The sequence below is a fragment of the Anabaena sp. FACHB-595 genome (genome assembly GCF_048568275.1).
In the GTDB taxonomy this organism is placed as follows: domain Bacteria; phylum Cyanobacteriota; class Cyanobacteriia; order Cyanobacteriales; family Nostocaceae; genus Trichormus.
This window is the reverse complement of record NZ_CP183473.1, coordinates 4915001-5030343: the sequence shown is the minus strand read 5'-3', so window position 1 is coordinate 5030343 and position 115343 is coordinate 4915001. Positions and strand designations below refer to the sequence as shown.

General features: G+C 41.3%; 98 protein-coding genes, 3 tRNA genes, 2 rRNA genes, 1 other RNA gene and 2 pseudogenes (2 of these 106 running past the window's edge). 57 read left to right on the top strand and 49 right to left on the bottom strand.

Going from position 1 to position 115343, the window contains the following annotated elements; genetic code table 11:
* The 5 genes from ACN222_RS20935 to ACN222_RS20915 all read left to right on the top strand — a co-directional run.
* A protein-coding gene (locus ACN222_RS20935; protein WP_010998322.1) for an ABC-F family ATP-binding cassette domain-containing protein crosses the window boundary here: on the top strand, nucleotides 1–887 show its 3' portion. The gene continues 808 nt to the left of window position 1, outside the view; 887 of the gene's 1695 nt are visible here — the last part of the coding sequence; the start codon falls outside the window, past its left edge; its stop codon occupies nucleotides 885–887.
* A gap of 238 nt (nucleotides 888–1125) precedes the next feature.
* Nucleotides 1126–2727 carry a 2,3-bisphosphoglycerate-independent phosphoglycerate mutase gene (gene gpmI / locus ACN222_RS20930; RefSeq protein WP_010998321.1) on the top strand — a complete coding sequence of 534 codons (1602 nt, stop codon included), beginning with the start codon at nucleotides 1126–1128 and terminating at the stop codon, nucleotides 2725–2727.
* Between the two features lie 99 nt (nucleotides 2728–2826).
* Nucleotides 2827–3060, top strand: a complete 234-nt coding sequence (secG, locus tag ACN222_RS20925) for a preprotein translocase subunit SecG (RefSeq protein ID WP_010998320.1) — start codon at nucleotides 2827–2829, stop codon at nucleotides 3058–3060.
* Nucleotides 3061–3080: 20 nt separating this feature from the next.
* Nucleotides 3081–3830 carry a peptidase gene (locus tag ACN222_RS20920; RefSeq protein WP_010998319.1) on the top strand — a complete coding sequence of 250 codons (750 nt, stop codon included), beginning with the start codon at nucleotides 3081–3083 and terminating at the stop codon, nucleotides 3828–3830.
* Nucleotides 3831–3981: 151 nt separating this feature from the next.
* Nucleotides 3982–5763, top strand: coding sequence for a DUF262 domain-containing protein (locus ACN222_RS20915; protein WP_010998318.1), 1782 nt, complete (start codon nucleotides 3982–3984; stop codon nucleotides 5761–5763).
* Nucleotides 5764–5888: 125 nt separating this feature from the next.
* Here ACN222_RS20915 and ACN222_RS20910 read toward each other — a convergent pair whose 3' ends face one another.
* The 15 genes from ACN222_RS20910 to ACN222_RS20840 form a co-directional block, all read right to left on the bottom strand.
* The gene (locus tag ACN222_RS20910; RefSeq protein WP_010998317.1) at nucleotides 5889–7037 is read right to left on the bottom strand and encodes a glycosyltransferase family 4 protein; all 1149 of its coding nucleotides are present in this window, start codon (nucleotides 7035–7037) and stop codon (nucleotides 5889–5891) included.
* Nucleotides 7038–7468: 431 nt separating this feature from the next.
* Complete coding sequence (locus tag ACN222_RS20905; RefSeq protein ID WP_044522116.1) at nucleotides 7469–9103, bottom strand: MFS transporter; 1635 nt, start codon at nucleotides 9101–9103, stop codon at nucleotides 7469–7471.
* The gene (recO, locus tag ACN222_RS20900; protein WP_010998314.1) at nucleotides 9090–9980 is read right to left on the bottom strand and encodes a DNA repair protein RecO; all 891 of its coding nucleotides are present in this window, start codon (nucleotides 9978–9980) and stop codon (nucleotides 9090–9092) included. The genes ACN222_RS20905 and recO overlap by 14 nt, the downstream gene beginning before the upstream one ends.
* Before the next feature lie 99 nt (nucleotides 9981–10079).
* Nucleotides 10080–10760, bottom strand: a complete 681-nt coding sequence (gene deoC, locus ACN222_RS20895) for a deoxyribose-phosphate aldolase (protein WP_010998313.1) — start codon at nucleotides 10758–10760, stop codon at nucleotides 10080–10082.
* 190 nt (nucleotides 10761–10950) lie between these two features.
* Entirely contained in the window at nucleotides 10951–12108 is a 1158-nt protein-coding gene (locus ACN222_RS20890) for a DNA cytosine methyltransferase (protein ID WP_010998312.1), read from the bottom strand.
* Between the two features lie 155 nt (nucleotides 12109–12263).
* Complete coding sequence (locus tag ACN222_RS20885) at nucleotides 12264–13709, bottom strand: DUF697 domain-containing protein (protein ID WP_010998311.1); 1446 nt, start codon at nucleotides 13707–13709, stop codon at nucleotides 12264–12266.
* A 100-nt stretch (nucleotides 13710–13809) separates the two neighbouring features.
* Nucleotides 13810–13886, bottom strand: a tRNA-Met gene (locus ACN222_RS20880).
* A gap of 49 nt (nucleotides 13887–13935) precedes the next feature.
* The gene (locus ACN222_RS20875) at nucleotides 13936–14889 is read right to left on the bottom strand and encodes an asparaginase (RefSeq protein ID WP_010998310.1); all 954 of its coding nucleotides are present in this window, start codon (nucleotides 14887–14889) and stop codon (nucleotides 13936–13938) included.
* Nucleotides 14890–14969: 80 nt separating this feature from the next.
* On the bottom strand, nucleotides 14970–15470 hold the full coding sequence (locus tag ACN222_RS20870; protein WP_010998309.1) for a CGLD27 family protein: 501 nt from the start codon (nucleotides 15468–15470) through the stop codon (nucleotides 14970–14972).
* Nucleotides 15467–15925 (bottom strand): ribosome silencing factor, encoded by a 459-nt coding sequence (gene rsfS, locus ACN222_RS20865; RefSeq protein ID WP_010998308.1) that lies wholly within the window; start codon nucleotides 15923–15925, stop codon nucleotides 15467–15469. Before rsfS ends, ACN222_RS20870 begins: the two co-directional genes overlap by 4 nt.
* Before the next feature lie 557 nt (nucleotides 15926–16482).
* Nucleotides 16483–17754, bottom strand: coding sequence for a glycosyltransferase family 4 protein (locus ACN222_RS20860; protein ID WP_010998307.1), 1272 nt, complete (start codon nucleotides 17752–17754; stop codon nucleotides 16483–16485).
* A 691-nt stretch (nucleotides 17755–18445) separates the two neighbouring features.
* On the bottom strand, nucleotides 18446–19186 hold the full coding sequence (locus ACN222_RS20855) for an amino acid ABC transporter ATP-binding protein (RefSeq protein ID WP_044523240.1): 741 nt from the start codon (nucleotides 19184–19186) through the stop codon (nucleotides 18446–18448).
* Between the two features lie 21 nt (nucleotides 19187–19207).
* On the bottom strand, nucleotides 19208–20353 hold the full coding sequence (locus ACN222_RS20850) for an amino acid ABC transporter permease (RefSeq protein WP_096637187.1): 1146 nt from the start codon (nucleotides 20351–20353) through the stop codon (nucleotides 19208–19210).
* A 37-nt stretch (nucleotides 20354–20390) separates the two neighbouring features.
* Nucleotides 20391–21317 (bottom strand): amino acid ABC transporter permease, encoded by a 927-nt coding sequence (locus tag ACN222_RS20845; protein ID WP_010998304.1) that lies wholly within the window; start codon nucleotides 21315–21317, stop codon nucleotides 20391–20393.
* Nucleotides 21318–21384: 67 nt separating this feature from the next.
* Nucleotides 21385–22449, bottom strand: a complete 1065-nt coding sequence (locus ACN222_RS20840; protein ID WP_044522113.1) for an amino acid ABC transporter substrate-binding protein — start codon at nucleotides 22447–22449, stop codon at nucleotides 21385–21387.
* Between the two features lie 496 nt (nucleotides 22450–22945).
* Between ACN222_RS20840 and ACN222_RS20835 the strand changes: the two genes are divergently transcribed.
* Nucleotides 22946–23503: a hypothetical protein gene (locus tag ACN222_RS20835; RefSeq protein WP_044522112.1), complete on the top strand. Its 558-nt coding sequence runs from the start codon at nucleotides 22946–22948 to the stop codon at nucleotides 23501–23503.
* Nucleotides 23504–23689: 186 nt separating this feature from the next.
* A complete protein-coding gene (locus ACN222_RS20830) occupies nucleotides 23690–24328 on the top strand; it encodes a DUF3318 domain-containing protein (protein ID WP_010998301.1) in 639 nt (212 codons plus the stop codon).
* Between the two features lie 235 nt (nucleotides 24329–24563).
* Here the strand turns inward: ACN222_RS20830 and ACN222_RS20825 are convergent, their stop codons facing one another.
* Nucleotides 24564–25358: a 7-carboxy-7-deazaguanine synthase QueE gene (locus ACN222_RS20825; RefSeq protein WP_010998300.1), complete on the bottom strand. Its 795-nt coding sequence runs from the start codon at nucleotides 25356–25358 to the stop codon at nucleotides 24564–24566.
* A gap of 193 nt (nucleotides 25359–25551) precedes the next feature.
* Here ACN222_RS20825 and ACN222_RS20820 point away from each other — a divergent pair, with 193 nt between their 5' ends.
* Nucleotides 25552–26601 carry an anti-sigma factor antagonist gene (locus ACN222_RS20820; RefSeq protein ID WP_044522107.1) on the top strand — a complete coding sequence of 350 codons (1050 nt, stop codon included), beginning with the start codon at nucleotides 25552–25554 and terminating at the stop codon, nucleotides 26599–26601.
* Between the two features lie 673 nt (nucleotides 26602–27274).
* On the top strand, nucleotides 27275–28168 hold the full coding sequence (locus ACN222_RS20815; RefSeq protein WP_010998298.1) for a hypothetical protein: 894 nt from the start codon (nucleotides 27275–27277) through the stop codon (nucleotides 28166–28168).
* A gap of 196 nt (nucleotides 28169–28364) precedes the next feature.
* Here the strand turns inward: ACN222_RS20815 and ACN222_RS20810 are convergent, their stop codons facing one another.
* The 3 genes from ACN222_RS20810 to ACN222_RS20800 form a co-directional block, all read right to left on the bottom strand.
* Nucleotides 28365–29687, bottom strand: coding sequence for a CO2 hydration protein (locus ACN222_RS20810; protein ID WP_044522105.1), 1323 nt, complete (start codon nucleotides 29685–29687; stop codon nucleotides 28365–28367).
* Between the two features lie 225 nt (nucleotides 29688–29912).
* The gene (locus ACN222_RS20805; RefSeq protein ID WP_010998296.1) at nucleotides 29913–31415 is read right to left on the bottom strand and encodes an NADH-quinone oxidoreductase subunit M; all 1503 of its coding nucleotides are present in this window, start codon (nucleotides 31413–31415) and stop codon (nucleotides 29913–29915) included.
* 91 nt (nucleotides 31416–31506) lie between these two features.
* On the bottom strand, nucleotides 31507–33369 hold the full coding sequence (locus tag ACN222_RS20800) for an NAD(P)H-quinone oxidoreductase subunit F (protein ID WP_010998295.1): 1863 nt from the start codon (nucleotides 33367–33369) through the stop codon (nucleotides 31507–31509).
* Nucleotides 33370–33792: 423 nt separating this feature from the next.
* Here ACN222_RS20800 and ACN222_RS20795 point away from each other — a divergent pair, with 423 nt between their 5' ends.
* On the top strand, nucleotides 33793–34626 hold the full coding sequence (locus ACN222_RS20795) for an SWIM zinc finger family protein (protein ID WP_044522102.1): 834 nt from the start codon (nucleotides 33793–33795) through the stop codon (nucleotides 34624–34626).
* 203 nt (nucleotides 34627–34829) lie between these two features.
* Here ACN222_RS20795 and ACN222_RS20790 read toward each other — a convergent pair whose 3' ends face one another.
* Both ACN222_RS20790 and ACN222_RS20785 read right to left on the bottom strand, forming a co-directional pair.
* Complete coding sequence (locus tag ACN222_RS20790) at nucleotides 34830–35015, bottom strand: PCP reductase family protein (RefSeq protein ID WP_010998293.1); 186 nt, start codon at nucleotides 35013–35015, stop codon at nucleotides 34830–34832.
* A 67-nt stretch (nucleotides 35016–35082) separates the two neighbouring features.
* Nucleotides 35083–35847 carry a sporulation protein gene (locus ACN222_RS20785; protein WP_044522100.1) on the bottom strand — a complete coding sequence of 255 codons (765 nt, stop codon included), beginning with the start codon at nucleotides 35845–35847 and terminating at the stop codon, nucleotides 35083–35085.
* A gap of 147 nt (nucleotides 35848–35994) precedes the next feature.
* On the opposite strand from ACN222_RS20785, the gene ACN222_RS20780 reads away from it, so the two are divergent.
* Nucleotides 35995–37347, top strand: coding sequence for a pentapeptide repeat-containing protein (locus ACN222_RS20780; RefSeq protein ID WP_010998291.1), 1353 nt, complete (start codon nucleotides 35995–35997; stop codon nucleotides 37345–37347).
* On the opposite strand, the gene ACN222_RS20775 is transcribed toward ACN222_RS20780, so the two are convergent.
* Genes ACN222_RS20775 through ACN222_RS20765 form a run of 3 tightly spaced genes read right to left on the bottom strand, consistent with a single transcriptional unit; the run spans nucleotide 37344 to nucleotide 39788 of the window.
* Nucleotides 37344–38006: a Coq4 family protein gene (locus ACN222_RS20775; RefSeq protein ID WP_010998290.1), complete on the bottom strand. Its 663-nt coding sequence runs from the start codon at nucleotides 38004–38006 to the stop codon at nucleotides 37344–37346. The two genes, ACN222_RS20780 and ACN222_RS20775, sit on opposite strands and share 4 nt — an antisense overlap.
* 16 nt (nucleotides 38007–38022) lie before the next feature.
* Nucleotides 38023–38793 (bottom strand): type I methionyl aminopeptidase, encoded by a 771-nt coding sequence (map, locus tag ACN222_RS20770; protein ID WP_010998289.1) that lies wholly within the window; start codon nucleotides 38791–38793, stop codon nucleotides 38023–38025.
* 5 nt (nucleotides 38794–38798) lie between these two features.
* A complete protein-coding gene (locus ACN222_RS20765) occupies nucleotides 38799–39788 on the bottom strand; it encodes a Gfo/Idh/MocA family protein (protein WP_044522099.1) in 990 nt (329 codons plus the stop codon).
* A 392-nt stretch (nucleotides 39789–40180) separates the two neighbouring features.
* On the opposite strand from ACN222_RS20765, the gene petF1 reads away from it, so the two are divergent.
* On the top strand, nucleotides 40181–40480 hold the full coding sequence (gene petF1, locus ACN222_RS20760; RefSeq protein WP_010998287.1) for a ferredoxin PetF1: 300 nt from the start codon (nucleotides 40181–40183) through the stop codon (nucleotides 40478–40480).
* Nucleotides 40481–40573: 93 nt separating this feature from the next.
* Here the strand turns inward: petF1 and ACN222_RS20755 are convergent, their stop codons facing one another.
* Nucleotides 40574–42241, bottom strand: coding sequence for a SpoIID/LytB domain-containing protein (locus tag ACN222_RS20755; protein WP_010998286.1), 1668 nt, complete (start codon nucleotides 42239–42241; stop codon nucleotides 40574–40576).
* A 115-nt stretch (nucleotides 42242–42356) separates the two neighbouring features.
* On the opposite strand from ACN222_RS20755, the gene ACN222_RS20750 reads away from it, so the two are divergent.
* From ACN222_RS20750 to ACN222_RS20730, 5 genes are all read left to right on the top strand, one after another.
* Nucleotides 42357–42620, top strand: coding sequence for a ParB N-terminal domain-containing protein (locus ACN222_RS20750; RefSeq protein ID WP_010998285.1), 264 nt, complete (start codon nucleotides 42357–42359; stop codon nucleotides 42618–42620).
* 113 nt (nucleotides 42621–42733) lie between these two features.
* Nucleotides 42734–43225, top strand: a complete 492-nt coding sequence (locus ACN222_RS20745) for a Dps family protein (protein WP_010998284.1) — start codon at nucleotides 42734–42736, stop codon at nucleotides 43223–43225.
* 91 nt (nucleotides 43226–43316) lie between these two features.
* On the top strand, nucleotides 43317–43961 hold the full coding sequence (grpE, locus tag ACN222_RS20740) for a nucleotide exchange factor GrpE (protein ID WP_010998283.1): 645 nt from the start codon (nucleotides 43317–43319) through the stop codon (nucleotides 43959–43961).
* A 51-nt stretch (nucleotides 43962–44012) separates the two neighbouring features.
* Nucleotides 44013–44588, top strand: coding sequence for a Uma2 family endonuclease (locus ACN222_RS20735; protein ID WP_010998282.1), 576 nt, complete (start codon nucleotides 44013–44015; stop codon nucleotides 44586–44588).
* A 14-nt stretch (nucleotides 44589–44602) separates the two neighbouring features.
* On the top strand, nucleotides 44603–45172 hold the full coding sequence (locus tag ACN222_RS20730; RefSeq protein ID WP_010998281.1) for a Uma2 family endonuclease: 570 nt from the start codon (nucleotides 44603–44605) through the stop codon (nucleotides 45170–45172).
* A 148-nt stretch (nucleotides 45173–45320) separates the two neighbouring features.
* Here ACN222_RS20730 and ACN222_RS20725 read toward each other — a convergent pair whose 3' ends face one another.
* The gene (locus ACN222_RS20725) at nucleotides 45321–46433 is read right to left on the bottom strand and encodes a serine/threonine-protein kinase (RefSeq protein ID WP_010998280.1); all 1113 of its coding nucleotides are present in this window, start codon (nucleotides 46431–46433) and stop codon (nucleotides 45321–45323) included.
* A 280-nt stretch (nucleotides 46434–46713) separates the two neighbouring features.
* Between ACN222_RS20725 and typA the strand changes: the two genes are divergently transcribed.
* From typA to ACN222_RS20695, 6 genes are all read left to right on the top strand, one after another.
* Nucleotides 46714–48504, top strand: coding sequence for a translational GTPase TypA (gene typA, locus ACN222_RS20720; protein ID WP_010998279.1), 1791 nt, complete (start codon nucleotides 46714–46716; stop codon nucleotides 48502–48504).
* 211 nt (nucleotides 48505–48715) lie between these two features.
* Nucleotides 48716–49432 carry a DUF4145 domain-containing protein gene (locus ACN222_RS20715; protein ID WP_010998278.1) on the top strand — a complete coding sequence of 239 codons (717 nt, stop codon included), beginning with the start codon at nucleotides 48716–48718 and terminating at the stop codon, nucleotides 49430–49432.
* 151 nt (nucleotides 49433–49583) lie between these two features.
* Nucleotides 49584–49880: a BrnT family toxin gene (locus ACN222_RS20710; protein ID WP_010998277.1), complete on the top strand. Its 297-nt coding sequence runs from the start codon at nucleotides 49584–49586 to the stop codon at nucleotides 49878–49880.
* Nucleotides 49870–50154, top strand: coding sequence for a hypothetical protein (locus ACN222_RS20705; protein ID WP_044522098.1), 285 nt, complete (start codon nucleotides 49870–49872; stop codon nucleotides 50152–50154). Before ACN222_RS20710 ends, ACN222_RS20705 begins: the two co-directional genes overlap by 11 nt.
* A 331-nt stretch (nucleotides 50155–50485) precedes the next feature.
* A complete protein-coding gene (locus ACN222_RS20700) occupies nucleotides 50486–50713 on the top strand; it encodes a type II toxin-antitoxin system Phd/YefM family antitoxin (RefSeq protein WP_010998275.1) in 228 nt (75 codons plus the stop codon).
* Between the two features lie 5 nt (nucleotides 50714–50718).
* Entirely contained in the window at nucleotides 50719–51096 is a 378-nt protein-coding gene (locus ACN222_RS20695) for a type II toxin-antitoxin system VapC family toxin (protein WP_231865482.1), read from the top strand.
* A 21-nt stretch (nucleotides 51097–51117) separates the two neighbouring features.
* Here ACN222_RS20695 and ACN222_RS20690 read toward each other — a convergent pair whose 3' ends face one another.
* The 4 genes from ACN222_RS20690 to ACN222_RS20675 all read right to left on the bottom strand — a co-directional run bounded on the left by ACN222_RS20690 (nucleotide 51118) and on the right by ACN222_RS20675 (nucleotide 52438).
* Entirely contained in the window at nucleotides 51118–51279 is a 162-nt protein-coding gene (locus ACN222_RS20690) for a hypothetical protein (RefSeq protein WP_158303722.1), read from the bottom strand.
* Nucleotides 51266–51637 carry a DUF5615 family PIN-like protein gene (locus ACN222_RS20685; protein ID WP_010998273.1) on the bottom strand — a complete coding sequence of 124 codons (372 nt, stop codon included), beginning with the start codon at nucleotides 51635–51637 and terminating at the stop codon, nucleotides 51266–51268. Before ACN222_RS20685 ends, ACN222_RS20690 begins: the two co-directional genes overlap by 14 nt.
* Nucleotides 51634–51927: a DUF433 domain-containing protein gene (locus ACN222_RS20680; RefSeq protein WP_010998272.1), complete on the bottom strand. Its 294-nt coding sequence runs from the start codon at nucleotides 51925–51927 to the stop codon at nucleotides 51634–51636. Before ACN222_RS20680 ends, ACN222_RS20685 begins: the two co-directional genes overlap by 4 nt.
* 103 nt (nucleotides 51928–52030) lie before the next feature.
* Nucleotides 52031–52438 (bottom strand): universal stress protein, encoded by a 408-nt coding sequence (locus ACN222_RS20675; protein WP_010998271.1) that lies wholly within the window; start codon nucleotides 52436–52438, stop codon nucleotides 52031–52033.
* Nucleotides 52439–52527: 89 nt separating this feature from the next.
* Here ACN222_RS20675 and ACN222_RS20670 point away from each other — a divergent pair, with 89 nt between their 5' ends.
* Together ACN222_RS20670 and ACN222_RS20665 are read left to right on the top strand one after the other, a co-directional pair.
* On the top strand, nucleotides 52528–53730 hold the full coding sequence (locus ACN222_RS20670) for a phosphoglycerate kinase (RefSeq protein ID WP_010998270.1): 1203 nt from the start codon (nucleotides 52528–52530) through the stop codon (nucleotides 53728–53730).
* Nucleotides 53731–53918: 188 nt separating this feature from the next.
* Nucleotides 53919–54824, top strand: coding sequence for an amino acid ABC transporter substrate-binding protein (locus ACN222_RS20665; RefSeq protein ID WP_010998269.1), 906 nt, complete (start codon nucleotides 53919–53921; stop codon nucleotides 54822–54824).
* Nucleotides 54825–54880: 56 nt separating this feature from the next.
* Here ACN222_RS20665 and cofH read toward each other — a convergent pair whose 3' ends face one another.
* Nucleotides 54881–56056: a 7,8-didemethyl-8-hydroxy-5-deazariboflavin synthase subunit CofH gene (gene cofH / locus ACN222_RS20660; protein ID WP_010998268.1), complete on the bottom strand. Its 1176-nt coding sequence runs from the start codon at nucleotides 56054–56056 to the stop codon at nucleotides 54881–54883.
* 255 nt (nucleotides 56057–56311) lie between these two features.
* On the opposite strand from cofH, the gene ACN222_RS20655 reads away from it, so the two are divergent.
* From ACN222_RS20655 to ACN222_RS20640, 4 genes are all read left to right on the top strand, one after another.
* The gene (locus ACN222_RS20655; protein ID WP_010998267.1) at nucleotides 56312–57898 is read left to right on the top strand and encodes an LA_3751/LA_3752 family putative glycosyltransferase; all 1587 of its coding nucleotides are present in this window, start codon (nucleotides 56312–56314) and stop codon (nucleotides 57896–57898) included.
* 525 nt (nucleotides 57899–58423) lie between these two features.
* The gene (locus ACN222_RS20650) at nucleotides 58424–60118 is read left to right on the top strand and encodes a glycosyltransferase family 39 protein (protein ID WP_010998266.1); all 1695 of its coding nucleotides are present in this window, start codon (nucleotides 58424–58426) and stop codon (nucleotides 60116–60118) included.
* 548 nt (nucleotides 60119–60666) lie between these two features.
* Entirely contained in the window at nucleotides 60667–61911 is a 1245-nt protein-coding gene (locus tag ACN222_RS20645; RefSeq protein ID WP_010998265.1) for a glycosyltransferase, read from the top strand.
* Nucleotides 61912–61997: 86 nt separating this feature from the next.
* Nucleotides 61998–63683 (top strand): glycosyltransferase family 39 protein, encoded by a 1686-nt coding sequence (locus ACN222_RS20640; protein WP_044522097.1) that lies wholly within the window; start codon nucleotides 61998–62000, stop codon nucleotides 63681–63683.
* Between the two features lie 51 nt (nucleotides 63684–63734).
* Here ACN222_RS20640 and metK read toward each other — a convergent pair whose 3' ends face one another.
* Together metK and ACN222_RS20630 are read right to left on the bottom strand one after the other, a co-directional pair.
* Complete coding sequence (gene metK, locus ACN222_RS20635; protein ID WP_010998263.1) at nucleotides 63735–64997, bottom strand: methionine adenosyltransferase; 1263 nt, start codon at nucleotides 64995–64997, stop codon at nucleotides 63735–63737.
* Nucleotides 64998–65261: 264 nt separating this feature from the next.
* Complete coding sequence (locus tag ACN222_RS20630; protein WP_010998262.1) at nucleotides 65262–66266, bottom strand: phosphoribulokinase; 1005 nt, start codon at nucleotides 66264–66266, stop codon at nucleotides 65262–65264.
* A gap of 1167 nt (nucleotides 66267–67433) precedes the next feature.
* On the opposite strand from ACN222_RS20630, the gene petH reads away from it, so the two are divergent.
* Nucleotides 67434–68756 (top strand): ferredoxin--NADP reductase, encoded by a 1323-nt coding sequence (petH, locus tag ACN222_RS20625; protein WP_010998260.1) that lies wholly within the window; start codon nucleotides 67434–67436, stop codon nucleotides 68754–68756.
* A gap of 223 nt (nucleotides 68757–68979) precedes the next feature.
* Nucleotides 68980–70269 carry a homoserine dehydrogenase gene (locus ACN222_RS20620; RefSeq protein WP_010998259.1) on the top strand — a complete coding sequence of 430 codons (1290 nt, stop codon included), beginning with the start codon at nucleotides 68980–68982 and terminating at the stop codon, nucleotides 70267–70269.
* Between the two features lie 132 nt (nucleotides 70270–70401).
* Here the strand turns inward: ACN222_RS20620 and ACN222_RS20615 are convergent, their stop codons facing one another.
* A complete protein-coding gene (locus ACN222_RS20615; protein WP_011317642.1) occupies nucleotides 70402–70833 on the bottom strand; it encodes a CAAD domain-containing protein in 432 nt (143 codons plus the stop codon).
* A gap of 713 nt (nucleotides 70834–71546) precedes the next feature.
* On the opposite strand from ACN222_RS20615, the gene ACN222_RS20610 reads away from it, so the two are divergent.
* The 3 genes from ACN222_RS20610 to ACN222_RS20600 all read left to right on the top strand — a co-directional run bounded on the left by ACN222_RS20610 (nucleotide 71547) and on the right by ACN222_RS20600 (nucleotide 74415).
* A complete protein-coding gene (locus ACN222_RS20610; protein WP_010998257.1) occupies nucleotides 71547–72086 on the top strand; it encodes a DUF3172 domain-containing protein in 540 nt (179 codons plus the stop codon).
* A 215-nt stretch (nucleotides 72087–72301) separates the two neighbouring features.
* Entirely contained in the window at nucleotides 72302–73537 is a 1236-nt protein-coding gene (locus ACN222_RS20605; RefSeq protein WP_010998256.1) for a hypothetical protein, read from the top strand.
* A 188-nt stretch (nucleotides 73538–73725) separates the two neighbouring features.
* Nucleotides 73726–74415, top strand: a complete 690-nt coding sequence (locus ACN222_RS20600; protein WP_044523236.1) for a M15 family metallopeptidase — start codon at nucleotides 73726–73728, stop codon at nucleotides 74413–74415.
* An 8-nt stretch (nucleotides 74416–74423) separates the two neighbouring features.
* Here ACN222_RS20600 and ACN222_RS20595 read toward each other — a convergent pair whose 3' ends face one another.
* A complete protein-coding gene (locus ACN222_RS20595; RefSeq protein ID WP_010998254.1) occupies nucleotides 74424–74897 on the bottom strand; it encodes a TspO/MBR family protein in 474 nt (157 codons plus the stop codon).
* Nucleotides 74898–75112: 215 nt separating this feature from the next.
* The gene (locus ACN222_RS20590) at nucleotides 75113–75586 is read right to left on the bottom strand and encodes a TspO/MBR family protein (RefSeq protein ID WP_010998253.1); all 474 of its coding nucleotides are present in this window, start codon (nucleotides 75584–75586) and stop codon (nucleotides 75113–75115) included.
* A gap of 213 nt (nucleotides 75587–75799) precedes the next feature.
* On the opposite strand from ACN222_RS20590, the gene ACN222_RS20585 reads away from it, so the two are divergent.
* A complete protein-coding gene (locus ACN222_RS20585) occupies nucleotides 75800–76384 on the top strand; it encodes a DUF3611 family protein (protein WP_010998252.1) in 585 nt (194 codons plus the stop codon).
* Here ACN222_RS20585 and murD read toward each other — a convergent pair.
* Together murD and glyS are read right to left on the bottom strand one after the other, a co-directional pair.
* Entirely contained in the window at nucleotides 76381–77769 is a 1389-nt protein-coding gene (gene murD / locus ACN222_RS20580) for a UDP-N-acetylmuramoyl-L-alanine--D-glutamate ligase (protein WP_010998251.1), read from the bottom strand. The two genes, ACN222_RS20585 and murD, sit on opposite strands and share 4 nt — an antisense overlap.
* Nucleotides 77770–77853: 84 nt before the next feature.
* The gene (gene glyS / locus ACN222_RS20575; protein WP_010998250.1) at nucleotides 77854–80004 is read right to left on the bottom strand and encodes a glycine--tRNA ligase subunit beta; all 2151 of its coding nucleotides are present in this window, start codon (nucleotides 80002–80004) and stop codon (nucleotides 77854–77856) included.
* A gap of 211 nt (nucleotides 80005–80215) precedes the next feature.
* Here glyS and corA point away from each other — a divergent pair, with 211 nt between their 5' ends.
* The 5 genes from corA (at nucleotide 80216) to ACN222_RS20550 (ending at nucleotide 85008) form a co-directional block, all read left to right on the top strand.
* Nucleotides 80216–81358, top strand: coding sequence for a magnesium/cobalt transporter CorA (corA, locus tag ACN222_RS20570; RefSeq protein WP_010998249.1), 1143 nt, complete (start codon nucleotides 80216–80218; stop codon nucleotides 81356–81358).
* Nucleotides 81359–81420: 62 nt separating this feature from the next.
* Nucleotides 81421–82128 (top strand): hypothetical protein, encoded by a 708-nt coding sequence (locus tag ACN222_RS20565; RefSeq protein WP_010998248.1) that lies wholly within the window; start codon nucleotides 81421–81423, stop codon nucleotides 82126–82128.
* Between the two features lie 47 nt (nucleotides 82129–82175).
* Nucleotides 82176–82624: RNase P RNA component class A (gene rnpB, locus ACN222_RS20560), an RNA gene on the top strand.
* Between the two features lie 163 nt (nucleotides 82625–82787).
* Nucleotides 82788–83516 carry a ribonuclease III gene (gene rnc, locus ACN222_RS20555; protein ID WP_044522089.1) on the top strand — a complete coding sequence of 243 codons (729 nt, stop codon included), beginning with the start codon at nucleotides 82788–82790 and terminating at the stop codon, nucleotides 83514–83516.
* Between the two features lie 421 nt (nucleotides 83517–83937).
* On the top strand, nucleotides 83938–85008 hold the full coding sequence (locus tag ACN222_RS20550) for a Gfo/Idh/MocA family protein (protein WP_010998245.1): 1071 nt from the start codon (nucleotides 83938–83940) through the stop codon (nucleotides 85006–85008).
* A 59-nt stretch (nucleotides 85009–85067) separates the two neighbouring features.
* Here ACN222_RS20550 and ACN222_RS20545 read toward each other — a convergent pair.
* Together ACN222_RS20545 and ACN222_RS20540 are read right to left on the bottom strand one after the other, a co-directional pair.
* A pseudogene (locus tag ACN222_RS20545) lies at nucleotides 85068–86993 on the bottom strand (ATP-binding protein); the annotation flags it as partial.
* A 30-nt stretch (nucleotides 86994–87023) separates the two neighbouring features.
* On the bottom strand, nucleotides 87024–88232 hold the full coding sequence (locus ACN222_RS20540; protein ID WP_010994068.1) for an RNA-guided endonuclease InsQ/TnpB family protein: 1209 nt from the start codon (nucleotides 88230–88232) through the stop codon (nucleotides 87024–87026).
* A gap of 728 nt (nucleotides 88233–88960) precedes the next feature.
* On the opposite strand from ACN222_RS20540, the gene ACN222_RS20535 reads away from it, so the two are divergent.
* The 3 genes from ACN222_RS20535 to ACN222_RS20525 all read left to right on the top strand — a co-directional run bounded on the left by ACN222_RS20535 (nucleotide 88961) and on the right by ACN222_RS20525 (nucleotide 91513).
* Nucleotides 88961–89644 (top strand): RibD family protein, encoded by a 684-nt coding sequence (locus ACN222_RS20535; RefSeq protein ID WP_010998243.1) that lies wholly within the window; start codon nucleotides 88961–88963, stop codon nucleotides 89642–89644.
* 129 nt (nucleotides 89645–89773) lie between these two features.
* Nucleotides 89774–90949 (top strand): GNAT family N-acetyltransferase, encoded by a 1176-nt coding sequence (locus ACN222_RS20530; RefSeq protein WP_010998242.1) that lies wholly within the window; start codon nucleotides 89774–89776, stop codon nucleotides 90947–90949.
* A gap of 180 nt (nucleotides 90950–91129) precedes the next feature.
* The gene (locus ACN222_RS20525; RefSeq protein ID WP_010998241.1) at nucleotides 91130–91513 is read left to right on the top strand and encodes a DUF4346 domain-containing protein; all 384 of its coding nucleotides are present in this window, start codon (nucleotides 91130–91132) and stop codon (nucleotides 91511–91513) included.
* A 101-nt stretch (nucleotides 91514–91614) separates the two neighbouring features.
* On the opposite strand, the gene psb32 is transcribed toward ACN222_RS20525, so the two are convergent.
* Together psb32 and ACN222_RS20515 are read right to left on the bottom strand one after the other, a co-directional pair.
* On the bottom strand, nucleotides 91615–92352 hold the full coding sequence (psb32, locus tag ACN222_RS20520; protein WP_010998240.1) for a photosystem II repair protein Psb32: 738 nt from the start codon (nucleotides 92350–92352) through the stop codon (nucleotides 91615–91617).
* Between the two features lie 161 nt (nucleotides 92353–92513).
* A complete protein-coding gene (locus tag ACN222_RS20515; protein WP_010998239.1) occupies nucleotides 92514–93407 on the bottom strand; it encodes a LysR family transcriptional regulator in 894 nt (297 codons plus the stop codon).
* A gap of 467 nt (nucleotides 93408–93874) precedes the next feature.
* Between ACN222_RS20515 and ACN222_RS20510 the strand changes: the two genes are divergently transcribed.
* From ACN222_RS20510 to ACN222_RS20500, 3 genes are all read left to right on the top strand, one after another.
* The gene (locus ACN222_RS20510; protein WP_010998238.1) at nucleotides 93875–94069 is read left to right on the top strand and encodes a hypothetical protein; all 195 of its coding nucleotides are present in this window, start codon (nucleotides 93875–93877) and stop codon (nucleotides 94067–94069) included.
* A gap of 471 nt (nucleotides 94070–94540) precedes the next feature.
* The gene (locus ACN222_RS20505) at nucleotides 94541–97438 is read left to right on the top strand and encodes a response regulator (RefSeq protein WP_010998237.1); all 2898 of its coding nucleotides are present in this window, start codon (nucleotides 94541–94543) and stop codon (nucleotides 97436–97438) included.
* 53 nt (nucleotides 97439–97491) lie between these two features.
* The gene (locus tag ACN222_RS20500; RefSeq protein ID WP_010998236.1) at nucleotides 97492–98562 is read left to right on the top strand and encodes a hybrid sensor histidine kinase/response regulator; all 1071 of its coding nucleotides are present in this window, start codon (nucleotides 97492–97494) and stop codon (nucleotides 98560–98562) included.
* Between the two features lie 12 nt (nucleotides 98563–98574).
* Here the strand turns inward: ACN222_RS20500 and ACN222_RS20495 are convergent, their stop codons facing one another.
* From ACN222_RS20495 to ACN222_RS20485, 3 genes are all read right to left on the bottom strand, one after another.
* On the bottom strand, nucleotides 98575–99225 hold the full coding sequence (locus ACN222_RS20495) for an HAD-IA family hydrolase (protein WP_010998235.1): 651 nt from the start codon (nucleotides 99223–99225) through the stop codon (nucleotides 98575–98577).
* An 82-nt stretch (nucleotides 99226–99307) separates the two neighbouring features.
* Nucleotides 99308–100537 (bottom strand): NAD(P)/FAD-dependent oxidoreductase, encoded by a 1230-nt coding sequence (locus tag ACN222_RS20490; protein WP_010998234.1) that lies wholly within the window; start codon nucleotides 100535–100537, stop codon nucleotides 99308–99310.
* A gap of 724 nt (nucleotides 100538–101261) precedes the next feature.
* The gene (locus ACN222_RS20485) at nucleotides 101262–101507 is read right to left on the bottom strand and encodes a ChaB family protein (RefSeq protein ID WP_010998233.1); all 246 of its coding nucleotides are present in this window, start codon (nucleotides 101505–101507) and stop codon (nucleotides 101262–101264) included.
* A 494-nt stretch (nucleotides 101508–102001) separates the two neighbouring features.
* Here ACN222_RS20485 and ACN222_RS20480 point away from each other — a divergent pair, with 494 nt between their 5' ends.
* The 3 genes from ACN222_RS20480 to ACN222_RS20470 all read left to right on the top strand — a co-directional run bounded on the left by ACN222_RS20480 (nucleotide 102002) and on the right by ACN222_RS20470 (nucleotide 105540).
* Nucleotides 102002–103045 carry a J domain-containing protein gene (locus ACN222_RS20480; RefSeq protein WP_010998232.1) on the top strand — a complete coding sequence of 348 codons (1044 nt, stop codon included), beginning with the start codon at nucleotides 102002–102004 and terminating at the stop codon, nucleotides 103043–103045.
* Nucleotides 103046–103320: 275 nt separating this feature from the next.
* Complete coding sequence (locus ACN222_RS20475) at nucleotides 103321–104622, top strand: S41 family peptidase (protein ID WP_044522084.1); 1302 nt, start codon at nucleotides 103321–103323, stop codon at nucleotides 104620–104622.
* A 141-nt stretch (nucleotides 104623–104763) separates the two neighbouring features.
* Nucleotides 104764–105540 carry a hypothetical protein gene (locus ACN222_RS20470; RefSeq protein WP_010998229.1) on the top strand — a complete coding sequence of 259 codons (777 nt, stop codon included), beginning with the start codon at nucleotides 104764–104766 and terminating at the stop codon, nucleotides 105538–105540.
* A 31-nt stretch (nucleotides 105541–105571) separates the two neighbouring features.
* Here the strand turns inward: ACN222_RS20470 and ACN222_RS20465 are convergent, their stop codons facing one another.
* Nucleotides 105572–107101 (bottom strand): YifB family Mg chelatase-like AAA ATPase, encoded by a 1530-nt coding sequence (locus ACN222_RS20465; RefSeq protein ID WP_010998228.1) that lies wholly within the window; start codon nucleotides 107099–107101, stop codon nucleotides 105572–105574.
* Between the two features lie 67 nt (nucleotides 107102–107168).
* On the opposite strand from ACN222_RS20465, the gene ACN222_RS20460 reads away from it, so the two are divergent.
* Nucleotides 107169–107519: a histidine triad nucleotide-binding protein gene (locus ACN222_RS20460; protein WP_044522083.1), complete on the top strand. Its 351-nt coding sequence runs from the start codon at nucleotides 107169–107171 to the stop codon at nucleotides 107517–107519.
* Nucleotides 107520–107633: 114 nt separating this feature from the next.
* Here ACN222_RS20460 and ACN222_RS20455 read toward each other — a convergent pair whose 3' ends face one another.
* Complete coding sequence (locus ACN222_RS20455; RefSeq protein WP_010998226.1) at nucleotides 107634–108125, bottom strand: hypothetical protein; 492 nt, start codon at nucleotides 108123–108125, stop codon at nucleotides 107634–107636.
* A 159-nt stretch (nucleotides 108126–108284) separates the two neighbouring features.
* Between ACN222_RS20455 and nfi the strand changes: the two genes are divergently transcribed.
* From nfi to ACN222_RS20440, 3 genes are all read left to right on the top strand, one after another.
* The gene (gene nfi / locus ACN222_RS20450; RefSeq protein ID WP_010998225.1) at nucleotides 108285–108950 is read left to right on the top strand and encodes a deoxyribonuclease V; all 666 of its coding nucleotides are present in this window, start codon (nucleotides 108285–108287) and stop codon (nucleotides 108948–108950) included.
* A gap of 128 nt (nucleotides 108951–109078) precedes the next feature.
* A complete protein-coding gene (locus ACN222_RS20445) occupies nucleotides 109079–109660 on the top strand; it encodes an FHA domain-containing protein (RefSeq protein WP_010998224.1) in 582 nt (193 codons plus the stop codon).
* A 52-nt stretch (nucleotides 109661–109712) separates the two neighbouring features.
* Entirely contained in the window at nucleotides 109713–111671 is a 1959-nt protein-coding gene (locus ACN222_RS20440; protein WP_010998223.1) for an FHA domain-containing protein, read from the top strand.
* Nucleotides 111672–111752: 81 nt separating this feature from the next.
* Here the strand turns inward: ACN222_RS20440 and ACN222_RS20435 are convergent.
* Nucleotides 111753–112668: pseudogene (locus tag ACN222_RS20435) on the bottom strand (IS982 family transposase).
* Nucleotides 112607–112750 (bottom strand): hypothetical protein, encoded by a 144-nt coding sequence (locus tag ACN222_RS20430; RefSeq protein WP_158303721.1) that lies wholly within the window; start codon nucleotides 112748–112750, stop codon nucleotides 112607–112609. The pseudogene ACN222_RS20435 and the gene ACN222_RS20430 overlap by 62 nt, the downstream one beginning before the upstream one ends.
* A 462-nt stretch (nucleotides 112751–113212) precedes the next feature.
* On the opposite strand from ACN222_RS20430, the gene ACN222_RS20425 reads away from it, so the two are divergent.
* The 4 genes from ACN222_RS20425 to ACN222_RS20410 form a co-directional block, all read left to right on the top strand.
* A 16S ribosomal RNA gene (locus ACN222_RS20425) occupies nucleotides 113213–114701 on the top strand.
* Nucleotides 114702–114819: 118 nt separating this feature from the next.
* Nucleotides 114820–114893, top strand: a tRNA-Ile gene (locus ACN222_RS20420).
* A gap of 86 nt (nucleotides 114894–114979) precedes the next feature.
* Nucleotides 114980–115052: transfer RNA gene (locus ACN222_RS20415), tRNA-Ala, on the top strand.
* A gap of 162 nt (nucleotides 115053–115214) precedes the next feature.
* Nucleotides 115215–115343 (top strand): 23S ribosomal RNA (locus ACN222_RS20410); it runs 2699 nt beyond the window's last position.
* Together the 16S and 23S rRNA genes with 2 tRNA genes alongside form the textbook arrangement of a ribosomal RNA operon.

The following is a 115343-nucleotide window of genomic DNA, read 5'->3' as shown; positions in this document are numbered from 1 at the left end:
AGCAAGCTTTTGTTGATAGATTCCGCGCCAGTGCTACCCGCAGTACTCAAGCTAAAAGCCGAGAAAAGCAACTAGATAAGATCGAACGCATCGAAGCGCCTGTGGCTGGTGTCAGAACCTTGCATTTCCGTTTTCCACCCGCACCCCGCAGTGGACGAGAGGTAGTGAAAATCAAGGATTTAACCCATACCTACGATGATAAAATTTTGTTCTTGGGTGCGAACCTTTTAATTGAAAGGGGCGATCGCATTGCTTTCTTAGGCCCCAACGGTGCAGGTAAATCTACGCTGTTGCGGATAATTATGGGTTTAGAACCACCCACAGAAGGTAGCGTGGGCATAGGAGAACACGGTGTTATTCCTGGTTACTTTGAGCAAAATCAAGCCGAAGCTTTAGACTTGAAAAAAACGGTTATGGAAACTATCCACGATGAAGTTCCTGACTGGAAAAACGAAGAAGTCCGCACGCTTTTGGGTAAGTTTCTGTTTACAGGGGACACCGTATTTAAGCAAGTAGAAGCATTAAGTGGAGGAGAAAAAGCACGTTTAGCATTGGCGAAAATGCTCTTACGTCCTGCTAACTTAATTATTCTCGATGAGCCTACTAACCACCTAGATATTCCCGCAAAAGAAATGCTGGAAGAAGCACTACAAAATTATGATGGCACGGCGATTGTTGTCTCTCACGACCGTTATTTTATTTCTCAGGTAGCCAACAAAATCGTCGAAATTCGGGATGGTGAATTTCGTGTGTATCTAGGTGATTACCACTATTATCTAGACAAAATCGCCGAGGAAAAAGAAACGGCGAAATTAGAGGCGATCGCTGCTGAAAAAGCTGCGAAAAAAGCCGCTAAATCAGCTAAATCTTCTGCCAAAAAGAAGTGAAGCATCTAAACTACTGGTAATAGGTAATGGGTAATAGGTAAGCTTTCTTCTCAATTACCAATTACCTATTACCCATCCCCTTTTATCACAAAATATATTCAACAGTTACTAAGGTTAAAGAAAATCTAAAAAAAATAGATTTTTGTCATCAGAAAAGTTAATAAGCAGAAATTCACTTGCAGTGACGGGTAGCAGTGGTATCATTCGGGTATTACAAAAAGTAAAGGGCAATTTTATTATGACCAAAGCACCTGTTGCTCCTGTGGTGCTAGTCATTTTAGACGGATGGGGCTACTGCGAGGAGACGCGAGGAAATGCTATTGCTGCCGCCAAAACTCCAGTAATGGAAAGCTTATGGACGGCTTACCCGCATACCCTCATCCACACATCAGGGAAAGCCGTAGGATTGCCAGAAGGTCAAATGGGTAACTCGGAAGTTGGTCATTTGAACATTGGTGCTGGGCGAGTCGTGCCACAGGAATTGGTACGAATCTCCGATGCGGTGGAGGATGGTTCTATCCTCAGCAACTCAGCTCTTGTCAAAATTTGCCAGGAAGTTCGCAATCGGAATGGCAAGCTACATTTAGTAGGGCTTTGTTCTGAGGGGGGTGTACACTCGCATATCACCCATCTATTCGGACTACTTGACTTAGCCAAAGAACAGCGAATTTCTGAAGTTTGTATTCATGCCATTACTGATGGTCGTGACACCGCGCCAACCGATGGTATAAACGCAATCTCAGCCTTAGAAGACTACATCAATCATGTAGGAATCGGGCGCATTGTCACTGTTAGCGGTCGTTACTATGCGATGGATCGCGATCGCCGTTGGGATCGGGTACAACGCGCTTATGATGTAATGACTCAAGACGGTGTAGGTGATGGACGCAAGGCTGTTGATGTCTTGCAAGCATCCTATGCCGAAGGAGTGAATGATGAGTTTATTGTTCCCGTGCGAATTGCTCCTGGTACTGTCGAGCCAGGAGATGGGGTGATATTCTTTAATTTCCGTCCAGACCGTTCTAGACAACTGACTCAAGCTTTTGTCAGCCCTGAATTTACAGGCTTTGCCAGACAGCAAATCAAACCACTGTCTTTTGTCACATTTACCCAATACGATTCTGATTTATCAGTATCTGTAGCCTTTGAGCCACAGAACTTAACCAATATTCTGGGTGAAGTCATCGCCAATCAGGGTTTAAATCAGTTTCGTACCGCCGAAACCGAAAAGTATGCCCATGTCACCTATTTCTTCAACGGTGGCTTAGAAGAACCCTTTGCTGGGGAAGACAGGGAACTTGTCAGCAGTCCAATGGTAGCGACTTACGACAAAGCCCCAGCCATGTCAGCAACCGCAGTTACCGATACAGCGATCGCCGCAATTCAAAAAGGTATCTACTCTTTAATTGTCATTAACTATGCCAACCCAGATATGGTAGGGCATACTGGTCAAATAGAACCCACAATAAAGGCCATCGAAACAGTTGATCGCTGTTTAGGTCGTTTGTTAGAAGGTGTAAGCAAAGCCGGGGGAACAACAATTATTACCGCCGATCACGGCAACGCCGAGTATATGCTAGATGAAGCAGGTAATTCTTGGACAGCTCACACAACTAACCCAGTCCCCTTAATTTTAGTGGAAGGCGAAAAAGTTAAAATCCCTGGATATGGTACCAACGTCGAACTACGTAGCGACGGCAAACTAGCCGACATTGCACCCACAATCCTCGACATTTTACAGCTACCCCAACCACCAGAAATGACAGGGCGATCGCTCCTGCAACCAGCAGAATATGAGGTGGAACTCAGTCGCACCCCTATTCCTGTAGGGCTTAATTAAGCTATGAGAGAACAGTTAACTGTTAACAGTTAACCGTCAACTGTTCTCTCATTAGCAAACCCTTCTTTTTTGAAACTTGTTATAAAAGAGATTGCTACCATGACAGTTACTAGTATTGTGCAAGCTATTTGGGCGCTTTCCGCCGTTGGTCTAATAGTATTAGTTTTGCTCCATAGCCCCAAAGGTGACGGAATTGGAGCGATCGGCGGACAAGCACAGCTATTTAGCAGCACCAAAAGCGCCGAAAATACCTTAAACCGTGTTACCTGGGCATTGACAGTCATTTTCCTCGGTTTAACAGTAGTTTTAAGCGCAGGTTGGCTACCTAAATAACATTAAAGGGAGATAGGTATATGGGGAATAAAATTCAACACCCAAAACCTAACACCCTCAAGAATTTTCGATCAAAGCACTTACTAGCAGCCCTCGCCTTATTTATAGGTGCAGGGCTGCTAATCATTTTCACTAATCTCCAGTTAAGTAATGCTTTAACAACAAAGCCCTCTTTCTCCCCACCAAAAGCCCATCCTCTACCTTCCACACTTGCACAATGGCAAGACAGCACCAATAGCGGTGATTACTTTTCTCAAGTTGCAACAACTGATGTCGGTTATTTAGTGTGGTCACAATTTCCCGTGCGAGTTCATATCAAACAACCACAACTAATTAACGCACAACAGGCGCAAATATGGGTTGATAGTGTTTTCACAACTGTGCAGGAATGGGCTAATTATTTGCCTTTGGTAATTGTAGAACAAGCTGAAGTTGCCGATATTACGATTGAGCGCAAAACCCCACCTTTACAAATAGGTAAAGATAAAATCCCCCGTGCGCGTTCTGCTCTCACCCGCTACGAATTATACACAAAGAATAATGTCTTATCACACCGCTTTACTATCCTATTAAATCCTACCCAAACAGGTGAGTATCTTCTGGCAGCCGCCCGCCACGAAATCGGTCACGCCCTGGGAATTTGGGGGCATAGTTCCCTACCAAGCGATGCTTTATATTTTTCCCAAGTCCGCAACCCACCGCCAATTTCTGCCAGAGATGTCAATACTTTAAAGCGGGTTTATGAACAGCCAACTAGTTTGGGTTGGTAGTTATTTCAGATTGAGTAATTAAGATTGGGAATCTAATAATTATTCTTTCACTAAATCAGAATCAAACATTGTATATTTTATATAAATGCTTCGCATAAAACAGCAATTATTACAGATTATTTTAAATATAAATACAGGAGGATAAAGTGTAATGGCAGCAATTGAATCGCGTGATTATACTTTAGAAGAATTATTTCAAGACTTCTATGTAGTTAAAGAATACCAGCGTGAATACGTTTGGGAGGAAAAGCAGGTTAGAGAACTTCTTGAAGATGTTTATGAACCATTTCTAGATAATAAATCCGGCTCTGATTGGGAGTGTTTTATAGGGAGTATTATTGTTTGCAAATCTCAAGAATTATATGAACTAATTGACGGACAGCAAAGAATGACGACTGCTTATTTAATTGTGTGTGCCGTGAGAGATTATTTACTAGAACTAAATCCAGATGAACATAATATTGGTCAACTTAAAGGATTTATTACTTCATATGTTTTGGAGGAAAATGGTAGCGAAAAATTTAAGGAAAGAATAGAACTTCAATATGATGAAGAAAGCCGTTACATTTTAGAAAGAATTGCTAGACAACAAAATTTTTTAGATATTCCTGAAAATAGTTCTGTGCGACGTATTAAAAATGCTTATCAAATTGCATTAAGATTTCTAAAAGATGAATTTGGTGGTAATGAAACTACTATTCAGCAGGTTAAGCTATTTTATGCACGCTTTATTAAAAATGTAAGAGTAGTTCGTGTAGAAACCAAGAGTATGTCACACGCACTCAAAGTTTTTGCAACGATTAATAATCGTGGAGTTGGTCTGGATTCTATGGATCTACTCAAAAATCTCATGTTTATCCAAATTGCTAAAAATAAAATTATAAAGGACAAAGATTTTGAAAGACTGAAAAATAAGTGGAAGGAGATGCTAAAAATATTATATGAATCTAATGAAAATCCTATAAGATTTCTTCGTTATTTTATTGTTTCTAAATATGATTCAGAACGCATAAGAGAAGATAAAATTTATGAATGGTTTGAAGAAAACCGGGATAAATGTGAATATCAAGATAAGCCATTTGATTTTGTCGATTCTTTAGTTAAAACGGCAAAAGCATTTGCAAATTTTAAAGAAGGAAAAGATATTTTTGGTAAGCCAAACCGTTATTTACTAAATATATCTTATCTTTCAACTAGCCAGCATTTTGTATTACTTCTAGCTACTCAGCACTTTTCTAAAGAAATGTTTACCAGCCTCAGTAAACATCTAGAAAACTTTTTATTTATATGTATCATTACGCAAGCTAGATCCAGTAAACTTGAAATTTTATTTGTAAAATGGGCATCTAAGCTAAGGCAAATAAATAACCAACAGTTACTTGATCAGTTTATATTTGAGGAAATTGGAGTAGAAAAACAAAAACTAGCGGAAAAGTTTTTACTCGCTTTTCGCCGGCTTGATGAGGATTCTGTACGTAAAAAAGTTTTGCAATATATCTTAGCTAAACTTACGCAGTATATTGATGAATTAGCCTATGGAGAAATAGAAGCTCATACTAATTTAAAAAACTATATAAATAAAACTGTTGAAATCGAACATATACTACCTCAAAATTATGAGTTAGTTAAATCTTCATTTGATAAACAAGAGCAAATATACAAGTATGTTAAATATTTAGGAAATCTTACATTAATTGAGAAGCCTATCAATACTTCAATAAAAAATAAAATATTTGAAGTTAAGAAAAATGCTTATCAAAAGTCAAAATTTTTAATTACTAAATCAATAGTAGAACCAGTTAATGTTGGATTAAATACAGCGATTGACCGTGCAGTAAAAGATTTAGGCACATTTAATGAATGGAACTCAACAGCAATAGAGCGTCGGCAGGAAATGTTAGCTCAATTAGCAAAGAAGGTCTGGGATGTATAAGTAATGAGGCAGAATGTCTATTTTGTAGATTTAAAGAGGTAGCAAATTATAGCTTGCTAACCTCTAACTTTTAAATAATTGAAGTTGTTAAAAACTAAGAATCTAAAAATTAGTCTATTTTACCTCTAAGCTCCCCAAATGAGTTTTACAGGCTGCTGTGCTAAAACTTCACGATAAAGTTCTTCTAAATGAGTAATATTCTTCTCTAGTGTGTAGCGTTCTTCAACGCGCTTTCTAGCTTTTTGTCCCAGCACTGTTGTTAACTCTGGATGGTCTTGGAATAGTGGTAAAAGGGTGCGTAATTGCGATCGCACAGTTTTGGTATTCATGACTACACCAGCACCTTTTTCCAACACTTCGCCGTCTGCGCCCACATCGGTTGCTAAACAAGCGAGTCCGCAAGCCATACCCTCTAACAGCGATAAGGATAAACCCTCGACTAGAGAAGGTAAAATAAATACATCTGCACCCTGGAGAATCTGTATGCGTCGGTCTTCGTCAGCGACAAATCCCAACCAGATAATGCCATACTCAGAACCATAAAAGGGTTCTAAAGTAGCTCTCAAAGGCCCATCTCCAACCATTAATAACTTACTATCAGCACCCATGTTGGCTTGCTTCCAAGCTCTTAACAGGGATTCTACATTTTTCTCTGGGGCGATTCTTCCTTGGTAGACAAACAATCGTTCCGCTTGAAATTCTTTTTTCACAAGAGAAGACCCAGGCGAGTATTTGCTGGTATCCACACCATTGGGGATGACTGCGATATTTTTCTCCCGCACCCCCATACTCGCCAATAGTTCTCGCTGAATTTGGGAAAAGACAATGACGCGATCGTAGTTGCCCAAAAAAGGCGCGTATAGTTGATAAGCTAAAAGTTGTGTTCCTGATATCAGTTTTGCGCCTTTGCCTGCAAATGGAGTGTGAAATGTGGCAATTAGGGGCAAGTTCAGTTGGTCACAAATTTCTGGTAGAAAAAAGTCCAGGGGAGATAAAGTCAGAGACGCATGGACAATATCTGGCTTGATTTCTCGCAGTGAATCAGTTAAAAGCTTTGTCGCTTTGAACGTTGGAATAGTGTAAACCTGAGACTTATAAATGAAGGGTAGAGGCACTTCTTGGAATTTCGGCCAGTTGTCAGGTTCAGTTTCTTCTTGAGCAAAGTGGAGAAAACTGACTTCATGTCCCCTATCTAGCAAGGCGTTTGTAACTTCTCTACTGTAAGTGACATTGCCACAAAAGGGTGATTTTTTTCCAATCCAAGCTATACGCATTCTTTACCGGCTATCAGAAGAGCGTGATTGATTATTTCTTGTGGTTTTTTGTTGTTTATCTTTTTGTACTTGCTGGCTATCTTGAAAAAGTGCGGTTAGTGGTAGCGGTTTTTGAGCCGCGTACTGAGTAAAAAGATTAAACTCTCAACTCTAGTTTCTAAGTGCCTTTTCCATATATTTATCGGTTTAAGCAGTTGATGATGACTACTAAGTATATATCTTCACTTTTAACCAGTTCAAAAGCTAAGTTCTAGGTTGGCTAAACCAGATAATCTATAAGCTTAATTTGTCTTTTGGTTGTAGATGTACATTACATTTACAACCACTTATCTTGGCTCATCTCCAATTGATTCCCAGCAAGGTTTTAATAAATTTTCTGCACTCAGTTTAGCATGAAAGCAAAATCTATAATTAACCCCAGAATTAGCGGATTAATCACGAGAGTTATACCAAGTTAAGATACCTCCGGAAAAGACGATCGCCGCTAATGCCAAAAAGACAGCTTGTAATCCCACAAAGGTTTCTGCTAGACCTGCTAACGCCAAAGGTAGGGACAGAGCAATATTAATTACGTTATTTTGCAGACCGAATACTTTACCACGCATTTCGGGCAAAGTTTCTGTTTGGATAGCTGTCTGCATGGGTATACCGATTAAAGAGCCAAAAACACCCATCAATGTTACTAAAATTAACACCAGTCCTAGTTGTGTTGTGAAGATAGAAAGACCAACTAAAGATGCTGCCATACCCAAGCAACCACACAGGCTCAGTTGAGTGTAGGAGAAGCGTTGACCAAACTGACCCAAAATGGTCGCGCCGGCTGCAATACCAACGCCACCAGCCGCTAGTAAAAAACCAAATTGAGAAGCTTTTATATGAGGAATGATTTCTGCCATCCGCACTGCTAAAACAGTCAAGGCGGCAAAGACAGAAAATAAAATCATCAATTGCAATAGAGCGTTACGGACGCGGTAATTTTCTTTGAGGTAACGTAAACCATCGCGTAAGTCTGAAAATACGTGGGGAAATTCTGTTTCTGGTGCGTGGGTTTTTTCGTGAGTTACCAACAGTAGCAAAATTATACTGGCGATCGCATAACTACCACCAACCAAAAGTTCTTTGCCAAACCCATTATTACCCCCTAGTTGCGACCAAATACCATCGGCAAAGGCGAGTAGTGGTTCTCCTACCGCAAAACCCACTATCACTGAAGCCATCATTGTGGTTGTGTATAGTGAATTAGCCGAAAGTAAGTCCTGTTCTTTCACCACCAAGGGAATTGCGGCTTGTTCTGCTGGAGCAAAAAACTGTGTCAATGTGGACACCAAAAACGTCACACCCAAAATGATGAGAAAACCTACAGGTAAAACTCCTATGGGTTGCCAATCATGAGTTAACCACAACAACAAAGGAATAGCTAAAACCAAAATACCGCGCCAAGCATTTGTCGCTACTAATACAGCCTTTTTCGACCACCTATCTACAAATACGCCAGCCACAGAACCAAACAACACTGCTGGTATGGTAAAAGCCATCATCAATGCTGATACCCAACCACTAATACTTTGATTACTTGCCTGGAACTGAGTATTAATTAAGGCAATCATCAAGACCAAATACACCTTATCTGCCAGTTGACAGAAGACTTGTCCACCCCACAGCGCTAAGAAATTGGGGTTTTTGAATACAGCTAAAAACCCTTTATGTTCATTATCTCCAGAGTCGGCTTCCCCACCAGAACCAGAGTCATCTGTTGGTGTTGCTGCTGGAGTAGTAACTAATGGTACACTCTGCCCGTTACCATTAAACTCCAAAATATTTAATGGCTCTGAGGATTGTTTATCTGTTTCATTGGGTAAATCGGCTTGGGGATTTTGCGAAATACCACTTTTCTCATTGGTAGGAACATCTTGGTCAGATGATTCCTGGCTATCTTTGTGATTGGTTACAGGATAGGGAACAGCACTTAAGTGAGCCTGTGCTGTAGGATCTGATGCCCTATTCTGTCTTTTGGCGTGGCTTGGCGACAATGGCAGAATTTTTCTATCCAAATCAGACGGTTGCATCATGGTTGGCAGCAAAATAAGAGTCAATCAAAGTGGCGGAGCGAATAGGGCGACCTAAATGATACTGAGCATACTGACGCAAAATCTGCTCCACAGATAACCAGCTGGCATCACTGGTAGTGTTAATTTGCATTATCTCTGGTTGTGAGAGCTGTTGGAGCATCCCAAGTTCTACAGAATTTAACCGAGCAGAAATTACTGGTATTTCTTGCCGATGTACAACTGTTTGGTAAGCAGGAGTTACCGGATGAGGAAGTGACTTTTCTTTTGATTCTTTTCTCGCTTCTTTTCGCAAGCCTTCCCAAGCTTCTAAGCAAACTATCCCCCCAGACGCAATGCTAAAACCTACCCGCCAGTTGGGATCTGCAAAATCAGGTGTTAACGAGCGTTGAGTTAGACAACAAATTTGTACTTGTGGGGTAAGTCCAGCCAACGCTAAAAGGTGAAAAACTGCATGAGCTAAGTAAGCGAGAACACCAAACGACTCTCCTTTGGGTAATTCTTCCAAGCGATGGAGATGTTCATTTAGTAATTCGTATAGTTCCTCTTGTGGTTGTTCACTTAAGGCTTGACAAAGAACTATTTCTGCTAGATATTGACTAGCAGCTAATTTACCCAAATCTTTTGCCAGACCTGGATAAGTTTTGATGGTTTGAGCTTGAGTAATTTTATCTAGCGATCGCCCTTTGGCAATCAGTAGTTCATTGACTACAAACATCGCACTCCTACCACCAAGGCTGGAGTTATGTTTTCTTGACCCTGGAGCGATCGCGCGAATCAAACCGAATTCCTGTGTCAAAATTGTCACTATTCTGTCTGATTCTCCCATTGCTTGGGCTTTCAGATTAATGCCAGTTGCTTTATAAGTTTTATTCATTAGTCATTGGTCATTAGTCATTAGTCATTAGTCATTGGTCATTAGTCATTGGTCGTTAGTGAAGACAAAGGACAAATGACTTAGGACAAAAACGAATGACTATTCAACTTTTTCCGGGTTATCTCGCTGGTGGATTAAATCTATACCACGAGACGTACCTAGTCTAGTCGCACCCGCTAATATTAAGTCTAAGGCTTGATTGAGGGTGCGAATTCCACCAGATGCTTTTATACCCACTCTTTCTCGTGTGATGTCTTTTAAAAGCTTCACGTCTGCCACTGTAGCACCGCCATTCCAACCTGTGTTGGTTTTTAAGAATGTGGCTCCTGCATCCATTGCTATATCGGCTGCGATTTTTTTTTCCGCATCCGTTAGTAAGTTTGTTTCCAAAATTACTTTAACTACTTGCCCAGTCTCTTCGCAAATTTCGGCAATTTCCCGGTGTACTGCTTCCGTATTACCAGATTTCAAGCAGCCCAAATTGATTACTACATCTAGCTCTGTGGCTCCATTTTCCACTGCTTCCAGTGCCTCATACAATTTGACTGAGCGAGTCGTAGCCCCAGTAGGAAAACCAATTACCGTACAAACCTTAGGTTTTTTGCCGTGGAGAAATTCTGCTGCTTGCTTTACGTAAGTAGGATACAAACAAACCGACGCAAAATTATATCTGTCTGCTTGTTCACACCATTGGTCAACCTGCTCTGGAGTAGCCGTTGGCGTTAACAGGGCGTGATCGATAAATGGCGCAATATCAATGTTCGGATAGCCTGCTGCCATTGTTGCCTTTTGTTAGTGATTGATGATAAAGCTTTATAAAAAATTAATACCCTTTACATAAATTAAAGCACATCTATTACGAGTCTAGCTGGAAAAGCAGGTGTTTTTGAGTTTTGTTTACCAAATCATTGTGTGTTTATAAAGCCACATAAGTATTTTATTTAACTTGGCAATAATTGGAGTTTCAGCATTATTGTAGTTGCTTTTTGATACCAGTATTTAGGAAATCAAGAATAGACTCAGCCAACGCTTTGGATGCTAAATATGGCACACCATTACCAATAGTTTTAAACATATTAGTTAGTGACATATTTTCTGGTAAAGCAAACTTGGCAGGTAAAGACTGTATAGCCAAAGCTTCTGCTACAGAAATTCGCCGTATTTTGTAAGGGTGTAAATGCACTTCATTATTGCCATAACAAGCTGTAGGAGAGTAACGCCATCTATGTAGACGTTTAAAAGATTTCTTAGAATCATCTCCTTCTGCAACACTGGCAAATTTGAGAATACCTGCCCTTGGTTGAAAATAATGTTGAGAATTAGGATGGTTTATTACATTATTTTTTCTAAACCAATATTCAACCGTTAATTCTTGAGGAATCCCATTAGGGCAAGGAATTAGAGAATTTTCTCTAAATGGTTCAACCTGAATCCACGGATAAGCAAACACTTTTTCTTTAGGATATAAAACTTTATTTTCCCAAGGGAAAACAAAGTCAAGCAGTTTTTCATTAGCACTATTTATGTTCCAAAAATCATGAATAAAACTTTTACTAAAACCCAATAAAATTATTCTTTCTCTATCTTGTGGTACACCATATTCAATAGCATTGATTACCCTTTCGGTTAATAGATAACCTGAATCCACTAATTTTCTTTTTAAGGCTTCAAAAAACTGACGATGTTTTTTAGTCCGCCATAAACCTTTGACATTTTCAAATAAAAAGAAATCTGGTAAATTTTGACAAATTAATTCTATATAAGCTGAAGAAAGCTTACCATTTTCACCTAAACAACCCCTATTTTTGCCCCCAATAGAAAAATCAGGACAGGGAGGCCCGCCAATAAAGCCAACAATATTATTAGATTTACGACATTCTTGAACCCAATCTAACAGATATTTTCCGGGGAAACCTTCTACCAACTTAGAAACATCTGCCGTGTCCCCTTGATAATATCCATATTCTGATAAGGGTAAATTTAATATCTCCCTCAAATAGCGATATGCTGCCATAAAGGGGGAGAAAATTTCATTCACGTAGACAATATTAAATCCACTTGTTTCAAACCCTAAATCCAGAAATCCTGAACCAGCAAAAAATGAGAATACTTGCGGTTTAACACTCATTTATGAATTGAATAATTTAATAACATTAGGCGATTGAGTATCTTCTTATAAGCAATTATCAGAACTTGATATTACTTAACAGCACAAAGACGCAAGATTCCTCTTAGCGTCCTTGTGTCTACTCTGAGAGAACCCCTAGCGGAGAATGAGCGAAATTAACCTGCAACTTCAATCTGCTGTACTTCTGGTAACAAACACTTCACACCTTGCTTGACAAAACCTTGCAGAAAAGCCACCTGCTGATTTTGTTGGAAGACATTTTGTAAGGTTTGGCGTAACTTGTCTACGTTCAAATTACTTCCAGAATCTAAAGCGATTTCTTGTTGTTCAAAATACGTTACTAGACTTAAAGCCGCTACTCTGGTGAGATAAGCTGCACTGACACCTTGAACTAAACCACCAGCCACAAAGGTAACAGCGTTACTTTTGAGAACAGTACCAATGGCTTTAGTAGAAAGTTCCACCAAACCCAATTTCAGCATCAAACTTCCCATTGTTCCCGCTACGGTTTGGGCCTGTTCCAGGGAAAACTTCTGCTGATAGATATTACCCAAATCCATGACCATTTGAGCATTAATTGCCGCAGTTGCCAAAATATCTAATGCTGGGACTGGGTTAGCAAAGGCAGCAGCCGCAGCTATCCACTGATATTGTTCAATAATTGGGTTAGCGCGATCGCATCTTACCCCATTCAGGTAGTTTTTCGCCTCAGATTTCAGTAAGAACGCCTGTCTTGCCGTGGTTGTCCACACCCATTGTTGACTTTGTTGTGCCAAAAGTTCGCTTAATTCCAGGGTTAACTGTTGAATATCAGGCGCTGGTTGTTCCATCCACTCTTGCACAACACCATCAGCTTCATGTTTCCGCACTTTGATAGGTAGAGGAGAAGCGGAAACAGCAACTACATGATCTTGGACTCGCTGTTGTAATGACAGCAAAACACTAGTACGTTCATCTGGTAAGTACTGGTCTTGTTTGTTGAAAACCAGGATTTTTGGTTGATTCAGCGCCTTTATCTGCTGTAATGCTTGGAATTCTGAATCTGTTAAATCACCGTTAGTCAAGAATAGGACAGCATCCGATTTTGCCGCTTCTGCCAGAATATTAGTATCTGCAAGAGTACTCAATTCCTTAAGCAGTGGCGCTGTTTCTTGGAAACGGATTGTTTGCTGCTTTTCTGGTGTGTAATGAGACTCCAGCACTTGAATTAACGTGCTTTTACCAACCCCTTGTCCACCAGTTACAGCTAGCCGAATTTCCTGTCTGTCTAACTCTACCGACAATTGGGCGAGTTGATTCCGTAATGTGCCTAAAGCTTGATGGTTTTCGGCTTCTTGGGCTAATTGATGGATTACGGCTTCAGTTTTAGCGATCGCACTTTCTGCCGTAGCTCTGTCAAAGAGCATACCATTTAGCTGTTCTGAACTATCTTTTGGTAGTTTGTGCTTGAACAACCACAAGCCACCACCAACCGCTAAGACACTCAATAAACTCAGTTCACCCAACTGCATTATTGAATGATGCCAACTTTGTAGCATCCACAAGGAAAAGGATAATCCTAATCCTCCTACTAAAATTGGTCGTTGCAACTTCACAACCATGATTCTCCGCGCTTTTTGGAAGATCCCAACTCAAGAATAGATCAAAATAAAACAAAACCCCACAATCTTCAAAGAATGTGAGGTTTTGTTGTTTATGAGTTGGTGGCGGGAAGTGGATTTGAACCACTGACCTTCGGGTTATGAGCCCGACGAGCTACCAGGCTGCTCTATCCCGCGTCGTTTTTCTTGACTTTTCAAGTATAACCCAAACTCAAAAGTTTGGCAACTATAAAAGCGATAATTCTCCAACAACCTCTAAACGCGTGTATTTGCCTGGGTTCATAAATTTTTCTGCCAAGCTTTCAGCAACGCTAGGAGTAATCCAACCCATCTGCTGGAGGAGGTGAATAGCAACTGCATATTTTGCCCGTTTAGCGCCGTCCATGACCTTAATCGTCAATCCCATCCCTTCACCAAGTCTGCCAATGCACTGTACGCCTTCTGCACCAGACTTACTTACTAATTCCCCAGGAGTTAAGCGCATTAGTTCCGTATCAAATTCCCTCTCTCCTGCTACCATTGACGGGTGATGAGTCATGGCTCGGACAATGCGTTCCATATCTAGGTTGTTACTAGCAGCTAGAAGCGCATATAAAGAAGAAATTTGACCTAATTGCAGTAGATAAGTAGGTACACCACAATCATCGTGGGCGCTAATAAATTCTGCGGCTGGCATTCGCAATAACTCTGCAACCTTAGCCAGAACTAACTGCTGTACTGGGTGTTTGCGATCCATGTAGTTATTTAAAGGCCAATGGCGTTGTTGACAAATAGCCAACATTCCTGCGTGCTTACCAGAGCAATTATATTCAAGAGGGCTACGTTTGCCTTGAGGAATTGGACACTGGAGTACGGAAGGGTCAAGATCAGCACGCCACAGGATATTAAATGCCTGCCTTACTTGCTCGATTGTACCCTTGTGGGAACTGGTAATAATTGCTAAGTCGCGATCGCTCAAATCGTAGCGTTCCAGTGTCCCTGTAGTAGTGACTGCAAGTGCCTGAAATGGTTTGAGTGCTGAACGGACAAATGTAGCTGTTTCCGAGTTACCGGCAACACTAAGCACTCGTCCTCGTTCATCGCAAACAACAGCTTGGACTATATGCTTCGATTCGATAATACCTTCACGCAGCAACCGGACTTCCAGTGCTGGGGCTTGAGTGCGCTTTCCCATTGTCATGGGTTAATATTTATCTCTTTTTTTTGTAAGTTGCCAGTTGTAAGTCGTCAGTTGCTTACTGACTACTGACTCATGACGATTTAAAACAAATGCCAAACTATAGTACCAATAAGAAAGAGTCCCGCCAAGCCAGTGAAAGTAAATTGTAACCGTTGGAGAATGGGTTTGATTTCGTAGGTGACAATCAAGCGATCGCGGGTGAGAACTTCTTGGGGCTTGATCCAAGTTTGGCCATCGTACCAGCCTGATTCTTCGTAGAAGACAGTCATACTATAGAGGCGATCGCGCACATACAGCCAGCCCAGGTATAGCCTTACCAAACTTAGGACTACTCCGACGCTGGCTCCAGCTGCCCCACATAACAGAAAATGGGTCAGTTGTTTATTTGGGGGAAAGCTAGCTGCGGCTACTGGCCCAGCCACCAGCCAAGATAAACTCCAAATCCAAATTAATTTTGTGGCATACTCCCGCCAATTTAAGGCGCAATCACGAAACAGCCAGGAAGTTTTTAACTCTTCGTACTCATTCAGTGGTTGTTGGTCTACGGGAACCGGACAATTTGCCAGCGACGACTTCATCATGTTGGGTTACCTTCATCCTCATCAGATTTTGGTAGGGGGATGCGTTCTGCATGAACCCAGAATGCTTCTAAATTATAAAACTCCCGTTCCTTTGGCATCATGATATGCACGATGATGTCGCCATAGTCTTGCAGTACCCAACTGCCTTCCACTTTGCCTTCTGTCCGCAGTGGCCGTCGTTGCCACTTGGTTTCTACTTCATGTTGAATTGCATCGGCGATCGCTCTCACTTGCACCTTAGAATAGCCAGTCAACATCACAAAGTAATCTGCTAAGTAAGAGACATCTGCTACTCTCAGCACTAGAATATCGCCAGCTTTGCGGTCTGATGCTGCTTCGGCAATGGTTAGAGCTAATTCTCCACTAGACTCAGTTTCAGCCTGTGGACTCCTAATAGCGCTCTTGGCTACCGAGACGGATTGTAATGGTAAATTTCCTTGGAAATAATCAGACATTAAACCTCAGGTGCTTTATCCCTTTTGTTACGGTTTTTGAGAATTACTTACAAACAACAATTGAGCAGTAAATCTATCTATTGGTTTTTTTGAATACTAACAAAAAAACAGGTATCTATGAGAAAGGTTGAGAAATTAGCTGACGTATTATCATGTCACTAAAATACTGTTGCAGGTTATTTTTCTGTAGCGATAACTCCGACAGTTGCTGCATTTGATACAAACTTGCTGATTTTCTACGTACTAGTCATGTAACTTTTTTCTTGTATCTTGACTTATGTACATTATCCACAAGAAGGTTTAGAGATATCATTGTCTCTTGGTTTAAGCTGTTTGCCTAATATTGAGTATAGAGCATAAGCAATTTAAGCTCTTCTTCCTAAAGCTTTATTTGTCTGATATGTTGAATATCTTTCTCACTAAAGACGGCAAAATTTAAGTTCGATAGTAGGAGGGCAAAAAATTAAGACAACAAAATAGGGCTAAGGAGATAAAAATATCCTCAACCCCAAAAATTACGACTAATTTTTATGACTAGAGTGTCTGACGCTTGAGATTCATACTTCCTGCTTGGAAACTACTTTGGATGGGATTGTTTGGCCTTCTGTTGTCACTGAGTAAAATAAATTTTCATATTGATTTAATGCTTGCTCAAAAGCATATTGTTCCACAGCATACTTCCGACTGTTATAGCCCAAAGTTTTAGCCTTTTCGGGATGTTTGTATAAGTCTAAAATTGCCGTTGCTAAAGCTTGAGGGTCTTCTGGGGGAACCACAATACCGCCACCACTCTGTTTAATTGCCTTGGCTGCGGTGCCTTTATCAGGTACAGACGCTATCAATGCCCTGCCACTAGCCAATAAGACTTGAATCTTTGATGGCATATTAAAAGAAATCACATTTTTTTTCTGCACCACTAACCCAACATCCGCCGCCGCCAACATTTCTGGTAAATGTTCTCGTGGTTGAAAAGGTAGTAACAAGACGTTATCAGCACCGCAGTTTGTACAATACTTTTGCAGTCTTTCTAAACCCTTAGCCTCACCTGCAATTACAAAGGAAATTTCGGCGAAATCGCGCAACTTCGCGGCAGCTTGAATGACCGTTTCTAAACCTTGGGTGAGAGCAATATTGCCAGAGTAGAGGACAACAAATTTGTTGTGCAGATTATGACTATTCCGAAAATTATTACTGTCTTTTGGTAAGGGACGAATAAAATTCACATCAACCCAGTTGGGTATTTGCTCTATTTTGTCAGGCGATATACCTTTGGAGAGGAGATTTTCTACAAAGCCATCAGCAATAACGCTAATTTTAGTAGCATGACGATAGGCAAATTTTTCTAATAGGGAGAATACCTTAATTAGCCATTTGTTTTTCAGTAAACCAACATGAATGGCTGCTTCTGGTAATATATCTTGTAAATTCAAGACCACAGGACAAGCACGCAACCATCCTAGTAAAGATGCTGGTATGCACACGGGTAGTGATGGTGAAGTTGACAAAATCACATCAGGCCGCCACCCGAACAGAGCAGGGAAAAAACTCGTGACTACGAAACTAGCATCTAGCAATACTCGGTCTAATAATTTCGGTTGGGGACGAATCCACACGTAACTACGTTGGATTTTGACACCATTCTTATATTCTGTCAGATACCATTTACCCCGGTAAGCCTCGTAAATTCTGCGTTCAGGGTAGTTAGGCATAGCAGTGACCACACGCACTTCATGTCCTCTCTTGGCCAGTCCCTCTGCTAATTCTGTCATTAGGGGAGCTATACCAATTGGTTCTGGATAGTAGTTATATGAGTAAATTAAAATCCGCATAACAAATTAGTCAGAAGTCCCCTGGCTGGTTTGGATAACTAAAGCAAGGTCTAGATTGCTTATGTTTGAAAGCATCTAATACTTAATTTTCCCTTTTATAGTATTTCTATGTCACTGGTTTTTCTTTGAAGATTCGGTAAAAATTGTTATTGCTTTCGTCAGTAAGATGTGATTGATTTTGTGCTTTTTCTTAAATAAGCACTATGTATAATTTATTTACTATATACATAAACCTTATTGTTATCAATGTAAATATTACTGTATCAACTACAACTTATATGCAAATAATACCCGAAATTATGGTAAATTGCTGAGGGCATTCCGTTTTGTGGATGTAATTGAACAGTACTTACACCCGAAAAAACCAGATAGCGATTTTCGCTTAGTCTCCCTGTCGGCTGAGGGTTAAAAATTTTTCCTTATTTAAACTGGTTGTGCATCGTTGAAACTAAGCAACTAATTTTAAAGATTTAGTAAATTTGCCGTTCCTGAGATACTATTTTAAATACTGACATAACATTTTTAAAATGTGGCATCTCCCACTGGAAAGAGTTTATATTTAACCCTTTTGGGCAATTAGGAAGAGTAGATATCATACTCTGTTATCTCCAAGTTACGGCAGTTTATCACGCACATACACCAGAGTAAGATTTCCAGATATGCAATTTTTGCATCGAGGTAATTGTTTGCACTAGAGAATCTGTGATAAAAATTTGCGGGTGCGCTCTTCTTGGGGTTTGGTGAAGAAATTGTCAGGGCTAGCTGATTCGACTAGGTGACCGCCATCCATTAACACTACTCGGTCGGCGACTTCACGGGCAAACCCGACTTCATGGGTAACCACTACCATTGTCATACCATCGCGGGCTAGAGAGCGCATCACGTCTAGCACTTCCCTGACCATTTCTGGATCTAAGGCAGAAGTGGGTTCATCGAATAGCATAATTTTTGGTTGCATAGCTAATGCGCGGGCGATCGCTACTCGTTGTTGTTGACCTCCAGATAGTTGTCCTGGATATTTATTTGCTTGTTCTAGAATGCCTACTCTCTCTAAGAGTTGCATGGCTGATTCTTCGGCTTGGGCTTTTTTTGATCGCCGTACCCAAATGGGTGCCAAGGTGATGTTTTGCAAAACTGTTAAATGGGGAAATAAATTAAATTGCTGAAATACCATCCCTACTTCTCGTCGGATTGCGTCAATATTTCGCAAGTCGTGGCTGAGAGTGATGCCATCAATGGTAATTCTGCCTTGCTGGTATGCTTCTAAAGCATTAAATGTCCGGATAAATGTGGATTTTCCTGAGCCAGAAGGCCCCATTAAAACCACAACTTCTCCACGATTCACTGTTAAACTAACACCTTGGAGGACATGGAATTTGCCATACCATTTGTGAACATCTTCAGCAATAATTATTGATGTTGGTTCTGCCATATACATTAACCTTAAGTTCACTTAATTATTTAGTTGTCTCTCTAACCGCCGGGAAGCAAGGGACATTGAGTAACAAAATAGCCAATAAATCAAGCCAATAAATAAATATACTTCTGCATAACGACCAATAAACTGAGGTTGTGCCAAAATCGAACGGGCTATACCTGTAAGTTCTACTAAGCCTACAAGCGATAGTAGAGAAGTGTCTTTAAATAAACCAATAAATTGTCCGACAAGAGCGGGAATAACTGCGCGTAAGGCTTGGGGCAAGACAATTAACAATACTACGAAAAATGTATTTAACCCTAGTGCTTTTGCGGCTTCAACTTGTCCACGGGAGACGGCTTGAAGACCACCGCGCACATTCTCAGCCATGTAAGCTGCACTAAATAGTACCAAGCCAGCGATCGCTCTCAACACTCGATCTAAACGGACATCGGCTGCGAAAAACAAAGGCAACATAACTTGCGCGAGAAATAAAATTCCAATTAATGGAACTCCCCGAACAATCTCAATGTAAAGAATAGAAAACCAACGTACTACCGGCAAATTGCTAGTACGTCCCAAGGCGAGTAGAACGCCAATAGGAAAAGAAAGAACTATACTAATTGCTGCCATCAATAAGGTGAGTAGCAAACCGTTCCATAAATTGCTGGATACGGGACGCAAACCGAAGCCGCCACCAATCAACCACAGAATGATGGGGAAGGACAATAACCAGATCAAGGAAAGCCACGGGGCGACTAAATTTGTCAACCTTGATCCAAGTAAAAAACCAGGTATCAATAAAACCGCAGTTAACAGCAACCACAGGCGCGATGACAAATCTAAGGTGAAAAGAATTAGTAGCAAGCCGACAATAAAAGCAAATAAGCCTACTTTACGCCATGTCAATTTTTGCTGATTAAAGAAAATACCCGCAGTAACAGCACCTAAAGTAGAAGCGATCGCTAAAACAATCCAAACTCGCCAGTATTCAGTTTGGGGAAATCTGCCCACTAAAAATAAGCGTAAATTTACTTGAATAACTGCCCATTGTGCTTTGGTAGTTGCCCAAACAATAATCCCTTGTACTAGCCACAACAATAACGCCGAGCAGATAACAGTTAATAGGCTGTTATACCAAGTACTAAATAGATTTTTGCGTAACCAAGTTAGTTTAGTCATTGGTAATTAGTCAAAGGTAATTTTCTCCCGGTCTCCATTACCTTTCTTTAATCTGTACGGTGCGATTAAAGGCATTCATGATGAGGGAGATAGTCAAACTGAGAGAGAGATAGGTAAGCATTAGGAGTAACATGACTTCTACTGCTTTTCCCGTTTGATTAAAGGTGGTGGAGGCGACAAAATAAATATCGGGGTAGCCGATGGCGATCGCTAAACTGGAATTTTTGGTGAGATTGAGATACTGGCTTGTGAGTGGCGGAATGATGACTCGCAAGGCTTGAGGGAAAATAACTAGGCGCATGATTAAGCTTGGGTTTAATCCTAGCGATCGCCCTGCTTCCCATTGTCCTTTGGATACTGACTGAATCCCGCCCCGAACAATTTCCGCAATAAAAGCTCCAGTATAAAAAATTAGCCCCAGCAGTAATGCAGAAAACTCTGGTGAAAAGGTGAACCAAGGTAGTTCTAATCCGTTTTGGCTCAGACCAATAAATCCCCCAAGAGAAATTTTGTTATCTGCTCTGGGAAGCCCTAAAAAAACTGCAAAGTACCAAAACAACAATTGTAAAAGTAATGGTGTATTACGAAATATCTCTACATAAACTAGTGAAATATTCCGCACTAGCCAGTTATCAGATAATCTAGCTATCCCCGCAAGTATACCAACGATTGTTGTCAGAATGATGCCGACAAATGCTATTCGTAATGAATTAATTAGTCCTACCCATAAAGCCAAACTATAAGTATCAGTTGGTTTATAAGCAATCAGGGTTTCACCGATATCAAAAGATGCTTGCTGCTTGAGGAAATCAAAGCCAAATTGAATGCCCAATCGTTGCAAATTGCGGTTAAGATTACCTAAAAGGATAGCTACTACAAATGCAGCTAAAAATAAAGCAATCAATTGCCCAGCAATATACCAGAAGCGATTATCACGCCAAAAAGGAGGTTTTTCGTTGGTCATTGGTCATTGAGACGTTGCGGTGCAATTTCTGTATATAGATAGTCAATAGTCATTTTTCCTTACTCTTTTACCGGAATGGTGGAGAGTATAATAACCCGCCTTTTGACCACAGTTGGTTTTGACCGCGTGCTAAATTAAGCTTTGTCTTGGGGCCGAGGTTGCGATCGTAAACTTCGGCATAGTTCCCGACGTGTTTGATGATTCTGGCGGCGAAGTCGTTAGTTAAACCAAGTCCTTGACCTAAATCACCTTCGGTGCCTAAAAAGCGTTTCACATCTGGGTCGTTACTAGTTGTAAATTGACCTAAATTTTGAGCATTAATTCCTAATTCTTCACCTTTAATTAAGGCATAAACTACCCAATTTACAGTGTTACTCCATTTAGCATCTCCTCTAGCAACGGCTGGTGCAAGTGGTTCTGAAGAAATAACTTCATCCAAAACCACATTATCCTCAGGTGTGGGTAGGGTTGTGCGTCTGGATACCAAGGCTGAACGGTCGGCGGTAATTGCATCGCAACGTCCTTCAGCGTAGGTAGCAAAGGTAACGTTAACGTCTTCAAACACAACTGGCTTATAGGTGATGTTGCGCTTCCGCATTTGGTCTGCTAAGTTCTGCTCAGTTGTAGTACCTGTTTGCACACATATGGCTTTGTCTTTCAGGTCTGCTAGAGACTTGATGGCGCTATTTTTGCGAACCATGATTGCTTGACCGTCGTAAAAGACTACAGGTGCAAATTCTAGACCCACTGAGGTAGCGCGGCTGAGTGTCCAAGTAGTGTTACGGCTGAGAATATCTACTTCCCCAGTTTGTAGCGCCGTAAATCGTTCTTTCGCGCTGAGGTTACGAAATTCTACTGCATCTGGGTTGTCAAACAAAGCTGCGGCGATCGCCCGACAAACATCTACATCAATACCGCTATACTCGCCGTCAGTTCCCACAAAACTGAATCCTGGAACTTCGCCACTGACACCGCAAATTAACTGACCACGGTTTTTGATCGTATTCCAGCGATTTGCTACTAATGTACTTCCTGAATTAGTAGATGTATCGGTTGTTGGCGCTGAATCTCCTCCACAAGCAGTAGTAGTAAAAATTAATGATGCGCCCAGGATAACAGCTAATTTATTCATAAACATCTCAGTTAATGACCCTCGAAAAGTGTTGCTGAATACCATAAAGTCGTGGCAACAAATTGATGTTTGTAATATAGAACCTTTTGGGTACTTCTCACCATCCTATTTAATTTATGAAACTGCTCATAGAAACTAGTAATGGGTAATAAGACAAAAATAATATGCGGGCTTGTCATTTCTTGGACATATATTAAATTTTATTTTTAGATATTTGTATTCAATACCTGATGAATATCAAACAAAAAATAGTATTTTAAATTAATCGAGAAACAAGATAAACTACTCATTTTACAAGTTGAGTACCTGAAGTCTCGCCAAATTTCTGCAATATGAGAAATCTGGATATATCCACCAACAGACTTATTTAGTTTACTAAGGCTTTCTGTACCCTTACGAAAACTAGAGAAGCAATTATGTCAATTAATCCAGATGCCCCTAAAAGGTTACACTAGTGCTGGTGACAAATGCTCCACCATTTTTTCGAGAGGGTTTTATGGGAGCTAACCTCAAACAAATTGCTAATTACTTAGACAAACTAGGTTGGGACTACCGTCTTGAGGAAGAAGAAGACCGCATTATCACAGGTGTGGACGCTGACAACCTAGAAGATTTTTTAATAGTTGTCCAACTAGACGAAGAAGGAAAATTTTTTCGAGTATTTGCGCCCCAAGTTCTGGCTGGAGTACAAGACCACCCTTATAAGGGAGCTATCTTACAGACGATGCTAGCAATTTCTTGGGAAACGAAAATGCTGCAATGGGAATATGACCCATCAGACGGTGAAATTAGAGCAATTATTGAGTTTCCCTTGGAAGACTCGATTCTGACCGAAAGGCAATTTCATCGGTGTCTGAGCGGATTAATTCAGATTGTGGACAATATAGCTATACCCCGATTGATAGAAGTGATGAAAACAGGTCATGATCCTGGGAATATAGAACTTGGTGAAAGATTATTATTGAGTATTCAGGAAGAAGCTCCTGGATTATTAGAAATACTAGAAAAAGCAATGGAAGCCCGAAAGAAGCGGGGTAGTTTTCCTACAGAGTGAGACGCATCATCACTTAAATAGTTATCATTAACTGCATACACCACGATGAATGGAAAGTAGCACTGAGGATAGAAGCCAGATGTTCAAATTTTTTACCCAGAACTCAGCACTCAATACTCTTCCAAGTCAGCTATACTCCAAAGTGATACCCTCACAATATACTGAAATTTTCTAGGGCTGGATTTTATGACATCCTATGCAACCTCCTCTGCTAAAGCGGAAATGAGTGAACTACGGCGGTTGAAAGGCCTACTACCGCCAGAATTGCAGAGCTGGGTCACGGTTGAAGGTACAACTGAGGTCAATCCACCCCTGATCCGTAGCGAAGAAATTGGTAAAGACCAGGTAGAAATTCAAATTGACTTGGTTAAATGGGATGCTCTGGCAATGGATCAGCGTAATCTGCTATTTTGGCATGAAGTCGCCCGTATTCAAAATGACACAATTCCCAAAGATGGTTGGGAAATGGCAGCATTAGCTATTGGTTTGGGCGGTGCTGTAGGTGAGTTATGGGTACAGGATGGATTATTGTTAGTGTTGGCTTTGGCGCTGTGCGGTGTTTCTGGCTGGCGACTGTACCAAAAGAATAACGGGGAAAAACAAATTAGAGAAGTGCTGGATGCGGATGAAAAAGCGATCGCCCTGGCAACTCGCTTCGGTTATAGTCTCCCTAATGCCTACAAAAGTCTTGGTAGCGCTTTAAAAACTCTCATTGACACTACTCCCAGTAAACGCCAACGTTCTCGCTATGAAGCCAGACTATCGGCACTCAAACGCAGTGCTAACAAGGCAAAAGCTAAATCTAAAACCACTGATGAAGACTAAGAAAAAATACATGAAGTGGATAATAACCGCCTAAATATTTCGATTTGTGTGCCTCTGTGGTTGGAAATTTATTTAACCGCAGAGGCACAAAGGTAAAAGGCTACAAGATAAGCTAATCTAGCTGCTCACCCCTTGCAGAGTGTATTGTAGACAACGAAAAAACACTATATGGCCTTGCCCTTACAAAGTTTTTAATTTCATCAGAGAAATTTACAGAAATTTGTTGGTTTACTGCTCATAACTGATTTAACATTTTATGAGTCTGCGGCACGACGCGAACGTATTTTAAAAACCGTTTCATCGAAGCTTGCCACGTCAAAACATCTGCTGGAGCAGGAGCAAGTGCGGGTGTTGGGCTGAATTGCTCAGATTCGGCCAAAGGCGTGACAGGCTGCAAAAATACAGGGATTTCAGGACTGACATCTGCCACAAGTAAAGCCGCGCGTTCCAATTCAGCTAAGTTTGTGCGATGAGAGATAATTATCTTGACAAAAGTCTCTGATTGTGTAAGGCAAAGTTGAAGGAATTGGGAATGCGCTTGCCAATGAGATTCACCACTGACACTAGGGAGCTTCAAATCCATACCCACAGAGTCTAGATAGGGTAAAATCGTAGCCAATTGTTCTGGGCGATGTCCGCCTGTCTCTAGGTATATAGGTAAACCAGTGAGCGATCGCACTTTGGGCAAAAATTCCTGTAAAAAAGGAGCATGAAGAAGTGGCTCTCCACCGGTTAAGCTAATGCTATCGTGTAGACAAGGTAAGTTTTGCCTTTCAACCCATTCGATGAGAGTGGTTAGAGGGACAGGATTTGGGTGACTTTCAAAATCTCGCAGTCCTGGCGATCGTTCTATCCTACAACTAGCAGGTGCATTCCATGTGTGGGCGCTATCGCAAAAGTGACAGCGCAAGTCACAAAAAGCAAAGCGAATAAAAATTTGACGTGTCCCGACATTCAGTCCTTCCCCTTGAATAGCAGAAAAGACCTCAACCAGGCGAGCAGTAGGTTCGGCTGTAGTTTTAGCAGTCATGGGTGTAATATGCGATCGCGCTACGTCGATGCAACAACAAGTATGTTTTTTAGCTTCTTGTTCTATTGTGAATCTTTGTAGTCAATCTCTAATCTGATCCTGAGTAACTAACTATGAGTCATTATTCCTACTGATTAACATAAGGTTAGGTAATTTTCTAGAACAAAATAAATGTGTGGCAGATTAAATGTACATGGCAACCAAAGTGCAGAGCTTCATGACTAGCCAACCCACAGAGGTAAATTTTCTAGTTACCACCCTAAATGAAACCCTAATAGTGCAGGTTCCTGCCCGCTTAAGCGTGCTGGAAGCAGTAGGCTTTAAGCAAACCTGCCAAGAATTAACCAAAGGAAACTCTCATCCCAAGGAAATCATTATAGATTTTCAACAAACTACCTTTATGGATAGCAGTGGCTTGGGAGCATTAGTTAGTAACTTTAAGACTACTAAAGAAAAAGGAATTGTCATGATCCTGCGGAATGTCACTCCCCAGGTCATGGCAGTATTAAACCTCACCGGACTAGATAAAGTTTTTTCTATTGAACCCAGTAGCAATATATCCCCAACAGAAGCTGAGAATGCTTTAGATAACCAGAAAGTTTCTACTCGTAAAATAGAGCAACTACCTACCACTCATCCCTCTGTTGCATCATGGACTAAACGATTTCTGGATATTTTTGGTGCTTTAGTGGGTTTGGTAATTACGGGGATTTTGTGTATTCCCATTGTGATTGCAATTCAAATCGATGATCCAGGCCCCATTTTCTTTGGACAAATCCGTTGTGGTTGGATGGGTAAACGCTTCAAAATTTGGAAATTTCGCTCCATGTGTGTGGATGCGGAAGCAAAAAAATCTCAAGTCGAAAACCAGGTACAGGGTGCTTTTTTCAAGAACGAAAATGATCCTAGAATTACAAAGGTTGGCAGATTTTTACGTCGTACTAGTCTGGATGAATTCCCCCAATTTTGGAATGTCTTGAAAGGAGATATGAGTTTAGTAGGGACTAGACCGCCTACACCTGATGAAGTAGAACGCTATGAAGTTCCAGAATGGCAACGTTTGGATGTTAAACCCGGTATGACTGGGGAATGGCAAGTGAATGGCAGGTCTAAAGTTCGTAGTTTTGAAGATGTAATCCGCCTAGATTTGCTATATCAGAAAAACTGGAGCTTGATGTATGATTTGAAACTAATTTTCAAAACTGTTACCATTCTGTTTAATAGAAATAGTGGTGCTTACTAGAAAATTAATATGATTGTGTAACATACAAAACCAGTTGCCAGCATTAACTAAATACAATCATTTTGTAAAATTACTAAGAATCCCTGAGATTTTCATCAGGGATTTTTATTTTTTACTAAAAATAGTTTTGTAGTATTTAAGTCAATCCGGTTTAGTTAAGTCTAAAATCTGGTTTTTTTGAAGCAAGGAAGAGTTTGTAGTGAGGACTTCAGTCCTTACTACAAACTATTTTCTTAACGTGAGTTCGATAAATTCGGAAGAACCCCTCTCCATAGCTTGCTTCCCGCAGGGTACCTCTCCCCGACGCGGGGAGAGGCTTAAAACCCTGATTATTTGGTACTCACTTATAGATTTTCAGCCCCTTCCCTTGTAGGGAAGGGGTTGGGGTTAGGTTCCGTCGAATTCACGTTTTCTTAAGTAAACTGTATTGGTATTTAAGTAAGTTTTATTTTATGGAAATTAATGCCAATATGGCTCATAGGAAGGCATGAAAGACGATATTATTAGTCAGTATTAGCAATAATATTACAAGTAGAAAATCATTCATAAACTTTACATAAATGCTGAATTATAAATTTATCTGCTTCCAACTTTAGTTAGTTTTTTATATCTTTAAATTCCTGACATGGGAACCAATATAGATTTTATTTGAAATAATGGTATCAGAGCAATTATGATAAAAATTGTCAAAAAAGTTCGCAACGAAATAATTAGAAAAATATATCAAATACCATTACTCAGTAATACGGCTGATATTGCTTATCAAACAGCGATCGCTAAACATATTGATCATCTACCATATCTTTCGGAAAATGATTTATCGTTGGTTGAAAATCTTCAAGAAAAAGGGATTGCGATAACTTCATTAACAGAATTATCAATTCCCTCTACGATGGAAATGCTCCAAGCTGCAAAACTTTTGGGGGCAAAAATACCGAAAAATATTGCTGGAAGTCAAAATGAATTTACTGTTCATGCTACCTCTGAGCAAATTAGGGAACATTCTAGTATTTTCCTCTGGGGAATCCAGGAGAGATTACTTAATATTGTAGAAAACTATCTTGGTTTATCAGTAGCTTATCATGGTGCTTATTTTCGCCGAGATATTAATAATCAAGTACAAAAAAAATCTAGATTATGGCATCTGGATAAAGAAGATAGGAAGATGCTCAAAATTATTATTTATCTTAACGATGTAAAGGAAGATGGTGGGACTTTTGAATATATCCCCAAGTTTTTGACTTCACATATTTCTAAGTCTTTGAAATATGATGATACTTATATAAAGGATGAGATTATGGAGCAGGTTGTATCTTCATCTTATTGGCAACCCTGCACAGGAAAGTCTGGGACAGTGATTTTTGCTGATACTGCTAATATTTTTCATAGAGGAAAGTTACCGTTAGCCTCTGATAGATTGTCAATATTTTTTGACTACACCACTAGACAACCAAAGCACCCGTTTTATTGCAAGTCTTCTCTTAATAACGATGATTTACTTACCATAAGTTTAAGGCTGTGTGAACATCAAAAACAATATATATTTTGGCAGCATAATTATAATTAAATCTACTATTTATTTTTTTCTGAACTTAGCATTCAAATAGACAAAATATTATCTAAGCGAAATTGCAGATATAGCGTTATGATCTGCACTCCATAAATACAGTAGAGACGTTTTATACAACGTCTCTACAACAATTAATGCTAAATAGAAAAGCCAGGGATTTGGATGATGAAATTGCAGTTGCTGGGTTAATATTCTATCGATAATCTTGATCTTGAATACTCCGCAGACGAGCAGCGTCACGCATACCATATTCTGAGCGAGTAAAACGATTTAGCTGTGCTTCAAAAAAATCACGGTTGGCTTGCAAGTGTTTGGGATTAGGATCGTCTAAAGGATATAAAAGTGCAGTTCTTAATGCTTGAATTACGGCAGAGGTAACGTTGTACATTGAACGTTGGAAAGTAATTCCTAACTGAATCAACATATCTTCTTCCCCACGACAATATTTTTTGTAGTAATCAACAAGATATTGTGGTAGGAAGTGCAACATATCTTGCATGAGTAATGTGGGAGGAATACCCGCAGTTCCTACAGGAAATACGTCAGCGTAGAGAATACCGTAGTGGAAGTCTTTTTGGTCAGCAGGTACTTGACCAGCTTGGGCGTTGTAAGATTTAGTCCCACGGAATGGGGCTGTGCGATAGAAAACGGCTTCTACATAGGGTAATGCAGCTTCGTATAGCCAGGTGAAACCTTTGGATTTAGGAATGATTTCGTAGCATTCACCACGGATATATACATGATGGTAAATCGGCCGGCCTGCGATCGCAAATATGCCATTCACCAAAAAGTTCATCGCATCTGGGACACCCTTGAAGCCACCTTCATCGTAGATATCCGACATTTCAAAGAACACCGGGGCCATGACTTCCCAGAATAAACCCAGGTTAGAGTAGTAGGACATCTGGCGGCACTGTTCCAAGAACATATCAGGGAACAGCTTATAAAGCCCCAACATGACTGGGTTGCCTTGAAAATAAGCTTTAATTGCTCTATCAGCGTTAGCTTTATATTCTTCTGAGTCTAAATAAGCATCAAATTGATTAACTGGCGCATACATCTTACGGTGCCAAAGCATAGCCTGCATACAAGCTTCAGCAAATTCCATGTTAATGCGATCGTGCAACAAATGATGCAATAGTTTTGGCATTTTGAAGGTTTCACCCTTCTCCATAAATGCCAAAAGTTCTGGATGGGCTGTAGCGACACCACGCCAAATTCTTAAATCAGCATCATCACCAGCATAATGATTATGTAAATCTAAATATTCTTGGGAAATGAAGTATTTAAAAAAGGGAAATGGATTTAAAAATACCTGTTCAGCAATATAAAGTAGGTCACGCCAGTAAAAATCCATCGGTACAGCATAAGCCTTATATATGCCGATGATTTGCATTAGGTTTTCGGGCGTATCTGGCAACATCGAACCGCCTGCTTCTAGGCGATAAATTATATCAGCAAATTCATGCTGAGATGGAGGGATTTTGGTAGTAGGTTTTTCTGGAGTTTGTACCATTTTCATTTCCTCATCTTCAAGAAGGTTGCTTAGTCAGATTTGGGTTTTAAGTAATTCTCTGGTTGACCTTTTTTGAACTCAAAATGCAAAATTCTGTTAGGAAGAATGGAAATAATCTCGAATTTTGAATTTTGAATTGGAGTGTAAAGCCTGCGGCATAGCTTCTCCTGTCGGAGAGGCTGCGCCAACGCTTAACGCGTAGCGTCTCGTAGAGAAGCGACTTGACTACTTCAAAACAACTTGAGAAATTACGGTTTTTTCCACAGGAGGAATCGCTGCGACCATTGCTGTAGTTGTGGGTTCACTCCAACGCACTAACCAAGTTGGTTGTACCCCTAAAAAGATGATGAGGGCTGCCAGAATTAAGGCTGGTGTTTTCTCTGACCAGAGGACTTTGGCGTAATAGGCTTGGTTATTATCGAGTCTGCCAAAACAGGTGCGATTGAGGAGAATAACGAAATAAACTGCCGTTAAACCGCTAGATGCCACACACAACAAAGTAGATAAAGGGAAGGCGGTAAAACTGCCTTGAAAGACAATAAATTCCGCAATAAATCCTGTTAAACCGGGAATACCGGCGCTAGCCATGCCACTGAGAACTAGTAAGGCACTAATGAGGGGTAAACCGCGAATTGGACTCATTAAACCATTGAGTTTATCTAACTCCCTGGTGCCAACTTTTTCTTCTATTATTCCCACCAAATGGAAGAGTATCGCCAAAATCAAACCGTGGCTGAACATTTGGGATACAGCACCAACAAGGGCTAGAGATGTGCTGGCAGCACTAGCTAATAGAACATAACCCATGTGACCGATGGAACTGTATGCTACCATGCGCTTGATGTCTTTTTGAGCGATCGCAATCACCGCCCCATAAATAGCACTAACTGCCCCCCAAATTGCCAAGGTTGGTGCAACAGTACTCCAAGTTTGGGGAAACATCCCCAATCCAAATCGCAGGAGTCCGTAAGTTCCCAACTTAGCCAACACACCACCCAAAAGAATCGCAATTGGTGCCGAAGCTTCTACATAAGCATCAGGTAACCAAGTGTGGAAGGGAACCAAGGGAATCTTAATTCCAAAGCCTAAGATGATGCCCACCAGGAGAATAAACTGCATTCCGGCGGATAAGCCTTGGGTAGAGATAGCATCAAAGGCGAAACTGGTAGAACCAGTCAGCCAAACCATGCCCAAGAATGTAGCGAGGATGAAAGCACCAGAAACGGCGGTGTAAATTAGGAATTTGATCCCAGCATAAGCTCTTTTTTCTCCTCCCCAAATGGAAATTAATAGATAGAAGGGGATTAATTCTAATTCGTAAAATAGGAAGAATAACAGTAAGTTTTCCGAGAGAAAAGCACCTGCAACTCCACCACTGACTAACAGAATCATTGAGTAAAACAGTCGAGGACGTTCTGTTTTGTTGCTGCTACTATAAATAGCAATCCAGGTGAGGAGGCTATTTAATACCAACATCAAAATTGATAATCCATCAACACCTAATTGATAACTCAAACCCAAAGTCTCATTCCAAGGCAGATACTCTTGAAACTGCATCCCTGGATTGCTGATATCGAATTTAAACAGAATAAACAGATTCCAGATTAATACTATTGCTGCAACAGTTAATGCTACTAGACGGATACGGCTAGATTGATTGGGATTACTAGGCCAAAATCCGATAACTATAGCGCTTAAAATTGGTATCCAAATTAGTACACTAAGCATAATATTTGGGTAAGTAGAATATTTTATTTTTTAGTAGCCAGGTGTTAATTCTTGCTCCTAACACCTGACTACTGACAACTGACTAAATTACTTAAAACATCAAATCCAAAAACTGGAATCCCCAGAAAGGCCAAGTCACCCAAGCCCCTAAAACACCTACACCTAAGAGAACAGTCAAGGCATAAAATTGAGTTTGTCCAGAAGTACTATATTTTAGACCTTCACCACCTAACAGTGAGAACAGACCAACAAAATTGACGATACCATCAACTACGAAACGGTCAATCATATCGGCAAATTTAGAAAGTTGGGCAACGCTGAAAATAATGGTGATTCGGTACAGATTGGGGGTATAAAAATCGTATGCCAATAGGTCTTGTAAACCTTTCCAAGGCAGACGAATTGGTTTAGGAATGATGTTACTTAAATAAATGACGCTGCTAATGCTACAACCGAAAATAGTTGACCAAATTAGTAGTAAGACGACATCTTTATTTAAGATTGCCCAATCAGGTAAAAGTGATAAGGCTTGCAAAATTAAAGGCAGGTGAAGAACAAAGCCAAATAAAATCATCATTGGTAATACCATCGGCCAATGAACTTCTGGCGATCGCTCAGTCATCTGTTTAGCTTTACCACCAAAAATTAAACCAAATTCTCTCACCAAACTGAAAGCGGTTAAAGCATTGACAGCTATGACAATTCCTACTAACCAAGGGTGAGTTCCCCATAAGCCATCAGCTAATTTCAGTAATGCCCAAAAGCCGCCTAGAGGGGGAAATCCAATTAAGCCCAATGTCCCAACAATGAAAGCTAACCCAGAAATAGGACGACGTGACCACAGTCCACCTAGTTGAGTCACATCTTGGGTAATGCTATTCCAAATAATCCCACCAGTACTCATTACCAATAACGCCGCCGATACTGCATGGGTGAGTACCAATAACAGTGCAGCTTCATCTTGACGTGCGCCTACAGCAATAAATACCAAACCCATGTAAGCGCTAACAGAATATGATAAGCAGCGTTTAACATCAATTTGGGCGATCGCAATTAAAGAACCACCAATTGCTGTGACTGCACCAATTGCCACAATAAATGAGGAAACTACAGGCGATAGAGTTAACACTGGTTGGAGTTTAATCAGTACCCATGCTCCACTGGCAACTACTACCGAGTTCCGTAAAATAGTACTCGGCATCGGGCCTTCCATCGCTTCATCTAACCACAGATGTAAGGGGAATTGGGCGCACTTACCCATTGGCCCAGCAACTAAGGCTAAACCCACTAGTGTAATAATTGTGGGGTCTACGTTCGCTGTTTGCGCCCATTGGGCTAGCTCTGGATAATTCCAAGTTCCCGCTAACGGCCATAATCCCAATACACCCATTAGCAGGAACAAGTCTCCTACTCGCTTGGTTAAGAAAGCATCTCTCGCGCCACTGACTACTAATGGTTGACTAAACCATAAACCAACTAATAAGTAAGTTCCTAATGTGAGGATTTCCAGAATTACATAACTAAAAAATAGATTATTGCATAGGACTAAAGCGCATAACCCTGCTTCAAATAATCCCAGCAATGAATAAAAGCGTCCCAACCCCCAATCCATTTCCATGTAGCCAATAGCAAAAATTTGGGCAAGGAAATTTAAGCCAGTAATGACTACCATTGCCCCTACACTTATAGAAGAAATTTCTATGGCAATGGTGAGGTCTAAACCAGCAGTAGATAGCCAAGGAAGAAATACTTCTTGGGGTGGATGACTCCAAGTTGCTTGTAAGGCGATCGCACTATGAACCAACGCCAAAAATGTCATTATTAAATTTACATAACCAGCCGGTCTTGGCCCCGTTTTGCGAATGATCCCCGGCGACCAAGGTATGGCTAACAGACCGCCAATTAGAGCATACAAAGGGACTAGCCAAACAGTCTCAAGGAGAAACTGAGCCATGAACTTACCTCTAGATTTGTCACAAAAAATTAAAGTATTTCGGAGTTAACTTGTGTAAATCCGAAGTAATACAGCTATCTTGCAGCTATTGTAAATAAGGCAAATTTATCTTTGCTTAATATTCTTCTTAGCTTACCGTTATCTCTATCAAAAAGGAATTACCCATCAAAATAAATCAACGATGTCTACTCTAATTAATTCTTATATATCGAAGAAGTTAATACTAATCATAGACAAAAATCTATGTATTTTATAAGACATTTGACACAAGTACAAGGATGCTATTCAAAGTTGCGACCATTAGCACTTGACGCGGACATCCTGAAATAGCAGTGTGATGGTAACTTGAAGCAGACTAAGCACTTGGTTAAGGCGCAAGGCGGATGTAATACCCTATAGAAAGCAAACTACATATATTTAATGATGACAACTTACACTTTACAAGCGAGCCGGGAATGGTGGTCACAAAGATGGCTCGATTTACTAGATTCTTATCGCTTCAAAAAACGTTTAGAACGAGCGCGGATATATTCTCGTCAAGGTAATGTTTTGAGTATCGAGTTTAAAGGTGCAAAAGTATTAGCTAGAGTCCAGGGTAGTGAAGAGGAGCCTTATAAAGTATCCCTATCACTTGATCCATTTAGTGATGAGCAGTGGGGTTATGTGATTGAAACTATGTCCCAAAAAGCTGTTTTCGCTGCCAAGCTATTAGCAGGAGAAATGCCCCAAAATATTGAGGAAGTATTTACAAGTAATGGGCTTTCATTATTTCCTTTCACCTTGTCTGATGTCCATAGTAAATGCTCCTGCCCTGATAAAGCCAACCCCTGTAAACACGTTGGTGCAGTCTACTATCAACTAGGAGACAGATTTAGCGAAGATCCATTTGTCTTGTTTCAGTTACGTGGACGTAATAAAGAAAAAATTATCCGCGATTTACGACAATTACGTAATGCAAAAATAGAAACTAAAATAACAGCAAAATCTGAGACTCAACAGCAAATTCCTCGGACTCAATCTAATATTAAATTAGATTCTTGCTGGCAATATAATGAACCACTCGAATCATCATTAGTTGTGATTGCTCCCTCAACTGGTGAAACAGTGTTAGATGTATTGGGAGTAGTTCCTCTAGTAAAGGATGAAGAAAATTCAACAAATTTAAACCCTAGTGATGTAGTCATGAAATATTTAGCAACCCTGTATAAAGAAGTAGGGCAGAAGGCTATGTTAACAGCGATGAATGTGGGCGGTTAATAATAAGGCGTAATTTGTAATTAAGAGGTTATTTATAAAGTAGAAATCAAATTTTTGTAGTGTTAGGTGCAGATTTCGATATGATTAGTCACAAAAAAAATCATCTCTGCGCCTAACGCAACGTGTTATGTGGCAGTGTGTGATAGCAAAGCCATCACACAATGGCAATCAAGCGGGAAGAACATCTACACCGCTTTTTGTCTTCACTGTCCAAATTCCAGTCTGGCTTGTTCTACTAACTCTGGTGTGACTATATCCTGTTCTGCTTGACGTGCTAACTGCTCAATTCTTGCTTTGGCTTGAGAGCGCGCAAAAAAGGGAATATTTTTTAACTTTGTCTTGGCCTCTGATGTCCAGCGCAAATTATCTGTAAAATTATGTTCGCTCATATCACTTACACCCCTTTCTTAATCAAAGAATTTGGTTGACCTTGCTATGTCAAACTAGCAATAAAAGTTAACTAAGATGACTTTGAATTATCTGATCAATCAACGCTTCTACATCAGTTTCATATAAATCTGATTGTTTTACAATCAAGCGCGCATAGCGCTCATCTATATCAAAAGCTTCTTCTAGCCAACCCTTCCAACCACGGGCGCGTTTATCAATCTCCAGCAAAACTTCTAACTGATCTGCTGTCAAACGGAAAACTACTTCCAATTCATCCAAGGAATGACGATATTTTCCAGTGGGACGAAACTCCAACTCTTGCACAAAGGGATAAGCACCACCAAAATAATGGGTGTATTCACAATCGACTTTGTGGAGATGGAAGCCCAAGTGTTCTATTGCTAGCAGTACTCTTTGCATCAATGGATGTGTGCGAACTTCTAGATAGTCTCTATCTCTGGGGTTAATAGCCGATTTAATATCTAAACCTGTACGGACGTATACGGGAATGTGACCAAAGGTAAGCGGCATTTCATCAGGTAAGTTGAGTGAAAATGGAATCACCACTTCCTCTTTTGGCTGGATTGTTAAGTGTTCTAACAATCTATAATTCACCATGACGCATTCTTCAGTCACAGTCGAGTCATCGACTTCTCGCTGATATTCAGTGGCAAGTTTTAGGTAAATATCCTGTATGTCCTGGGCTACATCTCCACCACGAATATAGACTTCACCCTCTAGAATCCCCCCAGGAATGACGGAATTGTTGAACAGCCGTGTATCTACTTTAGCTGCGCCAATACCAACACTCGCTAACAAATTCTTAAACATAGACGTTGAACTCACAATTAAGTTAAAAGAATGTTCAGTAAAACCAAGTTTTACTTGCACTAGGTGTAATACTTATCAGGTTGTGCTGTGAGTTTTACGCCCTGTCAACCTTTGTGAAATCAAGTCTACTGGGGCAAAATAGAAAACATGACGATTGAATCCAATTCCTCAAATTCACCAACCCCAGAATCTACACCTGAACACGACTTGCAACCGGATGACTTTGATGGTGGTGCAGGTGAAAATCACTTAACCTCAGAAGCATTAGCAGCACAACAAGCTCTAGCTGCTATTTCTTCCTTACAATCACCGCAAAACACAGCCATATTGAAACAAGCCCGTTCTGGTTTTCAGCCACGTCCTCAACCTCCAGTTATAGTCAAACCAAGGGCGTTGTTGATTACTGTAGTGGGAATGGCCATTACTATTACTGGCATTGCACTAAATAGCTGGATTATTGGTGTCGTGGGTACGCTGCTGACATTGCTGCTATCTTTAGCGATGCTTTTGCCTTGGGCATTGTATGTAATTGATGTGTGGTTTACATCCCAAGATAAAAATTTGTTTGTGGCTTTTTTAGGGCTAATAGTAGCGTTCGTTGGCTGCTTGAGGTTTAGTGGTGTGGGCGATCGCCTGCTACAGTGGGGACGAAAAGTTAACTGGGAAGCTTCTGGTACTCTGGCGGAATGGTTTGGTGCTTTGGGGCAAATTGCGATCGCCATCATTGCGGTTTACGTGGCGTGGCGACAATACGTCATTTCTAAGGACTTGACAATTCAACAAAACTTGTTAACTGTCCAGCAAAATATCATCACCCAGCAACAAACTATCGATTCCTATTTCCAAGGCGTTTCCGATTTGGTTTTAGATGAAGAGGGATTACTAGAAGATTGGCCGCAAGAAAGAGCGATCGCCGAAGGGCGCACGGCTGCTATTTTTAGTAGTGTTGATGGTAGTGGTAAAGCCAAAATTCTCCGTTTCCTCTCCCGTTCTAAGTTACTCACACCTCTAAAACGCGATCGCCGTTTGGGTAGAGCAATTCTCAATGGTGTTGGGGGTTACGCTGAAGACCGTCTAGAAGGGGTGCGGGTCATCGATTTAGGTGTGATGTTGGCGGGGTCTGACTTGTCTCAAACAGATTTACGTTGGACAGACCTCAGTGAAGCCAATCTTGTGCGTGCGAATCTAAGCGGTTGTGATTTGGTCAAAGCCAATCTTTCCCGAACTATTCTCTATGATGCTGACCTTACTGGTGCTGACTTCAATGGGGTTCGTCTATTTTATGGCTCAGTGGAAAAAGCATCACCCCGTAGCCGCACCGAACCACCAGACTACAGAACAGGCGAACATACTGGTGCTGTGGTGGAAAATGCTGATTTCAGCAATGTACAAAGAATGTCAGAAGCTAATCGTTATTATTGCTGTGCTTGGGGTGGGGAAAAAACCAGAGCTACAATTCCCGGTGGCTGTGAGGGTATTCCTAACCTGCTAGGCCGTTAATTTACAGGGAGAATAATATTTAAAGAAGTACGCACATCTGCTAGAGGCTTTTCCCACAATAGATTCCATTCCAGACCAAACAAAGGCTTGGCTTGCTTTGCCATTACCCAGCCTGTGGAGATCGCATCCATGTATGGCGTGGAAAGCTCTATATCGTAAATTACGGCTTTGAGCAAGTTTTTTGCTAGTAATGCCAACCAAAAACGACTAGCGTACAATTGCGACACATAAAAAGCTTCTAATTGGATTTCTCCCAAAATGCTGGTATCGGCTCCAGTAACTATATGCCAGAGGTCGTGTGTCTCGGTAATATGCGTTTTGAAAAATTGATAATCATTGTCTATTTCGTGGGACTGTAAAGGCTGCAAATTATTTTGCAGCATCTGGTCAGCATAGACATATCCCAAAGTGTCAGTTGGCAATTGATGGAGTTTTGGTAAATCCACCACACCTAATTGTGGACGTTTTTGGAAAGCTTGTTTTCCCTGAGGGGTGCTAGAGAGAAAGTCAATTATCTTTTGCAAACTGTACTCATCACTTACGGTATCAGCCAGTTTGTAAATGCAGGTGAAATCGCCATCGTATGATCTGACAAAGCTAATAAAGCTATCAATGACGCTATCTTCCCATGTTGGATCTATTTTCTCTGGAGATTGCATAGTAAAAAACCTTTATTTACTCACTTTCAGGTAAAGTAAGAATTTCTACGCCATCTTCTGTAACTACGATGGTGTGTTCAAACTGGGCTGATAGCTTGCGATCGCGTGTTACGGCTGTCCACCCATCACCTAACATCTCGACTTCGTAAGTCCCTTCATTAATCATTGGCTCAATGGTAAATACCATCCCTGGACGCAGGCGCTTGCCTTTCCCTCGTGTGCCGTAGTGAGGTACATCTGGTGCTGTATGGAAAATATTACTGATACCATGTCCCACAAAGTCGCGCACCACAGAGAAGCCCTCAGCCTCAGCATACTCTTGAATTGCTGCGCCGATATCACCTATCTTTGCTCCTGGTTTAACTTCTGCAATCCCTAAATGTAAGCACTCCTGCGTTACTTCCACCAGCTTCTTGATTTTGGGAGCAGCATTGCCCACAATAAAGGTTTTGGATGTGTCGCCGTGGTAGCCATCAACAATTGGTGTCACATCAATGTTAATAATGTCACCATCTTTAAGAATCTGCTTGGCGTTGGGAATCCCGTGACAGATCACTTCATTGACGCTGGTACAAATTGACTTGGGGAAACCCTTATAACCCAGAGGAGCGCTTTTAGCTCCATGTGCTTGTGTCCAACGTTCAGCTTCATCATTCAGTTCCAGAGTACTCACCCCTGGCTTCACCAATGGCTCAAGATGTTGCAGAAGTTTAGCCGCCAAGCGTCCCGCTTGCCGCATTTTTTCTATTTCGCGTTGGGATAAGATAACGATGAACTCGGTTTTCATGAAATTTAATTTAGCTTATCTGTCAAAAATATAGTTATTCCCATCTGTGCGGCTCTTTGAGCAGCATCAGCAACTCTTAGGGTATACAAGCTTTCTTCCGGGGTGACGTACAAAGGAGCGCCATCAAAGATATGGTCTAACACCATACTTGTGTCTTTGGCAAATAATCCCCGACGAGTACCCAATTCTACAGGTGTGCTTTCCCCTGATTGGATGAAAAATCCTGTATCCCCGTCAAAAATTAAAGCACCATTGTCACCATGAACTTCAAACTTGCGTTCTGGTTGCCACAAACTTTCACCTTTACCGTAAATCACTTGGGCTAATAATCCACTAGTAAAGCACAGTTGAGTCATGCAAAAACAGGTCTGGTAATATTCTGGTTCTATTTCCCAATACCGTTGATGGCAGTTAACTGTAAAGACTTTACCAAATAAATCTGTCAAACGATGCAGACGGGAAAGTGCGCCAATTAAGGGAAAACCAAACATTGCGTGGTTATAAGTCCACTTTCGGGGTGCAGGGTTTTGAGGATTGATGGTGCTGTAGCGCACGTAAAAGAGATGACCTACTTTATCTAAATTTTGCTTTAAAGCTTGATGTAAGCCACCTAAAAGTTCAATGTGTTCGACGTGGAGTAATTTTTGCTGTGTTTTGGCTAAGGCAATCAGTTCTTCAGCTTCAGTTAAATCTACAGATAAGGGATATTCTACAATTACGTGTTTGCCAGCAGTTAGGGCAGCACGGGCGATCGCACCATGATCACGATTAATTGTACAAATTACCACTAAATCTATATCTTCTCGCTCTACTAACTGTTGCCAGCCAGTTATCACTTCAGCTTGGTAAGCTTGCGCGAAAGTCTGGGTTCGCTCCAGTTTACTACCCGCTATGGCGACTAGGTGCGATCGCTCATCCTCTAAAAAGGCTTCTGCCCTCAGTTTTGCTGCATACCCAGTCCCAACTATACCCACACGTATTTTTGCTTCTGCCAAAGCTGCCTCCGACTCTTAATATAATCCTCACCAGTCCTGCTACCAACCACAGTGATCAATGATCATTTATGAAAAAAGCTAGGTTCATGCAGCACCCGCCTAACTGAAGGTTGTCTCTGCTCCAGAACTTTTTTATCATATTCTTGATTCAAACCATAAATTTTTCTAATAACTGTGAGTTTAACGCTCTTAAAGTATAAAAAAAACTTATTGTTATCTGTTAACTAAATTTCATTACTAATCGTGGTGGATTTCAAGTTATATACTTGGATTTTTCTCGTAGTATCAGAATTGAACTAAATTTAATTCTGTGGCTAATCCCCTGAGAATAGCCGCCCAGTTTTGCTTTAGCATAACTTATACTGCCGATCACAAAAGAGAGGATTACAGAAATGGCAACCTTTAAAGTTACATTGATCAACGAAGCTGAAGGAACAAAGCATGAAATTGAAGTTCCTGATGATGAGTATATTTTAGACGCTGCCGAAGAACAGGGTTATGACCTACCCTTTTCCTGTCGGGCTGGTGCTTGCTCAACCTGCGCCGGTAAACTAGTATCTGGTACTGTTGACCAATCTGACCAATCATTCTTGGATGACGATCAAATCGAAGCTGGATACGTATTGACCTGTGTTGCTTATCCAACTTCTGATGTAGTCATCCAAACCCACAAAGAAGAAGACCTCTACTAAGAGTCAAGTTAGCTTGGAAAATAGAGGCTAGAGGCTAGCAGCTACAGACTAGTCCCTAGCCTTTCTGTTTTTTCACTCTGTGTCTACATCCAATTAAAACTTGATTTCTTCATTCAGGCTTTGAAGTTGTGTACCAGGATAATAAAATTGGAGAATTTTGTTGCTAGACCAACCTAGTTTGGCTAAAGTTTGAGCGCCAGTTTGACTTAAGCCAACTCCGTGTCCTAAGCCACCACCAATAAAAGCGTATCCCCACAACTCTTCTTTGCCTTTGTTAAGGGGTACTATGTAAAAAAGCGTGCTTCTTGGCGCAGCAAAGGCACTACGCACTTCATCTTTGTGCAGGGTAAAAATGCCAATATCTGTCTTTACTGCTAATTCCAGTATCCTTCCGCTTTTACTGCGATTGGTAATGGCCATTGCCTGGATGGTTTGGAATTTAGCATAAGGGCTATTTTTTGCCCGGAGAAACTTTTGCAAGTCTTTGACTATTTCATTAAGAGGTGTTTCTTTATACCAACGAAACACATCCCAACTACTTTCGTTAAATCCTTGTTGCAAGGTAATAAATCTCTGAAAGTTCCTTTCGTCTTTTAAATTTTGTTTGGAGAAGTCCCAAACACTATTAGGTGCATCTACTACTGGCCGTAAGTAAGGCCGATCCTCTCCGTTCCAAACATCACTGAATGAGGCAGTAATTCCGCCAGTGGTAGAAGAATAAAGAGCATCTATTAGCTCATTGTTATAGGTAAGTACCATACCTCTGGTTGCGGCGATCGCTTTATCTATCCTAGTATCTGTACCACCCAACCCATAATAAACTTGGCAGTGAGTATTAGCACATAATTGATAATTATCTATAGCAAATCTACGCAAATTTCTTAGAGCATAAGTCCGAGCTAAAATTGCTTGTGCTTCAACAGCAGCAGTTGGGGCATTAGTGCCAATTTCATGAGGTACAACACCACGTAAATAAGTCTCTAATGATACTTGATTTACTAGAGTGTAAGTACCATAAGCATTCGGCTGAAAATTAATCCGCCCAGAATAAAGTCGAGAAGTATTTAATTTTTCGCCTTTTTTCAACCGAATTAAGTTTTTAACTGTGCTAACCTCTACATGGTTTGGAGTGTAGCTCGTACCATTCACAGTCCAACTTATTTTTGGTACTTTCGGCAAAACTTTTGTGTCAATGTAAGCCAAATTATTACTTGCGGCTTTGATGTTCTGGAATAACAAGCGACGTAGTAAGGGGGTATTATACACATCCCGTTTTGCCCAAACTTGCCAACGATCCGGCTGGGCTATTTCTACCTCTATTCCTTGCTTACGCCAATTTTCAGCACTGTATTCCGCCGTTTCGTAGGTGCGATATGTACCTAAAACCACAACCTCTGCAATTGCTGGTTTGGGTAAAGCTTGCATCACTGTTTCTAGCTTGACAGGTTTGTCCGTTAGGAGAACTCGCTCTTTGTTACCTTCGGCAAACTTGAGCTTTAAGCGATCGCCTGTTGTCGGTTCCAATTGCAGTTTAGCTGTAGACTCCTCGCCAAATCGCTGTACAATCCCAATTTTCAGTTCTAAATCCTTAAGTTTATCTTCAGTCGCCGATGCGCCTGTCAATCCCAATAAACAGAATGTCATCAGTACTGTGTAAGAAAAACGCCAGAACGGATGTTTTACTGCTATCAGATTTTTCCCCTCTGTGCTTTGGCGCTCGGCTTGTGGCAATTGCTTTATAAAGTGGTGGTTTTGTCGCATGAACGCTCCAAATAATACCCTTACCGGTTTTGCTCTAGAAAAAGTTGCAAAACGAAGTCATAATGACTATGATTTATATAGAGATACGAAAAGGAACTAGTTGAGTTTACTCCTCATGGTTAGGGTACAAGAAATTCCATTAAACCAAATTCGGCGGCCATTGCCCCGTGGCAACGATCCCTATAAAGTACAAGCCCTAATGGAATCGATTGCAGCAATTGGACAACAAGAACCCATAGATGTTTTAGAAGTAGATGGACAATATTATGGCTTTTCTGGTTGCCATAGATATGAAGCCTGCCAACGTTTAGGTAAAGAAACCATTCTAGCTAGAGTTCGCAAAGCTCCACGTAGTGTTTTGAAGATGCACTTAGCGTAGAGAATAGGAAAAGGCAGGGGAGCAGGAGAAGAAAGAATTTATCTAATCCCTAATCCCCAGTTCCCAACCCCCAATTCCCCAATTAATAATAATTACTCAATTTGGAGACACACATGGCATCTCAAGGAACAATTAACAATGTAAATATCGGCATTGACGAAGCCAACCGGGCTAAAATCGCCGAAGGATTGTCTCGCTTGTTAGCTGACACCTATACACTTTATTTGAAAACACATAATTTTCATTGGAACGTTACAGGGCCGATGTTCCAAACCCTGCACCTGATGTTTGAGACACAGTATACAGAATTAGCCCTAGCCGTAGACTTAGTGGCGGAAAGAATCAGGGCGCTTGGTTATCCAGCACCAGGAACTTACAGCGAGTACGCCAAACTAAGTTCGATTCCCGAAACTCCAGGGGTTCCCAAAGCCAAGGAAATGATTCGTTTACTAGTGGAAGGACAAGAAGCCGTTGTGAGAACAGCACGTTCTATTTTTCCTGTGGTAGATGAAGTCAACGACGAACCCACCGCCGATTTACTCACTCAACGGATGCAGGTACATGAAAAAACTGCTTGGATGTTGAGAAGTTTACTGGAAGAATAAGAGGCAGGGGGGCAGGGTGCAGGGTGCAGGGGGAGAAAAAATTTACCCAGTACCCAGTAACTAGTCCCCAATCTTCCATACCCAGTAGCCAATGTCTGATTTCACGCAAGAGTTGCAAAATTTAATGCAACAGGCAAGCATATCTAGCTTCAAAGCTTTGAGTCGTCAAGCTGGCGTTTCCGAGTATCAAGTGCTGCGCCTGCGCCAAGGCAAGCTAGAACAGATGCGCTTGGATACTCTGCTGAAGCTATCAAAAGCGCTGCAAGTACCCTTGAGTGAATTATTGTCAACTTTTTTAGAATCAAGTATTGAGTACCAAGCACCTCAGCATTCCCAAGAAATTGCTGATTTAAAAAAAGAGTATGAGCGATCGCAGCTACAACTACAGCAGCAGCGAGAAATATTACAGCAAGAGTTCCAGCAGTCGAGTTTACAACTGCTGGAACCTTTGTTATTGCAATGGCCGACCGTAGCCCAGAAAGCGCGGGAGAACCCCGAACTAGCGGCTGTGAAAATTGTGCCTTTAGTAGAAAAACCTTTAGAAAAATTATTGCAGGCGTGGGGGATAGAGGCGATCGCACCTGTAGGATCACAAATACCTTATGATCCTCAACTGCACCAATTAAAGCAAGGAACGGCACAACCAGGCGAAACAGTCCAAGTCACCCACGTTGGCTATCTTCAAGGCAAAAGGCTGCTTTATCGAGCCACTGTCAGTTTAGTAGAAAAATCATAGTCATAGGACTCAAGCTAAAGTGAAAGTGTCTCTCCTGCCTGTCATAAAATCATGAACAGCAAACCAATAACAGTACAGTCTTTATACGCTGTCACTGATGAAGAACTAATGTTGATGAGTTCACAAAACCCAGAACTGAGGTTTGAACGTAACGCTGATGGAATTTTAGAAACCATGCCACCAACAGGGGGAATTTCTGGTAATCGAGAAATAAAAGCAGGCGCTTATCTTTTTAATTGGGTAGAAAGTCAGGATTTAGGGGAAGTTTTTGGGCCGAGTACTGGTTTTAGATTAGCTAATTCTGCTGTGCGATCGCCTGATGCTGCTTTTGTGGCAAAAGGACGCTTACCAGAAAATTGGGATCAGCAAGAAGACAAGTTTATCAATTTAGCGCCAGATTTTGTCATTGGAATTCGCTCCAAAAATGACAGCTTGACAAAACTCAAAGCCAAGATGGAAGAATATATTGCTAACGGCGTTAAGTTGGGGTGGTTAATTGATAGTAAAAATCAGCAAGCTTTAGTTTATCGCCAAGATGGTTCAATTACCCAATATCCAGCCACAGCAATCTTGAGTGGTGAAGATGTTGTACCTGGTTTTACATTGGCTTTAGCAAAATTATTGTAAGGAAATTATTGCTGATGACGCTATCAACTCAAGTATTTTTTCACCCGTCTTTGGATGAGTTTCTCAAATTACCAGAAACCAAACCAGCTAGTGAATATATCGATGGACGCATCTATCAAAAACCAATGCCCCAAGGAAAACATAGTATTCTTCAAACTCGTTTATCAAGCAATATTAATCAGGTAGGTGAACCTCAGAAAAAAGCTTTAGCATTAACCGAGTTACGCTGCACATTTGAGGGGCGTTCCTTAGTTCCCGATGTCGCTGTATTTGAGTGGTCACGTATCCCAACTGATGCAGATGGAGAGATTGCCAATAGGTTTGAAAGTTACCCAGATTGGATTATTGAGATTTTATCACCTGATCAATCGCCTAACCGAGTAATTAATAAGATTATTTTTTGTATTAACCAAGGAACTAAATTAGGTTGGTTTATTGATGCTAATGATAAATCTGTGATGGTATTTCAACCAGATAAACTACCAGAAGTAAAGTATGATAATGATATTTTACCTGTCCTTGATGTGTTAGAAAATTGGCAGATAAAAGCGGCAGATATTTTTAGTTGGTTGAAAGTTAAATAATTAAAGATTAATCTAATATTGAAATTCTCGCGGTTTTACTCCATGATTTCATTTTATAGTAGAGGGGATCGCTTTTTTAGTAGTCTTTATATCAAAATCAAACAAACCTCAAATATCAATAAATCATAAGTAGTAAAAACTCTCGTCATTAGCAACTGAAACTTTTTTTTATTTTCTTGATAGTTGCCTTTAATCCCTTAGAATGAATCCATCCAACAAAACCACCAAAAATCATTTTTCCCTGCTTATTAGCTAAAAATACGTGATCTACACCAACTGGATTCTTGTAAGTTTTAACTACACTTCCGTCGTTCAGCGTAAAAATTGGAATAGCTTTTTCAAAGTCCCGATGATGAGCTATAGTCATTCCAGGTACGCCATTTAAAATTTTGATGACAGACTTACTTATTGACTTACTTATTATTGATGATCTAGATTTATATTTTTTTGGTAACACTTCAAAAAAGTTTATCCACTCCTCTATTGACTGAGGACGATTCTCTGGTTTTATTTCCATTCCTGTGAGAATAGCTTGATTTACCCAATCACTAATACCAGAATTAATATTTTTTGGTTCTTCCAATGATGTACCAATAGCTCTGAGTGGAGCCATTATAGGAACTTTACCTGTTAGTAACGAATATAATGTTGCTGCCAAGGCATAAACATCTGTGTAAGCACCTCGTTTTGCTCTCTTGTCATATTGCTCAATTGGTGCAAAACCATCAGCCAGCATTTGGGTATGAGTTTGAGTTAAATTTTGAGAAAATTCCCGTGCAATGCCAAAGTCGATTAAAACAGCTTCTGATTTACCAGAACGCAGCATAATATTTTGTGGCTTGATATCCCGATGCAGCAATCCATTGTTATGAACTACTGTTAGCGCTTCACCAATCTGCTGAATGTAACGCAACGCTTCGGCTTCTTGTAAAACACCTTGATTCTCAACCCGACTGCCTAAATTTTCGCCATCAATATATTCCATCACAATGCACCACAAGGAATCCTCATTAATAACCTCATAGATTTGGACAATGTGGGGATGACTACATTTAGCTAATTTGATAGCTTCATTCAAAAAATCTTGCTGAAACTTGGCAAAATCAGAATGGCGTTGTACTTGATCATTCAGAGTTTTGATAACAACCGAGCGCCCATAATTATCTTTAGCAAGATAAGTTATACCAAATCCGCCTTCGCCTAATTCTTGTTCAAGAGTATACTTAGTACCTTGCAATTGCTGCCCTGAAACCCAAGCCATTGTTTACAAGCCAATAAAATTAGTGTCAAGTTTGGCACTGTTATTACATAAATGTCCTGAGAAGTATTGACTATTTATTTTGTGTAAACTCAAAATCCACTGAGTTCAGCAAACTTCCTTATTTTTCCATCGCTCCACATTTAGGAAAGCCTCTAGAATTGTGACAATTACGCTAGAATTATTAAAGCTTCTTTACAGAATTCGCAGATCATCCCCAATTCTGTTAAAACAGCCTAGACCTAAATGTAAATTGTAAAATTCCCCTTAGCTAAAAGCCTCTATGACGCTCCCAATTCGTAACGTCGCCATCATCGCCCACGTTGACCACGGCAAAACCACCCTGGTTGATGCACTCCTCAAACAATCCGGCATTTTCCGCGAAGGCGAAGACGTTCCGGATTGCGTTATGGACTCCAACGCTTTAGAGCGAGAACGGGGTATTACTATTCTGTCGAAAAATACAGCTGTTCGTTACAAAGAAACACTAATCAATATTGTTGATACCCCTGGACACGCCGATTTTGGTGGTGAAGTGGAACGGGTACTCGGCATGGTTGACGGATGTCTGCTGATTGTTGATGCCAATGAAGGCCCCATGCCTCAAACACGGTTTGTGTTGAAAAAAGCTTTAGAAAAAGGCTTGCGCCCCATCGTTGTCATCAATAAGATTGACCGCGCTAAAGCCGACCCCCACGTTGCTGTGGATAAGGTGTTGGATCTGTTCTTAGAATTAGGTGCAGACGAAGACCAGTGTGATTTTACCTACCTGTTTGCTTCCGGTATGGGCGGTTATGCCAAGGAAAGCATGGAAGCAGAGGCGGTAGATATGCAGCCCCTGTTTAATGCGATTCTGCAACACGTTCCACCACCAGTAGGCGACATCAACAAGCCCCTACAATTGCAAGTCACAACCCTAGATTATTCTGAATATTTGGGACGGATTGTCATTGGCAGAATCCACAATGGTACTATCCGCGCTGGTCAGCAAGCGGCTCTGGTTACAGAAAGTGGCTCTATTGTCAAGGGAAAAATCACCAAGTTGATGGGATTTGAAGGGCTGAAGCGGGTAGAGATGGAAGAAGCAACCGCAGGTTATATTGTTGCGGTGGCTGGTTTTGCTGATGCTTACATCGGTGAAACAATTACTGATCCAACCGAACCCCAAGCTTTACCACTAATTAAAGTGGATGAGCCTACCTTACAGATGACCTTCTGGGTAAACGATTCACCCTTTGCTGGTCAAGAAGGTAAATTGGTGACATCCAGACAAGTACGCGATCGCCTATTCCGCGAACTAGAAACCAACGTTGCTTTACGCGTTGAAGAAACCGACTCCCCCGACAAATTCCTAGTTTCCGGTCGTGGAGAACTGCACCTGGGTATCTTAATCGAAACCATGCGCCGCGAAGGTTTTGAGTTCCAAGTATCTCAGCCACAAGTAATTTACCGCGAAATCAACGGTCAACCTTGCGAACCTTATGAATTGTTGGTGTTAGACGTTCCTGCTGATTCTGTCGGTAGCTGTATCGAACGTCTAGGACAACGCAAAGGCGAAATGCAAGATATGCAGCCTGGAAGTGGCGATCGCACCCAGCTAGAGTTTGTCATTCCCGCCCGTGGTTTGATTGGTTTCCGTGGTGAATTCATGCGGATGACCCGTGGTGAAGGCATCATGAATCACAGCTTCTTAGATTACCGTCAACTCAGTGGTGATATTGAAGCCCGTAACAAAGGCGTTCTCATCTCCTTTGAAGAAGGCGTTTCTACTTTCTACGCCATGAAGAACGCTGAAGATAGAGGCTCATTCTTCATTACTCCCGGTACTAAAGTTTACCGAGGCATGATTGTCGGTGAACACAATCGCCCTCAAGACTTAGAATTGAATGTCTGCAAAACCAAGCAGTTAACTAACCACCGTGCTGCTGGTGGTGATGAATTGGTTCAGTTGCAAGCACCAATCGACATGAGTTTAGAGCGTGCATTAGAGTACATCGGCCCCGATGAGTTAGTGGAAGTTACACCCCAATCAATCCGTCTACGGAAGATGTCGAAGAAATTGGCAAAACGATAAGTAAAGCGATCGTTTAATTAATTAATTTAAAAAGCCCGCTAATGCGGGCTTTTTATTTTTTATTTATCTTGCATTATGTATAGAATGAACTACCTTGTACATAGGTTATAAATTCTGGAACAAGAATGTCAGATATAGCTTATGACATTTATTTTTTCAATAAAGTATGCTGTGTACTGGCAAAGTGTTATGAGGAACTGAAGGTAGATTCATGACCAATCCAAAGCGACAAACTACAGGGTTTATAACGTGTAATCATTGTGGAAACCATTCTCCAATGGATATTGTGGCTGAATATTACCATTCTCTAAAACCTTCTACCTATGACTCTCCAGAAGACGAGTATTATTATTCTTATCAGCCAGATGAAGGGTACAAGTATGAATTGTTATTATGCCTAGCCTGTAAAGGAGTAACGCTATGGAAGTATTTTGATGCTGATTATATAGATCCAGAAGAAATCACGGTTGATACCCTTTACCCATTAGCTAGATCGAAGTTATCTGGTCTACCTTATCAAATTCAAAACGCATATGAAATATCGCTTAAGGTTCGTGTCATCGATGCTAATGCTTATGCAGTTCTGTTAGGACGTATACTAGAGATGGTGTGTGCAGATCGTAAAGCTACAGGAAAGGATTTATACAATAAGCTGAATGATCTAGCTGCAAAAGGTGAAATTCCAGGCAAATTAGTAGGAGTCGCCGATCAACTTCGACATTTACGAAATGTTGGCGCTCATGCTTCTCTGGGGGAATTAACTAAAGAAGAAATTCCAATACTAGATGATCTGTGCAGAGCAATTTTGGAATATGTCTACAGTGCGCCATACTTAGCAAATAAAGCACAACAGCAACTTAAACGCTTGAAAGAAAAATGGGCTAAGAAAGAAGAAGTAAGTGACAAATATTCAGAAAATCCAGAATGATTTAGCCATATAGCAGCTTAGGGGTTTAGTGAAAATTTCAGATAATTTTGATGAGCGTTTGGCAGATTTTGAGAAATACGATCAATGAGGCTCATGCTTAACACCAAAAATGTATTGACGATGTAAATACACTTTGTCTACCATGTAAGGTATGGACGTGTATTTCGTGCTTAATGGTGTCACCTTTGTTTGGAACGAGGAGAAGGCCTGGATAAATCCCAGCAATCATGATGGCGTGACATTTCATCAAGCCGCAGAGGCATTTTTCGATCCGTTTTTAGTTGTTGTTGACGCAAGTCGCAATAATGAGGAAAGAGATGCTGTAATTGGCTTAGACAGACGTTGGCATCTTCTGTATGTCGTCTACATTGAACGTGAAAACGACATGATTCGGATCATTTCTGCTCGTAAAGCGACACGCAAGGAGCGAGAATATTATGAAAGCTGACGCATTAAAAAGGCGACTCGATAAAAATCGTCCAATGACGACAATCACAATTCGCATTCCCGAAGATGTCATTGAAGATTTGAAGCGCATAGCACCATTGCTGGGGTTTTCTGGCTATCAGCCACTAGTTCGTGCTTACATTGGGCAAGGGCTAAGAGTTGATTTGGAAAGACTAGAGGATGATACAGTCTCAGCACTGATTAGTAGCTTGAAGCGTCATGGTGTTAGCGATGAGGTTATCCATGAAGCCCTTAGTGAAGTTACTCAAAGGTAGTTTGATGGCGATCGCCACAACTCACACGAAAGGTTATTAGTGGGAAGCGATCGCTATTTAGCAGATATCATTACAGAAAGTTATCCTGTGCAGCAATAGAATAACAGTTTTTGGTAGGGTTATAAGACGTTTAGTGAAGTTTCTTTTGTGTGAATGATAGTAAATCAAGCTATTAAGATTAGCGATCGCTCAAAGAAGTCAGTCTCAAAGATGAGAGCGATCGCTCAAAACTAATTAGGATTTCAAAGTATACTCAAGATTAAAAGGTAGCTAAAACTAAAACTGAAGAAAAAGTTATATTCAAAACATTAGGTTTTGGGAAAGACTATCAATGCACCAAATTAATTTAAAAGAAGCTGAGACTCGCCTAGCAGAACTAATTGAAGAAGTGGCTAGTGGACAAGAAGTCATTATCACACGCAGTGATGGGGCATCGTTTAAAATTGTGCCGATTGGAGAAGTGAAAGCATATCCAAAGTTCGGTAGTGCTAAGGGTTTAGTGAAAATTTCAGATGATTTTGATGAGCCATTGGCAGATTTTGAGGAATATGCTCCATGAGGCTCATGCTCGACACCCATACGTTTTTGTGGTTTATTGAAGGTAGTTTAAATCTCAGTGATACAGCAAAAAGCCTCATTGAAGATCAGCAAAATCAAAGATTTTTAAGCATTGCAAGTCTTTGGGAAATATCTATCAAAGTCAGTATTGGCAAGCTAGAACTGGATATGACCTTTACTGAGTTGGTTAAACAACAGGTTTATGGTAATGCGATTGAATTGCTTGAAATACAGCCAGCACATTTAGATGAGTTAGCAAAGCTGCCTTTTTACCATAAAGATCCTTTTGATAGGCTGATGATTTCTCAATCTTTGGTGGAGAGCATACCTATAGTTACTAAAGACAGTGTGTTTGAGGGTTATCCTGTGCAAATATTATGGTGAACTATACTGCGCTTATAAAAGTTATTGGTAAGAGTTAAGACTTTTCAGGTTACTGAGTGTAAAGGTTATGCAAAGATAGTTCGATCGCGATCGCCACAAATCACATGAAAGGTTATTAGTGGGAAGCGATCGCAATTTAGCAGATATGATTACAGAAAGCGATCGCAGGTTAAAAATTATCAATGTATTTTTTCAGAAACACTAATTGATTTGCCATATTCTCGGCTTCTAAACTTTCTACTAACTTCAATAAGCCTCGCAACTGTTCTCCAATTGCATAGCTCTGCTCCGCAGCAAGTACAATACCCGAATGCTCTTGTTGCTGTTCGAGATAAGCTTTATGCAATCGACAAAAATCACCAACATTGAAACTATAAATAACTCGTTTCTGTTCCGTTGCCCAGATTAGTTGGTTATCATCAGATGAGCCTAATCTATCTGCTTCAGCCGTTGTCATTACATCAATCCCTGCATTGCGTAAACCATTAGTTAAAGATTTTTTGCCAGCATCTTCATCTAAATAAAAACAAATTTGGCTCATGCAAAATTACCTGACATCCACTTCGTTTCCAGCACATTACATTCTGCTTGATATAAAGCAATTTCTCTATCCATTGCTTCCTGATTAGCATAGTAATAAGCAAGTGCCGCATAAACTTGCGCTAGAGATAAATGTGGATATTCTGTCACAATATCTTGAGGAGATAAGTCTGCTTGAGAATCCATCACAATATTTTGAACTGTCATCCGCGTACCAGCAATGCAAGGACGACCTCCAGCAACTTGAGGTGTTTTCACAATTAGGGTTCCAATATCAACTATTGCTACCATGTTTTGTCAACTCTAACTGAATCAATGAGTCTTCCACATCTATAATTTTACATTCATCAATTTAGATGGTGCGTCAACGGATGTAACGCACCCAAATAAAGATTTAAGGGACAATTAGCACCGGACAAGGGGAAAGGTTAATCACGCGAGTCGTGACGCTATCGGTAGCGCCTTCCTCGGTTAAACCTAGTCCCCGGCAACCCATGATAATTAAATCGGCACCAATCTCGTCCGCCACATCGCAGATGGTAAAGGCTGGTTTACCTTGTTTTTCCACAATTTCTGATGGAATACCTTGCTGCAAAAATAAAGCTTGGGCATCCCTGAGCAGTTTGGCAACGGCTTCGGGAGACACCATTGGATCAGCACTAGACTCGTCTGGGGAAGATTCTTCTACCACAGACAGCAGTATTAAACGACTGCCATATTTCTGCACGACGTTGGTGACAACATCAGCAGCTTCCCTTGCTTCTCGGCTTTGATCGATTGGAAATAGAACTGTCTTGAACATCTCTGCACCTCCGCACCCCCGACTCCGGTAAAATCTTGATGGTTCTACTTTCAAAACAATAACAAAAAGGCAATCAGGAGGGTTTGGCTGTGTCTAAAAAAACTGTGGCTAGTTTATCTGCTGCTGATATCTCTGGTAAACGCGCTTTAGTGCGTGTTGACTTTAACGTGCCTTTAGACGATCAAGGCAACATCACAGACGATACTCGCATTCGTGCGGCTCTGCCAACCATCCAAGATTTGACGCAAAAGGGCGCTAAGGTTATTCTAGCAAGCCATTTCGGTCGTCCCAAGGGTGTAGATGAGAAGTTGCGTCTTACCCCAGTAGCCAAGCGGCTATCTGAGTTGTTGGGACAAGAAGTTATCAAAACCGATGACTCAATTGGTGATGAAGTTGCGGCTAAGGTGGCTACTTTGCAAAATGGCCAAGTTCTTTTATTAGAAAACGTCCGTTTTTATAAAGAAGAAGAGAAAAACGATCCTGAATTTGCTAAAAAATTAGCGGCTAATGCTGATTTCTACGTAAACGATGCTTTTGGTACTGCACACCGCGCTCATGCGTCTACGGAAGGCGTGACTAAATTCCTCAGCCCATCTGTGGCTGGATATTTGGTTGAGAAAGAATTGCAGTACTTACAAAGTGCGATCGAAAATCCCCAACGTCCTTTAGCAGCCATTATCGGTGGTTCTAAGGTTTCCAGCAAAATCGGTGTGATTGAAACACTACTAGAGAAGTGCGACAAGCTGATCATTGGTGGTGGGATGATTTTCACCTTCTACAAGGCTCGTGGTTTGAATGTGGGTAAATCTCTGGTGGAAGAAGACAAGCTGGAACTGGCGAAGTCTTTGGAAGCTAAAGCCAAGGAACGCGGCGTTAGCTTGTTGTTACCTACAGATGTGGTATTAGCAGATAACTTTGCACCTGATGCCAATTCTCAAACTGTCAGCATTGAAAACATCCCCGATGGTTGGATGGGTTTGGATATCGGCCCTGATTCTGTCAAAGTCTTCCAAGCAGCCCTTGCAGATACCAAAACTGTCATCTGGAACGGGCCTATGGGTGTGTTTGAGTTTGATAAGTTTGCTGCTGGTACAGAAGCGATCGCTCATACACTAGCAGAGATTGGCAAAACTGGCACAACTACCATCATCGGCGGTGGTGACTCGGTAGCGGCTGTTGAGAAGGTAGGTTTGGCTGATCAAATGAGCCACATCTCCACCGGCGGCGGCGCTAGCTTAGAGTTACTCGAAGGCAAAGTACTGCCCGGTATCGCTGCTTTAGATGAAGCGTAAGAGGCATTAGGGACTAAAGATTAGAGACTAGAGGCTGGGAATTAATTACTAATTACATTCCCTAGCCCCTAACCTCTAGCCTTGTGTAAAAAATATATGCAGCCGAAATGGTTAGAGTAGACGCAAAAGCTACAAAAGCCAGAGGATAATAACTAATGACGATTAACTATTGACTAATAACTACAAATATGTATAAAAATTTGGCGATCGCTCTTTTCAGTTTGACGTTGACGACAGTTATACCAGGTGCAGCATTAGCAGAAACGGTGATGCAGAAAGTCTCTCGTACAGGGGTGCTAACAGCTGGTACTAGTAAAGATGCCATGCCTTTTGCCTATACTAATGCTCAGGGACAGTTGACTGGTTACTCTGTCGATATGTTGTCTGAGATTAAGCGGCATTTAGAAAAAGAATTAGGTAAAAAAATACAACTAAAATTAGTGCCATTAACTCCTGCACAAAGGATTCCCAAAATAGTTAATCGGCAAGTTGATATTGTTTGTGATGCTAGTAGTTTTACCTGGGAAAGAGATAAAAAGGTAGATTTTTCTGTCAGCTATGGGGCGACTGGTACTCAATTATTAGTGAAGTCTGGCAGCAATCTTGGTTCCCCTGAATCCCTCATTGGTAAACGCATTGGTGTGTTAGCACAAACTACCAATGAACAGGCTATCAAGCGGGTACAACCCCAAGCTAAACTGGTGTATTTGAAAAGTCGTTCAGAAGGTTACACGGCTTTGCAAGAAGGCAAAATAGATGCTTTCTCATCTGATAGCATTTTGTTAGAGGGTTGGTTGCAAAGGGTCGAAAATCCTGATGATTTTGCGATTGTCCCCGATCGCCCTTATTCACGAGAGGGTATTGCCTGCATGGTTCCTGAAGATAACTCTAAATTTTTGGATGCAGTCAATTATTCTCTAGTGAAGTTTATGCAGGGATTTGTCAATGGTGATACTCGATATGTGACGATTTTTGATCGCTGGTTTGGGGCTAAAGGTGCTTTGCTGTTGAATCGGGATTTGCGCGATTTAATGAAAGAAACGATGCAGTTGTTTATCGAGTTTCGGGAAGAAATTCCTCAGCGTGAACTTTAACTTTTAGATGGTAATAGGTAATAGGTGATTGGCAATTGAGAATAAATTTTCACCAATTACCCATTACTCATTACCGTATTAGCCAGTTTTTTGGCTGCATCTACCTTGTGATAAAGTGTATCTCGTTGTTGGTAAGGTCTGCCTATGGAAGCGATCGCATTTTGCAAGGTTGCGACTTCCATGCACGTACCGCCTACAGCACCAGCCATTGTGGTGATGTGTTCTTCCATCAATGTACCGCCTATATCGTTACAGCCCCATGTTAGGGCTTCTGTCGCCCCAGCTAGCCCCAACTTGACCCAACTTGGTTGATGGTTGGGTATCCAATTACCTAAGTAAATTCTTGCCACTGCACCCAGTAATAAGGCATCGGCTAAAATTGGTTGGTCACGTCCTACACGGCGACGTAGCGATTTAGGTGCTTCTTGACCGACAAAAGGTAAGACAATAAACTCGGTAATTCTGGCAGGGTATTTATGATTGATGGCTGTTTGTTGGAGCGATCGCAATTTTTCTAAATGCCCAATTTTTTGTTCTGGTGTTTCAATATGCCCTGATAATATAGTGCTGGTAGTATGTAAGCCTACTTTGTGGGCTGTACCAATAATTTCCAACCAAGTAGCAGTATTAATCTTTTCAGGACAGAGTATGCGCCGCACTTCATCATCTAAAACTTCGGCTGCTGTTCCTGGTAGGGAGTTAACGCCAGCATTTTGCAAAGCAGAGATTACGTCTACATATTCCAGTCCGTCCACTCTAGCGATAAACTGCACCTCTTGGGGTGAAAAAGCGTGTAGATGAATTTGGGGATATTCTTGCTTAATCGTTTCTACTAGTTTGAGGTAATAAGGCAGAGATTTACCATCAATCTGGGCTTGTGGGTGCAAACCTCCCTGCATACAGATTTCCGTCGCTCCCCTCTGCACCGCGTCGTGGGATTTTTCCCGAATACCTGCCCAATCTAACCAATAAGCGTCCGCATCCCCATCATCTCGCCGAAAAGCACAAAAACTACAGTGCTGCTCACAAATGTTAGTAAAATTAATATTCCGGTTAATTACGTAAGTAACTGTATCCCCGGCTTGCTGTTGGCGGAGTTTGTCAGCTGTAGCGCGAATAGAGGCGATCGCGCCTGAGTCCGTTTGCGTTAGTAAGACTACTCCCTCTTGTGGTGATATATCATCACCTAGCAAGGCGCGCTCAAGAATTACATCAACAGTTTTATAATTCACAGTAAATTAAAAATATCTCTACAAAATTTTGTACTTACGAGCATACAAATACTTACTTTGTCGTTAATCACACCAAAAAATTATATAACTTTCACACTTTGGCTTAACAAGGTAATTTGCTGCATGGTATTGTATGTCATATTACTGATGCCTACACATTATTGTATTATCAATTGAGTAAATACCCGCCGATCATCCTAAAGTTTTAACCTTCTCTTATTTAATTTTAGTAGTGATTTTTCTACAATTATCAACATGAAATTACCAAAAATTAATGTACCTTTACTGATAATTTCATTGGGTATAATTTTTTCCTTATACTTACTATCACGAGTACCTGATGATATTTACTTTAGTGGTGACGCTGGATTAAAAGCCCTACTAGCAAAGCAGTTTAGTTCTGGGAAGTTAAACTTTGATTTAGATTTATCAGTACCTGGATGGGTGCGTAATCTTTGGGATAATGGGCTTTACCCTTTTGAGCCACCTTTTAGTTATAAAATCTCTAATCGTTACTACATTACTTTCCCTTTCACCTTTCCCTTAATTACAGCACCTTTTCATGCCTTGTTTGGTTATAGAGGTTTTTATATAGTTCCTCTATTATCTACATGGATAATCTGGTTTAATTTTTATCGCATTTGCCAATTTTTCAAAACGAGTATAGTTGCAACTTCTATAGGTCTTGCCACACTAATATTTGCTTCTCCACTCACCATGTATAGTGCCATGTATTGGGAACATACACTTGCAGTGAGTTTAGCTTTTGGTGGACTAGTAATTATCTTAACTAAAGGTGAAGAATGGTTTACTAAAAAAGATGCCGTAGTTAGTGGAATCTTGATTGGATTGTCCGTTTGGTTCAGACCTGAGTTCCTCGCCCTAATTGCTATTTTAATTCCCTTGGCTCTTGTTTCCTATCAAATTAAGCTAGGAAAAATCAGTATTATAAATCAGCATAAAATCTTATTTATTATTAGCTTGCTGGGAACGGTTTCCTGCTTTTTTCTCATCAACAAATTAATCTACGATCATCCCTTAGGCGCTCATGCACTCCAAGTTGTAGAAGAATTTTCTCTTCAAGATCGGTTATCAAAAGCTAATAGGATTTTTGGTCGGCTGTGGAAGAATTTCCGAGAATACTTTCCTGTCGTATATTTCACAATTATTTTTACTGGCTTGTCAGTGTTCTATAAATCTATAAAACTGACAGCCGCAATGCGAAAAATTGTGCTGATATCCATCCCCCTTATTTTTTTAGTTCCTATACTTTTGCCAAGTGATGGTGGTAAACAATGGGGTCCTAGATTTTTGTTGATTTTGATTCCATTACTGAGCCTACTAGCAGTATTTATTTTAGAATCTACGTTATCAATTAGACAGTTTGGCATCAAATATATTAGTACTGGCATCTTCGCAGCACTATTTATTGTTGGTGTTCACGTAAATACATTCATGGGGATAAATTACAGCTATTTTACTGGAAACATTGAAGCTATAGATATCCTCAATTTTTTCCGCCAGGATGATCACAAAATTGTAGCCGTTGCTCATCAATATATTAGCCAAAGTTTTGAAGCTGCTTTTAAAAACAAACTATTTTTCCTCACAAAGAATTCAGACGACGTAAGCAAGCTAGGTTTAGCTTTAAACGAACAAGGATATAATAAGTTTGTTTACGTATGTGCTTCGTATGACCCATGTTTCTCTTCACCAACTATACCTAGTCAACTAAATATTTCTGCGAAAGACAAACTTTTACGCGTTCAATTGACACAAGTGAAAAAGAATAAAAAGTATATCATCCAAGAAGCTGAGATTGTTCAAGCAAAAGGTAATTGAAAAATTAAGTTGTACCTCTACTAAGGTTTGGTAGGATGCGTCACAGCGATAGAACATAACTATAGGAATCCGATTTGATTTCTGTTGGCGTAGCCTGCGCTTGCGCATAAAATTCTCAGTATCTGTAGGGTGGGCATTGCCCACCGACTCATGGTTTTGGTGGGCAATGCCTACCCTACGTGTATTTCAAAAATCAAGTATGAGTCCTATATATTGAGAAATTATTCATACTTATGCACTCTAAAATTTTGGATATTTTTTATCTGGAAATCTTTACGTAAGCTTTTTAAGGAAAAAAGTTTTACTATTTTTTTAACTGAATCATTAATACCTCTGTGTATCTTCCAACGGATACCAAAGCCCTACTCAAGCGTATTCCTAAATATATTTAAAGTTAAAAATATAACTGCAATTAACAGTATTTATACTTATGATAATCGCAAAGACATATTTAACACAAATATTACAGTAGTCTGTGAATATTCTTGGTATCATCAGGACAGCAACATATAAGCAAATATATTGATGAATCCTGGGGTTCCAGTTACTAAACTTAATAAACTAGTTTCTCTAGAAACTTTAGCATTAGTAGCGATCGCTATCGCCGTGCTATTACGTATAGTGAATTTAGGTAGCCGAGAATTTTGGTATGACGAAGTGCTATCTCTACTCTTAGCTACAGGCCAAAAAAGTGCCTACCAGACCCCCAAAGATATACCAGTAGCCTTGGCTGAATATTTGCCGTTACTCTCCTTACCTGTTGAATCGGGTTTTAGTGCAGTTATCTCTACCGTAAAAGAATTACTGCTGAGTCTACTGGGAGGGGAACCGCATCCACCATTATTTTATTTGAGTCAGCATTTTTGGTTGCGCCTTTTCGGTAACAGCGAAGCAGTCATGCGGAGTTTAAATACATTATTCAGTATTGGCGCGATCGCTAGTGCTTACAGTTTAGGTAAAGTTTTTATTGGACATCGTGGCGGCTTACTGCTGGCGGCGTTTCTGGGAATCAACCCCTTTTATTTATTCCACTCTCTGAATGTGCGGATGTATGCGCCTTTAGTTTTGTGGACAACACTAAGTGCTGCTTCACTCTTTCATCTAATTCATCAACCTACCGATTCAAAAGCTAATCATAACTGTCGTCATAAGTTGTGGTGGAACATCCTATTTATCGGTTCCATTGCTGCTGGTTTGTTGACCTTTTATTTTTATTTATATTGGGTAATAGCTTTAGCCGTTTTAGTGCTTTACCTTGATAGGCAGCATTGGTGGCAACATGGTTTGCGTTTAGGCGCAGGAGTGATGCTAACCGTCCCTTGGATGCTGTGGGGGGGTATTAAACAAATCCGTAGTGCAGATTTGAACAGGTTTGGTAATCTTAAAAATACTGGTTCAGCAATATTAACTCACTTGCAAGACACAACTCAGACCTTAGCCAGTAATTTAGTCTTGGGAGACTGGATAACAAGCTTACCCACAATCAGTATAGTTATAGTTGGTTGTTTAGCGATCGCCTTGATCATTGCCTCTAGTCTGAAACTTTGGCGACAAGGTGAGCGAAAAAACTTGACTGTAGCTTTAATATTAGGAATTTTGCCTCTTTTAATAGCTTTAGGATTAGATATAGTCACTAAAAAGACTACTTTAAATTTTGGTGGTGGAAGAACCATGATCATTATTCTTCCTGGGTGTTTATTATTATTAACTTTGTGGTTAGAAAAAGCCTTTTCTTCACAATGGCGCACACTAGTAGTTTCTGGTTTATTGCTGTTATATCTCACCATTGGCATCAGCGATTTTAGTTTACGACAGCGCTCAATTTTTCATGCAGTCGCCGAAATCATCTCCCAACATAAAGAACAACCAACTCTCATAGCCATGAACTCTAAAGCTTGGGGTCATGTTTTGCGTTTAGCATATTACGCACCTGCAAAAGCCCCAGTGATGTTATTAGCTGAACATCCTGCGGATTTAGCAACTTCACTGGAAAATGTGTTAAAAAATGAAACCCAAAAATATCCCCGGATTCTTTGGTTAGAAAGTGCAAATCCTGTATGGTCGAAATTAAAAACACCAGCGCAGATAGAAATAGAACATCAGAAGGTACAGAAAATTTTATCAAAGCAGTTTCAACTAACAAAAACTCAAAATCTCACGGGTACGATGAACTTAGATAGTTTTACCCTTAAAGTTTACAAGCGTTCTGCCAATAGTTGAAATTTACAGAATATACTCAGCAAAAACTGAATCAAATATTTAAATTGTGTGGTTAACATATTTCTCAATGGCATTGATGGAATAATCGTCATATTCTCATCAAAATACATCAAAGCCATCGGGAAATTTTTCTTATTTAACTATTTATCAATAACTCCTTATATTTGAATTTTAGATAGTATCTCATCAGCAAATTTATTAGTATTAGTAATCTCAATTTAATCAAGACTTTAAAATTAGCACTCAAGTCTAAAAAGCTTGTAAACCTTCAACGATATTATTAGTCATATTCACTTAGTTACTGCATACTGAAGTAGTCACAATAAAACTATGGTTGTTTAAATCTATTCATAACAACCTAATACCTGAACTAAGTAAATTTCCTTATTTCCATTTCCTATAGTAATTCGTTCTAATTCCTGTTGGCTTTGTTACTAGCCCTTCCTATGAAGGATAATAGATTCCCTCAAAAGCAACTGACTAATGACAACTGACTATTAACGCCTACTGTACACATAAGCTCTATTTTTTACCTCACATCTACATTTATGAAAATCAACATCGCCAATGAATTATTAACTGTCCCAACTGGCCTTTTACAAGTCTCTGATGTACCACCGAATAGTGTCGGTACTGGTCATAGAGATATATATTTTTCTCTAATAATCCCCACCTATAAAGAACGGGACAATATTGAAAATGTTGTCAAAATTTTGAGTCAAACTCTAGATGAATTTATCCCAGGAGATTACGAATTAATTGTTGTGGATGATGATAGCCCAGACATGACTTGGGAAGTTGCCCACTCTTTGACTGAAGAGTATCCCCAACTGCGGGTAATGCGACGACAACAGGAACGAGGGCTATCTTCCGCCGTCGTTCGTGGTTGGCAGGTAGCGAGAGGAAAAGTTCTAGGGGTAATTGATGGAGATTTACAGCATCCACCAGAAGTTTTAACACAACTGTTGACAAAAATTACCCAGGGAGCAGATTTGGCATTAGCCAGTCGTCACGTAGATGGTGGCGGTGTCAGTAGTTGGAGTGTAGTCAGACGTTTCTTGTCTCGTGGCGCTCAAGTTTTGGGGTTAATGCTGCTACCGGGAGTATTGGGAAGAGTTTCTGACCCCATGAGTGGCTATTTTATGGTGCGTCGCAGTAGTGTAGCCGGGGCAACACTCAACCCAGTGGGATACAAAATTCTGTTAGAGGTAATTGGGCGGGGTAATGTCAAAAATATTGCTGAAGTTGGTTATGTGTTCTGCGAACGCCAGCAGGGTGAAAGTAAAGTCACATGGAAGCAATACATAGACTATGTTCACCATTTAGTCCGGTTGCGTTTATCTACTGGGCGTGTAGGTCGAGTCAAGCAAAAAATAAACTTCCCTATAGATCGATTTCTGCGCTTTGCCTTGGTGGGACTGAGTGGAGTGTTTGTAGATATGGTACTGCTGTATTTACTCAGTGACCCCTCAACCTTGGCTTTGCCCCTGACTCGCAGCAAAATTATTGCAGGTGAAATCGCTATCTTCAATAACTTTTTGTGGAATGATGCTTGGACGTTTGCTGATGTGACCATGAAACAACAGGAATGGCATCAACGCCTGAAGCGATTTGCTAAATTTAACGTTATTTGTTTGGCGGGATTGGTGCTGAATGTATTGGTGTTGAATTTAGTGTTTAATTTCCTCATTCCTAACCGCTACGTTGCTAACCTAGTAGCGATCGCCGTTGCTACTATTTGGAATTTCTGGGTTAACCTCAAACTTAGCTGGCGAGTCACTGACGTAAAATAGTCAGCGAACTTAAATTGTCATGTGCGGTCTAATATATACAAATTGACTTGTTCTGCCACTTGGCTTTTCGCAAGGAATAGATTGGTTTGTATAATTGGCACTCTCAAGTTTCGACTCGCTGGTTTCATCCTTTACTTTTACTAACGTGGTTTATCATCGGTCTGGGCTTACGTTTTACCAACTTGACCGCCAAGCCTCCTTGGACTGATGAATTTGCTACTTTAGTGTTTAGCTTGGGGAATAGTTTTTTACCAGTACCCCTAGATCAGGCGATCGCACCTGATATTCTCTTACAACCCCTACAACCAAACCCAGCCTCTGGAATTGGAGACGTAATTCACAACTTAATCACAGAAGACAACCATCCACCACTGTATTTTGTCCTGGTGCATCTGTGGATGAAGTTGTTTCCCAATCAAGGAGAATTAGTTTCTCTATTAGCGGCGCGTTCATTTCCCGCTTTACTAGGTGCAGTTTCCATTCCCCTTACATATATCTTAGGTAGGTTAGCCTTCCGTTCTTCATTGGTAGGACAGTTAGCGGCTGGGATGATGGCAGTTTCACCATACGCTGTTTATTTAGGACAAGAAGTACGCCATTACACCTTAGCTATGATCTGGGTGATTGCATCCCTGTCCTGCTTAGTAATTGCCACACGCCACATTCAAAACCGCACATTATTACCGTTCTGGTTAATCATCTTGTGGGTGGGAATTAATGCTTTGGGAATTGCCACCCATTACTTCTTCACTCTAACTCTTTGTGCAGAAGCCTTGGTATTAATATTTTTAGCCTGGCAACAATCTACACAAGCCAAAACTTTAGTATTTTTCTCACCCCTTTGGTGGCGCATCTATGCTGTAGCTGCTGGTACGGCTGTAGCTGGTTTAGTTTGGCTACCCAGTATTTTAGAAAATCGCTATCGCAGTAGTTTAACTGCGTGGATTCAAGTCCAGGGCATCGGCTTACACCTAATCAACCCAATTTTCCAAGCTTTCGCTGCATGGGTGACAATGATTATGTTGCTCCCAATCGAGTCATCACAGTTAGCGGTTGTGATTGCTTCCGGCTTGGTAATGCTAATTTTCGCTATTTGGGCAACACCGATTTTAGTTCGTGGGTTTAAATTCCAACTACAACAACCCCAAACCAGTTTGGCGACGCAAGTATTTATTGGGGTAGTTTTAGGCGCGATCGCTTTATTCTTTATATTGACTTATATTTTTGGTGTTGATATCACACGGGGCGCTCGTTACAACTTTGTTTATTTTCCCGCCGTCATTATCCTCGTGGGTGCTAGCCTAGCCGTCTATTGGCAAACTAGCAAAAAAGCCGTGATGATCATCTGGCTGATGGGATTCGTTAGTGCTGTCACAGTTATTTGTAATTTGGGTTATCAAAAATACTACCGCCCTGATTTGTTAGTTCAAATCATCCAACAAAATTCTCAGGTTCCCGTTCTCATTGCCACAACCCATAAAACCTTAGTCCAAACTGGCGAAATGATGGGGATAGCCAGGGAATTAAAATTATCTTCTTCACAAACTTCTACTCAGTTTCTCCTAGCTCATCAAGAAACAGACCCCAGCACTTCCACTGTTTCCCTAGAAAAGACACTGAAGCAACTACCACGACCTTTTGATCTGTGGCTCGTCAATTTCCACGCGCCAACAGCAGCAGAAGTCAAACAATGTCTGGCTGACACCAAATCGTTAACCGCCGTAGACGGCTATGAATACAAAATTTATCACTGTCGGGAAAAGTCTCGGTGAACAAAGATACCCGACTTTTGAGAAAAGTCGGGTATCTGGATTAGAGAGTATCTAGGCGATCGCAGCTGACAATGAATGAGTAACCGCTTGCTTCAAGAAATCCGCCTTATCGGTACGTTCCCAGGGTAAATCTAGATCGTTCCGTCCCAAGTGACCGTAAGCCGCGACGTCCTGATAAAAACGTCCGCCTCGTTCGCTTGGTAAGTTGCGTAAGTTGAAGCTGTGGATAATCCCTGCTGGACGTAGTTCAAAGTTATCTTTAACTAGTTCCAACAGAATTTCATCATCTACCTTGCCAGTCCCGAAGGTATCTAGAAAAATACTCACCGGTCGCGCTACACCAATCGCATAGCTCAACTGGACTTCACATTTTTCTGCTAACCCGGCAGCTACAACATTTTTAGCTACATAACGAGCCGCATAAGCCGCAGAACGGTCTACCTTTGTGGGGTCTTTGCCAGAGAAAGCGCCACCACCATGTCGGGAGTAACCGCCATAGGTATCAACGATAATTTTCCGTCCTGTCAAACCAGAGTCGCCTTGCGGGCCACCAATGACAAACTTGCCAGTGGGGTTAACTAAAAAGCGTGTCTCTTGATCTGGTTTAATTTCCAAGTCACCAAACACTGGTTCCACTACAGCAGTCCACAGGTCTTGTTTAATTTTGGCTTGTACTGCCGCTTCATCAGTAATATCCCCGATGGTGGCTGTATGCTGGGTGGAAATCAGCACTGTATCAATGCCAACTGGGCGGCCATCTTCATAAACGACGGTAACTTGAGTTTTACCATCAGGACGTAAGTAGGACAACTCCCCAGTCTTACGGACTGCTGCTAGTCGGCGAGCAATGCGGTGAGCCAAGCAAATAGGCAAAGGCATCAATTCTGGAGTTTCGTTACAAGCAAAACCGAACATGATACCTTGATCACCAGCGCCGATTTTATCGAATAGTTCTTCACTATCCTGTTCGCGGGTTTCTTGAGCAGTGTTGACACCTTGAGCAATATCTGGTGATTGTTCATCTAAAGCCACAATTACACTAGTGCTGTTAGCAGAAAAGCCATTATCAGCATTGGTGTAGCCAATTTCCGCAATTTTTTGGCGGGCAATATTGGCATAATTAACGTTAGCCTTGGTGGTGATTTCACCGGTGATTAACACCAAGCCAGTATTTACCACAACCTCAGCTGCCACCCGACTAGTCGGGTCTTGTGCCAGCAAAGTGTCTAAAATCGTATCAGAAATTTGATCGCAGATTTTATCTGGATGGCCTTCGGTGACTGACTCGGAGGTAAATAAATAACGTCGAGACAATTCGTATTCCTCCTAATGATAGTATTTTCACTGACTAGACATTTGAGATATTTAGTCAAGCTACTAATTACTGAAATCATAACAATCTTGACACATCCAGCAGGGAGTATCTTGTTTTTTCAGGTAAAGTTACTCTATTTTTAAGTATCTATTTTAAATAAATTTAATTTACTGAAATTATCCATAGGTTGTATATGTTTTCATGGATACAAAAAAAGGGGTACTCGTCAGTACCCCAGAAGTTTTGACACAAAAACTGCTGTATTAAACCTGAACTGCTAGTTTGGCTTCCTTTGTTGTCAAGCGCTCGTAAGCAGCACGCATTTTCAAACCTGTTAATACTTGGAAAAAACCAGTTCCGTTATTTGAACCGGGATATTCACGGTGTTGGAGTAACAGCTGAGTTAACTCACCTTGATACTTAGTAGATGTATTGCTGAGGTGGGTTTCGATGTAGATTACTTCTTCGAGGTTGTCAAATTGACCATCCACCTCTAGAACTGAGACATAGCGACCGTAGTAAACATCGGAACCGTAGTATAACTGCATTCCTGGGTAAGAACAGGTAAGCTTACGTCCGCAAGGAGTCCAGTTAATTGTTGAACCTTCATCAAACAGGTAAGCGGGTTCAAAACCTTCTTTTCCTTCCCGTTGTAACATCCGCACCCGTAGGACTTTACGTTCTGTATCATCCTTGATTAAGTTGGTGGGTAGTACTTGTAGCACCACATCGGCGAATTCTCTTTGAGGTTCGATATATTTTTGAAAATCTGGCTTACGAGAATTGATGGCCGCTAGAACGTCTTCGTAGCGATGACCTCTTTCTGCCATATCACGCTGGATTTTCCAAGCAATTTTGACTTCATCGCTGATGTCAAAGTAGACGCTGAAATCGAGGAGCGATCTCACCCGTTCATCATATAGAGGGTGTAAACCCTCAACCACTACAATGTGATTTGGCTTTACTATCTCAGGTGGATCAATTAGGCCGGTTTCGTGGTTATAAATCGGCTTATTAATCGTTTGCCCTTCTTTGAGCGCTTTGATCTGCTCATACATCAGGTCAAAATTGTTGGCCCTGGGGTCAAGTGCGGTGATTCCAGTTTCTTTACGTTGTTTACGATCCAAAGAATGGTAGTCATCTAAACAGATGACCGTCATAAACTCTTCACCAAATAAATCTATCAGACGACGCAAAAACGTAGATTTACCGCACCCGGAGTCTCCGGCTACTCCAATCAGTACCACGCGTTCCGGCTTAGTTGTCATAAATCTCCTCAGATACTAAATGTGTCAATCAATAATTTTTCACACAGCAGAATGTGAAGCCAGGAGTTTACCCCATAGGTTTGTCCTGCGTTCTTGCTACCTAACAGCATTAATTAATCATCCAGATAGGCCTACAACCGAAATTAACGGCTGCAATCCTGTGAATATCCTTGATTTATAGCTGGTAAGTATTTAATCCTAGTGGTATAGCTGATTTTAACAGAATGGGGTATCCCATACAAGATTGATTGTCAAGAGAATCTACCAACTGAACAAACATACCAATGATGTAATTGTGGTTTCTAAAATTCCACTAATCACTACTCGTAATCTGTGTAGCAAACTCGTCTATTATTTTGTAAGTTTATATCATTCAGTCTATAAGGTATAAATTTTTTTGCAGCGAATTTGGGAAGATTTTCGCTAATTTTTAATTTATACCCTCGTCCTAGCGAAAAATATTCTCGGCTGAATCTATCTCCAGAGCGAACCAGCAAGTTGTACAAAAAAGTTATGGGGATCATCTTATACCGATAGATAACGCTGAATTTAAGCATGATCCCAAGGTGCTGAATATAGGTTGACAGATGTTTCACATCAAGTAAAACTTATGTTATGTATCTGGCGGGGAAAAGTGCTGAGTGCTGGGTGCTGTAAAGCCCTGCGGGTATAGCTATGCTTAGAGCGGTAGCAAGGCGTGTAGTCGGTGCTGAGTGCTAAGTAAAAAGCACAGGTTTCTCATCTCTAGTCTCTATTGGCTTTTTCATCCGTCCTGGTGTACACAGTTGATGATGGCTGCTGATAAAAAGTCTTCTCAAGAGCATTCATGATTTGTTAATTGCACTTGCATACAAGACTCAGGACTCAGGACTCAAGACTAATTGCTTTTTCCAGCCAGGCGTATAAGTTCACGAAAAAAAAGATTAAATTGACTCATTATTAACATTCTCCACGAGACTTATCCTCTAAGTTAGAAGGTGAACAGGTGTGTTTATTACTATGCCTGCACGTCTTGAGGAGAGTGTAACAACCAAAGCATTGATTGATAATGCTACTTTCTCAGAGTGCTAGTTTTAGTAACGAAAAATCCGATAAACTAAAGCTGGCTTGTGAAGAGAAAAGCTTTTTTGAGAAACGGTTAAGTTAAAGATCGGAGTGGTAGAAGGAATGTCTAATCAAGGTGCTTTTGATGGTGCTGCCAACGTAGAATCAGGTAGCCGCGTCTTCGTTTACGAAGTGGTGGGTATGCGTCAGAACGAAGAAACTGATCAAACGAACTACCCAATTCGTAAAAGTGGCAGTGTGTTCATTAGAGTGCCTTACAACCGCATGAATCAAGAAATGCAGCGTATCACTCGACTAGGCGGCAAGATTGTTAGCATTCAAACAGTAAGCGCACTACAACAACTCAATGGTAGAACTACCATTGCAACAGTAACAGATGCGTCTAGTGAGATTGCTAAGTCTGAGGGGAATGGTAAAGCCACACCTGTAAAAACTGATAGTGGAGCTAAAGGCTTCGCTAAACCACCAGCTGAAGAACAGCTTAAGAAAAAAGACAACAAAGGCAACACCATGACTCAAGCGAAAGCCAAACACGCTGATGTTCCTGTTAATCTTTACCGTCCCAATGCTCCATTTATTGGTAAGGTAATCTCTAATGAACCACTGGTAAAAGAAGGCGGGATAGGTATTGTTCAGCACATTAAATTTGATCTAACTGGTGGTAACTTAAAGTACATCGAAGGTCAAAGTATTGGTATCATTCCACCAGGAGTGGACAAGAACGGCAAGCCGGAAAAATTGAGACTCTACTCCATTGCCTCGACCCGTCACGGCGATGATGTGGATGATAAAACCATCTCACTGTGCGTCCGTCAATTAGAGTACAAACATCCAGAAAGCGGCGAAACAGTTTACGGTGTTTGTTCTACTTACTTGACTCACATTGAACCAGGTTCAGAAGTGAAAATCACTGGGCCTGTGGGTAAAGAAATGCTGTTACCCGATGATCCTGAAGCTAATGTCATCATGTTGGCAACAGGTACTGGTATTGCGCCTATGCGGACTTACCTGTGGCGGATGTTCAAGGATGCAGAAAGAGCTGCTAACCCAGAATATCAATTCAAAGGATTCTCTTGGTTAGTCTTTGGTGTTCCTACAACTCCTAACATTCTTTATAAAGAAGAACTGGAAGAAATCCAACAAAAATATCCCGATAACTTCCGCCTAACTTACGCTATCAGCCGGGAGCAAAAGAATCCCCAAGGTGGCAGAATGTACATCCAAGACCGTGTGGCAGAACACGCTGATGAACTGTGGCAATTAATCAAGAATGAAAAAACCCACACCTACATCTGTGGTTTGCGCGGTATGGAAGAGGGCATTGATGCTGCTTTAAGTGCTGCGGCTGCGAAAGAAGGTGTTACCTGGAGTGATTACCAAAAAGACCTCAAGAAAGCTGGTCGCTGGCACGTAGAAACATACTAAGTTGGTTATTGGTCAATTGTCAGTTGTCAGTCGCAAAATACAAACAACTGACAACTGAGGACAAACAACTAACAAAATTGATGAATTTGTAGGGTGGGCAGTGCCGACCCTACAATTGTTTTGTATATAAATACCTGAGAAATGAGTTCTTAGTTCTGGGGATGATGACTCAGGACTCAGGACTCAGGACTCAGCACTTAAAACTAAATTTGGTACAAAGTTTGTGGGTGTAAAGCTGGGAATCTTAGGATTAGGTACGGTAGGAACGGGAACGGTGCAACTGCTACAAGATACAGTTGGTCGTCACCCTTTGCTGCAAGAAATAGAAATATATCGGGTGGGAGTACGATCGCTTGATAAATCCCGCGATGTACAATTACAGCCGGAAGTTATAACTACAGATTTAGAGTCAATTGTCAATGACCCAGCAGTAGATATTGTTGTTGAGGTCATGGGGGGATTAGAACCGGCGCGATCGCTCATTCTCCAAGCCATACATAATGGTAAGCACGTAGTCACAGCTAATAAAGCGGCGATCGCTCGTTTCGGGGCAGAAATTTTTACGGCTGCTAATCAAGCCGGAGTTTATGTGATGCTGGAAGCCGCCGTTGGTGGTGGTATTCCTGTAATTCAACCATTGAAGCAGGCTTTAAGTGTCAACAGACTGCATACTGTTACAGGCATTGTTAATGGTACTACTAACTACATCCTCACCCGGATGCAAACAGAGGGTAGCGAATTTGCTGATGTCTTAGCTGATGCCCAGCGCTTGGGTTACGCAGAAGCCGACCCTACGGCGGATGTAGAGGGTTTAGATGCGGCAGATAAAATTGCTATTCTCGCGTCATTGGCTTTTGATGGGCGAATTAACTTGCAGGATGTCTACTGTGAGGGGATTCGTCAAGTCAGTAAAACAGATATCGCCTATGCCGAAAAATTGGGATTTGTGATTAAATTACTAGCGATCGCTAAAAATCAGGCTCAAGATGCCACTAAACTATCGGTCAGAGTTCACCCCACCTTCGTACCCAAAACACATCCCCTAGCTAGTATTAACGGCGTGTATAACGCCATTCTTGTAGAAGGAGAACCCATAGGTCAGGTGATGTTTTTTGGCCCTGGTGCAGGTGCAGGAGCAACCGCCAGCGCCGTCACCTCGGATATATTGAGTTTGGTAGCAGCCCTGAAGAGTAATACGACAGCCCCCAATCCCCTATTAACCTGTAGACACGAAGAATATAGCCAAGTTGCTCCCATTAGCGACCTTTTAACCAGATTTTACGCCCGATTCCTCACCAAAGACCAAGCTGGCGTCATTGGTCAATTAGGTACTTGCTTTGGAAATCATGGGGTGAGTATAGAATCAATTGTCCAAACTGGCTTTCAAGGGGAACTAGTAGAGATTGTAGTTGTGACGCACGATGTCAGAGAAGGTGAATTTCGCCAAGCCCTAGCAGAAATTCAAAATTTACCGGCGATTGATAGCATTCCTAGCATATTGCGGGTGTTGTAGGGAGTGGGACGAGAAAAAGCAGACAACTGACAACTTATACACACAGTGCAGTAAAAAAATGACCAAGCATAGTTTTGCTTGGTCATTTCTCTTATAAAAGTAGTCTTGGGCTTTGGTTAGTCAAAAATTAGACTATGAATCCTCTTGACCAACTACTTGGGATTTGAGAGTGGTAATTTCATGAGTTAGCTCCTGTCTGGTTGAAGCTTTCAATAAGTAGCGGTAAACAAACCAAGCAGAGTAACCGATACCAATCAATTCAAATGTTGGTGCTACTAAAGGAATATCATTCAAAGAATCTAAAACTGCTAACAGTACCTTAACTGCGACAATTGATGCCACAATTAAACCCACACTGACTAAGGGTTGTTTGTATTGGTTAAAAAAGTTTCCTACGTAATCGGGAAGAGTCGCTAAAAAATCAGAAACTTGTTCTCCATATTTGCGCCATTCCTCTTGAGACTGCACAGGAGGCTGGAGTTTAGTAATAGTTCCTGTTTGGCTGTTGATTTCTGGCACTGTTGCCTCTTTTGACTGGGTTTGGGCGAATTCCGGTTCTTGCATTTTCACTTCCGTAAATTTGACAGTTGAGGTTCTCTATTAGGACAATGACAACCGAAAGGCTGTTGATTAGGCAATGCACAAGTGCATCAGACTGAGTTGGGGAACAGGGTTTGGTATCCTATTAACCATACTTGTCCCATAACATCTACTGCATCAACTACAAGGTAGAAGGTCAGTAGGAGGATAGAAGTCGGAAAAATGCGGAATGTAATACAATCAGCACCTTTCTAAATTCTGTTTTCGTGGATCAACTGCAATCTTCAGGTTGTTATTATCCCAAACTGTGTCAGTTGCTCATAATCGTACTCATTTAAGTACTAATTATGCAAAAATCACTCTACCTCTCATTTATATAAGCATAAACGCCAATTTTATCTGAATATTAAAGCTATCTTAAGCCGCGATGGTCTACGACTGAGCGTCGGTCATGGCTAATTAGCCTATGGGTTCTTAACACTAAATATTGAACAGAAATTCTTATAGGTTGAAATTCACTAGACATTGAGATTTTATTATGGTAATACATCAGATATTAAATATTGTCTGGAAAGTAGCGGTCAATTACGTCAATAATCGGCATACTGAAATAGGGAGAGTAAATTAAATCAGTGAACAGCAAACAGTTATTAACATTCTCTTGCATTGATAACTTGTAACTTATTACTGTTAGAACAACTCCCGACTTTTTCAGGTATGAAGGTTATAAAGCAAGAATGAGACGTAAATCTACTGGTAGATCAACTACTACATCTAAATCTCCTGGTTTCCAACCCTCCATATTTAACTTTGCCACTATTGCTATTTTGGGGGGAGTTCTTGTATTAGGAATTGGAATTGGTATTGCTTTTAGCTCTACAACCACCTTATCTTCATCAAATGTTGCCTCTCGTGAATTTATCGACACGAAAGCACCAAATCCAGAGATTTGCGTCCAGTATGGGGCTAGTGCAATGGTAATGGATGCTAGATTATTTGTGACTCTTAATCCGTTCAATGTCTATGTTGCTCAACCTAGTATGCGGCCTGGATGTGTTCTGCGGCAAAATAACTGGGCGCTTTTGGAACAACGTAAACTTGTCACATCCGATCAAGTTAGAGAATGTAAGAATCGTCTCAACACCTTTGGCTTTACAGGTAATTTAGACAGCGAAAAACCTGATATTAGGTGTATTTACCAAAATGAGTCTGCCCAAAACTTCTTTATGTCTCAACCAGGAGCCGTCGCACCATCTCAGGAAACAGAAAGATTTTAATGAATTAGAACTGGTAATGGGTAATAGCTAAGAGGTTGTTGGAAAATTCTTTATTGGCAAATATCAATGACAGTTTGGCTGACGCTTTTGGCGAAAGCCCATTACCAAATTTCAAGACTGCAACACCTACACTTTAAATAGGTAGGTAGGAATAAATCATACAATCCTAAGTATAAATAATATAAAACTGTAAATAAGTTATCTAGCAAAAATATATGCCAAATCGTCGTTATCCCTCTCCATACTGGCGCTATCTCAGAGCTAGGTTATTAAATTTGGGCAAACCTAGTTTTTGGGGAACAGCAATTTTCCTATGTGTCGTAGGGCTAGTTATTCAGCAATACTGGGCTAACCCCGATGTATCAACTAGCAATCCAGCAACTCAGAATCCTGCGGCAAATGCTGATGACCCCTCTCTGTCTGAAGAGGATAAAGCTATTGCAGCAGATATTGATAATTTGCAGTCCTTGTTTGCTGAAACTGAGCCAATCATTACACCAACAACGATAGCTAAATCGCAGGAGAATAAAAATAAAACTCCAGTACCTAATACAGCCAACAAAACACAGTCTATTGATACTCCTAAACCAAATTCAGGGGCCAATTTAGTTAACGGTCAATTACCTACAACTGTCGGAAAAAGTATCTTTGTGTCAGAAGCAGAAAATTTATTGCGGTTTGGTGCAACAGATAATAATCAGTTGTTGGGATACAAAGTGGGGAATGGTTCCACTGCACCCATAAGAGAAACTGCTAATCCTTCTATATTCAGTCCAGGGTTGGTTAATCAAATCAACGGTAGGCAGAACATTAACTCAAGTACTGTATTACCAACAGGACTGAACCAATCGCCTAATCAAACCGTGCCTAGTTTAAATAATAACCCTTCAGCCGTCATCAACCCTACAGGCGTACCTTCCTATGGTGGAGTGATGCAGTCTTTTCCCAGCAGCACTCAACCTAGTCCAACGTTTTCACCTAGCACGGGTTTAAATCCTGGCTCAAATTATACACAACCAAGTTCTTACAATAACTTAAATAACGGTCAGGCTGTTCCACTAAATACGAGGTTAAATTCGGGAACGGGTTACATTCAGCCACTTCCTTATAATAACTTGAACAACAATCAGCCGATCGCACCTAATACAGGAGTCAGTTCAGGAACAGGTTATATTCAGCAAACTTTACCGAACCCCTCCCATAATTTAAATTATCTTCAAAATTTACCAAACCAAAATCAATCAACATCAAGCGTCCTGACTGGAACATCACCGATTATTGGCCCCTATCGCGTGCGAAATCCTCGCACTAACGTTAACACAACCACAAATCCAGTAATTCCTGGTAATTACGGCAATTCACAACTACCCCAATCTAATTTTCCTAATAATGGCTTGCCTCAGGGGCAGAATATCAACGGGATTCAAAATAATGGTTACTCTTATCCTTGAAAGGACTTACCCACCCAGGTTGTCTGTTGAGACGGGTATAAGGGGATAAGGGTAGGATTTTAAACATTTACCTCCTATGTCTTTGTGCAAACCCTTGATTTTTCATTTTCATGGGTAAATCCTACTTAAAAAAAGGTAAATTCTAGGTTTAGTTAAATCTAAATCTACTGAGAGTGATTAATTACCAGATCAGACCTTATCATCAAATACTTATTGTGGAATGTGGTGAACCGCTAGTAGAGATTCCTTTAGAATTATTTTCCTGGGAGTCTCCCCATCCTTATGCAAGATTAGGGGCTGCTTACGGAGAATATTCACCTTATTTTTTGCGTCAGAGTGTTGTTAACTGTTTAATAAAAGCTCAAAGTTATTTAGAGTCGCTGCGTCCTCGCTGGCGCATCCAAATTTTTGATGCCTATCGTCCAGTAGCTGTGCAGCAGTTTATGGTAGATTACAGCTTCGCTATGGCAGTTGAGGAACGAGGGTTAATTGAGGCTGAATTAACGCCGCAGCAACGCCAAGAAATTTGGCAAGCGGTTTATGAAATTTGGGCTGTACCGAGTTTGGATGAAAAAACTCCTCCACCCCACAGTACCGGTGCAGCAGTAGACGTGACTTTAGTAGATGATGGCGGACAGGTTGTAAACATGGGTTCGCCGATTGATGAATTGTCAGAGCGATCGCATCCCGATTACTATGCCAATAGTAAAGAACCAGCAGCGCCGGAGTATCACGCTCATCGTCAATTGTTGTGTGATGTCATGTTAAAAGCTAGTTTCCAACGTAATCCGAAGGAGTGGTGGCATTTTTGCTACGGTGATCAAATGTGGGCTTGGTTGAGTAATCAGCCTACCGCCATTTATGGACGTGTGCCATAGTTCTGAGTTTAAGCGTCTTCAGGATTGAGTTGCCTTAGTTCGTCGGTGGTATATGTACCGATGGGACTCCATAGTAGATAGGGAATCAATAATACAGATGCTAGCCCAGAAATAGGTAGTACAGCGATCGCTAACACAACAGCTGCGATGAAACCGCTTAAGCCAATAATTTCTCCTGTTTTGAGACTGCGAAATCTCAACATTAAAGGTATATAAGTTACGGTGATTATTTCTACTAAAAGGTATAAAACCATTAGTAGCCAGGTGATCGTACCGCCTGGGTTGTGTTCCCAAACGATGTAGGCGGAAGCCGCACCGCAAATAAAAATTACAGTCCAAATCAAGGGGATAAATTGCTCAAAAACTAGCCATCGGGGGCGACTTAATTGGGCAAACCATTTAACATCACGGGGTGTAATGAAGAAACTTCCAACTGCGACTAAGAAAGTTACAGCCCCAATCACTAACCAAGAGGGAATCATACTTTTTCCTATCCCTGAGATTTTTTCCAGTCATATATTCAGGACTAACGCAACGAAACTCTTCACTTTAGTTAGTAGGGTATAAGGGGGTAAGGGTTTTAAACACCTATGACCTGTACCTCTCAAAACCATAATTTTTCGCTTTTATACGTAAGTCCTAATCCTGCTAGTTTGACAATGGCGGATAGGGGATTAATCAGTCATTAGTAGGAATATTAAGCATCTTGAGGATTGAGATGAGCCATTTGCCAAGTTGTGTAAGTGCCGATGGGACTCCACAGCAAATAAGGAACTAGTAATAATGCTGCCCAACCAGAACTATTTAAGACAACCAGGGTTAAAATTAGGCTAATAACTAAACCTGTACCTCCGATAATTGTACCCACCCGAAGACTACGGAGCCTGGACATCACAGGTGTATATGCAATAGTCACAATTTCTAATAGCAAGTATAAACCCATGATCAACCATGTTGTATTGGTTCCTGGGTTTTTCTCCCACACAATATAAGCAGACCAAGCACCACAGATAAAAATTACAGTCCAGATCACTGGGATTGCTGCTTCAAATGTTAACCATCTGGGTCTTTGCAGGCGGTTGAACCACTTGCGATCGCTTGGTGCAATTAAATTAGCAGCCAAGGCTACTAAAATAGCCACACCGCCAATCACCATCCAAGATTTAATCATGTCCCTTATTCCTTAGCAAATGCTATTTATCGCTTAAATATGCCTGATTGTGCCTATATTTTGGCAACCAAAACCCTAATTACCCATCAATCCTAAGTTTGAGATACGTAACTTTATGTCTCCTGGGTGGAGGGGTGTTCTGTCTGTGGGTGGGCGTTTGTGTACAAGAGGGGAAATATCGTAGTGATTGGGGCATAAGCAAAGGAAATTGATATGGAAGCGGAATCAGAAATGCGCTCGTCACCTACTGTAGGGGGAGCGCCTACCCTCTACGGAATTGCCAATACAATTCGTCTCACAGGCTGGATTACTCTTTGGGTACAACTGGGACTGGCTGTGGTTGCTGGTTTAGCTTTACTTTTCGCCTCCACTGGCCGCGGCTTTGCAGAGCAACCAAACGCAGGACTGGGAATTGGCATATTTTGGGCTGTCTGCGGTGTTATAGCTTTATTGTTTAGTGTGTATTGGGATTTTCGTTACACCCGCATCGGTAAGCATTTAGCAAATCCCAATCCGGCTTTACACCCCAGCAAGGCAGATACAACTCAAGCGATTCGGTTAGGAATAATAGTAAGTTTAGTGGGAATACTACTAACCCTCATAGGTGCTGGTGCAACCTTGGGTGTACTCATTGCAAAATCTATTTCCCAACCACCAGGGGTAGCCATTACTGACCCCAACAAAATTATCAGGGCGCTGGATGTGTTTGTGATGGTAGGGAATATCAATGGTATTGCGGCCCATTTTGTGGGGGCGATCGCTTCAATTTGGCTACTGGAGAGAGTACATCAGCATTAATGATGATTTGAATTTGTTTCTTTTTCCCCTACCAATTCCAGACACAACTCCCGAAAATGATCGCCCCGTGCTTCAAAATTGGGGTATTGGTCGAAGCTGGCGCAGGCTGGGGATAACAAGACTACGGGGGCTTGATGGTGTTTAGCTAATTCTAGCGATCGCCTTACCGCTTTTTCCATCGTCTCCACGATTTCATAATGGGTATACCCAACTTCTTTTAGGCGTTGGGCGAATGCTGGTGCAGCACTACCAATAAGTAACACGGCTGATGTTTGCGCTTGGATTTTCGCCAACCAAGCTGTATCATCCCCTGGTTTGGCTTCACCGCCAGCTATTAAAACCACTGGGCTTTTCACCGATGCTAGTCCTACTTCCGCCGCATCGTAGTTTGTGGCTTTGCTGTCGTTGATAAAGTCGATGCCTTCCCAAGTGCAGATGTGTTCTAAGCGATGAGCAACCCCTGGAAATTCTCGCACCGCCTTGTCAATGGCATTGGGGGAAATATCTGCTAAACGGGCTGCGGCTACTGCCATGAGGAGATTTTGCAGGTTGTGCGCCCCTACCATGCGTAGAGCTGAGGCTTCGACAATTCTTTGGGGTGGGGAGTTTGGCAATTGTTCTACCACCCAGCCATCTTCAATATAAAAGCCTTTTTCACCAAGTAGGGATTCTTTCCCTTGCACACTTGTCCAATAGGCATCCGGCCAATGACTTGCACCTATCTTAGATAAGTAGGCATCATCACCATTGAACACTTGTAAATGGGATTGACGTAATAACTTGGCTTTAATGTCGTAATAGTTTTCTAAAGTCTTGTGACGGGCTAGGTGATCTGGGGTGAAGGTTGTCCAGATACTAATATGAGGGGCTAGGGTGACGGACGATTCTATTTGATAGCTGCTCATTTCCCCAATTATCCAATCGGGGGGTATTTCTGCTAGAGCCACTTCACAAGCCGCATAGCCAATGTTACCGCAAGCGGGGGCATCGAATCCGGCTGCTTGAAAGATAGCGGCAATTAAGGCTGTGGTGGTGGTTTTGCCGTTAGTGCCGGTAATTCCTACCCAAGGCAAAGACTTTAAATGTCGCCAAGCGAGTTCCATTTCGCCAATAGTTTCTATGCCCAAATCTCGCGCTTTGACTAAGTCGGGAATGTCCCAAGGAACGCCGGGACTCACAATAATCAAATCAGGTAAAGCACCAGCAAAATCTAATGAATACCCTAATTCAACTGTGATTTGTTCTTTAGCGAGTTCTTGTTGCTGTTTGAGGAGGGTATCGGAGGTGTTACTGTCGCTCAGAACTACCTCCCAACCTTCCCGTTTCAACAATCTCGCCGCAGCAACACCGGACTTTCCTAATCCAACTACATGGGCTTTGGACATAGACTGTGGCAGAGTTCCCTGGTTAAGCACTCATAATGGTAGCGCTTAATGGGCAAAAATTACACCACTTTTTATTGCTTTATACTACAGATTTTTCACGATCGCCCCAAAGTCAGCTAACACACGGGCATGATTCCGCAATAATCCCAGGATATTTAGGCGATTGCGCTTGATTTCTGGGTCGGGGTCAATCACTAAAACGCTATCTGCTCCATCAAAGAAGTTACTCACCGTAGGCGCAATCTCCACCAACCCCGCTACTAACAATTGATAGTTGCGTGACTCTTGTGCTGCTTGCGTTTGGGGTACTAGTTTAACCAAAGCATCATAAAAATCTGATTCGGAAGGCTTTTGGAACAATTCAGGACGCACTACAGATGTGGGGTCTAGCTGTTGGGTATCTAAATCACCTTGGGCTGCTAGGCGTGTGGAACGGTTCACGGTTTCGTAGATTTTATCTAGTGTACCGTCGCGGCGGATTTGTTGTAGATAGAGGGCGCGATCGCGCACATCTAGTAAATCCTGTAATGCCCGTTCTGTATATTCTGGGTCATTCTCTCCCAATACTGCATTTACTAAGTCGTAGTCAATTTGTTTCTCTTCTTGTAATAAGGTGCGAATACGTTGCAAAAAGAATTCATTTAAGGCTGTAATTAATGGCGCTTGGTCTTTATTGTATTGGGCAGCAAATTCGGCTACTGTTTGTGCCAGTAAACTAGCTAAGTTGATTTGTAAATTAGCAGCCCAAGTAATGTTAACTACAGCGTTAGCGGCGCGGCGCAAAGCAAAGGGGTCAGATGAACCTGTGGGAATTAACCCCAAGCCAAAGATACTCACTAAGGTATCGAGTCTATCTGCCAAACCCACAACTTGACCTGTGAGGGTTTGGGGTAAGATGTCATCGGCTCCCCGTGGTAAATAATGTTCAACAATTGCCGTGGATACTTCTGGACTTTCTCCACTAGCTACAGCATACTTTTGTCCCATAATTCCCTGTAGTTCTGGGAATTCAAACACCATTTGGGTGACTAAATCAGCTTTACATAATAAAGCGGCTCTTTGGTTGTTTTGGCGATCGCCTTCCCCTAATTGCAGTTGGCTACTAATCTGTGCAGCAACCTTAACAATTCTCTCTACCTTGCCACGTAAAGAACCAAGGTCTTCTTGAAAAGTGACTGTTTCTAATTGGGGTAAATAACTTTCTAAACTCTTGGATAAATCTGTTTTATAGAAAAACTGACCATCTGCTAATCTTGCCCGAATCACTCTTTCATTACCAACCGCAATCACTTCTGATTTAGTGGGGTCGCCGTTAGAAACGGTGATGAAATAAGGTAAAAGTTCTTTATGATCCCCAGTCTTGAATACAGGAAAATAACGTTGGTGACTCACCATGACTGTTGTCGTCACTTCCGTCGGTAAGTTTAAAAATTCTTCTTCAAATTTACCAACCACTGGGGAAGGCCATTCTACTAAGTTAGTAACTTCCTCTAATAAATCTGGGTAAATTTCTGTATAACCGCCTAATTTTTGCACCGTAGCGGCTACTTGCTCTTTAATTGTCGTCGTCCGTTCCTTAGCATTTACAGTCACATAACCATCACGCAGCGTATTGACGTAATCACCCGCTTTCTGAATTGTAATTGGTGCGGGATGTAAAACCCGATGACCGTAAGAAATGCGATCGCTCTTCACCGTCAAGGAACCATTCACCAATTCCAGGGGCAAAATCGCCTCATCTAATAAAGCAACTAACCAGCGAATGGGACGGGAAAATCTCACATCCCCATCACCCCAACGCATCAACCGCTTACCTTCTAGGCTATAAATCCATTGAGGGACAAGTTCGGTTAGAATGTCTGCCACAGGACGACCGGGTGTTTTTTTCTGAATAAAGACAAATTCCCCCTTATCCGTGGGGCGTACCTCTAACGCCTCTAGTTCTACCCCTTGCTTTTTAGCAAAACCTACGGCGGCTGGAGTTGGTTGACCATCTTTAAAAGCTGCTTGGGCGGGTGGGCCTTTGATTTCCTCTTCCCGATCTGGCTGTTGGGATGGTAAACCTGTGATGAGTACTGCCAAACGCCGGGGAGTCCCGTAGACCTCTACAGATTCACTGGTGAGGCTATTAGCTGCTAAACTCTGGGGAATCCGCGATCGCCACTGAGCGATCGCACCACCGAGAAAGCTTGCAGGTAATTCTTCTGTTCCAACTTCCAATAAAAACCCAGGCATAGGATTCTGTTTCTAACTTTGCGTAGCTTAACTTTATCAATTCCAACAGTTTACCTTGCCGTCAGGCTTAGGGTGTAAGGGTGTGGGGGTTTAGGGGTGTAAGGGTGTAGGGGAAGAAACTTTTACTCAGGACTTAGAGAGAGAAGCTAAATTTTGACCATTGACTCTTGACTCAGGACTCTTTTAATTAATAAGTTTCGGGTATAACTGCATGATTAGAAAACTTCGTCGTCTTGCCAAAGCAGTCAATAAACCATATAAAGATGAGTTCTATCATTACCCTGGAACCATCCCCGGAACTATCATTATTGATGCAGATGCGCCGCCACCGGAAATCGACTTAATTGACTATAGCCAAACTGATTTTACTCATCAACGAGTTGCCACACCGGAAGAATGCCTACCCTATTTGGATACCAGTTCTGTGACTTGGGTAGATGTCCAGGGTTTGGGTAATCAGGACATCTTAGAGCGAGTGGGGCAAGTTTTTGAGTTACCGCCTCTGGTTTTAGAAGATGTGGTGAATGTATCGGAACGCCCCAAAACGGAGGATTACGACGACCAATTATTATTTATTGCCCGGATGGTTGTACCCAAGGAAAGGGAATCAGGGTTTTATAGTGAGCAAGTCAGTCTAATTTTAGGTAAGCACTACCTGTTAAGTATTCAGGAAGAACCAGAGCATGATTGCTTTGCAGGCGTGAGGATGCGAATTGAAAAAGGTAAAGGAACTATCCGCCGCCAAGGTGCTGATTATTTAGCTTATGCTTTGCTCGATGCGATTATTGATGGTTTTTTCCCAGTTTTGGAACGTTATGGGGAAGCACTTGAGGATTTAGAGGAAGAAGTAATCGTTAGTCCTAGTCGCCAAACACTGCAAAAAATTTATCACGTGAGGCGCGAATTACTGCAACTGCGTCGGGCTATTTGGCCGCAACGAGATGCGATTAATGCTTTAATACGCGATCGCAGTCAACTCATTAGCCCGGAGGTGCAAATCTATCTCCGCGATTGTTATGACCATGCGGTGCAAGTCATGGATATGGTGGAAACCTACCGCGAGTTAGCCTCTGGATTGATGGATGTATACTTGTCAGCAGTCAGTAACAAAATGAATGAAGTTATGAAACTACTGACAGTGGTTTCATCAATCTTTATTCCCCTAACTTTTGTTGCAGGTATATATGGAATGAATTTCAATACGGAAAAATCGCCATACAATATGCCTGAGTTGAACTGGTATTGGGGTTACCCCCTGTGCTTAGGAGTTATGGGAGCGATCGCTTTTGCATTACTATTTTTATTTTGGAAACGAGGTTGGCTAGAAAATTCTTCTATGATTGAGCGTGATTAATATTGAACGTTGCCAAGGGGTTACGTAGGAAAAATTATTATATGGAGTTTATATAGTTAAGTATGACTAGGAGTACTGACCAAAATTTACTTGTCTTAACAATCTATATTATTGGTGTATCTTATATATTTAATCGCATGGTTGATGCCATTGATGATCGCATCAAATATGAGTTTAAAAAATCCGTAGTAGATGACCAACTCAAAGAACAAGAACTCGACGACAAAATTGGCATATCCTTTAAACTTGCAGCCTCTAACTCCTATGATGACGTTAAAGACCTCTCAATGAGCATTGAGAATAAATCTGATGATGTCGCTATTTATGTAGACTGGGATAATAGCTCTTTAGTAGTCGAGCATTCCAAACAATCACGGCGAGTGATTAGAAAATCACCAGACTTAACCCGTGACTTAGCTGTACCACAAAGTCCTAGTTTAATCGTTCCAAAAAAGACACTAACAGAGTCCATTACAGCCGAAGATGTCTTCGAGCGCGATCAGGTAGCTGGCACTTATTCAGCAAAAAAACCCTTAATTAATATTACAGGGTTACAAAAGGGCGGGCCACCTCAGAAAAAATTGTATGGCGAATTTATGAATAGAGGTAAGGAGTTAGACTTTTCTCTACAACTAGTACTGCGGGTAACTAAAGTACGAGCAGGTTTTGTTCCTGGGTCAGAATTTCCTCCCATATCCATTATTAATTGTCCCTTCACTATCAAAAAACTACCTTGGACTTATGCCCTACCCTGGAATAAAAAGAAATAAGCAAAACAGACACAAGACACCAACGAAGATTACACTGGAGCTAGGGAGAGAGTAGGCGTTGGCGGTTGCAGACCAGTTAGCTTAACTGATTTGAGGAAAGTCCGGACTCCCGAAAGACCAGACTTGCTGGATAACGTCCAGTGCGAGCGATCGTGAGGATAGTGCCACAGAAAAATACCGCCAAGATTGGGGACTGGGGACTAGGGGTTGGGGACTGGGGAAGAAACTTCCCAATCCCTAATCCCCCATACCCAATACCCAACTCTTGGTAAGGGTGCAAAGGTGCGGTAAGAGCGCACCAGCAGTATCGAGAGGTACTGGCTCGGTAAACCCCGGTTGGGAGCAAGGCCGAAGGAACTATGGTTGGTCTTTTACCAGTTCCGCTATCAGAGAGCCGCTAGAGGCGTTTGGTAACAAACGTCCCAGATAGATAATCGCCCTCGTGTAAAGCAATTTACACAGAGAACAGAACCCGGCTTACCACCAACTCTCTCCTCTTTTAGTCAATAGTCATTAGTCGATAGTCATTAGTTATTAGTCAATAGTCATTAGTCATTAGTCCCTAGTCAAAAGAAACGACCAATGACAACTGACAACTGACAACTGACAACTGACAACTGACAACTGACAACTGGCAACTGACAACTGACAACTAACAAATGACTCTTGTGTATCCCCGCCGTCAGAGGCAACTTGAAAGTTTAGTAAGAAAATTAGGTCTGCCAATAACAGCACCCATTAAGTGGGAATTGCTGGATTTAGCATTGACTCATCCTACTGTGTCTGAATCAGCTAATTATGAACAGTTGGAGTTTGTTGGTGATGCGGTGGTGCGGTTAGCGGCGGCTGTGATGCTGTGGGAGACTTATCCTGATTGCCCTGTGGGAGATTTTGCGGCAATTCGTTCGGTATTAGTGAGCGATCGCATCCTCGCCCAATTAGCCAGAGAATATGGTTTAGAATTACATTTACTAGTTGCTGGCAGTGCCACCAGTGACAAAATTGGTCAAGAGTCCCGATTGGCAGATGCTTTTGAAGCTGTTTTAGGTGCGCTTTATCTCAGCACTTCTAATCTAGAACTCATTCGCCCTTGGTTAGACCATCACTTTCGCCAACTAGCAGCCGAAATTCGCCTCGACCCCGCCAGACTCAACTACAAAGCCGCACTACAGGAATGGACGCAAGCACAATTTAAGGTTTTACCTGAATATCGAGTCGTCGAAATCAATCAAGCAAATCGCACTCAAGAACGTTTCGCCGCCGAAGTTTGGTTACACGGTAACAAACTCGGTGAAGGCAAAGGACGCTCTATCAAAGCCGCCGAACAAGCCGCCGCCAAAGTAGCCTTTTTGGCTATCACTCCTCCAGAAGAAATTGCTAATCAATAGTTTATAGTCCATAGTCAAAAGCAATTACACGTAACTATTGACGCTTAATCATTTACCAGTGACTATTAACTAATAACAAACATAAGAGATATTTCACGCAGCATATCTTTTATTAACGGGAGTTCAACGATTAAAAAACCCCTCTCCATAGAGCGTTCGCGTAGCGTGTGCTTTGCACTCAGCGCTTCTCGTAGAGAGTACCTCTCCCCTGCAAGGAGAGATACTTTAAAACCCCATTTTTAGTTCATATGTTAGCTCTTGACTCCCCTCTCCGCGTCGGAGCGAAAAGTCTGAGCGCCGGCTTCCGGCGATCAGAACTTTTCAAGAGAGAGGGGCTGGGGGAGAGGTCGAAAAAGACTTGTCGAACTCACTTTGTTATTTAGCTGTGTATAAAAAACCAGTTTTTAATGACCAATGACCAATGACTAAAATCGCTGTTATCGGGGTAGGACGCTGGGGAGTGCATTTGTTGCGGAATTTTTTAGCACATCCGCAAGCTGAGGTTGTGGCAATAGTTGATCCCCATCCAGAGAGGTTGGCGGTAGTCAAGCAGCAGTTTAAGTTAGCTGAAAATGTCCTGTTAACCACCGATTGGTCTGACTTACAAAAAGTGCCAGGATTAACAGCAGTAGCGATCGCCACCCCAGCTACCACTCACTATGCTTTAATTAAAGACGCTCTCGCTCAGGGCTATCATGTTCTGGCAGAAAAACCCCTAACCCTAGACCCCGTAGAGTGTCAAGAACTTTGCCAATTAGCAGAGCAACGGCAATTAATACTCATGGTGGATCACACCTATTTATTTCACCCAGCCGTAGAGGAAGGACAAACTGTCGTCCAGGCTGGTAAATTAGGCGAGTTGCGTTATGGCTATGCTACACGCACCCATTTAGGCCCTGTCCGTCAAGATGTTGATGCCTTATGGGATTTAGCCATTCATGATATCGCCATCTTTAACAACTGGTTAGGTCAAGTACCTGTAAGTGTACAGGCGACGGGTACGGTTTGGCTGCAAGGTGAGGGGAAAGAGGCAGGGGGCAGGCAGCAGGGGAGAAATGAGGAAGAAATTCTTACTCAACATTCAAACGGATTAGCCGATTTAGTTTGGGTAACACTAACTTATCCAGATGGTTTTAAAGCTTATATTCACCTGTGCTGGTTGAATAATGATAAACAGCGTCGCCTGGCGGTGGTAGGAAGCATTGGAACTTTGATTTTTGATGAAATGTCACCATCATCACAGTTAACTTTATTGCATGGCGAATTTGAACGGCAAGGAAATCTATTTTTACCTGTGAATCAAAGCCAAGAAGTTTTGGAGCTAAAAACAGGCGAACCTTTGCAACGAGTGTGCGATCGCTTTATTACTTCTGTTCTCCAGAATATACCCCCAAGCATTTCTTCTGGTTGGGTAGGTACAGAGTTAGTCAAAATTCTCTCTGCTCTAACCACATCTCTCCAACAGGGCGGTCAATCCGTGCCTCTTAAATAAATTTATAATAATTTACACAACTACTACAATACGAAAGCTTATCCACATCACAAAATCAATTACGAATTACGCATCATAAAAAGATTAACCCGCTCTAGATCAATATACTCTTCTTCTAACTTTGTTTTTTTAGAGCCGTAGTTTTCATTACACTCTAGAGGTATTGCTTCTGGATGGTTAGAGGAGAAAGAATCAGTTCCCTTAATTTCCTCATCTTCTTCTAAATTTTTCTGGTTTTTAATATTATTATCTGTGGCTGATAAACCTAATAAAGAGATATCAATCAATGGCAAAGTAATATTAACTGTCGTACCTTGATTTATACCAGCACTCTCCAAAGTGATAGTACCACCCATGAGTTCAATTAAGTTTCGTGAAATGGCTAAACCCAAGCCTGTACCCTCAAACTTTCGTGTAGTGCTACCATTCACCATCACAAAGGGACGGAATAGTTTATGTTGTTGAGCAGGTTCAATCCCTAAGCCGGTATCTGTAATACTAACCATCACTTGCGATTTACCCTCAATTCGAGTTTGAATGGTTGTCGCAATACTAATACCACCTTCATCGGTGAATTTAGTAGCATTACCAATTATATTAATTAATACCTGTTTTAATTTAGCTGCATCCGCCTTGACGGGAATGGGTTCTGTGCCTAAGTTGGTTTTCAGTTGCAGGCCTTTTTGTTGAACATTAACTGACTGTAAATTGATTACTTCTAAAAGTGTTTGTCGTAAATCTAAAGGTTGGCTAACTACAGAAAGTTTCCCAGCTTCAATCTTAGAAATATCGAGTAGTTCGTTAATAATTCCTAGTAAATGTATAGCTGTTTCATCAGCACGCTGAAGAAATTCTATTTCTTCCTCTCGATTATCACACAAACCATCTTTAACTAAACGTACGCAGTTGATAATAATATTTAATGGGTTGCGTAATTCGTGAGAAGTGGTAGCTAAAAACTGACTTTTAACTTGATTAGCACTTTTTGCGTCTTTCCATGCAGTCTCTATTTCTTCTGACCAAACTTTAAGCCTATCAACCATTTGGTCTATTGCTTGGGCTAGTTGGTTAAACTCGCGAATCTTGAAGTTATCAGGGACTCGTCTAGAGGTGTGGTGGCTATGAATGTTTAAAGCATAATCGCGCAATTCTTCCACAGGGCTAGCTAGGTAAGGCGCTAGATACAAAGATGCTACTAAACTTGCACCAATTAAACCAACTGTTAAAACAATTAGGATGAGTTTGATTTCTTCTAAGCCAAATAGAGCATTTTCTACAGTTGTCACAGACATGACTATCCATTTCTGCTGTGGCTTTATGCTTGTGGGACTGTCAATTACTGTATAACCTGCTACTAATTCTTTTTTATTATTGAAAATTAAATTGATTGGCTCATTACGTCCTGCAATTGCATTTTTGATGATGCTTTGTACTTGCTTTGCATCTGAGTGTTCTTTGATATTAGTTCCCACTAAATCAGGTAATGGATGAGCTAATATCGTCCCATCTTCAGCAATGACTATGGTGGAACCAGTGAGTGAACCTGGTTGATTACGAGTTTGTTTATACAATGCTGACTGAAGATTTAAAGCATATTGCAATTTCCCGGAATTATCATATACGGGGGCTGTGAGTAGCAATTGTAATTGCTCTTGAGGATTAGGTGGGCCTGTTACTCCAGGTTTTGGGGGAGCGATGCTTCTCAGTTCCACACTATCAGTTGGTAGAAATGGGCCAAATTGAGTAATTTCTTTTTTACCGCAGCTACTGGCAACGATTTCACCATTTTGCCAATTAATTAGTTGTAAGCATTCAATGTAGTTGGGTAGTGCTTGTACTAGCTGTGTGAGAAATGCTTCTATTTCCTCTGGAGAACCAGACTGTACAACTGTTGTGCGACTGGCAGTTAGTAAGTTGGTTTTAAGAGTGGCGATCGCATTAAGAATTCTCTCTCCTCTAATGACAGCACTTTCTTTGACATCCTCCCCCGTTTAGAAAACGGGGGATTCCAAGAATCACTTCTTGGGCTTTCTCTTTCCACGACTCGACTTATTTGGAGGAGTTACCTCACCCAAACAGAGGTCGATATCTCCAGAGACTTGAGATCCTGTGTGTCCCACAGTACGTAGTCCTAGTTCAAGTATGTTCCGTGCAGCGTTCCAATCCCTGTCTTGAATATGTCCACAGTGAGGGCAAGCATGAGTTCTTGTACTCAGCGACTTTTTCACTACTTCGCCACAGTTGGAACAATTCTGCGAAGTGTGATGGGGTGGGACTGCAACAGTCACTACACCAAACACTTTGCCGAAATACTCAACCCATTGCCGAAACTGCGTCCACGCTGCATCACTAATCGACTTGGCAAGATGTCTATTCCTGACCATGTTCCGCACCTGCAAATCCTCATAGGCTACCAAGTCGCTAGACTGGACTACGCACCTCGCCAACTTTACGGCGAAGTCTTTACGCTGCCTACTTACTTTAAGGTGTTTTCTACTCAAGCGATTTCTTGCCTTGACTCTGTTGTTAGAACCCTTCTTGGTTTTAGACAATCTGCGTTGCAATCTCTTGAGAGACTTTTCGCTTTTACGCAAGTGTCTAGGGTTCTCAACTGTATTGCCTTCGCTATCGGTCAAGAAATGGTTCAATCCCACATCCAGCCCAATAGTTTTAAGCGTTGGTTCTCGCCTTTCTACTCGCTCTTGGTCAATGCAAAACTGCGCGTAGTACCCATCGGCACGACGCACAACCCGCACCCTCTTGAACTGTTTCAACTGGTAGAAATGCAAGTCACGAGTTCCCCAGAGTTTGAAAGTTCCTGCTTTAAATCCGTCGCTAAAAGTGACATAACGACGGTCACTACTAAGCTTCCAGCCGCTAGTTTTATACTCAACACTCCCATGCGTCTGTTCTTTTTTAAAGCGTGGATAACCTTTCTTCCCGGTTTTGTTTTGCTTGCAATTGTCAAAAAACCGAGCAATTGCACTCCACGCTCTTTCAGCAGAAGCTTGTCGAGCCATAGAGTTGAGTTTGGCAACGAACGGAAAGTTTTCATTGGCAGCAAGGACAGCGCAATAAGCACTCAAATCATACCTGCCGATGTTTTGGTTGTCCATCCAATACCGGAGGCAAGCATTGCGGACAAAACGAGCAGTTTTAATCGCCTCATCCAGCAATTGATACTGCTCGTTTGTTCCTTCAAGTTTTGTCTCAAATACTAGCATTTTTACGTCAAACTCTCTGACGTAATTATACCATGTTACGACCGAATAAATTCGGTCATTCGCTTATATCCCCCGATTAAAAATACGGGGGCTTTACGCTTCACGGCTCGTAAGATTCTGTCGCGCAGTTTTTAGTAAGCTAGAGCGTGCCTTATTCAACGCCGCTATCTGTCCAACAAACAACACCGGGACAAACAAGAGCAAAATCCTGGTTACTAAAATACGTCGAAAGGATGATTGACCGTTACTAGGCATCTAGTGTCTCACTTCGCAACTGCACATTACAACAGAAAACACGGGCAATTAAACTAGCTAAAGGAGACATTTATGAAGTTATCATAAATTTGTTATCAGGAAATAAAAGTATCAAATATTTAATATACAAAAAGCAACGTAATATACAAAAACTTAAGCAAAGTAGATGTAGTGGAGACTTGTGCTGCATACAGATCCAGTACCAAGTGACAAAATATCTTACGGGTAAGGGGCTTCCCATTCAAAAATATCTCATCTTGTTCCCAACTTTATGCAGGTAAGGGACAGGGCGCGGGGAGCCGAGGGAAGACAGAAAACGTGATTGAATAATTTATGGTATAGAAGTCCCTAAGCTTGCACCTACCCAGGAAGGGAAACTGCAAAATTTAAACAGCTTACAGATTATTTAAGCGTTTATGTAAAGTTATGATACTTTTGTTTCTGGCATCATTTCCGACGATCAAACCAACCTTATGGTGCAACACCGTCCTCATACCACAGTAGTTTTGGCAATGAGTGCAGATGGCAAGATAGCAGATTTTAGGCGATCGCCTGCTAGATTTGGTACCAGTGTCGATAAAACACACTTGGAACAACAAATTGCTGCCTCTGATGCCGTTTTAATAGGTGCTGGCACTCTCCGAGCTTATGGTACAACACTGACCGTATCAGATACAGTTCTGCTGCAACAACGCCAACAGCAAGGCAAGCCTGACCAACCGATTCATATAGTGATTACACATTCTGCTAACCTCAATCCGGAAATTAGGTTTTTTCAGCAGCCAATCAGGCGTTGGTTAGTTACAACAACCTTAGGCCAGAATTTTTGGCAAGGACGCTCGGAATTTGAGCGCATTATGGTTTTTGAAACTCCAACAGGAGAAATCGACACTATCACAGCCATAGAGCAACTAACATCACTACAAATAGCACGATTGTTAGTATTAGGTGGGGGCGCATTAATAGCTTCTATGCTGGAATTAGATTTAATAGATGAATTTTGGCTTACTGTCTGTCCATTAATTTTAGGCGGTGTGACTGCACCCACACCCGTGGATGGTAAAGGATTCACATCACAATTAGCTCCCCATCTTCAACTTTTGGAAGTAAAAAAAGTGGCACACGAAGTTTTTCTCCACTATCGGCTACAACGGTAGATGAATTAAATTGGTCGTTAGTCTATCTAGTCCCCAGTCCAAGGCAAAAGGCAAAAGTCAAAAGAAAAAACTTTTACCTTTTTACTTTTTACTTTTTACTTTTTTGTCCCCAATCCCCAATCCCCATATATGGTTGAACAACTCAAGCCTCGCTATTCCAGCGTTTGGATTAACAAAATAGCTGAAGTACCCCAAGATGCTTGGGATGCTTTAGCCTTACCACTTAAAACTCCTTTTTTGGAGTGGGATTGGCTGAATAATTTGGAAACTTCTCACAGTGCTACAGCTAAAACTGGTTGGTTACCAAATCACTTGACACTGTGGCGAGATAGAACATTGATTGCTGTGGCTCCACTGTATATTAAAGGACATAGCTATGGTGAGTTTGTTTTCGATCATCAGTGGGCAGAGTTAGCCGAACGTATCGGTGTGCAGTACTATCCCAAACTTTTGGGTATGACACCATTTACACCTGCCGAAGGTTATCGCTTTTTAATTGCCGATGGGGAAGATGAAGAGGAAATTACTGCCATGATGGTGCATGAAATTGACTCTTTCTGTGTCAAACATAATATTTCTAGTTGCCATTTTCTCTATGTTGATCCCCAATGGCAACCAGTATTAGAAAAACAAGGGTTTACAGCTTGGTTGCACCATAGTTTTATTTGGGAAAATTCAGGGTTTCAAAATTTTGATGATTACTTGACGGTGTTCAATGCTAATCAGCGTCGTAATATTAAGCGCGAACGTAAAGCTGTAGAAAAGGAGGGTTTACAACTGCAAGCCGTGGTGGGTGATGCCATCCCTAAGTCTCTATTTCCCTTGATGTATCAGTTTTATGCTGATACTTGTGACAAGTTTGGTTGGTGGGGTAGCAAGTATCTAACAAAGCAATTTTTTGAGCAGTTACACCATAACTATCGCCATCGGGTTGTGTTTTTCCCTGCTTATCACGAGCAAGATCCTCGCCAGCCTCTAGGTATGTCTTTTTGTTTGTTTAAGGACGATCGCTTATATGGTCGTTATTGGGGCAGTTTTCAAGAAATTGATTGCTTACATTTTGATGCTTGCTATTATGCACCAATTGAGTGGGCGATCGCTAATGGTATTCAAAGTTTTGATCCTGGCGCTGGCGGAAGACATAAAAAACGTCGCGGTTTCCCTGCTGCACCTAATTATAGTCTCCATCGCTTTTATAATAATCGTCTAGGACAAATTCTCAGTCCCTACATTAGTGAAGTGAATCAATTAGAAGAGCAGGAAATTGCAGCTATCAATGCAGAGTTACCTTTTAGTCAAAAGTAAATAATCATTAGTCAGTTGTCAGTTGTCATTGGTTCATAGTTATTCTTTTTTGCTTCTCCTGCTTCTTCCCACTCCCTGCCTCGAAATACTGATGATTGCAGGTAACACGTAACTAATAAAGATTTACACTTGATATGGAGTGTAAAATCCTTGAATAAAGAAATTTAATTTTTAAAGCTTATGGATTTGATAGTTGAAGATTTAGCTGCCATTGATAATAAACTTTCTCAGCGTCATATTGACCTTGACCCGAACGGATACTTCATTATCTATATAGATAAAACTGCTGGCCTGATTTATGCCAAGCATTTTACAAATATCATTGACGAACGTGGTTTAGCGGTAGACCCAGAAACAGGGAAAGTAATTCCTGCTAGAGGGAAGGTGGAAAGAACTTACACAACTGTTTTCGCTGGAAGAACAGCCAAGGAACTTTGTGTCAAAATTTTTGAAGAAACTCAGCCCTGTCCCGTAACTATGTTAGATCATGCGGCTTATTTAGGCCGTGAATTTGTCCGTGCTGAAGTTGCTTTGGTAGCAGGGCAAGAGTACGTACAAGATTAAGTAGGGAGTAATAAGTAAGGATTAGAACATCAGAAAATCATTCTTCCCCAGCCCCCCTGCTCCCCCCTGCTCTCTACTCCCCTAATCCCTGCCTCCTAAACCTAGCCTTCAGATGATGGTTGAACAGCTAGGTAAATGTAGTAAGTTGCCATAGGAATGATGGTAGCGGCAATTAAAAGCCCTACTACCCAAGCAGTGGCGTTACCTTTGTCGGTTTCTTCTGCTTTTTTGAATGTGCCTTCAACTTGCACTTTGTCAACGATTTGTGGGGGGCCGGGATCGGGTTGACCGGAGAGAACAGCAACTAGGCGATCGCTGGCATCTAAAAATGCCTGATTATACTTATTACCATCTCGTAAGGGTGCAGCTAATGTTTCCTCAGCCACGCTGTTGGCAATGGTATCTGTGAGTAAAGGCTTAACTTCATCTCCAGTAATAATGGCGGTACCGTTAGTCACTGTATCCAGTACTAACAAAATTTGATTTGCTTGGGCTTCTTTGCTGGGGAACCACTTTTCAAACAGAGCTTGAGCAAAGCTTTCTGGAGTTTCTCCATAGTCTAGGCGATGGATAGTCACAAATCTGACTTCCTTACCTGTTTCTTTTGCTAAGTCCTCTAAGCTACTACTAATTGCACCTTCATTGATTCGGCTAATTACATCGCCTTGGTCTAATACCCATGTAGAATCACCTGCTGTCAGGTTTGGTATTTGATACACTCCTGAAGCTAGTGCGGGGGCGCTAGATAGCGAAGCAGCGAGAATGATAGCCAAAAAAGGCAATATCAGCCGGATGAGGAGTTTTTTCATCCTAAAAACTTGCTGAAAGATATGTGTCATTGGATAATTCCATAAGTACGAATAACACAAAAATACTACATAACTAGTGTCAAAATCACCCTCTAAGGGGGGTTAGGGGGGATCAGCAAGTTATTAAAGTCACATTTTACCATTTTTAAAACAACCTCTTAGAGAAGTCATTTATAATTGTTAATTACAAATTAAAAAGGACATTTGGCTAAAGTAGGAAAATCAAAATTCTTAAGCATTTCTAATAATTTAAATACAGCCGGAATATTTAGGGAATGAGGACTGACAGCTACAGAAATTACTTTTTCTATAGGTTTTGGTAGACTATGAACTTGTACGCCTGGGGGAATTGGTATTGCTGCTAAATAAGGCAAAATTGCTGCTGTTAATCCTTGATGTACCATGTTAACAATCATCGATTCTTCTGGAATATGACTGGTGGTGTTGATAAAAGGTGCTAACTGTTTGAGGTTTTGATTAAGGGATTTTTCAGAAGCTGAATGAGACACTATTACTGGTGAGTATCTAGCAATATCTTCCCAAGTAAATTGACAACTATTAACTTTAGCTTTCGGTGGTAGTAAAGCAATATATTCATCTCTGAGAATTTCCCATGTTGTAAATTCATCACTAGTGGGTAAAGAAGTGACACCTATATCAGCACGACCTTCACGCAAACACTGTTCTACATCAAGATCAGAAAGACATTCGATGATTGTGACAGCAACTTCGGGAAATTGGTTATGAAATTGAGCGATCGCTTTTGGTAATAGATGAGTTGCTACACAACGAAAAGCTGCAACTCTTACATGACCACCATGTAAACATTTGTGGGTGCTGGCTTCTTCCTGTATCTTTTCTAAGTGCTGCATTGCTTGGCGAATATGATGTAAAATTCGCTCTCCGACTGGTGTTAATACAGCGCCATGACGACCTCTAGCAAATAAAGGAATACCCAATTCTTCTTCCAAGGTAGCGATCGCATGACTAACCGCCGGCTGTGTCAGCTGTAATTCTAAAGCCGCTTCACTAAAATTACCACGCTCTGCCACTGCAACTACAGCGCGAAGTTGGGAAATTTTCATAGGGAATTAAACAGTTCAATTTTTAATAAATAATTGGTGATGACTAATTACGAAAGTCCGGAGTATCTTGGATTTCTAAGAACCATATTTAATTACTGAGCGAAATATTGTTAAGCTTTTATTGATTAGGCAAATGTTCTGCTTAATTCTATGTAAGTTTATATTGGTTGTCTACAGCCTCAAGATAGATAAGAAGCAAGCAAACGTTGTCATGATTTGGCAAAAATTATGTACGGCGATCAGCATTTACAAAATATTTTATAAAAACTCGTAAAAATAATATTTTGTTTTTTCTCTACTTTGTAGTAGACGCTTATTTTGAGGGTTGACTTAAAAAAACATCAGTAATACTAAACAATACTTTCGATAGAGACCCAAAAGGGGAATTACTAGATTTTAGATAGATAAAATCACCGATATTATTTTATTAAAATGATGGACAAGAATAAACGAAGGAGTAAAGAGTTATGTCTGAAGAGAAAAAAGCAAAGTCTAATAGTCAAGATACCACAGCTTCCGGTGGCTACCAAACTCCCCTCAACGAAGAGATTCGTAAAACTGGCACTGCTGCTGAGTCTAACGCTAGAGAAAGTGCTAAACCAGAATCACCAGGTGAAGATGATGTCGCTGGTAGCCCCAATCAAGGGACTGAATCACGATAATTGAACTTAAATATTTCCTATAGAAATAGCCCTAGTGATTTTTGCATACTTGCCATAGTTGAACCTTGAGTTGGTAAATACATTAAAAAATGTATTTATCGGCTCTTTTTGTATTTTTTATTTTTAAATTAATATAAAAAACCAGATTATTCCAGGTTGAAAAAAATTATACAGATAGACATATTGGTAAGGTCTGTCACATATAATTCTTTATTGTCATCCATGTGCTTACAAATTTCCTGGAAAAATTACCAAGGTTTGAGATGCTGTATAAACCCGACTGCAAAAGACAACGGCATCAATAAGCAAAACTTTAGCACATGAATTTGGGCAATATATAGTTAGTAGATTTTATGGATTTAATTTTTAGTTCCCTATTCCGGCTACTCCTCAATTTATCAGAGGTTTTGCATACTACGGTCATGGAGGTCAAATTGCTTACTAAATGGATCGCATTGCTATTTTTGATTTATGAATCACTACGTGCCTTGTACAGTCCTGCTAATCGATAAATGCAGCGAAGAGCGAGCAAATATGACTCGCCATTTACAGCAAGACAGTTTATATAACTATCAAATTATAGAATTTTCGATAGCAAAAGAGGCTTTAAATTGGTGCCTAGAGAAAACACCAGAGATTATTTTGCTAGATTTTGCCTCTGTCAATGAGAATGCTTCAATTTTTCTGGAGAAATTGCGGTCAAGGCTGAGTAATAGCCAATTTACCGTCATCCTGTTGATCAAACCAGGAGATGAGGATCTGGCTGTCCGTGCGATGAAAAGCGGCGCTCAAGATTATCTGATCAAAAATCAGATTACGCCGGAAATTTTACAACGAGTAATTCGTCATGGCATGGAAAAGATGTATCTAATGCAACAGCTAGCACAGACCAAGGCAGCATTGCAACAAAGCGAACACCGTTATGCAACATTGGCAGAAGTTGTCCCAGTGGCTATTTTCCGTCTTGATGCAGACGGGAACTGTATTTACGTCAACGATCGCTGGAGTCAGATCACGGGTGAACCAATACAAGCAGCCTTGGGCAGAGGGTGTCTAGATACTATACATCCAGAAGACAGCGATCGCCTTTTCCATCAATGGACTGAAGTATTGACCCAAGAAAAAATGTATTGCTATGAAGGTAAGTTCCTGCGTAAAGATGGCACCACAATTTGGTTCTATATGCAGATATTACCTGAAACAGACCAAAACGTTACTACCATCGGCTATGTCGGCACACTGACAGATATTAGCGAACAGCAAGCTGCATTGGACGATGGACTACGCCCCACTATAGGCGATCTCATAGAAGCCGAGGCAAAACTCCGGAAAATTTCGGAACGCTTAACTCTCGCCATCAGTTCTGGAAGATTTGGCATCTGGGAATTTGACTGCGTTCAAGAAAAAGTAATTTGGGATGAGCGAATGTACGAATTGTATGGTGTTCACCCTGAGGATTTTCCCGGTAATTTTGATGCTTGGTTAAGCTTTGTGCATCCAGATGATCAAGATTATCTCTTGGTAACTATCCAGCAAGTTCTGCACCAAAACCAAGAATATGATGCAGAATTCCAAATTATTCAGCCGAGTGGAGAAATCCGTGTCATCAAAGCTTATGGTGTTCTCAATTGCGATGAACAAGGTAAACCTATATTGATGGTTGGGATTAACATCGATATCACAGAACGCAAACAAGCAGAACAAGAACTGATCCACAACCGAGATTTGCGAGAAGTAATTTTTAATGAATCTGCTGATGCGTTGTTTCTAGTCGATCCTGTAACATTGCTTACCCTGGATTGTAACCGGCGGACGGTAGAACTATTTGAGGCAACTAACAAAGGTGAATTACTGGGGATTGAAGGTAGGACGCTCCAGCGTCGTCCCTTTACTAGTAATGAAATTGATACTATTGTCACCCAAATGCAGACTAAAGGGTTTTGGAGTCAAGAGATTGAATATGTGACTCTTAAAGGCAAATTATTTTGGGGAAATATAGCTGCCAAACCAATTACCATAGCTGGTCGTACCCTCAACTTAGTCCGGGTGACCGACATCAACGAACGCAAACAAGCAGAAGAAAAACTGTTGCGGACAAATGAACAGCTTGCCAAGGCCAACGCCGAACTTGCCCGTGCTACCCGCCTCAAAGACGAATTTTTGGCAAACATGAGCCACGAATTGCGTACCCCACTCAACGCCATTCTGGGTATGTCTGAAGGTTTTATTGAAGGCGTGTTTGGTGCCATTAATCAAAAGCAGGCAAAAGCGATCGCTACTATTAAACGTAGTGGCAAACATCTACTGGAACTGATCAATGACATCCTCGACTTGTCCAAAATCGAGTCAGGCAAACTAGAACTGCAAATCAGTGATGTTTCTGTCAGAAGTATCTGTGATGGTAGCCTTACCTTTATTCAGCAGATGGCGTTGAAAAAAAATATCTGTCTTAGTACTCATATAGGTTCTAATTTAGATACCATTCAAGTAGACGATCGCCGTTTACGCCAAGTACTAATCAACCTCCTCAGCAACGCCGTCAAGTTTACCCCAGAAGGAGGTAATGTGAAGCTCACGGTTTGGCTGGAGGAAGTAGGCACAAATGAGACATTAGGGGCAGAAAAACTCATATCTCAATCCTCCATTCCCAGCCCCCATATCTGTTTCCGCGTCACCGATACTGGTATCGGTATCGCCTCAGAAGACATAAGCAAATTATTTCAGCCTTTTACCCAACTTGATAGCAGCCTCAATCGCAACTACACCGGGACAGGGTTAGGTTTAGCACTAGTTAAACGAATTACTACCCTACACGGAGGAACCATCTTAGTTAACAGTGAAGTCGGACAGGGTAGTTGTTTTACAGTCCGCATTCCTTACCTGAGTGGGGATAATTCTCTCAAAAAACTACAAGATCCTGAGCGTGTTGATCTACCTGCTACCCTGATACCAAAAACTTTGACAATACCCGTAATTTTGCTGGCAGAAGATAATCAAGCAAACATTGATACTATATCTAGCTATCTGGAAAGTCGAGGATATGAGATGGTATTAGCAGAAAATGGACAACAAGCTCTTGATTTTGCTAGAGAAAAATGCCCAGATTTAATTATTATGGATATTCAAATGCCAGGAATGAACGGATTAGAGGCGATACGCCAGATCCGTAATGAGCAAAAATTTATTGATATTCCCATAATTGCTTTAACAGCCCTAGCCATGCCAAGCGATCGCACGACTTGTTTAGCGGCTGGAGCTAATGAATATTTGACCAAGCCAATAAAACTAAAACAACTGGTATTAACCATTCAACAACTTTTAAAAAACCATCAGGAACTACATACATCAAAATACCGGAAGAGTGACTAGGAAAAGTTTTCCCTACTCAGCACTATTTTCAACTTAGTCAGGAAGTATTCTAAATGGAAACTCAACCATCCATTTTGGTGATTGATGATGAACCGGATAACTTTGATGTTGTAGAAACATTGCTAGATGGCGAAAACTATCAGTTGCATTATGCTTCTGGTGGTCAACAAGCGATCGCTCGCCTCAGCAGTTTTCAGCCGGATGTGATTTTGCTAGATGTGATGATGCCTCATTTAGATGGGATAGAAGTATGCCGACGCATTAAAGCTGATCCCCAGTGGCAGGCAGTACCCATTATTATTGTCACAGCATTAACTGCTAAAGAAGACCTGGCTCACTGTTTGAACGCAGGAGCAGATGACTTTATTAGTAAGCCTCTCAACAGCGTAGAGTTAAGAGCTAGAGTTAATTCTATGTTGCGGATTAAGCAACAGCATGATAACTTGCAAGGTTTACTTAAATTGCAGGAAGACATGGTTAATATGATTGTCCATGACCTGCGAAATCCTCTAGCCAGTATTGTGATCTCAACAGAAATGCTCAAATTTCCTAGTTTGCCACCAGACAAACAGCAACAAAAAGTAAGTCAAATAGCGATCGCCTGTCAACAACTACAAACCCTGATTGATAGCCTATTGACCATGGCCAAGCTAGAATCCGGTAAAATGGTGCTTAACTATACAGAGATAGACCTTTGTGCTATTTGTATATCAGCCTTAGCAGATATTGAAGATATTGCTGCTCAAAAGCGTCTGAGGCTCATCAGCGAATTACCAGAACCGGGTGGTATGGTCAAAATAGATGCAGCTATTTTTCGCCGAGTACTAGATAATCTGCTCTCTAATGCAATTAAGTTTTCACCATCAAACGCACGGGTAATTCTCAAAGCAGCGTATTTAGAAACAGGTGCGAAATTACAGGTGATTGATTCAGGTAAAGGAATTTCTCAAGAATTAAGGCACAGCATTTTCCAGAAGTATGAAATCGGCAATATAGTGTCCGAAGTTTCCCAACTTGGTCTAGGATTAGCATTTTGTAAAATGGCAATAGAAGCACACAATGGCACGATTACTATCGAAGATAATCATCCCCAAGGTTCTATTTTTACAGTCTTAATTCCCTAAGAATAAATATTTTTAACCTTTCTCTCGATTAATCCAAACACCCCTTAACCCGGCTGCTTTTGCTCCTTGATAATCTTCTTCAATACTATCGCCAATGTGCCATGCCTCTTCAGGAGAACTATTGTGTTTTTCTAAAGCGATCGCAAAAATTTTGGGGTCAGGTTTTGCTGCACCTGCTTGAGTGGAAATCGTCACCGAAGAAAAGTAGTGACTCAAACCTAAACTTTGCAAAACTGAGTACAACCGCGAATCGAAATTAGACAAAACGCCCAATTCAATCCCTATATGTTGCCAGTTGCTCAAGGATTGCACAACATCAGGATATATCACCCAAGGTTCAGCAGTGCCAAAGTGAATATATAGTTCACCAAAAAAGCTAGAAAAATCGGTAAATTGGGGCAGAACACCAGCACTTTCAAAAGTATTCAGGGCAATTTTACGCCACCACTCAAATTCACGTTGTGGTATGTCTTCAGTGTCAGCATCAGGGAATATGGGCGGCGGGGATGCTTTAAAACTTTCAACAAATGCTTTATCCACAATATCCGGTGCAACTTCTACACCAAACTCTTGGGCTATTTGACTATAAACTTTTCCGACACTACCCTTAACGCCAAAGAGTGTCCCCACAGCATCCACAAAAATAACTTTAGGCCTTTCCATTAAACTGCTTGCAAATTATAAATGTTAGTCATTGGTCATTGACTTCCCTGCGCGAAAGTGTTCAAGCAAGGAAGTGCAATCCCTAATACCTAGTACCCTTTTCATTCACAGCATCCACTGCTGAGTAAATTGTTTCTATAATAGGACGTACAAGCCAGTTAAAGCCAACTTTAAGTTGATGATCTAGTGTTGGTAATCTATACAAGTAGGCGAGACGGCGGGCAACATAAGCCAAAGAACCATCTAATTTAACTCCTAAACCTGTAAGGGTAGCATTATCTGTACCCAGTGCCATCATCTCCCCTAATTGTTGGTAACGGAAAGGTAATAGGGGACGTTGAGTAAGAGAAGCCCAAATATTCCAAGCGGCGTAGTCTGCTTGTTGAAAAGCGGCTTGTGCGGTAGCGGGTACTTGCTGACCTTCAGCGTCAATACAGTCAGCTAAGTCTCCCAGGGCGAAAATGTCTGGATGGTCAAGAACTTGGAGAGTTGGTGTATTAGTGATTTGACCACGCTGGTTCTGTTTAAAGGGCAGACTTTTCACTACGTTTGTCACCCTTGTACCCACAGTCCAAATTACCAAATCTACGGGAATGGTATCTACTTGATTTTTGTACTCTAGGGAGATGGTATTTTGTCCTATTGACTCAACTTTGGTTTCTAAATCAATAAAAACACCTTTTGCATCCAAAGCTTTCTTGGCTGCTTCGCGGTTAAAGTCTGGGGAAGTGCGTAAAATTTGATCGCTGATTTCCACTAGGCGGAAGCGTCCTCTTTCTCCTAGTCTATCTGCTAACTTACAAGCTAACTCAACACCACTATAACCAGCACCAACAATTGCTACACGAATTTTTTCTGCATCTGATTCTTCCAAGACTCGCAGACGTTCTTCCAAGCGATAGGTGTCAGCAATAGTACGGAAAGGATAGGCATAGGATATGGCACCAGGAACTAAATCTAATGGTGTTTCGCCACCTAGCGTTAAAACTAGGCGATCATAAGGGATTTCTGGGCCATCTTGCAGATGTACCCGTTGCTGGTCGATATCAATACCAGAAACAACTGCTTGATAAAAACGTATACCTGTACCTTCGAGAAGTTCAATAAAAGGGGGTGCAATTTCCCATGATTGCAGTTCTCCGGTGAGTAATTCGTACAATAAGGGGGAGAATAGAAAGCGATCGCTTTGATCTACCAGCACAATTTCCGGTTTTTGCTGAGTTTCCCAAGGTAATTGGCTTACACGTAAAGCTGTATAGAGACCGCCAAAGCCTCCACCCAGAATTACAATTCTCTTAGTCTGTTCGGTCATAAATTATATGGGAGATTCTATCCCAATAAGGCAACTAACTCTCAGTGTAATGATTTATTTTCTTCTATGACCATCAGCCAGCAATTTGAGTACTTGTCTTTATGCAGTTCATGAGCGGGTAATAACTTGACCTTCATAAACCCTCATTTCTCATAGCATCGGATAGCATAGACTACAACCATGCGCGGATCAACCACCATCTGATCAGCTAAGAATACTGCAAAATCTAGTTTACAACTATTCTTAATTTTCTATAATCTTTCCTAAGTTACAAGGATGCTCCCTACCTTCATTAAATTCCAGTAATTGCTCATCAGTCAATCATTTTGCTAATAATTATAAGAATCCGATTTGATTCTTGAAAATATCTGAGTACCTATAAGCCGGGCAATGCCCACCACAACTATCATACGGTGGGTGTTGCCTACCTTACGTATATTTCAAACATTAAATACTATTCCTATAGTAGTCTAATTTGCTATCTCCTATAAGATGAATTTAGTATTCATCTTTTCATAGCATCATAATAAAAAAATTGTAATTCGTAATCTTCAGGCTTAATCCACTCAATTATAAAATTGGTGGTTTTCCATTACTTGGAATCTCAAACCATAAATAATTTAATTACGAATTACGTTGGTTTTGGTCTTTGCTACAAAAAGCAACAGAGAAACCTACATAGGCGTTAGCCTAGCAGCAGACTATCAGAAATTACAGATTATGTTTAGTTACCACCTGTTGTGATAGCTTTATGATGTATTGCTGAGTCTTCGGCTTTTCGTTGCCATTGACCATCGTTGTCTTGTTTGTACTCGTTTCTCACACTATTCCAAGCAACATCAACTGCACCTTCTTCACTCAAGCCGTCACTTTGAGCTGCATTGAAAGCTGCAAAGAAAATCTGTTGAGCGTGTTCTGGTAATTGTTCTCTAATCTCTTGAGGTAATTCACTTATTTGTTGATAAGGCATCCATTTCACTCCCATCAATCTAACTTTGGTTTATGTTAAAATATCGGTCAGTAATTTTGCCTCTTTCTGTAAGTAGAGATGTAAAATACCCTCCTTTAGAATTAGTCAAATAGACTTAGGATCAATTGAATTATAATAGTGAATGAATATCAGTAAAAAACATTTTAATATTATGGTAATCCTAGCTAAATTATAAATGTTTGGCAAATCAAAAGGTTAACCAGAATAGTCTTGCTTATAGCATGGACAATATATTAAAAAATCCTCATGTACATATTTTTTGTTCATTTTATTAATAGTAAATTATTCTAAAGTAAATATAGGAATATTCGATTCTTTATTGGCTACATAACGATTGTAGATAAATATCTCGAAGATAGATACTTCTGCCGTAACTCGTTGTTATAGATCATGTATTATCTAGAAAGTATAGTCGATGGGCATTAACCCAAAGAGCCGGACACTTTAAAACCTAAAACCTACCTGCATCTCCTATGCCTCGCAAAACCTCATCTACATCTCATACTACTCATACAACACCATTAGCTCTCTCTCAGCTACATATCCGCTTGGCAGGACTAGAAAAAGAACACCAAGCTTTACTCAAAAATATTAAAAGCAAGCGCACTGAGTTGAGAAATTTTACTGAACAGATGCGTTCATTAGCAACAGAAACATTTCATAGAGCCAGTCCTGGCTTTACCAAAATATCAGAGCTAGACAAGGAAATCCACACTCTGTTTGCAGAAATTTTTACTACTAGAAAATTTGGTAAACAAACTGAGAAGAAAGTAAAGGCAGTTTATCTTAATCTCCAGATGGCTGGGATCATCAGTCCGAAATTCGAGAGTAAACAACCAGAACTAGAACTAGATGATATTTTTGATGATTCTCAGCAAGAAAATAATCCACGTCAAAGTCAATATGGAGAAACACAGCAGGAATTAGGATTTTCATCTGTAAATAGAACAGATGAATCGAGAAAGATTCGTCAGACATTTCTGAGGTTAGCTGAAATATTTCATCCTGATAAGGTAAAAGATAGTGAAACGCAAATAAATCATACAGAAATCATGAAGGAAATTAATAAAGCCTACCAAGAAGGAGATTTAGCAAGACTCCTGGAAATTGAGCAAAAGCATCAGGTAGGGGAGCTTATTGATAATAATAGTGAAGATGATTTAACTAGAAAATGTAAGACTTTAGCACAGCAAAATGAAATCTTGATAACTCAATACGAAAATTTAAAAAGAGAACTACGCCTAGTGAAAAATACACCTGAAGGTGTAATGGTTTCCGATTCGCGCAAAGCGGCAAAACAAGGCATAGATCCTATTGCCCAAATGTTGGAATCGATGGAAGTCCAGATTAATCTGGTTACCGAAATTCGTGATTTTGTCAAAGAATTTAAAGCACAGAAAATAACTATCAAAGAATTTCTTAATGGTCCAGAAAGTTTATATTCCTTACAACAGGAAATGATGGAGGATATGCTTGAGCAGATGTTGTCAGAACTAGATGGAATGGTTATATTTTAAATTAAGACTATGTTTTCTATTATTTTGTTAATGTGAGAAATAATATAAAATTCTAAATATTTATATATCAGCGAAGTATATTTAACTTTGTATTAAGGAATGGAATTAATATTGGCAGATTATTAACAGTTGTTTTCATAAAATTTATACTTAATTTCTGAAATCCACTAGAATGGATAATGCCAACTCTAAATATGCTTATATTTAGGATGTGCAATTGCAGGCTACGCCAATAATAATCAAATTAGATTCCTATATTAACAGTCAAACTTCAGATGAAAAAAATTCGACTTTTACTATTCAATCGCTTACCCCTAGTTCTTTCTTTAAGTATTTGCGTTTTGCTTATTATCTGGATAAATTCACCACTTTTACCATTACTAGCTAAACCTGAGACTGGAATTTTTGAGCAAGTTTGGCAAACAGTAAATGATAATTTTTATGATCCAAAAATGAATGGAGTAAATTGGAAAGTAATTAAGGAAAAGTATAAACCTAATGTATTACAAGCGAATTCAGGTCAAAAAGTTGCTGCTATTTTCAATGAAATGTTATCTGAACTCAAAACTTCCCACACCCGTTACTATACTCAAGACGATCTGGCTTACTATCAACTTTTAGGCATTTTTTATGCTAGAAGCATGGAGTTACCGAAAGAATTAAAAAAGTTTTTTCCTAACGGTAAATTTGAATACACTGGTGTTGGTTTATCTACTAAAGATATTAATGATAAGACTTTTATTAGCTCTATTTTGGATGACAGTCCTGCTGCTAGGGCTGGCTTAAAAGTAGGTGACCAGATTATTAATGTAGATGGTAATCAATATCACCCCATACGCTCTTTTGCAGGTAAAGCAGGGCAAACAGTCAAAATGTTGATCCAGCGATCGCCTACGGTGGGCGGAACGCCATCGCCTCAACTAACTAGTCGCCAAGAAATTGCTGTAGTACCGAAGGTATTTGATGCCAGCACAATGTTTTTGGAAGCTCAAATGGCTAGCATTCAGATCCTCGAACAAGAAAATAAAAAAATTGGCTACGTCCATATCTGGTCAAATGCAGCTGATCCATATCAGCAAGAGCTTCAGAATGAGCTAATCTATGGTCGCCTGAGAAACGCAGATGGGTTAATTTTGGATCTCCGAGATGGATGGGGAGGGGGAGATATTAGTTACCTCAACATCTTCACTGCTAAACAAAGTCCCAGTGTCACTCATGTTCAACGTAATGGCCGCCGATATACCTATAATTATCAATGGAAAAAACCTGTAGTGATGTTGGTAAACGAAGGAAGCCGCAGCAGTAAGGAAATTCTGGCGTTTAACTTTCAACAAAATCAGATTGGGCCAGTCCTCGGTACTAAAACAACAGGAGCCGTAGTTGCTGGTCGTCCTTATATTATGCAGGATGGCAGCTTGCTTTACGTAGCAGTCGCCGATGTTTTTCTCAATGGTAATCAAAGATTAGAAGGTAAAGGAGTTACCCCAGACATTAACGTTCCCTTTTCCTTGGAATATGCACAAGGAGTAGACCCGCAAAAACAAACAGCAATAGAGACTCTACTCAAAGCATTGTGATTTTCGCTGTCTCCTGCTGATTTTGCTTAGACGATGAACAGTGTTTGTAAACACTTAGTAAATATTAGAGAAATATTCAAAACCCCGTGTAAACTTATACGCAATACAACAAACCCTTTAGAAAACTAAACATAGCGCCTTATGTCAATTATTGCGCTCAGAGCATGGTATCTTCAGGATTATGAGCCAATTTCTGAAATAGAAAAACGGCCACCAGATATTCGTCTTAGTAAAAAAAGCTTGCTGAGATCGGCATTGCGCGCAGACTTTTTAGAAGATAGTGATGCAGTTAAACATTCAATTTGGTTTGGGCGGTATCTGGAGGGGGAAAATGTAGAATTTTATGTTGAAGGTAGCGGTAGCTACTGTGTAGCTAATATTGACTTAATTAGCCATGAAATTTATTTTATCAAGCAGACAGTTTTAGCTCAGTTAGAACCAACGATTTTCTTTTCCTATCAGACTGAATACGCCGACGCTAGTGATCTTCTCAGGGAAGGACTGGGAAAGAGTGTAGAAACATTAAACTTGCGATCGCGTATCCCACTGACATTAGTAGAATCATCTCGCCCCAAAGACGCGCCGTTACGTTTAAATCGCACCATTCTGAGAAAATTACGTAAAAGTTTGTTGTTTATTGCAGACACTACACCCATCGCTAGCATTGATAGTAAAGAAGCACAACAATTCATTCCTAGTCCTAATGTTTGTGTAGAAATTGGCTATGCTATTCAAAGCAAGCGCACAGAACAAATCTTGTTAGCACATCTGCAACGTCCAGATTATCAAGGAGAAGGAAAATTTCCTTTTGACCTACCCACACAACAAATCTTGCCATTTCGAGACAGCAAAGAACTCAATAAAATTCTCACAGGAGCCATTGAAAGCCAGTTAACAAGATATAAATTGTTCTTTTGACTTCCCTGATAATTCAGTAATCACTTAGCTATCACTGCATTCTGTCTATAGTCCGATACTGAATTGCTTCTGCTACATGATTAGGTTTTAGCTCGTCTTCACCAGCCAAATCTGCAATAGTCCGGGCTACTTTCAGAATGCGATCGCTTGCTCTAGCAGATAAACCCAATTTCTTAATTGCCGCTTCTAATAAGCTGCGACTACCATCATCTAGTTTGCACCATGTTTGCAAGTGACGACTCTGCATTTGGGCATTACAACGCAGATTAGGCTCGTCTTTAAAGCGGTTAATGGCGCGATCTCGCGCTTTTTGTACTCTTTCCCGCACAGAAACGGATTCTTCTCCTGTAGGCTGTTGGGTGATTTCTTCTGGTTTCAAGCGATTGACAGCTACTTGCAAATCAATTCGATCCATTAATGGGCCAGAAAGCTTTGCCCAATACTGCTCTCGTTGTCTTGGTGAACAGGTACACTGTTGAATAGTATCACCGTAATAACCACAAGGACAGGGATTGGTACTGGCCACCAAAGTAAACTGTGCGGGGAACATTACAGATTGTCTAGTACGAGAAATGGTGACATAACCATCTTCTAAAGGCTGGCGGAGAAATTCTAAAACATCACGTTTAAACTCTGTTAACTCGTCTAGGAAAAGAATCCCTCTGTGTGATAGAGAGATTTCACCAGGACGAGGAAAACCACCACCACCGACAAGAGAAGGCCCGGAGGCTGAATGGTGAGGACTACGGAAAGGGCGATCGCGGACTAAGGAACCACGATTTTTCAACAACCCAGCCACAGAGTGAATGCGAGTCACTTCCAAGGCTTCGGCAAAACTCAGAGGTGGTAAAATTCCAGGTAAGCGCCTTGCTAGCATGGTTTTCCCACTACCAGGAGGGCCGACAAAAATCAAATTATGTCCGCCAGCCGCCGCAATTTCTAAAGCACGACGACCATGCGCTTGTCCTTTTACGTCCTTTAAGTCGGCGATCGCATAAGATATTGGTGTGAGTTCTTGTGATTCATCTAACTTTACAGGCTGATGCTTGCCAGGGTTATTTAATAAATCCACAACCTCAGACACATTCTTGCAGCCATGCACCTCCAAACCCTCCACCACTGAAGCTTCTTGAGCATTATCTACAGGTACAACTAACCCTGCAATCCCCATTTTTTTGGCAGTAGCAGCGATCGGTAAAACCCCAGCCACAGGACGTAAGCTGCCATCGAGAGAAACTTCACCCAAAAAAAGATAATCTCCTAACAAGTCAGACTTAACCTGTTCAGAAGCAGCTAAAATCCCTATACTAATAGGCAAATCGAAACAGGGGCCTTCCTTGCGTAAGTCTGCTGGAGTCAAGTTAATCACTATTTTCCGCATTGGGAAGGCAAAACCCGCATTTTTGAGAGTAGCTTTGACTCTTTCTTTTGATTCCTGAACGGCTGAATCTGGTAGCCCCAAAACTACGATTCCCGGCAAACCCCCCGATATATCGACTTCTACGCCCACTTTCACGGCATCGATGCCGACAATTGATGCACTCCAGACTCTAGCAAGCATTGGCTAAATATTTCTTAGATGGACAGTAACCCTTTAGAATCTCTAGCAGATGAGTTCTGATAACCGCATGAGTGAAACCACAGAGACCATTTTCAGCAAAATTATTCGTCGAGAAATTCCCGCTAACATCGTCTATGAAGACGATTTAGCTCTAGCCTTTAAAGATGTGCATCCCCAAGCACCAGTACATATTCTGGTCATTCCTAAACAACCTCTTGCCAAACTTTCTGATGCAGATTCTCATGATCACGCTCTTTTGGGACATCTTTTGTTAACTGCCAAACGTGTTGCCCAAGAAGCAGGACTGGAAAATGGCTATCGCGTTGTCATCAATAATGGCAATGATGGAGGGCAAACAGTTTACCACCTGCATTTACATATTTTAGGTGGGCGACCAATGGCATGGCCGCCTGGTTGATATAAAGTCATTAATCGCGTCTAGTGACGCGATTAATAGATAAAAATTTAGCGCTAAGTGACTTAAATACTATGTAAAAAATACGTTGGATTAAAGGAGTTAGATATTTGCACACTAACGTTCTTGTGTAATTACAGATACGCCATTACTGATACTTACTTTTTGAACTAGATAATCTTTACAAGATGACAAAATATCCTTTGTCATTTGATTAGCGATACTTTCAAAATTTTGACTCGTTAATCCACATTCTGTATCACCGTTCAAAGTAATAGAAACAGTGACAATATGAGGCTCATCTACTGGTTCTATTGTCCCTATTTCAAATTCTTCAGTCCAAGCCGGCAGTTCTTCACCAGTTTGTCGTCCATACACTTTTACTCTCTCAATAGACCCAGTACCTAAACTGGTAATCCCTTTATGTACAAATGCAACTAAGGATTGTTGATTGGGAACTTTGGCAGATTCTAGCATTACCTGCAAGCAAGCATCTTTCAGGAGAACTTTTGCTGTGATGCCTTTGGGCTTTAAGTGACGATTCATCAAAAATGCGATCGCCTGAGTGTTGCCTCGTTTAGCCAGTTTTACAAGTTTTTCCTGTGACATAAGCAAGTACAGCCGAAAATTAAGCAATAATTTATTTATTCTTAAGATTCCCTATTTACTAACGCAACCAACAATAGTTAAAAATTTCACAAATGTCTTAAATCTCTACGTACATTTATTGAAATTGCTAAAATTATTATTTATAACCAATTTTTAATTATGCAGATTTACCAACCTCATCCTTGGCCATTAACGGTGGAAGAAGCCATAACTATCCAAGAAGAATTAAGACATCAAGTAATTACAGAAGACCAATTTACACAACCTGTGCAGTACGTCGCTGGTGTTGATATGGGTTTTGAAGCCGATGGCACAATTAGCCGTGCAGCAGTAGCAGTACTGAGTTTTCCTGATTTACAAGTCATCGAAACGAACCTAGCATATCGTCCTACGTCATTTCCCTACATTCCTGGTTTTCTTTCTTTCCGAGAAATACCAGCAGTACTTGATGCCCTAGCAAAAGTTCAAACAAAACCAGATATTATTTTGTGTGATGGTCAAGGAATCGCCCATCCTCGAAGATTAGGTATAGCTAGTCACTTAGGAGTACTGCTCAATATTCCCACAATTGGTGTAGCTAAATCTCTATTAATTGGTAAACATGAGGAATTAGCAGACACCAAAGGCAGTTGGCAACCACTTATACACAGAGGTGAAATTATTGGTGCAGTTCTACGAACTCGCGTAGGAGTAAAGCCTGTATATGTTTCTAGTGGACATAAAATCAGTTTACCAACCGCTATTGACTACGTATTGCGATGTACACCAAAATATCGCCTACCAGAAACTACTCGCGTAGCCGATAAACTAGCATCCAATCGATAAAGTCATCAAGCCACAATATAAATTTGTTGAAGTTTGTTCTCAAAACTTGCTTGCAACTGCTCACTCATGTTAGGAATCGCACAGAAGGAAGTTGAAGTAGCTAAACAAGAGTTACCCAAGTTAGAAAAATGAACGCACTAACTCTACAGTGGCAAGATGGTGGACAAAATAAAACTCAGCAAATTTACGAACAACAGCCAAGTAAAAATCCTGGCACTGTCCGCATTGGTCGAGATCCTCTCCGGTGCGATATTGTTTTAACTAACCCAACGGTATCGGGTCTGCACGTAGAAATATTTTTTCATTCTCAGCAGCAAAATTTTTATATCAGAAATTTGCGATCGCAAAATCCCCCACTTGTAGATGGACAACAACTAATTCAAGGTGAAAAACCTTTAAATCAAGGTAGTATCATCTACTTAGGTCAAGCTCAACTTCACATCACAACTATTACTATTAACACCATCGCTGCCACTGTTTTATCCCTACCGCAACCACCCATTGCCAGTCCTCAGGTAGTTACACCCCCTCTACGTCAACAGCCATCACCATCGCCGATACATCATCATCAAGCTACACCACAAGGAGTGTACGGTTTAGAGTGTCCAAAATGCCATCGCGTATCTTCACTAGAAAATCTGCAAGTCGGCTGTCCTTGGTGCGGTACATCTTTAGCCGCAGCAGTGAGCGTATTAGTAGCACCGAATTGACGAGATCGACAATGGGAGATATCAGGGATAAAAAACTACTGACAACTGACCAATGACTAACCTACAAATTCAATTGATTTGGGAAGACCCAACAACTGGAGAACGGCGAGAACCAAAGTTGGATGTGCCTATTGCTTTTGGTCGAGAATTTGTGCGTTTACCTGCCGAACTGGATGGAAAGCGCGTTTCCAGAATGTTGCTAAACAGTGATCAAGTTTCTCGCTACCACGCTCTCATTGTCTGGGAAAACAACCAACTAGTAGTAATTGATCAAGATAGTGTTAATGGTATATTCATCAACGGTCAGCAACAAAAACGTAGTGTTCTGACTAACGGTGATACATTACAAATTGGCCCTTACATAATGATGGTGAAACTCACAGTTCCCGTCACTACACCGCTCACCAATCCTCCTTCATTAATTCAATTTAATCCCAATACCAATCTTCCTGATCCGAACTTACCAGCAACCCCTCCTATCACACCTTTAGGAAACAATTTTCCACCACCATTATTTCAAGCAGAACAGGTTCCCATACAAGCACTCCACGCTACAGGCCTCCCCGTTGATGAATGTGATTATCTAGCAGTTGGTGGAGGATTAGGCAGCTTTATTTGGACTGATTTATTGCGAATTAGTGGTGTTCGTGCGGAGAAAATTGTAGCGCTAGGGTTAGAAGCAGAACCTTACGCGCGGTATAAACGCCTTTGCCTTAATTCCCAAATACCTTTACACGAAAGATTGCGGTCAAATTCTGATTCTTGCCCTGATAATATTTGGGGTTGGCCTAGTTATGCTTGGAGAGAAGCCTGGCGGGACTGCACTAAAGGTCAGTTAAGATCAGCATTACAGTATCTATGGCAAGTATTCGCTGAACCAACCTTTGCCGAAACTTATACTCCCCGTGCAAGCAATGTTTTTGATTCCATTGATAGAGAAGCCAAGCGGATTAACTGGAATCAAATTTATCGCTATGGGCGAGTCAGATCAATTCGCAAAACTGATGACGGTAGATATTGTGTAGCCTATTCTCGTGGGCAAGGCAATCATGCTTTTTTGGTTAGTCGTTATTTACATTTAGCTACAGGGTATCCAGCAATTCAGTTTCTCCCCGATTTACAAGCTTATAGAGAGAAGTACCGAGATTTTAAATCGGTCGTCAATGCCTATGAAGCACACGACCATGTATATGAGCAATTAGAACACCAAGGTGGTACAGTCCTGATTCGGGGTCGCGGAATTGTCGCTTCACGTATCGTCCAACGCATCTATGAAGCAAGACAGAAAAATCCTCACATTACAGTTTTGCACTTGATGCGATCGCCTAAACCCCAAGGCAACACATTTCAAAAAGCCACACGTCTCGTCAAAAACCATTACGAATTTCAACCTTTCAACTGGCCAAAAGCCTGCTGGAGTGGCGAACTGCGGGTCATGTTAGAACAAGCCACTCCAGAAGAACGCAAACGCTTACTAACAGACTGGGGTGGTACAACTACCGCCGACCGACAAGACTGGCAACGCATTACAGAACAGGGGTTAAGAGAAGGTTGGTATCAAATTACCTTTGGCGAAGTGTTGGGAGTGGAAAGAGATTCACAAAACCGTACCATTACCAAAATCCAAGAAAAAGGTTTTGGGGAAATGAAACTGACAGCTGATTTTATTGTTGACGCTACTGGTTTGGATGCCAAAGTGCAAGCTAATCCTTTGTTAGAAGACCTAGTAAACCAATACAACTTACCCTTAAACTACCTGGGGCGCTTAACAGTCGCCAATAATTTTGAAATCCCAGAAATGCGGCATGGTAAAGGGCAAATGTATGCAGCCGGGGCAATTACCCTTGGTGGACCTTACGCAGCCGTTGATAGTTTTTTGGGTTTACAATATGCTGCTCTTGTCGCTCTTGACGGACTTGCCGCAGCCCGTGCGCCTGGTGTCCGCCGTTTAAATGGAGTCAGTTCTTTTAGCCAATGGTTAAAGTGGGTATTTAATCAGTCACCATCATAACCACGACAAAATTTTTGATATAGTCGCTTCTGTACAGGTCAGTTACAGAAAGATTACCTTAAATAATACGCCTTATGTGAATTAAGCCGGAGGATGCTGTTCAAAGGTAAGCACATCAATACCAAAACGCTGACGCAAAAAAAGGCGTAGAGTATGACTGGTGATTTTAGCGGCAACATGAACGCAGAGAGCATCAACTTTCTTTCTCAGTAGACGTTCCAAATTACGTCCGGTATTTTGTACTTCGTGAAAGACACCTTCAACACGTTCGCGCAAGCTGTTTAATAAACCTTCAAAGGCTTTTGGCTGTTGTTGAAGTTGATTAGCTCGTTTTGGGGTAAATATTTGATTACCTGTGGTTTTGAAAATATCGGTCTGCCATTCACCACCAATAAATCCTTTGTCAGCCAAGATGCGACAGCCACGAACGCCGCCTAGAACAGATTCAGCCGCAAGACGTTCATCAGTACTGGCAGGTACTAAGGAGTAAACTAAGGGTATACCGTTGAGAGTACTGATGAGTACCAATTTGTAACCAAAGTAGTTCATTTTCCGGCTGGCACACCACCCATAATCAGCACTACCTGTAAAATCACTTCTGAGTTTATGTCGCTTATAACCCACTACTGGTACTGGTTTTGTATCCAACAGTAGGGTGCGCTCAAAGATGGCTCCCAACTCCACCACCCAGAAACGTCTTAATTCTTCCAGCATTCCTTCCAAACGTCTGGCTCTTCGGTTGAACTGACGAAAGGTCTAACAGTTTTGGGAAGAGGCTCAAATAGTTGGCTCGCACAAACCCTAAATACTGTTGTTCTCCTGGGTATGGGAAAAAATCCATTGCTACTAATAACGTTAACATTTCACTATCCGTGAATCTTGGTGACGGGCCTGGTAATAACGGTACATAACGATAGCCCTTGAGCTTATACCAGTCATCTATTAGCACAAAAATTGTCGTCAACAGGGTCGAACGGGCCTGGTAATAACGGTACATAACGATAGCCCTTGAGCTTATACCAGTCATCTATTAGCACAAAAATTGTCGTCAACAGGGTCGAACCGTCCACCATATTCATTGGGAGACCTCAAGCTTTGGTGTCGTTACCTTTATCTTGTGGTTTCCCCTTCTTTTTTGCTACCCCATCTCACATAAGGCGTTTAATATCAGTCCCTATATCGACATCGATTTACGTTTATTAGTGCGTCACGACTCATTCAATGTGGAAATGCTATTGAATGCTGTCGAAAAAAATCTATTTGAGTGCCTGAAAAGGGTGGCTGTGGGGGGATAGGGAGAGACAAAAAAATAAAATCCAAAAAAATTTTGCCAAAAGAGTTGACAAGACTGAGTAGGTTGGATATATTGGATAAGTGCCTGAGAGAGGGGCGCGACGAAGCGCCGCTCGGTAGGGAGCCGAACCTTGAAAATATTATAGTTTGAAAGCTAGTATACGACAATAGCCTGCGTCAAGAAAATAAAAAACACCAGGCTAAGGTGTATAAAGAGAAGTCGAAAAGAGCTAAAAGCAAATGTCTTCAAAACGGAGAGTTTGATCCTGGCTCAGGATGAACGCTGGCGGTATGCTTAACACATGCAAGTCGAACGGTCTCTTCGGAGATAGTGGCGGACGGGTGAGTAACGCGTGAGAATCTAGCTTCAGGTCGGGGACAACCACTGGAAACGGTGGCTAATACCGGATGTGCCGAAAGGTGAAAGATTTATTGCCTGAAGATGAGCTCGCGTCTGATTAGCTAGTTGGTGTGGTAAGAGCGCACCAAGGCGACGATCAGTAGCTGGTCTGAGAGGATGATCAGCCACACTGGGACTGAGACACGGCCCAGACTCCTACGGGAGGCAGCAGTGGGGAATTTTCCGCAATGGGCGAAAGCCTGACGGAGCAATACCGCGTGAGGGAGGAAGGCTCTTGGGTTGTAAACCTCTTTTCTCAGGGAATAAAAAAATGAAGGTACCTGAGGAATAAGCATCGGCTAACTCCGTGCCAGCAGCCGCGGTAATACGGAGGATGCAAGCGTTATCCGGAATGATTGGGCGTAAAGCGTCCGCAGGTGGCACTGTAAGTCTGCTGTTAAAGAGCAAGGCTCAACCTTGTAAAGGCAGTGGAAACTACAGAGCTAGAGTACGTTCGGGGCAGAGGGAATTCCTGGTGTAGCGGTGAAATGCGTAGAGATCAGGAAGAACACCGGTGGCGAAAGCGCTCTGCTAGGCCGTAACTGACACTGAGGGACGAAAGCTAGGGGAGCGAATGGGATTAGATACCCCAGTAGTCCTAGCCGTAAACGATGGATACTAGGCGTGGCTTGTATCGACCCGAGCCGTGCCGGAGCCAACGCGTTAAGTATCCCGCCTGGGGAGTACGCACGCAAGTGTGAAACTCAAAGGAATTGACGGGGGCCCGCACAAGCGGTGGAGTATGTGGTTTAATTCGATGCAACGCGAAGAACCTTACCAAGACTTGACATGTCGCGAATCTTCTTGAAAGGGAAGAGTGCCTTAGGGAGCGCGAACACAGGTGGTGCATGGCTGTCGTCAGCTCGTGTCGTGAGATGTTGGGTTAAGTCCCGCAACGAGCGCAACCCTCGTTTTTAGTTGCCAGCATTAAGTTGGGCACTCTAGAGAGACTGCCGGTGACAAACCGGAGGAAGGTGGGGATGACGTCAAGTCAGCATGCCCCTTACGTCTTGGGCTACACACGTACTACAATGCTACGGACAGAGGGCAGCAAGCTAGCGATAGCAAGCAAATCCCGTAAACCGTAGCTCAGTTCAGATCGCAGGCTGCAACTCGCCTGCGTGAAGGAGGAATCGCTAGTAATTGCAGGTCAGCATACTGCAGTGAATTCGTTCCCGGGCCTTGTACACACCGCCCGTCACACCATGGAAGCTGGCAACGCCCGAAGTCATTACTCCAACTTTTAGGAGAGGAGGATGCCTAAGGCAGTGCTGGTGACTGGGGTGAAGTCGTAACAAGGTAGCCGTACCGGAAGGTGTGGCTGGATCACCTCCTTTTAGGGAGACCTACCCAACTGAGAATCGAAAGCGTAAAGCGAATAGAGGAACAGATGGTCTACTCTAGGTCGGTCGTAGATATTGTCAAAGCTTTCAAACTATGATTTGGTTCGATAATGGGCTATTAGCTCAGGTGGTTAGAGCGCACCCCTGATAAGGGTGAGGTCCCTGGTTCGAGTCCAGGATGGCCCACCTGAAGCAAGTCAAAAGTTAAAAGACAAAAGTCAAAAGTAGTTATTTACTTTTGAATTTTGGATTTTGAATTTTGAATTGTATTTGGGGGTTTAGCTCAGTTGGTAGAGCGCCTGCTTTGCAAGCAGGATGTCAGCGGTTCGAGTCCGCTAACCTCCACATGAAAAGGCAAGCCAAGAAAGAGGAAAAATTCAGCAACTAACGGGAGTTAGACTGCTGGGTAGTACCTAGCCAGAACCTTGAAAACTGCATAAAAACGCGATTAGATTAGCAGGCAGACACAGACAAACTGTGAATGCAGGATAAAACCAATGGAATTGTGGTCAAGCTAATAAGGGCTAATGGTGGATACCTAGGCACACAGAGGCGAAGAAGGACGTGGTTACCGACGAAATACTCCGGGGAGTTGGAAGCAAACATTGAGCCGGAGGTGTCCGAATGGGGCAACCC

Coding starts and splice junctions, on each gene's coding strand:
- corA (WP_010998249.1), top strand. CDS start 80,216: ATGATTAGAAAACTTCGTCGTCTTGCCAAAGCAGTCAATAAACCATAT.
- ACN222_RS20485 (WP_010998233.1), bottom strand. CDS start 101,507: ATGCCTTATCAACAAATAAGTGAATTACCTCAAGAGATTAGAGAACAA.
- murD (WP_010998251.1), bottom strand. CDS start 77,769: ATGTCCAAAGCCCATGTAGTTGGATTAGGAAAGTCCGGTGTTGCTGCG.
- ACN222_RS20645 (WP_010998265.1), top strand. CDS start 60,667: ATGAAAATCAACATCGCCAATGAATTATTAACTGTCCCAACTGGCCTT.
- map (WP_010998289.1), bottom strand. CDS start 38,793: ATGAAAACCGAGTTCATCGTTATCTTATCCCAACGCGAAATAGAAAAA.
- ACN222_RS20840 (WP_044522113.1), bottom strand. CDS start 22,449: ATGAATAAATTAGCTGTTATCCTGGGCGCATCATTAATTTTTACTACT.
- ACN222_RS20795 (WP_044522102.1), top strand. CDS start 33,793: ATGACAACTTACACTTTACAAGCGAGCCGGGAATGGTGGTCACAAAGA.
- ACN222_RS20565 (WP_010998248.1), top strand. CDS start 81,421: ATGACTAGGAGTACTGACCAAAATTTACTTGTCTTAACAATCTATATT.
- ACN222_RS20440 (WP_010998223.1), top strand. CDS start 109,713: ATGACTAACCTACAAATTCAATTGATTTGGGAAGACCCAACAACTGGA.
- ACN222_RS20815 (WP_010998298.1), top strand. CDS start 27,275: ATGATAAAAATTGTCAAAAAAGTTCGCAACGAAATAATTAGAAAAATA.
- ACN222_RS20845 (WP_010998304.1), bottom strand. CDS start 21,317: ATGACCAACGAAAAACCTCCTTTTTGGCGTGATAATCGCTTCTGGTAT.
- ACN222_RS20695 (WP_231865482.1), top strand. CDS start 50,719: ATGCTCGACACCCATACGTTTTTGTGGTTTATTGAAGGTAGTTTAAAT.
- ACN222_RS20725 (WP_010998280.1), bottom strand. CDS start 46,433: ATGGCTTGGGTTTCAGGGCAGCAATTGCAAGGTACTAAGTATACTCTT.
- ACN222_RS20860 (WP_010998307.1), bottom strand. CDS start 17,754: ATGCGGATTTTAATTTACTCATATAACTACTATCCAGAACCAATTGGT.
- ACN222_RS20680 (WP_010998272.1), bottom strand. CDS start 51,927: ATGGTAGCAATAGTTGATATTGGAACCCTAATTGTGAAAACACCTCAA.
- ACN222_RS20685 (WP_010998273.1), bottom strand. CDS start 51,637: ATGAGCCAAATTTGTTTTTATTTAGATGAAGATGCTGGCAAAAAATCT.
- ACN222_RS20490 (WP_010998234.1), bottom strand. CDS start 100,537: ATGACCGAACAGACTAAGAGAATTGTAATTCTGGGTGGAGGCTTTGGC.
- ACN222_RS20460 (WP_044522083.1), top strand. CDS start 107,169: ATGAGTGAAACCACAGAGACCATTTTCAGCAAAATTATTCGTCGAGAA.
- ACN222_RS20605 (WP_010998256.1), top strand. CDS start 72,302: ATGCCAAATCGTCGTTATCCCTCTCCATACTGGCGCTATCTCAGAGCT.
- ACN222_RS20535 (WP_010998243.1), top strand. CDS start 88,961: ATGGTGCAACACCGTCCTCATACCACAGTAGTTTTGGCAATGAGTGCA.
- ACN222_RS20805 (WP_010998296.1), bottom strand. CDS start 31,415: ATGCTTAGTGTACTAATTTGGATACCAATTTTAAGCGCTATAGTTATC.
- ACN222_RS20810 (WP_044522105.1), bottom strand. CDS start 29,687: ATGGTACAAACTCCAGAAAAACCTACTACCAAAATCCCTCCATCTCAG.
- ACN222_RS20875 (WP_010998310.1), bottom strand. CDS start 14,889: ATGACAATGGGAAAGCGCACTCAAGCCCCAGCACTGGAAGTCCGGTTG.
- ACN222_RS20700 (WP_010998275.1), top strand. CDS start 50,486: ATGCACCAAATTAATTTAAAAGAAGCTGAGACTCGCCTAGCAGAACTA.
- ACN222_RS20530 (WP_010998242.1), top strand. CDS start 89,774: ATGGTTGAACAACTCAAGCCTCGCTATTCCAGCGTTTGGATTAACAAA.
- ACN222_RS20920 (WP_010998319.1), top strand. CDS start 3,081: ATGGGGAATAAAATTCAACACCCAAAACCTAACACCCTCAAGAATTTT.
- ACN222_RS20550 (WP_010998245.1), top strand. CDS start 83,938: ATGACTAAAATCGCTGTTATCGGGGTAGGACGCTGGGGAGTGCATTTG.
- ACN222_RS20910 (WP_010998317.1), bottom strand. CDS start 7,037: ATGCGTATAGCTTGGATTGGAAAAAAATCACCCTTTTGTGGCAATGTC.
- ACN222_RS20630 (WP_010998262.1), bottom strand. CDS start 66,266: ATGACAACTAAGCCGGAACGCGTGGTACTGATTGGAGTAGCCGGAGAC.
- ACN222_RS20525 (WP_010998241.1), top strand. CDS start 91,130: ATGGATTTGATAGTTGAAGATTTAGCTGCCATTGATAATAAACTTTCT.
- ACN222_RS20885 (WP_010998311.1), bottom strand. CDS start 13,709: ATGGTTGTGAAGTTGCAACGACCAATTTTAGTAGGAGGATTAGGATTA.
- ACN222_RS20855 (WP_044523240.1), bottom strand. CDS start 19,186: ATGGCAGAACCAACATCAATAATTATTGCTGAAGATGTTCACAAATGG.
- ACN222_RS20675 (WP_010998271.1), bottom strand. CDS start 52,438: ATGTTCAAGACAGTTCTATTTCCAATCGATCAAAGCCGAGAAGCAAGG.
- ACN222_RS20915 (WP_010998318.1), top strand. CDS start 3,982: ATGGCAGCAATTGAATCGCGTGATTATACTTTAGAAGAATTATTTCAA.
- ACN222_RS20745 (WP_010998284.1), top strand. CDS start 42,734: ATGGCATCTCAAGGAACAATTAACAATGTAAATATCGGCATTGACGAA.
- ACN222_RS20470 (WP_010998229.1), top strand. CDS start 104,764: ATGTCAATTATTGCGCTCAGAGCATGGTATCTTCAGGATTATGAGCCA.
- ACN222_RS20755 (WP_010998286.1), bottom strand. CDS start 42,241: ATGCGACAAAACCACCACTTTATAAAGCAATTGCCACAAGCCGAGCGC.
- ACN222_RS20505 (WP_010998237.1), top strand. CDS start 94,541: ATGAATCACTACGTGCCTTGTACAGTCCTGCTAATCGATAAATGCAGC.
- ACN222_RS20735 (WP_010998282.1), top strand. CDS start 44,013: ATGAACAGCAAACCAATAACAGTACAGTCTTTATACGCTGTCACTGAT.
- ACN222_RS20585 (WP_010998252.1), top strand. CDS start 75,800: ATGGAAGCGGAATCAGAAATGCGCTCGTCACCTACTGTAGGGGGAGCG.
- ACN222_RS20480 (WP_010998232.1), top strand. CDS start 102,002: ATGCCTCGCAAAACCTCATCTACATCTCATACTACTCATACAACACCA.
- recO (WP_010998314.1), bottom strand. CDS start 9,980: ATGAATAAAACTTATAAAGCAACTGGCATTAATCTGAAAGCCCAAGCA.
- ACN222_RS20800 (WP_010998295.1), bottom strand. CDS start 33,369: ATGGCTCAGTTTCTCCTTGAGACTGTTTGGCTAGTCCCTTTGTATGCT.
- ACN222_RS20775 (WP_010998290.1), bottom strand. CDS start 38,006: ATGCAATCTCCAGAGAAAATAGATCCAACATGGGAAGATAGCGTCATT.
- ACN222_RS20495 (WP_010998235.1), bottom strand. CDS start 99,225: ATGGAAAGGCCTAAAGTTATTTTTGTGGATGCTGTGGGGACACTCTTT.
- ACN222_RS20595 (WP_010998254.1), bottom strand. CDS start 74,897: ATGATTCCCTCTTGGTTAGTGATTGGGGCTGTAACTTTCTTAGTCGCA.
- secG (WP_010998320.1), top strand. CDS start 2,827: ATGACAGTTACTAGTATTGTGCAAGCTATTTGGGCGCTTTCCGCCGTT.
- gpmI (WP_010998321.1), top strand. CDS start 1,126: ATGACCAAAGCACCTGTTGCTCCTGTGGTGCTAGTCATTTTAGACGGA.
- ACN222_RS20465 (WP_010998228.1), bottom strand. CDS start 107,101: ATGCTTGCTAGAGTCTGGAGTGCATCAATTGTCGGCATCGATGCCGTG.
- psb32 (WP_010998240.1), bottom strand. CDS start 92,352: ATGACACATATCTTTCAGCAAGTTTTTAGGATGAAAAAACTCCTCATC.
- ACN222_RS20430 (WP_158303721.1), bottom strand. CDS start 112,750: ATGAATATGGTGGACGGTTCGACCCTGTTGACGACAATTTTTGTGCTA.
- rnc (WP_044522089.1), top strand. CDS start 82,788: ATGACTCTTGTGTATCCCCGCCGTCAGAGGCAACTTGAAAGTTTAGTA.
- ACN222_RS20830 (WP_010998301.1), top strand. CDS start 23,690: ATGACATCCTATGCAACCTCCTCTGCTAAAGCGGAAATGAGTGAACTA.
- grpE (WP_010998283.1), top strand. CDS start 43,317: ATGTCTGATTTCACGCAAGAGTTGCAAAATTTAATGCAACAGGCAAGC.
- ACN222_RS20705 (WP_044522098.1), top strand. CDS start 49,870: ATGAAAGCTGACGCATTAAAAAGGCGACTCGATAAAAATCGTCCAATG.
- ACN222_RS20730 (WP_010998281.1), top strand. CDS start 44,603: ATGACGCTATCAACTCAAGTATTTTTTCACCCGTCTTTGGATGAGTTT.
- ACN222_RS20785 (WP_044522100.1), bottom strand. CDS start 35,847: ATGTTTAAGAATTTGTTAGCGAGTGTTGGTATTGGCGCAGCTAAAGTA.
- rsfS (WP_010998308.1), bottom strand. CDS start 15,925: ATGTCTGATTATTTCCAAGGAAATTTACCATTACAATCCGTCTCGGTA.
- ACN222_RS20650 (WP_010998266.1), top strand. CDS start 58,424: ATGAATCCTGGGGTTCCAGTTACTAAACTTAATAAACTAGTTTCTCTA.
- ACN222_RS20475 (WP_044522084.1), top strand. CDS start 103,321: ATGAAAAAAATTCGACTTTTACTATTCAATCGCTTACCCCTAGTTCTT.
- ACN222_RS20655 (WP_010998267.1), top strand. CDS start 56,312: ATGAAATTACCAAAAATTAATGTACCTTTACTGATAATTTCATTGGGT.
- ACN222_RS20610 (WP_010998257.1), top strand. CDS start 71,547: ATGAGACGTAAATCTACTGGTAGATCAACTACTACATCTAAATCTCCT.
- ACN222_RS20455 (WP_010998226.1), bottom strand. CDS start 108,125: ATGTCACAGGAAAAACTTGTAAAACTGGCTAAACGAGGCAACACTCAG.
- ACN222_RS20905 (WP_044522116.1), bottom strand. CDS start 9,103: ATGCAACCGTCTGATTTGGATAGAAAAATTCTGCCATTGTCGCCAAGC.
- ACN222_RS20590 (WP_010998253.1), bottom strand. CDS start 75,586: ATGATTAAATCTTGGATGGTGATTGGCGGTGTGGCTATTTTAGTAGCC.
- ACN222_RS20790 (WP_010998293.1), bottom strand. CDS start 35,015: ATGAGCGAACATAATTTTACAGATAATTTGCGCTGGACATCAGAGGCC.
- ACN222_RS20510 (WP_010998238.1), top strand. CDS start 93,875: ATGTCTGAAGAGAAAAAAGCAAAGTCTAATAGTCAAGATACCACAGCT.
- ACN222_RS20850 (WP_096637187.1), bottom strand. CDS start 20,353: ATGACTAAACTAACTTGGTTACGCAAAAATCTATTTAGTACTTGGTAT.
- petF1 (WP_010998287.1), top strand. CDS start 40,181: ATGGCAACCTTTAAAGTTACATTGATCAACGAAGCTGAAGGAACAAAG.
- ACN222_RS20825 (WP_010998300.1), bottom strand. CDS start 25,358: ATGACTGCTAAAACTACAGCCGAACCTACTGCTCGCCTGGTTGAGGTC.
- ACN222_RS20890 (WP_010998312.1), bottom strand. CDS start 12,108: ATGAGTGTTAAACCGCAAGTATTCTCATTTTTTGCTGGTTCAGGATTT.
- ACN222_RS20515 (WP_010998239.1), bottom strand. CDS start 93,407: ATGAAAATTTCCCAACTTCGCGCTGTAGTTGCAGTGGCAGAGCGTGGT.
- ACN222_RS20715 (WP_010998278.1), top strand. CDS start 48,716: ATGACCAATCCAAAGCGACAAACTACAGGGTTTATAACGTGTAATCAT.
- ACN222_RS20870 (WP_010998309.1), bottom strand. CDS start 15,470: ATGATGAAGTCGTCGCTGGCAAATTGTCCGGTTCCCGTAGACCAACAA.
- nfi (WP_010998225.1), top strand. CDS start 108,285: ATGCAGATTTACCAACCTCATCCTTGGCCATTAACGGTGGAAGAAGCC.
- ACN222_RS20540 (WP_010994068.1), bottom strand. CDS start 88,232: ATGCTAGTATTTGAGACAAAACTTGAAGGAACAAACGAGCAGTATCAA.
- glyS (WP_010998250.1), bottom strand. CDS start 80,004: ATGCCTGGGTTTTTATTGGAAGTTGGAACAGAAGAATTACCTGCAAGC.
- typA (WP_010998279.1), top strand. CDS start 46,714: ATGACGCTCCCAATTCGTAACGTCGCCATCATCGCCCACGTTGACCAC.
- ACN222_RS20780 (WP_010998291.1), top strand. CDS start 35,995: ATGACGATTGAATCCAATTCCTCAAATTCACCAACCCCAGAATCTACA.
- petH (WP_010998260.1), top strand. CDS start 67,434: ATGTCTAATCAAGGTGCTTTTGATGGTGCTGCCAACGTAGAATCAGGT.
- ACN222_RS20710 (WP_010998277.1), top strand. CDS start 49,584: ATGGACGTGTATTTCGTGCTTAATGGTGTCACCTTTGTTTGGAACGAG.
- ACN222_RS20835 (WP_044522112.1), top strand. CDS start 22,946: ATGGGAGCTAACCTCAAACAAATTGCTAATTACTTAGACAAACTAGGT.
- ACN222_RS20615 (WP_011317642.1), bottom strand. CDS start 70,833: ATGCAAGAACCGGAATTCGCCCAAACCCAGTCAAAAGAGGCAACAGTG.
- ACN222_RS20820 (WP_044522107.1), top strand. CDS start 25,552: ATGGCAACCAAAGTGCAGAGCTTCATGACTAGCCAACCCACAGAGGTA.
- ACN222_RS20500 (WP_010998236.1), top strand. CDS start 97,492: ATGGAAACTCAACCATCCATTTTGGTGATTGATGATGAACCGGATAAC.
- ACN222_RS20665 (WP_010998269.1), top strand. CDS start 53,919: ATGTATAAAAATTTGGCGATCGCTCTTTTCAGTTTGACGTTGACGACA.
- ACN222_RS20445 (WP_010998224.1), top strand. CDS start 109,079: ATGAACGCACTAACTCTACAGTGGCAAGATGGTGGACAAAATAAAACT.
- deoC (WP_010998313.1), bottom strand. CDS start 10,760: ATGGCAGCAGGCTATCCGAACATTGATATTGCGCCATTTATCGATCAC.
- ACN222_RS20750 (WP_010998285.1), top strand. CDS start 42,357: ATGGTTAGGGTACAAGAAATTCCATTAAACCAAATTCGGCGGCCATTG.